The following is a 111,464-nucleotide window of genomic DNA, read 5'->3' on the forward strand; positions in this document are numbered from 1 at the left end:
GAGACCCTGACCAGAGTGTTCGGCCTGACCGAAACCGAAGCCATGCTCGCCTTGCATCTGGAGCAGGAATTGCCGCTGTCCGACGTGGCGGCGCGGATGTCGATTTCCGTGGAAACGGCGCGGACGCATCTCAAGCGCGTTCTGATGAAAACGCAGACCCATCGCCAGCAGGAACTGCTGATGTTGTTGCGCCGCCTGGCACCGTGAGGGAGATGCCGTCGCCAGCATGATGCAGCTCAGTCACACCGCCATGAAATAGAAGCAAGCTACCCCAACTGGGGTACGACCACCGAACCCACCGCGCGCTAAGCGCAGTTCATTGGCTGTCTACTTTACGTATTACCTGGGGGATTCATGGATTCGTCGCTCCGCATTGCACTTTTGGCCTCGACCGTTCTGGCTTCGGCCATTGCCGTCACACCGGCCTCCGCGCAGACCTTTACCCAGTTCATCGGTTTCGGTGATAGTTCGATCGATAGCGGCTATTTCAAATATGTCGCGCGCGGCAACGGAGCCGAGCCACGCTTTGAGGCTGCTCGTCAGAACGGCGGCACGATCACGCCATCCGCCGGGATGATGAATTCGCAATATCTGGCGGAGGCGTTCGGGTTGACGGCCACGACGTCCAGCGCCCCTGGGGGCGGCACCAACTACGCAGTCGCCGGCGCCCGCATCGATTTGCCGAACCTCGGCGGCGGCACCAGCCCCAGCATCGTGCAGCAGATCAATACATATCTGGCGGCCAATGGCGGACAGGCCAATCCCAACGCCTTGTATCTCATCAGCGGCGGTGCCAACGATCTCACGGCCTTTGCAACGCTGTCTCAGGCCGCGTATCTGGCTGCCATTACTCCCATCGCCACGGATTATGTCAGGACCATCACCAGCCTGAGCCGTGCCGGTGCGCGTTACATCGTGGTGCCCAACTATGCATCGTCGAACGCGCGGCCGACGGCCCTGACGCAGGGAATCTGGAACGCACTGGCGAACAATGGCGTCAACTTCATTCCCGCTGACGTCAATGCCATGCGCCTTGCCGTCCTCAGCGATCCCGCACGCTTCGGATTTACATCGGTGCGGCCGATGGTGCTCGGCAGCACCAACCAGACAGCCGGCTGTCATACGGCCAACAATCTGAATACTGCCAACGGCGCCGGTTTCGGGCTGTATTGTATTCCCAGCACCACGCCGGTGGGGGCGGGGGTCAGCGCCACGGCCTATCTGAACGCGCAGAATTCGCTGCAGACGAGCCTGTATTCCGACGATCAGCATTTCTCGCCGGCCGGTCAGAAGATCCAGTCGGACTACATCTACAGTCTGATCGTCGCTCCGAGCCAGATCTCGTTCCTGACCGAGAGCACCATTCAAGCCCGTCGCGGCGTCACGCTCGGCATCCAGGAGCAGATCGATATCACCCAGCGCCGTGCGACGCCCGGCTTCAACGTGTGGTTCAATGGCGACGTGTCGTCGCTGAAGCTCAACAACAGCTCGCCCGGCTTCCCCGGCGATCCCTCGACGCCGATCTCGGGCACGCTGGGCGGCAGCTACACGTTCAGCAGCAACGCATTGATCGGCGCCGCCGTGACGCTCGGACAGTTCGACCCGACCTTCACGTCGGGGGGCGGCTTCCGTCAGCAGGAAGTGGCGGCGACCGTGTTCGGTGCCGTACGGGCCGACAGCCTGTGGGCCAATGCGATCATGAGCTTCGGCTGGCAGAAATATGACGTCAACCGCGTGGTCCCGCTCGGCATCACCTTCGATAGCAACAGCGGCAATACCCACGGCAGAAACTTCTCCTTTGCCGCGCTGACCGGTTACGATTTCCGCCAGGGGGCGATCACCCACGGCCCGGTCGCCGGCGTCGAAGTGCAGTCGGTCGGTATCGATGCCTTCACCGAAACCGGCAGCTTCACCAGTCTCGCATTCTCGAATATCGGCCGCACCTCGACGGTGTCGGCGCTCGGCTATCGCGCGGCCGTCGATTACGGCAACTGGCGACCGTTCGCGCAGGTCACGTGGAATCACGAATTCGACGACACGGCGAACCGGACCGTCACGGCCACGCTGACATCGATTACCGCGCCTAGCTATTCGATGCCCATCGTGCAGTTCGGCCGCGATTGGGCGAGTGCCGTGGTCGGCACGACGGTGACGATTGCGCGCGACTGGACCGGTCTTGCCGCTTTCAATGCCCAGTTCGGTCAGAACGGCACGACGAACTATGGCGGCCGCTTCGGTATCAACTACGCATTCAACTCCGCCCCGATGGAATTGCCGGTGAAGGCGAAGTTCTAGCAACGATGTTGAGGGCGGCCGGACTTCGACAGAAGACGACGCCGCATCGTCTTCGCGAGCCAAAATACCGTCTAGAACTGCGGATCGATATTGCTCTGCCTGATTTGATTGGTGGGAAATTTCATGAATTCGTCCTTTCGTATCGCGTTGCTCGCCTCAACAATATTCGCGACCTCGGCGTCGGCGCAAACGTTCAATCAGTTCATCGTTTTCGGACCCAGCCTGCTCGACAGCGGCTATTTCAAGCTGAACGGGGGCGACCTCCATTTCACGGCGGCGCGCAACAACGGCGCATCCATGACGCCATCAGGCGGTATCATGAATACAGACATTCTGGCGGCACGCTTCGGCCTGGCAGATATCTCGCAAGGCGTCTCCGCCACCGGGACGAACTACGCAGTCTCAGGAGCAAGAATCGCTAGTCCCAATGCGTTTGGTTTCGCCGCGGCGACGCCGAGCATCACGCAGCAGATGACCAATTATCTGGCCTCGACCGGCGGGGTCGCGAATTCCAATGCGCTGTATGTGATCAGCGCTGGCAGCAACGATGTCGGCCAGCCCGGCGTCAACCTGGTTCAGCAGGCCGGCATCTTTTCGAATGCCGTCACGGCACTCAGAAACGCCGGGGCGCGTTACATCCTCGTTCCCAATCTCCAACGCAACGATGTGCTCAACACGACGATCTACCAGAACCTCGCTGCCGCCGGCGTCAACTTCATCCCTGCCGATCAGGTCGCAATGATTCAGGCTGTCATGGCCAATCCTGTGCGCTTCGGATTGACCTCCGCTGCGCGCGGCCCGGCGCCTGTCGGCGTGACATTCCCGACACCAGTGCCCTCGTCCTCGGCATGTCGTCCGCCGCAAGGCGGCTATTCCGGTTACGGTCTCTACTGCACGCCTTCGACATCACCCGTGGGCGGCGTGAACGGCGCCGCCTATCTCACATCCGCCGACGCGTTACAGACCAATCTGTTCTCCGACAACTTGCATCTGTCGCCTGCAGGCCAGAAGATCCAAGCGGACTACTACTACAGCCTGATCGTCGCTCCGAGCCAGATCTCGTTCCTGACCGAGAGCACCATTCAAGCCCGTCGCGGCGTCACGCTCGGCATCCAGGAGCAGATCGATATCACCCAGCGTCGTGCGACGCCCGGCTTCAACGTGTGGTTCAACGGCGATGTGTCGTCGCTGAAGCTCAACAACAGCTCGCCCGGCTTCCCCGGCGATCCCTCGACGCCGATCTCGGGCACGCTGGGCGGCAGCTACACGTTCAGCAGCAACGCATTGATCGGCGCCGCCGTGACGCTCGGACAGTTCGACCCGACCTTCACGTCGGGGGGCGGCTTCCGTCAGCAGGAAGTGGCGGCGACCGTGTTCGGTGCCGTACGGGCCGACAGCCTGTGGGCCAATGCGATCATGAGCTTCGGCTGGCAGAAATATGACGTCAACCGCGTCGTTCCGCTGGGCATCACCTTCGATAGCAACAGCGGCAATACCCACGGCAGAAACTTCTCCTTTGCCGCGCTGACCGGTTACGATTTCCGCCAGGGGGCGATCACCCACGGCCCGGTCGCCGGCGTCGAAGTGCAGTCGGTCGGTATCGATGCCTTCACCGAAACCGGCAGCTTCACCAGTCTCGCATTCTCGAATATCGGCCGCACCTCGACGGTGTCGGCGCTCGGCTATCGCGCGGCCGTCGATTACGGCAACTGGCGACCGTTCGCGCAGGTCACGTGGAATCACGAATTCGACGACACGGCGAACCGGACCGTCACCGCCTCGCTGACATCGATCACTGCGCCCAGCTATTCGATGCCTATCGTGCAGTTCGGCCGCGATTGGGCGAGTGCCGTGGTCGGCACGACGGTGACGATTGCGCGCGACTGGACCGGTCTTGCCGCTTTCAATGCCCAGTTCGGTCAGAACGGCACGACGAACTATGGCGGCCGCTTCGGTATCAACTACGCATTCAACTCGGCCCCGACGGGATTGCCGGTGAAGGCGAAGTACTGATATCGCCGATTCAAAGAGAGAGAGACAGCGCCTTCGGTGACGCGGTCTCGGACGGTCGGAGCAAGCCTTACCCCAGCCGCTGGTCCCGCGTATCTTCCGTGGTCTCGCTGGCAGCTTTTGCGGCCGCGTGTTCGGCGCCTTTCTTCTCGCCTTTGCGGCTGGCGATCTCCACGGCCTTGCGGCCGGCGATTTCCGCACCGGCGTCGGCTGGCATTTGCCAGAAGAACCAGGCCGATGTCGCCGAGATCAGCGACACCACAAGGAAGGCCGGGGCAAAATCGTCGGCCGACAATTCGGTCATGCCGCGCAAGATCATGGTGCTTTCGACGCTGAAGGCACCGATGGCGACACCCGCTGAGATCGACAGCTGCTGGGCTACAGCGGTCAGCGTGGTCGCGCGGCTGAGTTGTGCCGGTTCAACCTCGGCGAAGGCCACCGTGTTGATCGCGGTGAATTCGAGCGAGCGGAAGAAGCCGCCGACGATCAGGATCAACAGGATCAAGGTCAGCGGCGTCGAGATCGTGAACAGCGCGCAGACGGCAAGGAAGACCGAGCTCACCACCGCATTGACGGTCATCACATTACGGAATCCGAAGGCACGGATGATGCGCGTCGCCAGCGTCTTCATGCCCATGGCGCCGACCGCAGAGCCGAAGGTGACGAGGCCGGACTGGAACGGTGACAGGCCGAAGCCGATCTGCATCATGAGCGGCAGCAGGAACGGCAGCGCGCCGATGCCAAGACGGAACAGGAAGCCACCGATGATTGCGGCGCGCAGCGTGGCGTAGCGCATCAGCGAGAAATCCAGCACCGGCGATGCCGTTCGCTTGGCATGGATGAGATACAGCGTCATCGAGATGGTGCCGACCACCAGCAGTGCGGTGACGATTTCCCATGGCAGCAGATTGAGCCCCGCGACAGAAAGGCCGAAGGCGATGCCGGCAAGGCCGACGCCGGCCAGCACGAGGCCGAGCAGATCGAAGCGCTCGGGATTGTCCGACTTGATCGGATCGATATAGCGCTGCGCGAGATAGATGCCGAGAAAGCCGATCGGGATGTTGATCAGGAAGATCCAGTGCCACGAGGCATAGGTGGTGATGAAGCCGCCGAGCGGCGGTCCGATCACCGGGCCGATCAGCGCGGGGATGGACATCCAGGCCATGGCATTGACGAGGCCGGCCTTATCGATGGAGCGCACCAGCACGAGACGTCCCACCGGCGTCATCATCGCGCCACCGAGGCCCTGGATGATGCGGGCGATGACGAAATGCGTCACCGATGATGAGATGGCGCAACCGATCGAGCCGATCATGAAGACGCCGATGGCGACCGAAAAAACGGTGCGTGCACCGAAGCGGTCGGCGGTCCAGCCGGAGGCGGGGATGAAGACGGCGAGGGAGAGCAGATAGGAGGTGATCGCCAGTTTCAGCGTCAGCGGGCTGGTGCCGATATCGGCGGCGATCGCCGGCAGCGAAGTTGCGATCACCGTGGAGTCCATGTTCTCCATGAACAGGGCCGCGGCGACGATCAGCGGGATCAGGCGTTCCTTGGTCATCATGCGGCAGTTAATTCCGATCCAGGTGGCTTGAATTCTTCTCGATTCTTTCAGCAACTCGCCGCCGGGCTTTAACATCATGTCGCAGGGGCGGCCATCATCCCGCAAGCCGGCCCGATGACGGTCCTGTGAACTCCACGGCTTGAGCTGGGCCACGGGGTACCGTCCTTGAAATATCCCTGTGCATGGCTGCCAAACGCTTTGATTCCGCAGGGCAGCATGCTATCGACCACCGCCAATCCTATGTTGAGGCTCCGAGTCGGCGACGGTGATGCACCGCCGCCTCTTTGGTGCATCCTCAGCCCCAAGCGCGGCTTCCAGCCGCTTGATACGGAGTTGGCCATGGCAGTCGCCCCCAAGATACGCGAAGCTTTCACCTTCGATGACGTGCTGCTGAAGCCCGGCCTGTCGGACATCCTACCGTCCGATGCCGATATCCGCTCGCGCGCCACACGCAGCGTCGCTTTAAATATTCCGATCATGGCCTCGGCCATGGATACCGTCACCGAAGCCAGAATGGCGATTGCTATGGCGCAGGCCGGCGGTCTTGGCGTCATCCATCGCAATTTCGATCCGGAAGGGCAGGCCGCGCAGGTCCGCCAGGTGAAGAAGTATGAGAGCGGCATGGTGGTGAATCCGCTCACCATCGGTCCGGATGCCAAGCTCTCCGAAGCGCTGGCCCTGATGAACGAGCACGGTTTCTCGGGCATTCCGGTGGTCACCGGCGCAAGCCCGAACGTTCCCGGCAAGCTGGTCGGCATCCTCACCAATCGCGATGTTCGTTTTGCCACCAATCCGGATCAGAAGATCTCCGAGCTGATGACCCACGAAAATCTCGTGACGGTGCGTCAGGGCGTGAGCCAGGACGAAGCCAAGCGCATGCTGCACAAGCATCGCATCGAGAAGCTGCTTGTCGTCGATGACCAGTATCGCTGCGTCGGCCTGATCACCGTGAAGGACATGGACAAGGCCGTCGCGCATCCGCTGGCGAGCAAGGACGCCCAGGGCCGTCTGCGTGTGGCGGCTGCGACCACCGTCGGTGACGGTGGTTTTGAGCGCACCGAGCGCCTGATCGATGCCGGCGTGGATATCGTGGTCGTCGATACCGCGCATGGCCACTCTACCCGCGTGCTGGAAGCGGTGAACCGCATCAAGCGCATTTCCAATGCCGTGCAGGTCATCGCCGGCAATGTCGCCACCACCGAAGCGACCCAGGCGCTGATCGATGCCGGCGCTGACGCCGTGAAAGTCGGTATCGGCCCGGGCTCGATCTGCACCACGCGCATCGTGGCCGGCGTCGGCGTGCCACAGCTCACCGCCATCATGGATGCGGTGGAAGCGGCCAAGAAGGCCGACATCCCCGTGATCGCCGACGGCGGCATCAAGTTCTCAGGCGACCTCGCCAAGGCGCTGGCTGCCGGTGCTGACATCGCCATGGTCGGTTCGCTGCTGGCAGGTACCGACGAAACCCCCGGCGAAGTGTTCCTGTGGCAGGGCCGCTCCTATAAGGCCTATCGCGGTATGGGGTCGGTGGGGGCCATGGCCCGCGGCTCGGCCGACCGCTATTTCCAGCAGGACATCAAGGATACCTTGAAATTGGTGCCGGAAGGCATCGAGGGGCAGGTGGCCTATAAAGGCCCGGTGGGCAATGTGGTTCACCAGCTCGCCGGCGGCCTGCGTGCCGCCATGGGTTATGTCGGCGCCAAGACGCTGGCCGAATTCTCCGAGAAGGCGGAATTCGTCCGCATCACCAGCGCAGGCCTGCGGGAAAGTCACGTCCACGACGTGACCATCACCCGTGAAAGCCCGAATTACCCCGGCGGACGGTAACGCGAGATCGTAGAGCGGATGAGCCGAAGGCGTCATCCGCCGCGGAATTTCGATTTCGAAGCCGGTCGGTGGATGATGGTGACGCCTACTCGCCTAAGGGGGTCCTAGGCATTCTCGCCTAAATTGGGCCGCATGGATGGGCCAAAAGCTCGCGTATTCGCCTCATACGCGTGCGGTCGCTAGGTTGCGCGCGTTGAGACCTGTTCCGGTGCCGCCTAACGCGGTACCGCTCGCCGCTCACTCGCCAAGCACATTGGAGAATTCCATGGCCATCGAATGGACCGAAGACCGCGTCGCGGCACTCGAAACCCCGCAGCTCAAGAACCTGCGCGAGAACGCCCTGAAGCGCGACGTCGCCGCTCTGGCCGATCTCTGCACGGCGGAACTCGCCAAACGCAACGCCGACAAGCCGCGCCGGATCGGCCAGCCGCGCAGCGAAGCCAAGCAGTTCGAGCACGATATGGCCGATCAGATCGCGGCCGTCGGCAAGACCATGGCCGAGAAATACGATCTGTCGGAAGCCACCGCCAAGGCGAAGTCTGAAGGCGTGAAGGGATTCAAGGCCCACAAGCTGCTCGACTCTAAGGGCTCGGCCAAGCTCGGCGGCATGCAGCGCGATGGCTCGGTGGCCGTTGATCGCTATATCTCCTATCGCCGCGGTAAGGACATCGTTTCGCTCAGCGTCTTCCTGCTCAAGGACCAGCCGCTTGAGGCCCGCGAATTTCAGGTGATCGCGCCGCTGTCGATGCTTGACGGCGGCAAGCCCGTAGCGGAAATCCGCCCGACCGCGATGCCGACGCAGAAGCAGTCGGCCGACGGTGGCCTGTCGTTCAAGGATCTCGACAGCGCCGCTGCGGCATTCGATGCCGTGCTCGCGAAGATCGCCGCCTGATAGCAAGTGTGTTTCTGAAGCGTGATCGCGGGTTATCGGACAAGATCACGATCCCACATAAGACGGGTTTACGTATCGAGCGCGGCGCGCGATCATCGCGGGCCGCGTTTTTGCGTCCGGCTCTCCCCAACAAGAAGCAAGAGGAAACATTCATGTCAGCATCGGCCAAGCGCGTCGTTCTCGCATCGCGCCCCCATGGTGAACCCGGCCCGTCCAACTTCCGCACGGAGGAGTTCGCCGTGCCGAAGCCCGGCGAGGGCGAGGTGCTGCTGCGCACGATCTGGCTGTCGCTCGATCCCTATATGCGCGGACGCATGAATGACGGTCCGTCCTATGCCGCTCCGGTGCCGGTGGATGGCGTGATGGAAGGCGGTACCGTGTGCGAGGTGATCGCCTCGAACAATCCGGGCTTTGTCGCCGGCGATATCGTGCTGTCGCATTCGGGCTGGCAGACGCATTCTATTTCCGATGGTAAAGGTCTGCGCAAAATTGATCCGAAACTTGCGCCGATCTCCACCGCAGTCGGCATTCTCGGCATGCCCGGCATGACCGCTTACACGGGACTTCTTGCCATCGGCAATCCGCAGCCGGGCGAGACGGTCGTAGTCGCCGCCGCATCGGGTGCGGTGGGCTCCGCAGTCGGCCAGATCGCCAAGATCAAGGGCGCCAAGGCCATCGGCATTGCCGGCGGCGCCGACAAGTGCCGCTATGTGGTGGAAGAGCTCGGCTTCGATGCCTGCATCGATCACCGCGATCCCAACTTTGCAGCGAAGCTCAAGGAAGCCTGCCCCGACGGCATCGACGTCTATTTCGAGAATGTCGGTGGCGAGGTGTTCGAGGCGGTGTTTCCGTTGCTCAATTTCTTCGCCCGCATTCCGGTCTGCGGTCTGATCGCGCAGTACAACGACACGGCCTCGACGGCGCCGAAATGGGCGGCCGCGATGATGCGCAATGTGCTGACCAAGCGCCTCAACTTCCGCGGCTTTATCGTCCGCGATTTCGCGTCGATGCATGGCGATTTCCTGCGCGACATGTCGCAATGGGTGCGCGAGGGCAAGGTGAAGTACAAGGAGCATGTCACCGAAGGTCTCGACAACGCGCCGACAGCCTTCATCGGTCTGCTCAAGGGCGCGAATTTCGGCAAGCAGCTGGTGCGGGTGGGGCCGGATAAGGCGTAACGCGGCTGTCGTCCCGGCGAACCTCGGGACCCATCGCCTTCGAGCGGATGGTGGAGCTCAGGCAGAGCCGCTTCGATCACATCAAGACAGCTCTACAGCGTGCATGGATCCCGGCATTCGCCGGGATGACACGCGATTGGAACTCCAGCCCTCCCTGCGGGTTCCCATTCCCGGAAGCCGGCCGCATCGCAACGCCGGCGGGTTGAGGGGAATTTACATGTCGGTTCAAATGGTTCTGCTGCCGGTCTTCGTCCTTGTGGCGATCACGCTGGGCATGTTTTTCGTCACCGGTCTGCGCAGCGGCAGAGTTGGGCTCAGCGACGCCCGTGAGCTGCCCAATACCGCCCCGCACCTCGACCTCCTGTTCTACACCCTGATCGCCCTCGGCCTGCCGCTGCGCAAGATCGATCTGGTGCTGGTCTGCCTGTCCTGGGTGTTCGTCGTTGCCCGTTTTGTCGGGGCCGGTTTCTTTGCCACGAGCAGGGGATCACAGGCCTGGATCGCCAGCGCGCTTGTATTGCTGGCCATGTGGTTCTACTTCGCGCTGCGGATGCTGCTTCTGCTGTGAGGCGTGGAGCGGCGCCGTTCTCTCTGGACTGAAAGACTGACATGACCCCCGCCGCCCGCCTGTCCGCCGCCATCGATGTTATCGACGCCATCGAGACCCAGCGCATTCCCGCCGCCAAGGCGCTGAAGGAATGGGGGACCGCGCACCGTTTCGCGGGCTCCGGCGACCGTGCGGGGATCGCCGGCCTCGTCTGGGATGTGCTGCGCCGACGCGCCTCCAGCGCCTGGGTAATGGAGGATGAAACTTCGCGCGCGCGCGTCCTCGGCATGCTCAAGCTCGAACGCGGCATGGATGTCGCCGATATCGAGGCCATGTGCGACGGCAGCCGTTTTGCACCGGCGCCGCTCAGCGACGCCGAGCGCAAGGCACTCGCTTCGCGCACGGCGGCAGGAGCACCCGCGCACATCGCCGGCGATTACCCGGAATGGCTCGACAGCCAGCTTGCCGACGTGTTCGGCGACGGTCGCATCGCCGAGGCCGTCGCGATGGCCAGCCGCGCGCCGCTCGATCTGCGCGTCAACACGCTCAAGAGCAAGCGCGAGAAGGCGCTGGCTTCGCTGAAGCATCTCGGCGCCACCGAGACGCCATGGTCGCCGCTCGGCCTGCGCATCGAGCTTGGCGCCGATGCGCGCAATCCCGGCGTCCATGCTGAGGAGGATTTCATCAAGGGCGGCATCGAGGTGCAGGACGAGGGCTCGCAGCTTGCGGCGCTGTTCTCAGGCGCCAAGCCCGGCGAACAGGTGATCGATCTCTGCGCCGGCGCCGGCGGCAAGACGCTGGCGCTTGGCGCGATGATGCAGGGCAAGGGCCGCCTGATCGCGACCGATGCCGACAAGCGCCAGCTCGCGCCGATCCATGAGCGCCTGTCGCGTGCCGGGGTCCACAATGCGGATGTCCGCACGCCGAAGGGCGATGAAGATCCGCTCGCCGATATCCGCGCCTCCGCCGATCTCGTCCTGATCGATGCGCCTTGCACGGGCACCGGCACCTGGCGCCGCAATCCCGATGCCAAATGGCGGATGCGCCCAGGCGCGCTGGAAGTGCGCGTCAAGGACCAGCAAGAAGTGCTCGACCGCGCCGTGCAATTCGTGAAGCCGGGCGGCCGCATCGCTTACGTGACGTGCTCGGTGCTGCCGCAAGAAAACCGTGAGCAGGTGAAGGGGTTTCTGGCGCGCCAGTCCGGCTTCACAGTGGTGCCGCCGGAACAGGTGATGTCGGCGCTGTGGGACAAGGCCGAGGATTTTGCGGCAGCCGTGTACCAGTCGCCCGAGGGCCTGCTGATGACGCCGCGCAAGACCGGCACGGACGGTTTTTTTGTGAGTATTATCAAACGCTCACAGCCGTAGGATGGGTAGGGCGCAGGCGCTCGGCGCCGGAGCGAAACCCATTGGCCGAGTTTGCGGCCATCGGGAATGATGGGTTTCGCTCCGCTCTACCCATCCTACGATCCGAGCTTTGGATTTACTGCGCGCGCCCTTGCACCTGCGCCCCCCGTGCCGTAATTCCTCGCTATGACAGCCCCCAGCAAAACCTCCGCCTCGTCCACCGATCCGTCGCCCCATGTCGGCGCGGAGCATGACAAGATTCTGATCGTCGATTTCGGCTCCCAGGTGACGCAGCTGATTGCGCGTCGGGTGCGCGAGGACGGCGTCTATTCCGAGATCGTGCCGTTCAACAAGGCGGAAACCGCCTTCGCCGAGATGAAGCCGAAAGCCGTGATCCTGTCCGGTGGCCCGGCCTCGGTGCTCGACGAGGACGCGCCTTCGGTGCCGTTGTCGATCCTCACCGCCGGCGTACCGGTGCTCGGTATCTGCTACGGCGAGCAGACCATGGCGCAGCAGCTCGGCGGCACCGTCGAGGGCGGACACCATCGCGAATTCGGCCGCGCCACCATCGAGATCACCGACGACTGCCCGCTGTTCGAAGGCGTGTGGGAGAAGGGCGGGAAATACGACGTCTGGATGAGCCATGGTGACCGCGTCACCAAGCTCCCCGAAGGTTTCCGTGGCGTAGCGAAAGCGCCGGGCTCGCCGATCTCGGTGATCGCCGACGACGTCCGCAAGTTCTACGCGATGCAATTCCATCCGGAAGTCGCGCATACGCCGGATGGCGCAAAAATCATCCGCAACTTCGTGCGCAAGGTCGCCGGTTTCACCGGAGACTGGACGATGCGTGCCTTTCGCGAGGAAGCCATCGAGAAGATTCGCGCCCAGGTCGGCGAGGGCCGGGTGATCTGCGGTCTCTCCGGCGGCGTCGACTCTGCGGTGGCTGCCGTGCTGATCCATGAGGCGATCGGGGATCAGCTCACTTGCGTGTTCGTCGATCACGGCATGCTGCGCAAGGACGAGGCCAAGACCGTCGTCGATCTGTTCCGCGGCCACTACAACATCCCGCTCGTCCACGTCGATGCATCGAAGCAGTTTTTAGGCGAGCTCGACGGCGTCACCGATCCCGAAGTGAAGCGCAAGACCATCGGCCGTCTGTTCATCGACGTGTTCGATGCGGAAGCCAAGAAGATCGGCGGCGCGGACTTCCTCGCCCAGGGCACGCTCTATCCCGACGTGATCGAGAGCGTGTCCTTCACGGGCGGACCTTCGGTCACCATCAAGTCGCATCACAATGTCGGCGGGCTTCCGGCGCGCATGAATATGAAGCTGGTCGAGCCGCTGCGCGAACTGTTCAAGGACGAAGTGCGCGACCTCGGCCGCGAGCTTGGCTTGCCCGACATCTTTGTCGGCCGCCACCCGTTCCCGGGCCCCGGTCTCGCGATCCGCTGCCCCGGCGAGATCACGAAGGAAAAGCTCGACATCCTGCGCGAGGCTGATGCCGTCTATATCGATCAGATCCGCAAGGCCGGGCTCTACGACACCATCTGGCAGGCTTTTGCAGTGCTGCTGCCGGTGAAGACGGTCGGCGTGATGGGCGACGGCCGCACCTACGAATACGTCGTCGGCCTGCGCGCCGTGACCTCCACCGACGGCATGACCGCGGACTTCTACGCCTTCGACATGAAGTTCCTCGGCGAAACGGCAACGCGCATCATCAACGAGGTGAAGGGCGTCAATCGTGTGGTGTATGACATCACGAGCAAGCCGCCGGGCACGATCGAGTGGGAGTAGGAAAAGCACTATAGAGCGGGGAAAGGGCGTTTGGCACGAGATGGGGCAGTTCTGGATGAAGTAGGTAAAAATGATATTCAAGAACGCGCTATGTCGCTTTGCCGGTATCTCCGCGCTGATCATGATGCTCGGACCACCCTCCGCATCGGCGTCAGAGTTCGGTATCGATCGCTCGGGCCTTTCATTGCAAAGTCCGGCGATTCAGGAAAAGACGTTCGAGAATATCCGCGGTCTGGGCGCCAGTTGGTTTCGCGATGGACCGACTTCCGGATCAGCGCAGGGTGTGGCCAATTTCGTCAATGAGGTCCGGTTGGCGAAGCAACAGCGCCTGAAGATTTTGGTGAACATCGTCCAGATGGACGAGGACTATGACGGCCCATTGCCCATCCATGATCATGGCTGGAAAGCGAAGAAGCTCAGCCAGATCAATCTCGACAAATTTACGCGACGGCTCAGTACCTTGCTTAGCGCCTTGAAGGCTGCCGACCTCGCCATTGATGCGGTCGAGTTCGGCAACGAGGATGACAGCTATTACTACGACGCCGATGTACCATCCGAGCATCGCGCCACGACGGACGAATTGCACATATGGCTGCGCGGATACGGCGAATTTCTGAGGGCGGGAGCGACAGTCTTGCACGATCCTCGCTATTACCCCGACGCAAAGATAGTCACGTTTGGCATCGCTCACGGTTGCGACCAATGTGGCGGTCCGCCACGGCATCTTTCAAACCCGGCAAAGATCGTCGCCATGCTGAAGAATGTGGATGGCTTCAACTATCTCAACAATGCGTCCTACCGCGTTGATGGTTACGGCACGCATATCTACGCTTCGCCGAATGACGTCGACGGCTCCGTCACACGCATGCTGCGAGAGGACGCAGCCGCCGTCGGGTCGGATAAGCCCTTGTGGGTCACAGAATGGGGCTTCCAGGACATCAAGGCCTTCCCCAATAAGAAAGGCCACAGCCTGAGCCGGACTATTCAGGAGTTTCTCGACGTGCTCGACAGGCTTCGGGGGCAACTTTCGATAGGGCCCATCATGTTCTATCGTTACGATACTTGGCTAGCTGATACGTCCGGCAAGCTGCTGCCGCAAGCCAGTGTATTCTCTGACTATGCGGCGAAGCGATAGCATCTATTGTAGTCTGGCGGCAGGCAGCCATCGGGCTCTACCTCGAGGCGCCTCTGGGTCGACAGTATTTTTTGCTCGCGACCATACTCTTCACCGGCCGGCACGCTGTCTCACCAGATGAACGGAAACAAGCGCCAGCGCACATGGCGCGCATATTCGTCGTAGCCTGCAAGGCCCGCGCGCAACGTCTTTTCCTCGATACCGATCCGGATGCCGAGCAGCAGGGTGAGGACGGGGACAATCGCAAGCCCCCACCACGAGCCGAGGACGAGCGAGGTGGCGGCAAAGTAGAAGAGCGCGCCGGAATACATGGGATGGCGGACGATCGCGTAGGGGCCGGTCGTGATCACTGTCTGCCCGCGGTCTTTCTGTATTTTGACGACAGGCGCTGCAAAACTGTTCGTGCGCATGGTCCAGCCGATGAACAGGAACGATGCGAGAAGTAGGCCGCATCCGGCCCACTGCACCGAAGGCCGCATCATTGACCAGCGCCAACGCGCGGCATCCGCTGCCATGACGCCCATTCCAGCGAAGATAATGAGCAGGAGCGGAACAAGGATCAGCTTGTCCGCAAGCGGCTGCCCCTTCTGTATGGGCGGCTTCAGGCGCTCCCTGAGGAGCCCCGGATCGACGCGGATTGCGTAGGCCCCAAACACGGCCGAGATGGCGATCATCTCGCCGAGATAGAGCCAGCCGCCGACATAGTCCGTCGTGCCGGCGGCACCAAAGATGATCGCGCCCATCAAACCGTACCAGACGATCATCTGGACAATGAAATTCAGAACGAGACCCATGTCCCCGGTGCTCCCATCAAAGTTGCCGAAGCGAGTACGGCTCGAGCGGGCAGTTCTGCTGAGAATGATGGCGTGGCGGTCGGCGGTGCGGATCAAGCTACGCGTTTTGCTTCCGGTCTTCCAGGCAGGAACCCGCATACCGACGGTATCATCGACGCGCGGAGATCTCTTGTGAACGACGGTTCGAGGAGCTATCTTACCATGGTCTTACCGCGAGGTTTTCCATGGTGTCGCGCCCGACTAATCTGACTACGGTGGTTTCTACGAAAGGCCAGGTCATCCTGCCCAAGGCCATTCGCGATCAACGGCGCTGGTCGGCAGGTACACGCCTGACGGTTGAGGAGACGCCGGAAGGCGTGTTTCTCCGGGCCGCTCCGCTATTTCCGGAAACCACGATCGATGAGGTGGTCGGCATTCTTCGTCATGAAGGAAAGCCCTTGTCGCTGGACGACATGGATGCTGCCGTCGCCGCCGAAGCGAAACGCCATGCGGGCCGTTGATACCAATGTTGTCGTCCGCCTGATTGTAGCCGACGACAAGCAGCAAACAAAAAGGGCGCAAGCAGTATTCACGGCGGGCGACGTTTTTATCGCTTCGACCGTGGTCCTCGAGACTGAGTGGGTGCTGCGTAGCGGCTATGGTTTTGCTCCGACGCGCATCTTTATGGCTTTGAAGGCGGTCGCCGGGCTTCCCAATGTTACTGTGGAAGAGCCTGCGCTGTTGGCCCAGGCATTGGACTGGATGGATCAGGGAATGGATCTGGCGGATGCGATGCATCTCGCCAGGGCGAATGCCTGTACCGCGTTTCTGAGCTTTGATCGGAAACTGGCGAAGCTGGCAGCAGGGCGATCGCTGGTGGCGGTCGAGCAGCCGTGAGCAACGCCGTCGCGGGATATGCGGCGGATGAATGCCGTTACTCGTCTATGCGGGGTGTGTACGGCACCTTCTCTTGTTAGGCTTCGGTACCAATCTCCGGAGTTCTCCTTCATGTCCGACGCGCCCCTATCGAACCAGCCCGCCACCGCTGCCGAAACCGACCCGAACACTCTCGGCTGGATGAAGGGCTTTCCGCCTGCACCGGACAGGACCATCCGCTTTCACGACGACTCCTTCCGCAACTTTCCCGAGCTGCGCTGGGCCTGGAGCAATGTGCGCTCGCTCGTGCCGACGGTGAATGTCTGGCGCGGCGGGGGCGGCGTGTCGGTGTTGCCGCGCGGAGAGCGCGATGTCGGCGGCGTGCAATCGACGACCATGGATGGCCGGCCGATGACCTTCGCAAGGATGTTTGAGGAGACATATGCCGACGGCATCGCGGTGCTGCACAAGGGCAAGCTGGTTTACGAGCGCTATGCAGGGGCGCTGAAGCCGCACAAGCCGCATATCGCCATGTCGGTAACCAAGTCGTTCACCGGCACGCTGGCAGGCATGCTGATTGCGGAAGGCAAGATCGATCCTCAGGCGCCGGTGACAGACTATGTGCCGGAGCTGAAGGATACGGCCTTCGGCGATGCGCGCGTGCACGAAGTCATGGATATGACCACGGGGCTGAAATACACCGAGGTCTATACCGACAGGAATTCGGACGTCTGGAGTCTGCGCCGGGCCAACGGCATGGCGCCGATTCCGTCGGACTACGAAGGCGCGACCGATATTTTCGCATTGCTGTGCAAGCAGGAGAAACAGGGCGAACACGGCAAGGCCTTTGCCTACAAGACCGTCAATACCGATGTGCTCGCTTTCATCGTCCGACGTGCCAGCGGCACGGCGCTGAGCGATCTGCTTTCCGAGCGTATCTGGCAACCGATGGGCGCCGAGGAAGATGCGCATTATCACGTCGATCGCGTCGGCATGGAGAGCGGCGGTGGCGGCCTCTCGACCACGCTGCGCGATCTCGCCCGCTTCGGCGAGGTGATGCGCAATCACGGCCGCTTCAATGGCCGCCAGATCGTGCCTGCGTCGGTGGTCGAGGACATCGAACGCGGCGCCGATCCCGCCAAGTTCGAGCCTGCCGGCTATGTCACGCTGCCGGGTGGCTCCTACCGCAATCAGTGGTGGGTGACGCACAACGAACACGGTGCCTATATGGCGCGCGGCGTCTACGGGCAGGGTCTTTATATCGATCCCAGGGCCGAGATGGTGATCGCACGCTATGCATCGCATCCGGTCGCCGGCAATGCTGCCAACGATCCCGTCACACTGCCGGCCTATATGGCCCTGGCGAAGAATCTGATGGCCGGGCGGGTCTGAGGCCGGGCTGAAAACCCGAAAGGGAACTTTCAGGCGCTCTGCGCGTCATCTTGGCGGCCGATACTTCCGTCGGTCGCCATCCCGGATCGTGCAGAGATGACCAGGCCCACGCATTTCGCTTTGTGGCTTCGATACGCATGCGCGGCGCTGCTGGTTTCCGTCAGCGGTGCTGTGGTTGTGCCTGTCCATGCGCAGGACGTCGTGCGTGAAGCCCCGGTCGCGGCGCCCGTTGCGGTGACGCCGCCTGCACGCGTGGAAATTCCAACCCCGCGCGATCCAAAGAATCTCGATCCCACCACCAATGGCCTGACGCTGATCCACGGCAATTATTGCGGTGTCGGGCAGCGTCCGGGCGGGCCCATCGATGCGCTCGACGTCGCCTGCATGCATCACGATGCCTGCACCCCGACGGGACGCCTGCCCACCTGCGAGTGCAATGCGCGTTTGCGCGATGAAGCCGCCGCCGTGGCCCGCGATCCCCGGCAACCGACGGAGCTTCAAAGTCTGGCGTCCGTGGTGGCGACGGCCGCAACCGTGATGCTCTGCAAGCCGTTTACATCGACGGCATCAGCGCCGCCGCCCGCGGCTCCACCCTCATCCATTCCTGCCACATCCGATCCCGCCGAGCCCGTCTCGGTTGTCCCTGACGCCGTGTCAGCCGACACGGCGTCGCCGGCTACGGATGCGCCGGTGCCTGCCGGTGCGGCGCCGATGCCGATTGCACCAAAGGCGCAATCGCTGCCTTGAGCGATTGTAAGGTCGCAGCCGTTGCGCGCGTCATGCCGTGGCTGCATCGATGGGAGTGGATGTCGCTTTGTCACTGATGAAGCAGGAGAACGCGCGATGAGGAAACGAGCAATCCTCGCGGCGATCTTGATCGTTGCAGCGTTCGCGTCCTGTCAGGCTTCTGCTGGCGTCAATGTCCGTTTCGTCGATCCCGAGCGTTTCACCGATGCCGACACGAACGGCTTTCGCGCTGCAGAAGCCGGTGTGCTGGCAGAGATCAAAACCCATCTGCAACGGCTGGGCGGCAGGTTTCTCGCGCCCGGCCAGAAACTGACCATCGATATTCTCGACATCGATCGCGCCGGCATAAACGAGTCATGGCGTGGCGGCAGTATGGGTGACGTCCGTATCATGCGGGGCGTTACGCCACCGCGGATCAAGCTGCGTTATGTGCTGGGCGAGAAGGGCAAGCGCCCGCGTGGCGGCGAGGAGACGCTGACCGACATCAATTATCAGATGAATCCCTCCGCGCGCTTCAGCGGCGATCGCCTTGTTTACGAGAAGGCGTTGCTTGACGATTGGTTCCGGCGCATGTTTGCGCGCGACAAATCCTGGTAAATGGAAAGACGATCAATGGCACGTGTGCGCTGTATCACCGAGATGGGCATGGGCGTCGACGTTCACGGGCGTGACGCGACCAAGGCGGCGAAGCGCGCGGTATCGGACGCGATCAGGCATTCCAGCGTCGGCTTCTTCCGCATGGTCGGCAAGACGCCGCATGACATGTTCGTTGATGTCACCATCGGCGTGCCCAATCCCGAGGCGGTCGATACGGACGCCGTGGCGAAGGAATTGCCTTATGGCACCGTGACGGTGAAAGCCGTGCACGGCGGGCTGGATATTCCGGCGGAGAGCGGCACCGATGGCATTCTCATCGCCAATGCCGCGGTGGTGGTGAGCCTCGAGAACGACGCGTGAGCGCTGCGTCGATGGATATCTTCGATCGCCTCAAGGCCGCAGCTGCCGACGACTGGTCGTCCTATGTCGATCATGACTTCGTCCGTCAGCTGGGCGCGGGCACGCTGCCGGAGACGGCCTTTCGCACTTATCTCGTGCAGGACTATCTGTTCCTGATCCAGTTTGCGCGCGCCTACGCGCTCGCGACCTACAAGAGCCGGACGCTCGAGGATATGAAGGCGGCTCAAGGTGGCCTCGCTGCCATTCTCGGCGAGATGGAGCTGCACGTGAAACTGTGCGGCCGGTGGGGATTGTCACCGGCAGATATCGAAGCCGCCCCGGAATTGCAGGCGACCGTTGCCTATACGCGCTTTGTGCTGGATTGCGGCGCCGCCGGCGATCTGCTCGATCTGCATGTGGCGCTCGCACCCTGTGTCATCGGCTATGCGGAGATCGGCGCGAAGCTCGCGCCGGATGGCGCCGCGGCGCTCGGCAATCATCCGTATCGCGAGTGGATCGGCGAATATGCCGGGCAGGGCTATCAGGACATCGCGACCAATGCGCGTCGTCATCTCGACGATCTTGCGGCCCGCGCGATGACGGAGCGGCGTTTCGGCGAGCTCGCAAAATCGTTTGCCCTCGCCTCGCGTCTGGAAGCCGATTTCTGGCAGATGGGCCTCGACGCGCGCTGAAACCTGATATTAAACCAATCGGTTGACAAAGCCGAGGCCTTCTCTTATATTCAACCTTATGGTTGAATTAATTGCGCCCCAGCTCGACAATGTCTTCCACGCTCTTGGCGACGCCACGCGGCGCCAGATGTTGCGTGAACTGGTCAATGGGGAGCGAACCGTCGGCCAGCTCGCCCAACCGCATGAGATGTCGCTGGCCGCCGCCTCCAAGCACATCAAGGTGCTGGAGGGGGCCGGCCTGATCCGCCGTCAGGTACGCGGCCGGACACATTGGTGCCAGCTTGCGCCGGGCGCGCTGGCAAGCGCGCATGAATGGTTGAGCTTCTACGAGCAGTTCTGGACGGATCGTCTGGATACGCTTGAACAGCTGCTGCACGCCGACGATGCAGCGACGTCCCCCAAAGCGACAGGAGAGAAGCGATGAACGACATCACGCCATCGGCCTATGGCAAACTCACCGGGCACGCCGAACTGACGATCCAGCGCTTGTTGCCAGGGCCGATCGAACGGGTCTGGGCCTATCTCACGGAAAGCGATCTGCGCAAGCAATGGCTTGCATCGGGTGAGATGCAGATGAGTGTCGGCACGCCGTTCGAACTCGTCTGGCGCAATGACGAACTATCCAATCCGCCTGCGAAGCGGCCCGAGGGGTTTAGTAAGGAGCATCGCATGCAAAGCGAGATCACCGAGCTCGATCCGCCGCGTAAGATCACCTTCACCTGGGCGCCGCGCGGCGAGGTGACGTTCGAGCTCAATCCGCAAGGCAGCAAGGTGCTGCTGACCGTGATCCATCGCCGCATCAGCGATCGCGTCAATACGCTCAAGGTCAGTGCCGGCTGGCATACCCATCTTGACGTATTGGTGGCGCGTCTCAATGGCGAAGAGCCAAGACCCTATTGGGAGGTCTGGCAGCGCCTGCACGAGGAATACGGAAAGCGCCTGCCGGCCTGAGCCGGCGGCACGAACAGACGAGGGAGGTCAAGATGCAGAACACGATCGTCTCGCACGCGGACTGGCTGAAAGCACGGCTCGAACTGATGGAAGCCGAAAAGGCTTTCACCCGTCAGCGCGACGAACTCACGCGGCGGCGCATGGCGTTGCCGTGGGAGCGGGTTGCAAAGCCCTATCGATTCGAAGCTCAGGGCGGCGAACGGACACTCGCCGATCTGTTCGGTGATTGCTCGCAGCTCATCGTCTATCACTTCATGTTCGGGCCGGACTGGCAGGAGGGCTGTAAATCCTGCTCGTTCTGGGCCGACAATTTCAATGGCATCCCGATCCATCTGAAACATCGGGATGTCGCCTTCACCGCGGTGTCGCGGGCGCCGCTGGAAAAGCTCATGGCCTACAGACAGCGTCTCGGCTGGAGCTTCCCCTGGGTCACCGATCGCAGCGATTTCAGCATCGATTACTACGGCGCATTTTCGCCCGAGGACCTGGCCAAGGGCGAGACCTACTGGAACTACAAAGTGCAGCCCAACACCACGTCAGAACAGGTCGGCATCAGCGTCTTCGCGAAGAATGCGGCAGGCGAGGTGTTTCACACTTATTCGATCTTCGGCCGTGGTGTCGAGGAAGTGAACGGGGCCTATCACTTTCTTGATATGGTGCCCAAGGGGCGCGACGAGGACGGGCTCGATTTTACCATGTCTTGGGTACGGCGGCACGATCAGTATTGAGGTCTTGGCTCAGTGCCGCGACAGCTTCTCGAACCGCTTGATGATCCTCTCGCGCTTGATGCGCGAGAGGCGCTTGATCCAGAATAGGCCGTTCAACTGGTCGATCTCGTGCTGGTGGCAGACGGCGCGAAGACCGTCGGACTCCTCAGTGTGCAAATTGCCGTCGAGATCGCGGTAGCTGATCCGTACGCGCGCATGACGCTGGATATCGTCATTGACACCCGGCATCGACACGCTGCCTTCCTGGTGCATGATCAGTTCGGGAGAGGCCCAGGTCACCTCGGGATTCACATAGGTTTTCGCGCCATCGCCGAGATCGAGCACGACTACGCGCAGCAAAACGCCGATATGCGGCGCAGTGATGCCGATGCCCGGCGCGGCGTGCATGGTGTCGCGGAGATCGTCGGCGAGGATACGCAGCGCATCGTCGAACGCGGCGACCGGTACCGCATGCTGCACGAGACGCGGATCGGGATAGCGGACGATGGAGCGGATGGTCATTCCGGAAGTCCCGCCGCTTTCAGGGCCGTCGCATAGGTTTGCGCCATCGAGGCGACCGGGACGGGGATGCGTGCGAAGAAGGCCGAGACCGTGAGCTCAGGCTCGATGGCGAGCAACTCTTCCACCGCCTGTGCGGCGCGCTCATGCTCGCCGACATTCACCAGCGCGACAGCCAGCGCGCGCAGTGCCACGGCAAAACGGCGGTTCTGTACCAGCGCCTTGTCCGCCCAGGCGATAGCACCACGGTAGTCCCCATCGATGATATCGGCGATCGCCAGCGCGCCGCAGACGAACCAGCCGTGCGGATCAAGTGGGTTCAGCCGCCGCGCGCGTTCGAGCAGTGTTCGGCCTGCAGCTTGCTCTCCGCGCATGGTCTCGATCCAGCCGGCGAGGGCGAGCGCGGTCGCGGAATTCGGATTGATGGCGAGGGATCGGCTGAACAACTCGGTGGCGGCGTCCTTGGCGTTCTGGGTGTGGGCGAGATTCCAGATCGCAAAAGCCGCCATCCAGAGAATCTGCGGATCATTGGGCGCGCGCTCGATCGCGCTGTGCGCCAGCGCGAGACCTTCGCTGCGATGGGCGCCACCTTGCGTGATCCAGCCCTGGAAATGGCGCTGTGCATGGCAATAGGCCGCGGCGGCCATCGCAGGAGCGTAGCCGGGATCGAGCGTGATGGCTTGATGCAGACAATCGAGCGCCGAGATCATGCCATCCGGCGTGAAGTCGCGTTCATGAGCGGATGCGCGCAGCAGCAGGTCATAGGCGTCGGGCTTGTTCGGTCGGTTCTGCCGCCGCCGTTCGATCTCGGCGATACGCAAGGTTGGCTCGATGGCGGCGACGACACAGGCGGTGATGCGATCCTGCAGATCGAACACGTCGCTGCGATCGCCGTCGAAACGATCGGCCCACAGATGCGCGCCGGAGCGTGCGCCGATCAATTGCGCGATGATGCGCAGCCGCTCACCGGCACGGCGGACACTGCCTTCGAGCACATAGTTCACCCCCAGCGCGCGACCGATCTCGCGAATATCGACCGGCTTGTTCTTGTAGATGAAGGAGGAGTTGCGCGCGATCACCAGCAATCCGCTGCAGCGGGACAGTGCTGTGATGATCTCCTCAGCGATGCCGTCGCCGAAATAATCCTGTTCGGGATCCGCGCTCATATTGTTGAACGGCAGCACTGCGATGGAGAAATCGGCGGAGGCGGGCGGGGCGTCCGCCGTTACGACTGGCGTTGTCGCCGCATCGTTGTGTTCGACGACCTCGCCGACAAAGCGCACGCCCTTGCGCGGCAGCGTGCGGATCAGTCGCTGCTGCTCGCCATTGTCGCCGATGGCGGTACGGGCCGCATTGACGCGACTGCTCAGCGTCGCCTCGGAAACGATGCGGCCGTGCCAGACCTCGGCCAGCAGCTCGTCCCGGCTGACCACCCGGTCCCGCGCACGGATCAGGAGTTCCAGCACGTCGAATACCTGCGGCTCGACGCCGATCGTCTCGGTGCCCCGTCGTAGCTCCCGCCGGCCGGTATCGAGCACGTATTCGTCGAACCGGAAGAGCACGGCGGGGTCCATTTCCTGTTGTGGTGTCAAGGCGTTGCGTCTGGACTGTCCCTAGCACACCCCGTCTCAACGACAAATCATGGCCTTCTCAAGGGAAACTCCGGGAATCCTCCAAGCGAGCCGATCAATCAAACGTCATGGTCTGCGCATCGACGGCCGCCGCCGTCACTGCCTGGGAGAACCGACCATGACGGACAACAAGCGCAACAGCCCCCATCTCAATCGCCGCAGCCTGCTCGGCGCCACCATCATCGGCTTGGCCGCGGCCCAGTTCGGTGGTCTCAGCCCGGCCATGGCGCAGGCAGCCAAGCAACTGCCGGCGGTCAAGCCCGGCGCCCATACCAGCTTCAAGCCGCTCAAGAGCATCAATGCCGGGGTGCTCAATGTCGCCTATGCCGAGGACGGCCCGGCCGATGGCCCCGTGGTCCTGCTGCTGCATGGCTGGCCCTATGACATCTTCAGCTATGTCGATGTCGCCCCGCTTTTGGCTTCGTCCGGCTACCGCGTCATCATTCCGTATCTGCGTGGCTATGGCGGCACGCGCTTCCTGTCCGATGCGACGCCGCGCAACGGCCAGCCGGCGGCACTCGCCACCGACATCATCGACTTCATGAATGCCCTCAAGATCGAGAAGGCCGTGGTCGGCGGCTATGACTGGGGTGGCCGTACCGCGGATATCCTTGCGGCGATCTGGCCCGAGCGGGTCAAGGCGCTGGTCGCCGTCAGCGGCTATCTGATCGGCAGCCAGGAAGGCAACCGCATGCCGTTGCCACCGAAGGCGGAGCTGGAGTGGTGGTACCAGTTCTATTTCACAACGGAGCGCGGCCGGCTTGGCTACGACAAGTACCGGCACGATTTTGCCAAGCTGATCTGGAAGCTCGCTTCGCCGCAATGGAATTTCGACGACGCCACCTATGATCGCTCAGCCAAGGCGTTTGAGAATCCCGACCACGTCGCCATCACCATCCATAACTATCGCTGGCGGCTCGAACTCGCCCAGGGCGAGCCGAAGTTCGACGAGTTGGAGAAGCGGCTGGCGCAGGGGCCGACCATCTCCGTGCCGACCATCACCATGGAAGGCGATGCCAATGGCGCGCCGCATCCCGATCCCAAGGCCTATGCGAAGAAGTTCACCGGCAAGTATGAGCATCGCCTGATCACCGGCGGCATCGGCCACAACCTGCCGCAGGAAGCGCCGCGCGATTTCGCCCAGGCGATCATCGACGCCGATGCGATGGCCCGCTGATGCGCAAGATCATTCTGGCAAGCCTTGCCGCCGGTGTCGCGTCATCGGCGGTGGCGGCGGCCTTCGCCGCCAGCACGACCGATCAGGATAACCTGTCACCGATCTACGGCGTCAGCATTCCCGATGGCTATCGCAAATGGGAGCTGATCGCGCCCGCTCAGGAGGCGGAGCCTTTGAACGAACTCCGCGCAGTGGTCGGCAACGACATCGCCGTAAAGACCTATCGGGATGGCAAGCTGCCGTTTCCCGATGGCACGGTGCTGGTGAAGCTGGCGTGGAAACACACACAGTCGCCGGAGTTCGAATCCGCTTCGATCCCCGGTGCCGCCACAACGGTTCAGGTGATGGTGAAGGACGCGAAGAAATATGCCGCGTCCGGTGGCTGGGGTTTTGGCCGTTTCATCGACGGCAAGCCGGTCGACCGCGCACAGCACGAGACCTGCTTTGCCTGCCACGAAGGGCGCGTGAAGCAGCGGGACTACGTGTTCACGAAATGGGCACCGTGAGCCTCAGGGTAGGGGCGCACCTACTTCGCTCATGAAGTCGGCGAGGAAAGCCACGATGCGCGCGTGGCGTTCCTGCGCCATGCGCTTGCCTTCCGCGGTGTTGAAGCCCTCCGCGAGCGTCAGCAGTTTTGCCGGCAGATGGTCGATGGCAAAGGCGCGGTCGTCCAGCGCGCGGTGGCGCGCGGCCGGATCTTCGGCATCGTAGAGAAAGGATTGCATTCGCCCGGCGGTGTAGAAGCAGCGCGCAATGCCGATGGCGCCGATGGCATCGAGCCGGTCGGCATCCTGCAGGATTCTGGCCTCGATGGTCTCCGGCGTGATCTTGGCAGAGAAACTATGGGCAGTGATGGCATGGGCGATGCGGTCCAGCCGCTCGGGCGCCCAGCCGAATGGCGCCAGCAGCGTCACCGCATGTTCAGCGGCGAGGCGCGAGGCCTGTGCGCGCAACGGTGAGTTCTTCTCGACGGCCACGCAATCATGCAGCAGCGTCGCCGCCGCGAGGATTTCGAGGTTGCCGCCCTCGATAGCCTGGATGGCGCGGGCATTGGACCAGACCCGCGCGAGATGCGCGACGTCATGCGAGCCGTCGTCGGTCTTGATGTGCTGCAGAAGTGCAGAGGCCAGCGTTTCGAACGGCGCGAAAGCGGCAGCGATGCCGGTGATCTCAGTCATGGCTTCGTTGTTAGACGGGCCTGACCTTATTGCCAACGCCACAACGGCGCCGCAGTTGGCGAATACTCACTGGCGACGATCATTTCAACAGGATGCGTGCTTCGATGAATTTCACCCAGGTGACAACGCCAGTTCGCTTTGTTTCCCGGGAGATGTCTGTCCATGCCTGCGCATATCACTGTAACCGATCTGTCTGTCGCGAGGCCTGACGGCCGCGCGCTTTTCGCACAACTCAATCTCAGTTTTGGTGCCGAACGCACCGGCCTGGTCGGCCGCAACGGCATCGGCAAATCCACGCTGCTGCGCGTGATGTCCGGCGAGATCGTGCCCCAACAGGGGAACGCTGATGTCCATGGCCGGCTCGCGGTGCTGCGGCAGGCGCTGCAGATCGATCCGCACGAGACCGTTGCCGATCTGTTTGGTGTCACCGATGCACTCGACCTTCTGGCACGGGCCGAAGCGGGCGAGGCCACGGCCGATGAATTGTCGCGCGCCGACTGGGATGTCGAAGCCCGCCTGATCGGCGCGCTCGGGCGTGTCGGGTTCGATGTGCCGCACACGACGGCGCTGTCCGAACTGTCCGGCGGCCAGCGCACGCGTGTTGCAATGGCAGCGCTGATCTTCGCCGAGCCGGATTTCCTGTTGCTGGACGAACCCACCAATAATCTCGATCGCGATGGCAGGCGGGCGGTGATCGATCTTCTGGCTGGTTGGCGCGCGGGAGCGATCGTCATCAGCCATGATCGCGAATTGCTCGATACGATGGATGCCATTGTCGAACTGACGTCGCTGGGTGGCACGCGCTATGGCGGAAACTGGACGCATTATCGCGCGCGCAAGACCCGTGAACTGGCCGCGGCGGAGCATCAGTTGAACGATGCGACGAGACGCGTCGATGCGCTGGCAAGGCAGGCGCAGGCCACGGCAGAGCGTCAGGCGCGTCGCGACCAGACCGGCCGCAGGCAGGGCGCGAAGGGCGGCATCCCCCGGATCTCCCTTGGCGGAATGAAGGATCGCAGCGAAGACACTGGCGGCGAGAATTCACGTCTGGCCCAACGCCGGCAGGCGCAGGCAAATGAGGCGCTGGCCGCCGCGCGAACACGTATCGAAATCCTGCAACCGCTATCGGTTACGATCCAGTCGACAGGACTTGTTGCCAGCAGGACGGTCCTGCAGATGAACAATGTCAGCTTCGGCTATGCGCCGGGCTTGCCGATCATTCGCGATCTGTCATTCGCCATCACCGGGCCCGAACGTGTCGCCGTCACCGGTCCCAATGGCTCCGGCAAGACGACGTTGCTGGGCCTGATCACCGGTGCGCTTCGTCCAGCCAGTGGCGCCTTGCAGATGCCTGTCGATCACGCGGTGCTCGATCAGCAAGTCAGCCTGCTCGATCCCTCACAGACGATCCGCGACAATTTCCGGCGGCTTCATCCTGACGCCGACGAGAATGCCTGTCGTGCGGCACTGGCACGCTTCATGTTCCGCGCAGATGCTGCGCTCCAGATGGTGGGCACGCTGAGCGGAGGGCAGATGCTGCGCGCCGGCCTTGCTTGCGTCATGGGCGGCGCCTTGCCGCCGCCACTGCTGATCCTGGATGAACCGACCAACCACCTCGATATCGATGCCATCGAGGCGGTGGAATCCGGGTTGCGCGCCTATGACGGTGCATTGCTGATCGTCAGTCACGACGAGACGTTTCTGGAGAATGTCGGGATCACACGGCGGCTGGAATTGGTGCGACCGTGATCAGCGCTTCATCAGCTCATTTCAGCAGCTCATATACCACTGGATCGTCGGCACAGGCCTTGAAGCCGCATTCGAGCAAAGCCGAGGCGAAGTTGCCGGCGGTGAGGGCGATGATGAGGCCGACAGCGACGGTTGCGAAGAGGCCCGCTGTCCTCGGTGCCGGCTGGGATGCGAACTGACGATCGAACAGCAGCACCAGCGAGATCAGCGCAATCGCTGTGACGAAGGCCAGCAGCGCCAGCGTGTAGAAATGATAACCGAACAGCGCGGTGCCATAGCCGGCATCACCGGGCATGATGTGCAGCAGCACCTGGCGCGTTGCGACCACGGCGCCGACAATGGCGGCCAGCAGCGACAGCGCATAGTGGCTCGGGCGCGGACCGTAGCGGATATTGAGGATCGGACCAATGGCGAGCAGCGCGAACATGATCCGCTGCAGCAGGCACAGCGGGCAGGGGAGTTCGCCGAGCATGAACTGCGCGCCGAAGGCGGTGGCGAGCACTGCGGCGAGTGCGTAGAGCGCGAGGACGTTCAAGGTGACGGCGCGATCGGATGTCATGGCCGCCTCAGAACGACAGCTTTAGCGTGTCGGTGGCGTGGTGCATGAACGTCGCGATACAGGCGATCAGCACCATGGCGAACAGCGACAGCGCGAGCAGACGCGGACCGCGCCATGCGACCAGCATGGTGACAGTGACGGCGAGAAAGAGGACCGTGAACTCCATGATGGCATCCGCATTGTTCGCTGAAGCTAGATCAGATTCGGCGAAACGTGCCCAGCAATGGACGGACGCTGGCTGTCGTCAGCCTTTCGTCGTCTCATCCGTCCTGTTGGTGTAATTCGCCACCGCATCGCGAAAGGCGTGGACCTCGCTGTTGAGTGCAATCAGCCGCTGCGGCGTCATGCCGGCGGCAGCGAACAGAGTTTCACCAAGGCAGCGGGCCTTCTCGCGCATCGCCGTGCCCCTCGGTGTCAGCGACACCACGACTTGGCGCTCATCTTCGGGATTGCGCTGGCGGGTGACGAAATCGGCCTGTTCGAGCCGCTTCACCAGCGGTGTCACCGTGCTCGATTCCAACGCCAGCCGGTCGGCGATCGCGCCGATGCTTTGCGGGCCAGCCTCCCATAGGGTGCTCAGCACCAGATATTGCGGATAGGTGATGTCCAGCCGATCGAGCAACGGTTTGTAGGCACGGCCGATCGCCATGCTGGCCGAATACAGCGCGAAGCAAAGCTGCTGATTCAGCGGAATGTGGGCCGTAACCATAGCACGTCTCCTCAACTCAATATCACAATAATGTATATCGCGATAAATGACTGGACAAGGTCAGTTGGTTGCGATGATAAATATATCGCGATAATTATTATCGCTATATTTAAATCGGCCGAGGCGGTCCATCTTTGACGCCCGTGCCCAGCTTTCGGGGAGAAAGTTATGACAAATGCAGAAACCACCGGCGTGCAGATCGTCGAAACGGACAATCTCGCCCGGTATTACCTGATCCGCGGCCTCGTCGCGGCGGGGTGGGTGGCCGCCGCGGTGGCGGTCGGCCGATCGCATGCGGCCGCCGCTGCCATCCTGCTGGTGAGCTATCCGGCCTGGGATGCGCTGGCGAACTGGTTCGACGCGAGGGGCAGTGGCGGCCTCTTCGCGAATCCGTCCCAGGCGCTGAATGTGGTGGTCAGCCTTGGCACGGCGGTGGCCGTGGCGGTCGCATTGCAGGTGGGCATGAATGCCGTCCTCGCGGTGTTCGGCGTCTGGGCCGTTCTGGCAGGTCTCGCACAACTGGTGACCGGTATCCGCCGCTGGCGCGTGGCCGGTGCGCAATGGGCGATGATCCTCAGCGGTGCGCAGTCAGCGCTTGCGGGGGGATTTTTCGTGGCGCAGTCCGGCGGCGCCAAGGTCCCGACCATCATCGATGTCGCGCCCTATGCCGCCTTTGGCGCGTTCTACTTTCTTGTCTCTGCCGTCTGGCTGATCATTGCCAATCGTCGGCGAGGCGTCTGAACCCGATCGCGCCCGCCGGTGATGCAAGCTTTTGATGCAGGCCTGTGTCACCGGCGCCTGCTGTGGATGACAGCGGAAATACGGTCGGGCGTCATGTCACATCTGCTAGTCAGGGCGGCAGCAACCGATTGGCGGATATCTCAATGACGAACACCATCTACGGCATCAAGAACTGCGACACGATGAAGAAGGCGCGCACCTGGCTCGACAGCCACGACGTCGCCTACGCGTTCCACGACTACAAGGCCTCCGGCATCGACAAGGCGCATCTGCAGCGCTGGTCGAAAACGGTCGGCTGGGAGACGCTGCTCAACCGCGCCGGCACCACGTTCCGCAAGCTCGACGATGCGGCGAAGGCGGGGCTCACGGAAGCGAAGGCGATTGCGCTGATGCTGGAGCAGCCCTCGATGATCAAGCGTCCGGTGCTGGAAGCGGGCAACAAGATCCTGGTCGGTTTCAAGCCGGAGATCTATGCGAAGGAGTTCGCATAGCTCAACCGATCTCGATCAACTCGCTCGCCGCGCCGCGGCCCGGCATGCGGTGTGTGAGATTGCGGTCGAGCACGACGCTGAGCACGGGTTTCGGTACGCTGTGATGGCCGCGCATCAGGTTGCGGATTTCGAAGCCGCCGTCTTCGCTGATGGTTTTGAGCGAGGCGAGGATATGCGTGACGTCGTTGCCGCTATCGCAGAACGGCAACAGCAGCCGCTCATATGCCACCACTCGGCCGTTGACGTCGTCGATCATCGAAATCGTGTAGGTCGGCAGCTGACGTGCGATGCAGGTGTGATAGGCCGGCAGCACCACGGGGCCGAGAATCGGGCCGAGATAATCGTCGAGATAGCGACCCTTGCCGGTGGAACCATAGGCACTCGCCATCCGTGTTCCGTTGCTGTCGATGATGAAGCGCGTCGGCGTGCTGGCGTGATCGACGATGTAGTAAACCAGATCGGCACGCTCGTCCTCGAGCCGGTCGGGCCGATAGGCAGCGAGCTGTGGTGGTTTCTGTACGGACGTATAGAGCCGGAGCCAGCAGTTGAGGAGATCACGCTGCCGGATCGATTTCACAACGGATGCGTCTGAGCTTTCGAAACTCACGGCCATTCGTCCTATCATTTGCGAATGCCGCAAAGCATGAGCCCGTCAGGCAAATAAAGCGTGAAGACGCGTAGTTCTTTACATGTACAATTAACAGGCGATTTCCAGTTCGTTCCATGCGCGACGCACGCGCTCGCCCTGTGAAAAGTTCGCTTGGCCAGAACGCGCGCGCATCTCTTTTGTGCAGCGCACGAAGAGTGCAACCCACTAATACTAATGGCGAAGTTGGCGCGGTATGGCGTCCCCGGCAAAACGTCCGTACCGCACTTGCGTTAATTGATCGCTTGACGGCATAGTCCGTGCCACGACATGGAGCCGGCTGGGGCGACCCGACTTCGTATCGTTCACGACCGCTGCGCAAAAAACCGGCCAGTCGCGCGACACCGCGAGCAAGGCCGGTTGGGGGAAATTTGCTTGACCGATGAGTTCATTCTCGAAACCCACGGGCTGACCAAACAATTTGCGGGATTCTACGCCGTTCGCGACGTTAATCTCCAGGTCCGCAAGGGTACCATTCACGCGTTGATCGGGCCGAACGGCGCCGGCAAGACGACGTGCTTCAACCTGCTCACCAAGTTTCTGCAGCCCTCCGAAGGCCAGATCCTTTACAAGGGCAAGGACATCAGCGCGATGGCGCCGGCGGATGTTGCCCGCCTCGGCCTCGTGCGCTCGTTCCAGATATCGGCGGTGTTTCCGCATCTGACGGCGCTGGAGAATGTCCGCGTGGCGTTGCAGCGTCAGCATGGCTCGTCATTCGATTTCTGGCGCTCCAAGAGCGTGCTCGACAAATACAATCAGCGCGCCGCCGAACTGCTCGAAGACGTCGGCCTGTCCGAATTCGCCAACACGCCGGCGGTCGAGATGGCCTATGGCCGCAAGCGCGCGCTGGAGATCGCCACCACGCTGGCGCTCGATCCGGAAATGATGCTGCTCGACGAGCCGATGGCCGGCATGGGCCACGAGGACATCGACAAGATCGCCGCGCTGATCAAGCGCATCTCGGCGAAATATACCATCCTGATGGTCGAACATAATCTCAGCGTCGTCTCGACGCTGTCGGACAAGATCACCGTTTTGACGCGCGGCAAGATCCTGGCGGAAGGCAACTATGCCGATCTCACCAAGGACGAACGCGTGAAGGAAGCTTACCTGGGAGCCGGACATGGCTGATACACTCGCAGCCGCACCGGCTACTGCATCGACGAAACCGGTTCTCGAAGTCCGCGACCTGCAGGCGTGGTATGGCGAGTCGCACATTCTTCACGGCATCAATTTCGACGTGAAGCCGGGCGAGGTGGTGACGCTGCTCGGTCGCAACGGCGCCGGCAAGACCACGACGCTGAAGTCCATCATGGGCATCATCGGCAAGCGCACCGGTTCGGTGAAGTTCGAAGGTAACGAGATCATCAAGGCCTCGTCGGACAAGATCGCCAAACAGGGGATCGCCTTCTGCCCGGAAGAGCGCGGCATCTTCTCCAGCCTCGACGTGCGCGAGAACCTGATGCTGCCGCCGACCATCCGGCCCGGCGGCCTGTCGGTCGAGCAGATCTTCGAACTGTTTCCAAATCTGAAGGAACGTCTGTCGAGCCAGGGCACGAAGCTGTCCGGCGGTGAACAGCAGATGCTGGCGATCGCCCGCATCCTGCGCACGGGCGCGCGTTTCCTGATGCTGGACGAGCCGACCGAAGGACTGGCTCCCGTCATCATTCAGCAGATCGGCCACACCATCGCACGACTGAAGTCGGAAGGCTTCACCATCCTGCTTGTCGAGCAGAACTTCCGCTGGGCCTCCACGGTTGCCGATCGCTATTACGTGGTCGATCACGGCAAGGTCGTCGATGGCTTCGCCAATTCGGAGCTGTCCGCCAACATGGACAAGCTGCACACCTATCTCGGCGTCTAATTCATAAGAAGCTACGGAGCGAGCCAACGGTCCGAGTGAAATCATGAATATCTCAGGGAGAGAGACACAATGCTGAAGAAGAGGGTTACGTCGTCACTGCTTGCAGCCGCGGCCATTCTGGCCGCGGGTTCAATGGCATCGGCGCAGGACAAGACGGCCAAGATCGGCGTATTGAACGACCAGTCGGGTCTCTATGCCGACATTACCGGGCAGGGTTCGGTGCTCGCTGCCCAGATGGCGATCGAGGATTCCGGCCTCACCGCCAAGGGCTGGAAGCTCGAGGTTCTGGTCGGCGATCACCAGAACAAGCCCGACGTCGGCGTCAATATTTCGCGCCAGTGGTTCGATCGCGACAAGGTCGACGTGATCGTCGACGTACCGACCTCGTCGGTCGGTCTCGCCGTGAGCAACGTGGTCAAGGAGAAGAACGGCGTCTATCTGAACTCCGGTTCGGGCACTTCGGATCTCTCCAACGCGCAGTGCTCGCCGAACACGATTCACTGGGCTTACGACACCTATCAGCTCGCCAACGGCACCGGCACCGCGCTGACCAAGGCCGGCGGCGACACCTGGTTCTTCCTCACTGCGGACTACGCCTTCGGCAGCGCGCTGGAGCGAGACACCACGGCAGCCGTCACCGCCGTCGGCGGCAAGGTGGTCGGCAGCGTGCGGCCGCCGCTCAACACGCCGGACTTCTCGTCCTTCCTGCTGCAGGCGCAGACCTCGAAGGCCAAGGTCATCGGCCTCGCCAATGCCGGCGGCGACACCATCAATTCCATCAAGCAGGCGTCCGAATTCGGCATCGTGAAGGGCGGCCAGAAGCTCGCCGGTCTGTTGATGTTCATCTCGGACGTCCATGCGCTCGGCCTGCCGGTCGCCAATGGCCTGAACCTGACCGAGACCTTCTACTGGGATCTCAACGACGGCACCCGTGGCTTCTCCAAGCGTTTTCAGGAGCGCATGAAGAACAAGAGCATGCCGACCACCGTGCATGCCGGCGTCTATTCGTCGCTGATCCATTACTTCAAGACGCTCGAAGCGATGGGCGGCAATTCGCATGACGGCCTCAAGATCGTCGACAAGATGAAGGCGACGCCGACCGACGATCCACTGTTCGGGAAGGGAACGATCCAGCCCAACGGGCGCAAACTGCATCCCGCCTATCTGTTCGAGGTGAAGAAGCCCGAAGAATCCAAGGGGCCGTGGGATTACTACAAGCTGGTGGCGACGATCCCTGCGGATCAGGCGTTCACGCCGCTTGAGAAGAGCACCTGTCCACTGTTGAAGAAATAGTGCTCCCGGTGCGTGCCGGGAGCAGTCTGAAGAGGAATTGAATGTCTGGAATGATAGCAAGACTGCTGCTCGGCACCGCCATTGCCGCCGCGACCGTGTCTGCGGCCACGGCTCAGGACAAGAACGTCAAGATCGGCGTGCTCACCGACCTTTCGGGCATCTATGCCGATCTTGCCGGGCCGGGCTCGACCCTGGCCGCGCAGATGGCGGTCGAAGACTCCGGCCTCAAGGCCAAGGGCTGGATCATCGACGTGATCTCCGGCGATCACCAGCACAAGCCGGATATCGGCGCCAATCTCGCCCGCCAGTGGTTCGACCGCGAAAAGATGGACATGATCGCCGACGTGCCGAATTCGGGCGTCGCGCTGGCCGTGAACAACGTCGTCAAGGAGAAGAACGGCGTCTACATCAATTCGGGCGGAGGCACCTCGGATCTCACCAACGCCCAGTGCACACCGAACACCATCCACTGGACCTACGACACCTACAATCTCGCTTACGGCACCGGCACCGCGCTGACCAAGGCCGGCGGCGACTCGTGGTTCTTCCTCACCGCCGACTATGCCTTCGGTGCCGCGCTCGAACGTGACACCAGCAATGCGCTGACGGCGGCGGGCGGCAAGGTCGTCGGCAGCGTCAAGCATCCGCTCAACACGTCGGACTTCTCGTCCTTCGTGTTGCAGGCGCAGTCGTCGGGGGCCAAGGTCATCGGCCTCGCCAATGCCGGCGGCGACACCTCGAACACGATCAAGCAGGCGGCCGAGTTCGGCATCACCAAGAACCAGAAGATGGCGGCGCTGCTGCTGTTCCTCACCGACGTCAAGGCGATCGGCCTCGATCTCGCCCAGGGCCTCAACTTCACCGAGACATTCTACTGGGATCTGAACGACGATACCCGCGCCTTCTCGAAGCGCTTCGCGGCGCGTTCGAAGGGGGCGGCTCCGCCGACCATGGTGCATGCGGGCGTCTATTCCGGCACGCTGCATTACCTGAAGGCGCTGGAGGCCCTCGGCGGCAATCCGCATGACGGCGCCAAGGTCGTCGCCAAGATGAAGGAAATGCCGACCGACGATCCACTGTTCGGCAAGGGCTCGATCCAGCCGAACGGCCGCAAGATCCACCCGGCCTATCTGTTCGAGGTCAAAAAGCCCTCGGAATCGAAGGCGCCGTGGGATTACTACAAGCTGGTCGCTACCATTCCGGCCGACCAGGCCTTCACGCCGCTCGACAAGAGCACCTGTTCGCTATTGAAGAAATAACGCGAGCTGCGGCCCGGCGGTATCCGCCGCCGGGTCGTGACTTCTGCTAACAAAACTAGAGTTGAAAGCGCCATGTCGATCAATCTCCAGGCCCTGTCCGCCCAATTGCTGGTCGGGCTCATCAACGGCTCCTTCTACGCCTTGCTGAGTCTCGGTCTCGCCGTGATTTTCGGCATGCTGAACATCATCAATTTCGCCCATGGCGCGCTCTATATGATGGGCGCCTTCGTGGCTTACTTCCTGCTCAATCTGGCAGGCATCGGCTACTGGCCGGCGCTGTTCCTCGCGCCGATCATCGTCGGCATCTTCGGCATGATCCTGGAGCGGACCATGCTGCAATGGATCGCCAATCTCGATCATCTCTACGGCCTGCTGCTGACCTTCGGTCTCGCGCTGATCATCCAGGGCGTGTTCCAGAACTACTTCGGTTCGTCCGGTCTGCCTTACGCCATTCCCGACGCGCTGAAGGGCGGCATGAATCTCGGCTTCATGTTCCTGCCGATCTATCGCGGCTGGGTCGTGGTGTTCTCGCTCATCGTCTGCATCGCCACCTGGTTCCTGATCGAGCGCACGCGTCTCGGCGCCTATCTCCGCGCGGCGACTGAAAACCCGACGCTGGTGCGCGCCTTCGGCATCAACGTGCCGTTGATGATCACGCTGACCTATGGTCTCGGCGTCGGTCTTGCCGCGCTGGCCGGCGTGCTGTCGGCGCCGATCAACCAGGTTCGCCCCCTGATGGGCGCCGATCTCATCATCGTCGTGTTCGCGGTCGTCGTCATCGGCGGCATGGGCTCGATCATGGGATCGATCATCACCGGTTTTACCCTCGGCATCATCGAGGGTCTGACCAAGTATTTCTACCCTGAGGCCTCCAACACCGTCGTCTTCGTGCTGATGGTGCTGGTGCTCCTCGTGAAACCCTCGGGCCTGACGGGACGGACCACCTGATATGACCACCATCACCGACAATTCGATCCCCGTGCAAAGCCGTGGCGTCAAGGACGAGATGATCGCCTTTGTGATCATGACCGTCCTGCTCGCAGCCGTGCCGTTCACCGGCCTGTATCCGTTCTTCGTGATGCAGGCGCTGTGCTTCGCGCTGTTCGCCTGCGCCTTCAACCTGCTGATCGGTTACGGCGGCCTGTTGTCCTTCGGCCATGCGATGTTCATGGGCACCGCGGGCTATGTCACCGCGCATATGGCCAAGGTCGGCACCATCGGCTTCAAGGTGCCTCTGATCGGCGAGTTCATGATCAATATGGGTCCGCTGTCGCCGGAGCTCTCGATCGTGTTCGGCCTCGTCGCGGCCTTCGTGCTCGCCGTCGTCACCGGCCTGATCGCGATCCGCCGTCAGGGCATCTATTTCGCCATGATCACGCTGGCGCTGTCGCAGTTGATCTTTTTCCTCTATCTGCAGACGCCGTTCACCCATGGTGAAGACGGCATCCAGGGCATCCCGCAGGGGATGCTGTTCGGCATCTTCAACCTCTCGAAGCCGATCACGCTGTATTACGTGATCCTCGTGGGCTTCCTGCTTGGCTTCCTGATCATCTTCCGCACCATCAATTCGCCGTTCGGCGAGGTGCTGAAGGCGATCCGCGAAAACGAGCCGCGCGCGATCTCGCTCGGCTACAAGACCGACCAGTACAAGCTGCTCGCCTTCATCCTGTCGGGTACGCTTGCGGGCTTCGCCGGCGCGCTGAAAGTGTTCGTGGCGCAGAACGCCTCGCTCACCGACGTGCACTGGACCATGTCGGGTGAAGTCGTGCTGATCACGCTGGTGGGCGGCCTTGCCACGCTCTACGGCCCGGTGGTCGGCGCCTTCGTGATCATCGCCATGCAGCAATATCTCGCCGGCTTCGGTCAGTGGGTGACGGTGATCCAGGGCGTGATCTTCGTGGTCTGCGTGCTCACCTTCCGCCGTGGCATCATCGGCGAGATCGGCCACCTCTTCAAACGCTCGCTGTAAGGGCAGGGCGGATACCATCGACCAGCGCAACGCCGCCGCAAGGCGGCGTTTTGCGTTGGTGGGAGGGCGTCGATGAGGCGGCAACACCGCTGCACTCCATTGCCCAGCAGACAATATGCGCGGAAGGAGGAGGTCCGCGCTTGACCTGCCCTCTGCGACCGAATATCGCATTTAGAATTATTCTAATCTGCGTGGGTCCCCATGAAGCCTTTTTCCGCACTTTCCGAGCGTGAGGTATTGGCGGTAGCCATCTCCGCCGAGGAGGAAGACAGCCGCATCTATGCGACATTCGCGGAGGACCTTCAGGAACGCTACCCGGACACCGCCCGCATATTCGAAGCCATGGCGGAGCAGGAGCGCGGGCATCGCCACCGGCTGCTCGATCTCTACGAAAAACGCTTCGGTCCGAACCTCCCTCCGATCCGGCGCGAGGACGTGAAGGGTTTTCTCAAGCGCCGCCCCGTCTGGCTGACCAAGAACCTGTCGCTGGACGTCATTCGCCGCGAGGTGGAGACGATGGAACTGCAGGCGCAGCGGTTCTACATCCGCGCGGCAGAGCAGGCGAGCGATGTCGGTCTGCGCCGTTTGCTCGCGGATCTCGCCGAGGAGGAAAGGGATCACGAGCAATATGCTGCCAGGATCACCACCGACATCCTGAACGCTAGTGCGCGGTCTGCCGAGGATGCGACGCAGCGGCGGATTTTCGTTCTTCAATATGTCCAACCCGGGCTGGCCGGGCTGATGGACGGATCGGTCTCGACGCTTGCGCCATTATTTGCGGCGGCATTCGCGACGCACAACAACTGGCAGACTTTTCTCGTCGGCCTTGCCGCATCGATCGGCGCCGGCATCAGCATGGGCTTTGCCGAGGCGCTCTCAGACGACGGTTCGCTCACGGGGCGCGGTTCACCATGGCTTCGAGGTTTTGTTTGCGGCCTGATGACGACCGTCGGCGGACTTGGACACAGCGTGCCGTATCTCGTCCCCGACAACTGGGCGAATGCGTTCTGGATCGCGACGGCCATCGCGGGGGTCGTGGTCTTCTTCGAACTGTGGGCCATCGCCTTCATTCGGGCGCGATATATGGACACGCCGTTTCTTCAGGCGGTTTTCCAGATCGTCCTTGGCGGCGCCATCGTCCTTGCGGTTGGCATTCTCATCGGAGCGGCATAGCCAGGTGGCAGCTATGGTGAACGCTATCTTGTCTCGAGGTCGTGTGTCATGGCTGGCGGCAGCATGTCTCTTCGTCACGAACGCCGGGCCGGCAAAAGCCGTAGACGAAATCCAAGTCTATAACGGCAGCATTGCCGAGATCGGTCAGCTCACGATCCAGCAGCATCTCAATTACGTCGCTCTGGGCAGCAAGACGCCGCCCTTCGCAGGCGGCATTCCATCCAACCGAAGCCTCAACGGCACCCCGGAATTCGCTTACGGCGTCACGGATTGGTGGGAGGTCGGCCTGTATCTTCCATTCTCGATCCAGGACCAGCGCTTCTACTCGGATGCCTTCAAGGTGCGCTCCCTCTTCGTGTCACCGAATGCCGACAAGCGAAACTTTTTCTACGGCATCAATTTCGAACTCAGCCACGAGACACCCGCATTTGCGCAGACGCGATGGGGCATGGAAATCCGACCGATCATAGGCGTGCGCAATGCCGGCTACGAACTTATCGTCAATCCAATCGTGGATATCGGCTTCGGCCAATCCGGCGAGGCGACCTTTACGCCGGCGGCACGCGTCGCTCGCCGCCTCACCGACGACCTGTCTTTCGGTGTCGAGTACTATTCCGATCTGGGGCGTATCGGCAGTTTCGATACTTTGAGCAATCAACAGCATACGATGTTTGCTGTAACGGACTTCAAGGTAAACGAGGTCGGTGTCAATTTTGGCATCGGCTACGGATTGACGCCGGCATCCGATCGCTGGGTCGTGAAGGCCATCATCGGCTACGCCTTGCCTGTGGAGGGTGGCGGCAGGACGGGTGGGGATGCTCCAGGAGCCGCACTGAAAAATCCTCTTGCGCATGCCAATCAGTCGTCGCTCCGGACCGTTCCACGTCCGTGACTATCGGCAGCGGAAAACCGCGGCGTTTTTTGCGTTTCGGCTCCGCCGTGGGGCGGATGAGCCAACGGGTCGCGCGAAGCGCGCCCGATGATAAAACTCCGCATCATCCGCCGGCCGATGCAAGATGCGAAGAACGGCGGATTACGGCTGCGCCTCATCCGCCTACGGCCGCCAATGTTCTCGCATTTTCGCGAAGTCATTGTGTCACCTCATAAAAATCCGCACGCACAATTCGGTGGATGACCCCGCACGGGTGCCCCGGCGATTGCCCCCACCTCCCGGATGTGATTTATGACGGTTTCGTGACAACGGGCCGCCGGGCGGTTCCGGTCGCGCCTCCCGTCCTGATTTCTAGGTGCCCCCGATGCTGCGCTTGTTCCGATCCTTTCTGCCGCGGGAGGAGCGGTTTTTCGACCTGTTCGCCCAGCATTCGCGTGCGGTGAGCGAGGGCGCCAGGGCGCTGGCGGGGATGCTGGAAGGCGGCGAGGAGACGCCGGTCTATTGCCAGCGCGTCAACCAGTTCGAGAACGATGCCGATAACATCACCCGCGAGGTGCTGACGGCCGTTCGCCGCAGCTTCATCACCCCGTTCGATCGCATCGACATCAAGAACCTGATCGGCGCGATGGACGACAGCATCGACCAGATGCAGCAGACCGCCAAGGCCGTGATGCTGTTCGAGGTGCGCCAGTTCGAGCCGCCGATGCGCGAGATCGGCACGCTGCTGGTGCAATGCGCCGAACTCATCGGCAAGGCCGTGCCGCTGATGGACAAGATCGGCGACAATCTCGGTCTGCTCACCGCGCTCACCGAGGAGATCGGCAAGCTCGAAGGCCGCGTCGACGACCTGCACGACATCGGGCTGAAGGAGCTGTTCCTCAAACATCGCGACGCCAACACCATGGATTTCGTGGTCGGCGCCGAGATCTACAAGCATCTCGAAAAGGTGGCGGATCGTTTCGACGACGTCGCCAACGAGATCAGCAGCATCGTCATCGAGCAAGTGTAAGGGCAGGGCCAGTGGACGCCACGCTCGCACTCCCGGTGCTGATCGGCCTGATCGCCGTCGCGCTGCTGTTCGATTTTCTCAACGGCCTGCACGATGCGGCGAATTCGATCGCGACCATCGTCTCGACACGCGTGCTGCGCCCGCAATATGCGGTGTTCTGGGCGGCGTTCTTCAACTTCATCGCGTTCATGGTGTTCGGCCTGCATGTCGCCAACACCATCGGCACCGGCATCGTCGATCCCGGCATCATCGATGCGCAGGTGATCTTTGCGGCGCTGGTCGGCGCCATCGTGTGGAATGTGGTTACTTGGGCGCTCGGCATTCCCTCCAGCTCCTCGCATGCGCTGATCGGCGGGCTGTTGGGGGCTGGCCTCGCCAAGGCCGGTCTGTCGGCTGCGGTGTGGAGCGGCGTGATCAAGACGCTGCTTGCGATCGTGCTCTCGCCGCTGATCGGTTTCCTGCTGGCGCTGCTGCTGGTGGCCATCGTGTCGTGGGCTTCGGTGCGCTCGACGCCCTTTGCGGTGGACCGCGCTTTTCGCGTGCTGCAGTTCGTCTCGGCCTCGCTCTATTCGCTCGGCCATGGCGGCAACGACGCCCAGAAGACCATGGGCATCATCGCGGTGTTGCTCTATTCGCAGGGCTATCTCGGCAGCGAGTTTTCGGTACCGTTCTGGGTCGTGATCTCGTGCCAGGCGGCGATGGCGCTGGGCACCCTGATGGGCGGCTGGCGCATCGTCCGCACCATGGGGCTGCGCATCACCAAGCTGAATCCGATGCAGGGCTTTTGCGCCGAGACCGGCGGCGCGGCGACCCTGTTCGCGGCCACCTTCATGGGCGTGCCGGTGTCCACCACCCACACCATCACCGGCGCCATTGTCGGCGTCGGCGCCGCACGGCGCGTCTCGGCCGTGCGCTGGAACGTGGCGAGTTCGATCGTCTACGCCTGGGTAATCACCATCCCCGCCGCCGCCATCGTCGCCGCGGCGACATGGTGGGCGGTGAAGCTGCTGCATCTGAGTTTTATCTAGCTCCATCCCTCATCCTGAGGAGTGCGCGCAGCGCACGTCTCGAAGGATGGCAACAAGCTCGGGAGCCAGGCCATCTCATGGTTCGAGACGCGGCCTGCGGCCGCTCCTCACCATGAGGGCGGGAGTGGGGGCAGGAGCAGGAGCTCAGCTCACCAGCTTGAGCCCTGCGATCCCCGCCACGATCAGTCCGATGCAGGCGATCCGCGCCACCGTGGCGGGATCGCCGAACAGATAGATCCCCAGCGCCGCGGTGCCGACCGCGCCGATGCCGGTCCACACCGCATAGGCGGTTCCCATCGGCAATTCCTTCAGCGCCAGCGCCAGCATGCCGACCGACGCGGCCATGCTGGTCAGCGTCAGGACGGAGGGAACGAGTTTTGTGAAGCCTTCGGTATATTTGAGCCCCACGGCCCAGCCGACCTCGAGCAGACCGGCAACGAAAAGAATAGCCCAGGCCATGGGAAGACCCCCTGAAACAGGCAGGGCCGTTCCCTGCGCATGATGGATTGATTTGGAGGTCGTCCTCGCCCGGTCTATATGGGTGCCAAGCATGGGCATCGCAACGCGGCCGAAGGTCGCCACATCCGGCAAAAGCCCTTGATCACCAGCATTTTACCTGCCACAGCCCCATCATGTCCGACATTGCAGCCCTCTCCAATTCCGAAGCGTCGCCGCTTGCCCTCGAGGTTGCCCGCCGCCGCACCTTCGCGATCATCTCGCATCCTGACGCCGGCAAGACCACGCTGACGGAAAAGCTGCTGCTGTTCGGCGGCGCCATCAATCTTGCCGGCCAGGTGAAGGCGAAAGGCGAACGCCGCAACACGCGCTCGGACTGGATGAAGATCGAGCGCGACCGCGGCATCTCGGTCGTCACTTCGGTGATGACGTTCGAATTCCAGGGCCATGTCTTCAACCTCTTGGACACGCCCGGCCACGAAGACTTCTCGGAAGACACCTATCGCACGCTCACGGCGGTGGATTCCGCCATCATGGTGATCGACGCCGCCAAGGGCATCGAGGCGCGCACGCTGAAGCTGATCGAGGTGTGTCGTCTCCGAGACATCCCGATCATCACCTTCGTCAACAAGATGGACCGCGAGAGCCGCGACATCTTCGATCTGCTCGACGAGATCGAGAAGACGCTGGCGCTCGACACCGTGCCGATCAACTGGCCGGTCGGCCGCGGCCGCGATTTCGTCGGCACCTATGACATCGAGACATCAGGCATCCGCCTGCTCGAAGGCGGCGGCGCCAAGACCGGCGCGGCCGAGCAGATCGCCATCTCCGAACTCGCCAGCCGCAACGCCAATCTCGATGCGGACGAAATCGCCGGCGAACTCGAACTCGTCAAGGAGGCCGGAAAGCCGTTCGACCTGCAGGCCTTCCGCGAAGGCCACATGACCCCGGTCTATTTCGGCTCGGCGCTGCGCAATTTCGGCGTCGGCGATCTGCTCGAAGGCCTCGGCCGCTTCGCGCCGTCGCCGCGCGCGCAGGAGGCGGATGTGCGCAAGGTGGAAGCCGAGGAGCCGCGCATGTCGGCCTTCGTGTTCAAGATCCAGGCGAATATGGACCCCAACCACCGCGACCGCATCGCCTTCGCGCGCCTGTGTTCGGGCAAGCTGACGCGCGGCATGAAGGCGAAGCTGGTGCGCACCGGCAAGAACATGTCGCTGTCGTCGCCGCAGTTCTTCTTCGCCCAGGACCGCGCCATTGCGGATGAGGCCTATGCCGGCGACGTGGTCGGCATCCCCAATCACGGCACGCTGCGCATCGGCGACACGCTCACCGACGGCGAGGACATCACCTTCATCGGCGTGCCCTCATTCGCGCCGGAAATCGTCCGCCGCGTCCGCCTCGGCGACGCCATGAAGGCCAAGAAACTCAAGGAAGCCCTGCAGCAGATGTCGGAAGAGGGCGTCGTGCAGGTGTTTCGCCCGCGCGACGGTGCGCCCGCATTGGTGGGCGTCGTCGGCCCGCTGCAGCTCGACGTGCTGAAGGCGCGGCTCGATGCCGAATATCAGCTGCCGGTGAGTTTCGAAGTCTCGGAATTCTCGCTGGCGCGCTGGATCTCGTCGGACGACAGGAAGAAGCTCGACACCTTCATGAGCGCCAACAATTCCGGCGTGGCCGACGACGTCGATGGCGATCCGGTGTTCCTGGCGAAGAACGACTTCTATCTGAACTACACCAAGGAACGCGCCGAAGGCATCGTGTTTTCGAATGTGAAGGACGTGAAGAAGAAGGGCTAGGGCCTCTTTCCCGCTCTCGAGCGGCGAGGGGGCGGGCGCTTGCACGCGATGTGACGGCGGGGGCGATGGTCCCCGTTCGGGCCGATCGTTTCGAATTTGAATCATTTCCGATCACATTCGATAGCGTTTTCTGGCTACGAGGCACGTGATGTCTGGGTGATCGCGCCATGACGGCGCGGCCTGTTGGAAAGTGTGAGTGAGATGGACGGGGTCGTCGTCAAGACTACGCTCCAGCTGATAGCGCCCGGCATCCTCGTCGTCTTCGGGATTGCCTTTGTCTGCGCGTGGCTCATCGAGAGGAAGCGCAACTATCTGTTCTGGCTGGCCGCCGCATGCGTGCTGTTTGCCTTCGGCGCCATGTCGCAGATCCTGAGCTGGCCGCCCGGCGCGGGGCCCAATGCCATCGTCTCGGGCGCACTCTACACCGCGGCCGTCATCGCCGCCGTGGAAGGCATCCTGCTGCGATCGGGCAGGCCGCTCGGCCCGCTCATCGATATGGCGATCCTGGCCGTCTTCGTGCTTCTGCTCGCCTATTTCTTTTACATCGACCGCAATCTCATCGCCCGGGTCTACATCCAGAATTTCGGCTACGGCCTGCTGATGGTGATCGCCGCGTGGCGGCTCACCGCCCTGGCGCGCGGGCGCTATGTCGACCGGGCGTTGTTCTGGGTGCTGCTGCTGTTCGGCTTGCATTTCTTTCCGCGCACCCTGCTCACGGTCGGATTTTCCCTGCCGGTGGACAGAACCGCCTTCGCCAATTCGGTGTTCTGGCAGGCGCTGCAGCTGTCGCTCGCCGTGCTCGGGGCGGGCCTCGCGCTGGCCATCCTTGCGGCGGCGGTGTCCGACATGATCGACGACCTGCGCCGCGAACGCGATCTCGACCCGCTGACCGGCATCCTCAACCGCCGCGGCTTTCAGGACCGGGTGTCCGCCCATCTGCACCGGCGCGGCCCGGGCGATGCCGCGCTGGCTCTGTGCGACATCGATCATTTCAAGAGCATCAACGATAGCCTCGGTCATGACATCGGCGACGACGTGCTCGGCGAGGTGGGGCGCCTGCTGCGCGGCGCGTCGCGCAGGCGCGACATTGTCGGGCGGCTGGGCGGCGAGGAGTTTGCGGTGTTCCTGCCGGATACGAACGAGCAGGACGCGGTCGATTACGCCGAACGGCTGCGGATCGCCATCGCGCAGCATGGGTTCGTCATCCCGGGCGGCGCGCGGCACGTCACCGTGAGTTTCGGCGTGGGCGCATTGCAGCCGGGCGACGACTGGCCGAGCCTGTACAAGCGCGTCGACGGGCGGCTGTACGCAGCGAAGCGGGGCGGCCGCAATCGCACCATCGCGCACGGACTATCGAGCGTGTCTGATGATGCACCTGACCGGCACGCGGGACATGCCGGCAATCCGCTGGCGGAAATGGGCTGAAGGTTTGGTGCGTATCGACGATCGAGCCGAGCGCACTTCCTTCTCCCTCCTGCGCATCGTCACGCCTGCCGCTCCACCTTCCTCTTGATATTCCCCAGCCCCAATTCCGCCTCCGCATCGATCCGCGCTACGATCTCCGTGCTCGCTTCCTTCGGCCGCGCCGGGTTGCGTACCGTGCGGATGAACTTCGTCCCGCCATCGATCTCGTGGCAGTCATACTGCACCACGATCGGCCCGATCGCGTTCATGTGGGTGAGTCCGATCCACAGCCGCGGGCGGTCGCAGGCGATCACCAGCCAGTCGAGGGAGACCGGGCCCGAGCGTGTCGACCAGTGTTCGTGAAACGTGTCGCCAAAGCCCATCGGGCGGTCGTCGCAGTCGATGGCGTGGGAGGAGGGCAGCCATTCCGGCCATGATTTCGGATTGGTGACGTAATCGAACACGGCCTCGGGCGCGGCCGCAATCACGATGGCATGGCTGCGCTCGAACGGATGCGTGGCGCCCTGCGGCCTGAGATCCATGGTCGTCATTTCGGCGTGTCCCCTTGTGGCGTGCGTTCCAGGCAATGAAGGTCGTGAACCATCCATGCCGCGGTTTGAACCGCGTACGCGCTTGCTGCGACGAAACGGGACCACAGCAGAATCCGCTGCGGAATGCCATCGCTCATGCAAGCTGATTGGAGTGTCGGATGTTGAAATGGCTGGGCTGCAGCGCCGTCGCCGCATTGTTCGCAATTGTCCAGGTCGATTCCGGTTTTGCCCAGAGTGCGCCGGCGGAGAAGGCGGAGCCGGTTGCCGCAGCCGAGAAGTCTGCCGACAGACCGGCGGTGGACAAGGCGACAGACAAGCCGGTGGAGAAGCCCGTCGCTGAGAAACCGGCCGCAGAGAAACCGGCAGCGGAGCGCTCCGCCACCGACAAGGCCGCTTCAGATAAGGCCGCCACGGACAAGCCCGCCGACAAGGAAGCCGTGCGCTCGCCGACGAAGCCGGCGGCTGAGGCGCCCGCCACGGACAAGGCCGCTGCAGCCGGCGACCATGAGCAGCCGAAGAAAAAGAAGGCGAAGCGGCTGACGCGCCAGCAGGAGCTCGACCGCTCCCTTGAGACCGGCACGGTGCCGGCGCGCTATCGCAGCCAGGTGCCGAAGGAATATCACCAGTACATTCCGTTCGCGCGGCAGTAACCCGCGAACGGCGCGGCCCCCGCCAACCTCTCCCCTCGGAGAGCAGGGCATCGCATATGGCGTTCAGCGATGGGGATGGCGCTCGGCCTGCATGGTTCGAGACGCCCGCTTTGCGGGCTCCTCACCATGAGGGTCGTCTACGATCCCACACTCGGTCCTCATCCTGAGTGTCTGACCGAAAACTCCGCCCCTCATGGTGAGGAGGCCTAGCGGCGCAATTGCGCCGCTGACAGGGCCGTCTCGAACCATGAGATGGTCTTGCAGGACCGTCTCGAAAGACATTTGCATCGCAAGCCCGCTCGACCTCTCCCCGCGCAAGATGCGGGGAGAGGTTAGCCGGAGCCGCTCGTACTTCATCTGAACCACGGAACTCATCGTCGCGACGAAGGAGAAACCATCCCGGAGACGACGATGTGGAAGCGCAAGTTACTGCTGGCTGCGGGGGTGATCGGTGCTCTCGGCATCATCGGCGGCGCGAGTGCGTGGTTGCTCTGGCCGCAGCCGGAGAACTGGACCGAGGAAGCCAAACTCTGCATCGGCGACAAATATGCGGGGTTCTGGGAAGCCAGCGGCCAGTATTCGTTCCGGATGGAATTCGAGAACAATTGCTACCGCAAGATCGCGTGTGGCCTCGATGTCATGGTCAGCAACGCCAGAGGCACGGTGAAGGACCACGGCACCGTCACCATTCCCGCCCGCGGCGAAATGCCGGGCGCGGCGGTCTACAGCCTGCCGACGACGTCATCCTCCGGCATGGCGCAGACGGCAAGAAACTGCCGGTTCGTGTGAGAGGTTTCTTCGAACCTTTGCCCACTGCCGTAGGGCGGATGAGCGCAGCGTAATCCGCCGGCCGATTGCGTGTGGCGAAGAGCGGCGGATGACGCCGCCCTACGGCCGTCCGACTACTCGATCCTGATCTTCGCTGCCTTGATCACATCGGCCCACAGCGCCTTCTCGTCGTTGATGCGCTTGCGCAGTTCGTCCGGCGTGGTCGGCGAGGGCGTGATGAGCTGCGCTTTCAGCTTCTCGATCACCGCCGGTTCGGTCAGCGTCTTGCGCACCTCCGCATTGATCGTGGCGACCATTTCCTTCGGCAGTCCGCCCGGGCCGACCAGCGCATTCCATGCATCGGACTGCACGTCCACGCCGCTTTCCTTCAGCGTCGGCACATCCGGCAGGAATGGCGAACGCTGCGCCGTCGTCACCGCGAGAATCTTCACCGCGCCGGTGGACAGTTGCGGAGTCACACCGATGGCGGGGAGGCACGCCACCTGCACATCGCCGCGGATCAGCGCGGTGGTGGCAGCGGGCGACGACGGGTAGGGGATGTGGACCATGTTCACCCCGGCCTTCTGCGCAATCGCCTCCATGCAGATCTGCGACAGCGTGCCGACACCGATCGAGCCGTAGGCAAGGCCCTTGCCCTCCGCCTTCGCCTTGGCGAGCAGCTCCGCCACCGAGTTCACACCGAGATTGCTCGGCACCGCGAGCGCGCTCGGCAATTGCGTGAGCAGCGTGATCGGCGCGATGTCGGTGTCGGGGTTGTAGGGCAGCTTGGCGAACAGCAGCGTGTTGATGGCGAGCGGGCCGCCCAGCGAGATGCCGATGGTCGTGCCGTCCGGGGCAGCCTTGGCGATGGCATCGGTGCCGATATTGCCGGAGGCGCCGGGCTTATTCTCCACCACGAAATGAGTGTCGGGATGCCGGGCCTGCAGGCTGTCGGCGAGCACGCGGCCGACGATGTCCGGGCTGGCGCCGGCGCCGAACGGCACGATGATGCGTACTGTTTTCGGCGGCCACACTGCCTGCGCGAAAGCCGCCTGCGGCACGGCGACGACAAGCAACGCGGCGAGCGCCATGCGTGCGCGGATGGAGATGGTGGCTTTTCGCAGCATTGCGCGTTTCCCCGGAAAAGTGATACCCGAACAGCGTCCTGACGCCGTGGCGAGCGGGACCATAATTGGAATTTCGGGGCGAGCAACCCATCCGGCACGCAACCGCCCTGCGAGAGGAAACAGGCCATGGGCCTCGTCACGATGATCGTCGGCCTCGTGCTGTTTCTCGGTATCCACATCTTCATCACGCGCCGCGCCGCGCGCGCCGACATGATCGCGCGGCTTGGCGAAGGCGGCTACAAGATCGCTTTCTCCGCGATCTCGTTGGTCGGTCTCATCATGATCATCTGGGGCTTTGCGACCTACCGCACCACCGGCTGGATCGATGTCTGGTATCCGCCGTTGTGGATCAAGCATCTCACCATCGCGCTGATGCTGCCGGCGGTGATCATGGTCGCGGCGTCCTATATCCGCGGCCGCATCTACACCACGCTGAAGCATCCGATGCTCGCCGGCGTCAAGCTGTGGGCGCTGTCGCATCTCCTCGCCAATGGCGATCTCGGTTCGATCATTCTGTTCGGCTCGTTTCTCGCCTGGGCGGTGTTCGATCGTATCTCGCTGAAGCGCCGCGCCGATCCCGGTGCGCCGCCAATTCCCGTGGGCGGCGTCGGCAACGACGCGATCGCCGTCGGTGTCGGTATCGTCGCTTATCTTGCCTTGGGCTTCGCCTTCCACCCGGTGGTGATCGGCGTGCCCGTGTTCGGAGCCTGAGCCATGTCGATTCAATCAGCCGTCAAGCGCAAGACCGCGCCGGATATTCTCGCCCGCAAGAACGGCGAGCCGATCGTGATGCTGACGTCGTATCACGCCCATACGGCCTCGCTGGTGGATCGCTATTGCGATGTGATCCTGGTCGGCGACAGCCTCGGCAATGTGATGCATGGTTTCGAGACCACCGTGCCGGTGACTCTGGAGATGATGATCCTGCAAGGCCATGCGGTCATGCGCGGATCGAAGCAGTCGCTCGTCGTGGTGGACATGCCGTTCGGCTCCTATGAGGCGTCGAAGGAGCAGGCGTTTCATTCCGCCGCGCGCATCATGAAGGAAACCCATTGCGGCGCCGTGAAGCTCGAAGGCGGCGCGCGCATGGCGGAGACGATCGCGTTTCTCACCGAGCGGGGTATTCCCGTGATGGCGCATATCGGCCTCACGCCGCAATCGATCAACGCGCTCGGCTCGTTCCGCTCGCAGGGCAAGGAAGAAGCCGAAGCGCTCGCGCGCGGCGAGAATGTGAGCGGGCCGATTCAGAACGACGCGATCGCGGTGGCGCAGGCCGGCGCATTCTCCGTCGTGGTCGAAGCGGTGGCCGAACCGGTCGCGCGAAAAATCACGCAGACGATTGCGATCCCCACCATCGGCATCGGCGCAAGCCCGGCCTGCGACGGCCAGGTGCTGGTGCTCGAGGACATGCTCGGGCTCAACGCGCGGGTGCCGAAGTTCGTCAAGAAGTACGGCAATCTCGGTTCCATGATCGAGGCCGCGATCCAGGACTACGCCACCGAGGTACGCTCAAGGGCATTTCCGGGGGTGGAGCACGTGTATGGTGGCAAGCCGAAGGCATGACGCGGCTGCCGCAATGTTGCCTCAGGAAATGCGCGCCGAACTCCGGAATTCGGCGCCTATTTCGGGGTTCTCATGCGCGGGGCTGTGAGCAAAGGACGCAGGCGATGAAGACGTTGACAATGCTCGGCTTTGCCGCCGCCTTGGTGCTGCTGCCGCAAGCCGGCCACACGGAAGGCGCAAGACGACCGCAACACCATCAGGCGCGCACCGAGCAGCCGCGCCAAGTCGTTGATCCCGCTGCGATTGTTCGCGGAAACGCGGCGCTTGGCGGCAATAATGCCAACTCCGCCTTCGGCGATAACGGCGCCGATTCCAACGCCAATGGCCGCACCAGCGGCGGCGCCGGCGGAATGAACTGATCCGGTCTGCCCCTAGGCTTTCCGGGATAACACCTTGATCGCGTTGGCTTTGCCTTGCCAACGCCATAACGCTAGGGTATCGCCGCCACAATGCGCGGGCCGATGCGCCCTGCGCCGCTCGGGGTGAGCGCGGCCGATCCATCACGGGAAATCTCTAAGTGTCTGAATTATTTAATGAAGTCGATGAGGATCTGCGCCGCGAGCAACTCAGGAAGATCTGGGAGAAATACTCCCTCCTGATCATTCTGGTCGCCGTTCTGATCATCGGCGGCGTCGGCGGCTGGCGGATTTACAGCCATTTCGAGGCCAAAAAGGCCGCCGAAGCGGGCGCGGCCTTTGATCGCGCGTCGGAATTGTCCGAGCAGAACAAGCCCGCCGAGGCCGAAGCCGCTTTCACCAAACTCGCCGCCGAAGCACCGGGCGGCTATCGCACCCTGGCGCGTTTGCGCGCAGCCGGCGAGGCCGCGAAGCGCGATGCCGCGGCGGCCGTGAAGCTGTATGACGACCTGATCGCGGATGGCAGCGTCGGCGCGCTGGAGAAGGACCTGGCCCGCGTCCGCGCCGGCGCTTTGCTCGTTGAAACAACGCCTTACGACACGCTCCTGGCGAAACTGGAGCCGGCCACCACGGCCAGCGGCACCTATCGCCATTCGGCCCGCGAACTGCTCGCCCTGGCCGCCTGGAAGGCCAATAACGCCGGCGAGACGCGCAAATGGGTTGAGACGCTGTCCAACGATCCCGAAACGCCGTCCAGCATCCGCACCCGTGCCGAAGCGCTGCAGGCGCTGCTGCCGCCGGCAGCCAAGAGCTGATCCCGGCGTCTAACCGAGTTTGAGTGAGAAGACCATGCGCTTGTCGATGCAACGCCTTGTTTCCGCTGCGGTTCTGATCGCGCTCGCAAGCGCCCTGACCGGTTGCGGCGGCGCGTCCAGCTGGGATCCGTCGGATCTGCTCGACTTCATGGACACCAAGAAGAAGCTCCCCGGCGACCGCAAGCCGGTGTTCCCCGAAGGCGTTCCCGGCCTCGAGCAGGGCGTGCCGCGCGATCTCTACAAGGAAAGCGTCGAGCGCCAGCAGGCCGAACAGGCCGCCGCTGCCGCGGCTGCAGCAGCGCCGCCGCAACAGGCTGCTGCACCTCCGTCTCAACCGCGCAAATCGCGGTCGCGCAGCCGCGGCGATGTCGAGGTCGGGACGGTCAGTCAGGACGGTGCCGCTTCGACGGATGAGGGCGGCGCTGCCGCCGTTGCACCGCCGCCGGCCGGTCGCAAGATCACCCGTCGCCGCACGACCGCGCCGCCGCCCGAAGAGCCTGCTGCCGCCGCACCGGCCGCGCCTGCACAGCAGCAGCAGTCGTCGCCATTCCCGGCCCCGATGCCTTCGGGAAGCTTTTCGCGTTAAGCTCGCTTAAACTCTCTTTTGGAGCACGACCTGATCCGAAAACCGAATGTTACTTTTCGGGATCATGCTCTGGCTCCTCACATTGACAGGTCGTCCGTAACGGGCGAACGGATCGCCCATGTCCTATACGATCGCCATCATCGGCCGGCCCAATGTCGGCAAGTCCACGCTGTTCAACCGCCTGGTTGGACAGAAGCTGGCGCTCGTCGACGATACGCCGGGCGTGACGCGGGATCGCCGCGAGGGGGCGGCGAAGCTCGGCGACCTCGAATTCACCATCATCGACACCGCCGGTCTCGACGAGGGGGCCAAGGGCTCGCTCACCGCGCGGATGCAGGAGCAGACCGAGACGGCGATCGAACTTGCCGACGCGCTGTTCTTCGTCATCGATGCGCGCATGGGCCTGACGCCGAACGACCGCGCCTTCGCCGATTTCGCGCGCCGTGCCAACAAGCCGGTGCTGCTGCTCGCCAACAAGAGCGAGGGCAAGCATGGCGAGATCGGCGCCATGGAGAGCTATGCGCTCGGCCTCGGCGATCCCATCCAGATCTCCGCCGAACATGGCGAGGGCATGGGCGAGCTCTATGACGAACTCGCCAAGCTTCTCCCGGAGCCGGTGGAAGAGGAAGAAGAGGAGACGATTGCGGAAGAGTGGAGCGACGAAGAGATCGCGTCACGCCCGATCCGTGTCGCCATTGTCGGCCGCCCGAATGCCGGCAAGTCCACCACGATCAATCATCTGCTTGGCGAGGAGCGTCTGCTGACTTCGCCGGAGGCTGGCACCACGCGCGACAGCATCTCCGTCGAGGTCGACTACAAGGGCCGCAATTTCCGCATTTTCGATACGGCCGGACTTCGCCGCCGCTCGCGCATCGAGGAGAAGCTGGAAAAACTCTCCGTCGCCGACGCGCTGCGCGCGGTGCGCTTTGCCGAAGTCGTCGTGATGATGATGGACTCGCAGAACAAGTTCGAGGAACAGGATCTGCGCATCACCGACCTCGTCGAGCGCGAGGGCCGCGCTTTGGTGCTCGCGGTCAACAAGTGGGATCTCGTCGAGAAGCGCGGTGGCATGATCGGCCAGTTGCGCACCGAGGCGGATCACTGGCTGCCGCAGATCAAGGGCGTGCCGATCGTCGCGATCTCCGGCCTGATGGGTGAGGGCATCGATCGCCTGATGGCGGCGATCCAGGAGGCCTACAAGATCTGGAATCGCCGCATTCCGACCGCCGCGCTGAACCGCTGGTTCGAGGATGCGATCTCGACCAATCCGCCGCCGGCGGTGTCGGGACGGCGCCTGAAGTTGAATTACATCACGCAGACGAAGGCGCGTCCGCCGAGCTTCGTGGTGTTCTGCTCGCGCGCCGACGCCGTGCCCGAGAGCTATCTGCGCTATCTCACCAACAGCATGCGGCAGGCGTTCGATCTGCCGGGCACGCCGGTGCGCATCACCTTGCGCGAGAAAGCGAACCCGTTCGCGCACAAGCGCAAGCGGCCGAACTGAGAATGAAGCGCGGATGAGCGTAGGCCGCCGAGCGGATTAGCGAAGCGCAATCCGCCTGGCGGCCGTCAGCACTTTGCGCCTGCGTTCAATTCATCCTACGCCCGGAAGCCAGCGCCGTTCGCATCTCACGCGCCGCCGCCACCATATTCACCAGCGCCGGTTTCACTTCCTCCCATTTGCGGGTCTTCAAGCCGCAGTCCGGATTGATCCAGAGCTGGTCATCGGTGAGGCGCTGACGTGCGAGCGTGAGGAGTTCGGTCATCTCGCCGATCTCGGGCACGCGCGGGGAATGGATATCGTAAACGCCCGGTCCGATCTCGTTCGGATATTTGTAGCTCCTGAATGCATCGAGTAGCTCCATCTTCGAGCGTGACGTCTCGATCGATATGACGTCCGCATCCATGGCGCCGATGGCATCGATAATGTCGTTGAATTCTGAATAGCACATATGGGTGTGGACCTGGGTTTTGTCCTGTACGCCCGACGACGAGATACGGAAGCTATCCACGGCCCAGTCGAGATAGGTCTTCCACTGCGACTTGCGTAGCGGCAGGCCTTCGCGAAGTGCAGCTTCGTCGATCTGGATCATTCCGGCACCGGCTTCTTCGAGATCGATCACTTCGTCGCGGATGGCGAAGGCGATCTGTCGGCAGGCGACGCTACGTGGCACGTCGTCGCGGACGAACGACCAGTTGAGGATGGTTACCGGGCCGGTGAGCATCGCCTTCATCGGTTTCGCGGTCAGCGACTGTGCGTAGCGCCACCAGCCGACGGTCATCGATGTCGGGCGCGACACGTCGCCAAACAGGATCGGCGGGCGCACGTAGCGCGAACCGTAGGACTGCACCCAGGCGTGTTTGGTGAAGGCGAAGCCGGTAAGCTGTTCGCCGAAATACTGCACCATGTCGTTGCGCTCGAATTCACCGTGTACGAGCACATCGAGGCCGATCTCCTCTTGCCAGCGTATGGCCTCGGCCGTCTCGGCGCGCAGGAATTTCTCGTATGTATCCAGCGTGATGTCGCCGCGTGTGAAGGACGCGCGGGCATTGCGCACTGTCGCGGTCTGCGGAAACGAGCCGATGGTCGTGGTGGGAAAGCGCGGCAGGTCGAATGCCTTGCGCTGGATCTCCGCGCGCTGTGCGAAGGGAGATTGCCGGTTGTGACGGACGCTGGCCAAGCCTGACATTCGCCGAGCAACCGCATCGTTGTGAATCTTAGGCGACGTGTCGCGGGAAATCACCGCGCTGTCGGAGGCGGAGAGGGCATCGGCCACGCTGGCCCGTCCCTGTGACAACGCTTTGCCCAGGGTTGCCAGCTCGGCCATCTTCTGCACCGAGAAAGCGAGCCATGTCTTCACGTCCGGATCGAGATCGGTTTCGAGCGCGAGATCGATCGGCACGTGAAGCAGCGAACAGGACGGCGCGATCTGCACGCGGTGAGTGCCCATCTGCTTCACCACGGGTGTGATGCGGTCGAGCGTTCCGGACAGGTCGGTGCGCCAGACATTACGGCCGTCGACCACACCGAGCGAGAGCACGAGGTCAGGCCGGATGCGCGACGCGATCGGTGCGAGCTGGTCGGGACCGCGCTTGAGATCGATATGCAAGCCGGCGACCGGCAGTGCGAGTGCGGTGTCGAGATTGTCGCCGACCTCGCCGAAATAGGTGGCGAGCATGATCTTCAGTTCCGGCACTGCGGCGCTGATGCCAGCATAGGCACGCTTCAGCGCGTCACGGGTGGCCTCGTCGAGATCGAGCACGAGGCAGGGCTCGTCGATCTGCACCCAGTCGGCGCCGCGCTGCGCCAGCTCGCGCAGCAGTTCGACATAGACCGGAAGCAACCTGTCGAGCAGCGACAGCGGATCGAAGCCCGCATCATGGCTCTTGCCGAGTTTGAGAAACGTTACGGGGCCGACAAGGACAGGGCGGGTGTGATAGCCGAGCGCTTTCGCTTCCTCGAATTCCGCGATCGGCTTGCGCGACGACAGCGCGAAGGTCTGATCCTTGGAAAATTCCGGCACCATGTAGTGATAGTTGGTGTCGAACCACTTGGTCATTTCCTGCGCCACCACGCTTCGGCCGTGATGGGCGTGACCGCAGCTCGTATCATGCGCATCGCCCTGGGCGCCGCGCGCCATGGCAAAATAAGTGGCGAGCGGCACCGGGCCGGACTCCCAGCCATAGACGGCGGGGATGGCGCCGACCATCACGCTGGTGTCGAGCACCTGATCGTAAAGGGAAAAGTCGTTGGACGGGATGACCGTGATGCCGAGCGCATGCTGACGCGCCCAGTTGGCCGTGCGCAAGGCGGCGGCGGTCTGCAGCAGATCACGTTCGCTGGTTTTCCCGGCCCAGAAGCTTTCGAGGGCCAATTTCAACTCGCGCCGGGGACCGATCCGCGGCGTACCGAGCGTTGCAACAGGTAGTGAGGAAGAAGAGAGAGACATAACTTTAACCCCATGATTGGGGGCAAAGGCATGGCGGACGCAGGCATGATCTGCCGCGGGCTGCGGCAGCTGCTTGGCGACACACCGGGACACCCCGCCCGTGGACGTACATTTTGCCGGGGCAGGTCTCCTGGCTCGCGGGTCATAGCTGGCGTCCGGCCTTCCCGAAGCTTGCGCTTCAGTGACACTGATGGACGCTGGCTCACCGCTTACAGTTGCGGGGGCAGCGCCGGCATTGCGGTGGACCAATTTGGCTCACTGCGCACCGGCTTCCCTCTTAGCTCCAGGCTGCATGGCAACCCGGAGACCTCGACACCGTGACTTAAGGGGAGCGATCTCGTTTCGTCAATCTGTGGGCTGGGTGGTGGGCAGGGTGTCAATCGCCTATCGCGGCGGAAACGGTGGGCAGACGCCCGCGCGATCCGCGTCCTCATGTTCACGCATAAGCGGAAGCAGCCGAACTGAAGTATTTTTGAGCTTAATAGAACCGTGTCCCGAGCGCGCTGCAGCGCAGGCGATGCGGAGCATCGCCGACAACGCTGCTGCGCAGAACCGGGACCGTGCAAAGCTCCGCATTTGTGATGGTCCCGGCTCTGGATGCCTGCGAAGCTTCGCAGCGTGACTACCGGCTGGCTTCGGCGACGGATGAGGGCTGGGTCGGCGCTCCCTTGTCAGCCATGTTCGGCGGCAAACCGAGACCGCCACCGACCACACCGGCAAGGCCGGGAAAGCGACCATAGCTCTCGCAGGCCGTGTATTTCGGCGCACCGCCCATACGCGTTCGGATCGTTTCGATCGTCGGAAGCTGCGGTACGCCACCGAACGGCGTGGCGCCGGTCACCAGCAGTTTGGCGAAATCTGCGCCGAATTCCGCGGCAAGATCGTAGGCGTCGCCTTCGTTCGACATGCGGGCCTGGGTGAGCGAACTGGCGCCGCGGGCCCAGACCATGGCGGCCTTCTGCGCTCCTTCCGGTCCGATCGCCTCGGCCTCGACCGAGAGGCTGCCGAGCCCGACCGGCAGCCGCGGGACAGGCACAGGCACGCCGGGCAGAGCGATGGTCTTGGCAAGCTGCGCGACCCTGCTGGCGCCCGCCGCGGTGACGTCCGTCGGCGTCGCATGGGTGACGACGGCTTGCACGGTCAGGTCGGCTGGCTCCGCGGGCGCAACGATCGTGAACCGCTCCGCGAGCCGGTCGCACAGTTCGCGATTGATGGCATTGGCGACGAGACTGCGTTCGTCGTCCTTGAAGCCGCGATAGGCACGGGGCGCGAAACGCGTCTCTGCGATCTTGACGGTCCGCGCCGCCAGCACCTCGTCCTTGCTGACGCGAAGCAGGGACTTCGTGACCGTGCCATTTGAAGGAGTGAGGTTCGTATAGTCGCGCAGGGCGCCGGACATCTCCAGAGGCGCAGCCGCGCAGCCGGCCGTGAGCAGCGCCAAGGCTGCAACCCCTATCCATCTCACCGTCGTCCCCTCGATGAACTGCCGTGACAGGCTCCCCTGAACCATCATCGACTGTGCCGATGGTGTCGGGTGAAAAGGGGCGTAATTAGGGTCGGTAGTTTGCGCAATGTTACGGGGAGCTGTCAGCCGGGCGGTGATGGTGATCGTCGCGCTCAATTCACTTTACATACTCGTGCTCGCAGCCGTAGGCGGATGAGCGAAGCGTCATCCGCCAGCGATTTCATTGTTGAAACTCCGCGGCGGATGATGGCTGCGCCTCATCCGCCCTACGGTGGCACTACTTCAATGCATCCGACACCAGTTTGAATTTCTGGATGCGCTTTCCGGTGTCGACTTCGGCCGTATAGACATTTCCCTTCGCATCCACCGCCATGGCGTGAACCCAGTGGAATTGGCCGGCATTGCGGCCGCTGCGGCCGAATGAGCCGACGACTTTGCCGTCGTCGCGATTGATGATGCGGATTTCGTTGTTCTCGCCGTCTGCCGTCAGCAGCCAGCTCTGTTTCGGATCGGGCCAGACGGCGAGATCCCACACCGCGCCGTTGCCGAGGGTGGCCTTTTCGTAGAACCACTCCTTCACGAAGGTGCCGTCTTTCTTGAACACCTGCACGCGGTTGTTGATGCGGTCGCAGACATAGACGAGGCCATCGCTGGCGAGCTTGACGCAGTGCACGGGATTGCCAAACTGTTGCGACACCGGCGCGTTCGGATCGTAGGCGGCCTGCTTGTCGTCATTCGGCTTGTTGCCGTAGGCGCCCCAGTGCCGCTTGTAGGCGCCGGTGGTGGCATCGAACACGATGACGCGGCGGTTGCCGTAGCCATCGGCGACATAGATTTCGTCGGCGTCCTTGTCGATGGCGGTTTCGGCGGGCTTGCCGAGCTGGGTGGTGTCGTTGCTGCCCTTGCTCGGCGCGATCTTGCCGATCTGCATCACGAACTTGCCGTCGAGGGTGAATTTCAGGATCGCATTGTCGTTGGCCTCGTTGCCGCCGATCCAGACGAAGCCGTCGTCGCTGACCTCAATGCCATGCTCGCGGCCGACCCATTCATAACCTTCGCCAGATTCTTTAGAAGGTTGCCCGCCCCATGAGCGCAGCAGATTGCCCTCGGCATCGAATTCGAGCACAGGCGGTGCGGAGACGCAGCATTTCGAGCGCGGCGGATTGAGCGCGGCGCCTTTCTCGTCATCGGTGAGCGAGCGCGGCCGATGGATCAGCCAGATGTGGCCGTCCTTGTCGGTGGTGATGCCGCCGACCTGACCGAGGATCCAGTTGTTGGGGAGAGGCTTTGGCCAGGATGCTTCGACCTCGAAGCGGGGAATGTCGGCGGCGCGGGCGGAAAAAGCGGCGAGGGTGAGTGTTGCAGCAAGTGCGAACGTGCGCAGGCGTGGCGCCATGACGACCTCCCTAAGTGATGCGGGTTTGTCCCGCTTGGGGGAAGTGAAGGCGCGTGACGAAGAAGAGTCAATCTTTCGGGGTGATCATTTGCGCCATGCCTGTCATCGCCCGGCTTGACCGGGCGATCCAGTAGTCTCAGGTCTTACGGTGTGTACTGGGTCACCCGGTCAAGCCGGGTGATGACAGTTTGAGTCCGCGTCACGACGGCGGATGAAAACTCATCACCTTGCCGGTCTTGTAGTCAACGAATTTGCCCGTCTCCGTCCATGAGGGCAGGCACAGCGGCAGGATGGCTTCGGCAGCCTGCGCAGGCGTGTCGAGCGTTTCCGGGTCTTCGCCGGGCATCACGATGGCGCGCATATGGGTGCGGATCGGGCCGGGATTGAACAGGTTTACACGCAATGGCGTCGTCGCGGTCTCGTTGGCCCAGACGCGCACGAGCGCTTCGAGCGCGGCCTTCGAGGCCGCATAGGGGCCGCGATAGGCCGAGGCCTTGTTGGCCGTGCCCGACGTAACGAAGACCGCGCGGCCGGCATCGGACTGCTGCAGCAGGGGCTCCATGCAGCGGATGAGCTGGAAGTTGGCGTTGACGTTGACGGCCATGGTGTCGTTCCAGCCCTTCGGCTCGACATGGCCGAGCGGCGAGGACGGGCCTGCGACGCCGGCATTGCCGATCAGGATGTCGATCTTGCCATGGCGCTCATGCAGCGCGGCACCCAAGCGCGCGACGCCGTCCCAATCGGTGATGCTCAGTGGCACCAGCGTGGCGCTGCCGCCTTCCGCCGTGATGGCGTCGTCGAGTTCTTCAAGGCCGCCTTGCGTGCGTGCCACGGCGATGATGTGCGCGCCGGCTTTGGCGAGCGCGATGGCGGTCGCATAGCCGATGCCGCGCGAGGCGCCGGTGACGAGAGCGATACGGGAGGCGAGGGGTTTTGACATGTGGCAGCTTCACTCCGTCGTGCCCGGACATGTTCCGGGCATCCGCGTCTTTGCTGCTGTTTTACAGACGCAAATGGCCGGGACAAGCCCGGCCATGGTGGTGATTGATCGTGATCAAAAAACGCTGATGGATCAGCTCGCTTCCGCCAGCAGCGACAGCTGGCGCGGGTCGTCGATCTCGCTCATGTCGGTGAGCGGGGTCGGATAGTCGCCCGTAAAGCAGTGATCGGCGAATTTCGGCTGGGCCGGGTTGCGGCCGGGCTCGCCCATGGCGCGGTAGATGCCGTCCACCGAGACGAAGGCCAGCGAGTCCGCACCGATCAGGTCGCGCATCTGCTCTAGGGAATGCGTGGCGGCGAGCAGGCCGGCGCGATCGGGCGTGTCGATGCCGTAGTAATCCGGATGGGTGATCGGCGGTGAGGCGATGCGGAAATGGACTTCGGTGGCGCCCGCATCGCGCATCATCTTCACGATCTTCTTCGAGGTGGTGCCGCGCACCAGGCTATCGTCGATCAGGATGATGCGCTTGCCGGCGATGGCGGCGCGGTTGGCCGAATGCTTCATGCGCACGCCAAGTTCGCGCACGCTCTGGGTCGGCTGGATGAACGTGCGGCCGACATAGTGATTACGGATGATGCCGAGTTCGAACGGGATGCCCGACTGGCGGGAATAGCCGAGCGCGGCAGGAACGCCGGAGTCCGGGACCGGCACGACCACGTCGGCGTCCACATGGGTCTCGCGGGCGAGCTCTTCGCCCATGCGCTTGCGGGTGTCATAGACCGAACGGCCGGCGACCACCGAGTCCGGACGCGCGAAATAGATATATTCGAAGATGCAGGGACGGGGGGGCTGCGGGGCGAACGGCTTGTGGCTCTGGGCGCCATTCTCGTCGAAGACCACGACTTCGCCGGGCTCGATGTCGCGGATGTATTTGGCGCCGATGATGTCGAGGGCACAGGTTTCCGAGGCGAGGATCGGACAGCCGTCGAGTTCGCCGAGCACCAGCGGGCGGATGCCGAGCGGGTCGCGGGCGCCGACCAGTTTTTTGTTGGTTAGCGACACCAGCGCATAGGCGCCTTCGATGGCACGCAGCGCTTCGATGTAACGGTCGAGAAAACGGTTCCGCTTGGAATGCGCGACCAGATGCAGGATCACCTCGGTATCGGTGGTCGACTGCATCATCGCGCCGTTCCTGACGAGCTCGCGGCGCAGGGTCAGGCCGTTGGTGAGGTTGCCGTTATGGGCGACGGCGAAGCCGCCGGCGTTCAGTTCGGCGAACAGCGGCTGCACGTTGCGAAGAATGGTTTCGCCGGTCGTGGAATAGCGGGTGTGGCCGATGGCCGTGTTGCCGGGCAGGCGCTCGATCACCTCGCGGCGGGAGAAGGTGTCGCCGACAAGGCCGAGACGGCGTTCGGAGTGGAAGCGACGGCCGTCGAAAGCGACGATGCCGGCGGCTTCCTGGCCGCGATGCTGCAGGGCATGCAGGCCAAGGGCAGTGATGGCAGCGGCCTCTGGATGGCCGTAGATGCCGAAAACGCCGCATTTTTCACGCAGCATGTCGCCGGAAAGATCGTCGTTCACGTCGTAGCTGGTATGGGCTGCGCCGTCGTCGAATGAATTCTGCATCGGGTTTACCGCGCCTCTGTTGTCGCGAGCCGTGCAACGCACGAAATCTCGCGCAGTCAGTTCAAGCTCGGGACAAATCAGCGTCCCGCGGGTTTGTCGATCAGCTTCTTCAAGCTGTCGCGTGCCGGCTTAGAATAGCCATCGTTTCCACCCGGAGCGTCCGGCGCCGCTTCCGTCGACTCGTCTTCAGGCTTGTTCTTCTTGAACTTCTTCAAAATGGTGTTTTCAGGGTCATCCGGCAAGAGCGCCATCAACCAGTTTCCGGTGGATTCCAGCACCACGCGCGACTTGGCACCGGTGACCCAGTCCGGACGCTGCTTCTCCGGCACCAGCCAGGTGAAGAACAGGAATGCAACCACGACGATCAGCATGCCGCGGGCGAGGCCGAACAGGAAGCCGAGGGTGCGGTCGAGGGCGCCGATACGCGAGTCCAGGATCATGTCCGAGATGCGCACGGTGATGATGGAAACGACGATCAGCGTCAGCACGAACAGGCCGCCGATGGTGGCGGCGGTGGCGATGGTGTCGTTGGCGATATAGGATTTTGCGGACGGAAGTACCTTCGGAAACGCGTAGAGCGTCACCAGTGCCGCGGCACCCCAGGCGGCGATGGACAGGATCTCGCGCATGAAACCGCGGACCATCGCGAGCAGGCCGGAGATCAGCATCACGCCGAGCAGGACAAGGTCGAGAATGGTAATCGGCATCGTCGGGTCGTATCCGCTCGGTCAGAAATGCGAATCGGCAGCGCGGCTGCCGGGGCAGGTGACGTTGATATGGCACGGTTCACACAGGTGGAAAACCGCCTGTGAGCCGCGCCGCACATCATTGTTCCGCTTCGCATAAAGAACCTGAACGAAGCGTTGCGTGCGTGTCACGCTTTGATGCGTAGGGGTCTCTATAGCGGCCCGAGACGGCGGGGTCACGCAGCCGTCATCCATTCTCGCGGCGGAAACGGGCAGGCGGGGCGTTTTTCTCGCTTTGTGTTGTATTGCCGCCATCGCGTGCCGGCTTGACGCCGCGGGCGGCGATGTCGGCGACCAATGTCGTGAGATTGCCGATGGAATTGAGCGTGAGCCCGGCATCGCCGCCGGCGTCGCCGCGTGCGGCTTCCGGCAGCACCGCGCGGCCGAAGCCGAGCTTGGCCGCTTCCTTCAGCCGTGCGGAGGTTTGCGCGACCGGGCGAACGGCGCCGGACAGCGAGATTTCGCCGAAATAGACGGCGTCCGTGGGCAATGGCGCATTGCAGAGGGACGAGACAAGGGCGGCAGCCGCCGCCATATCGGCAGCGGGCTCGTTGATGCGCAGGCCGCCGGCGACGTTGAAATAGACGTCATAACCGGAGAGCTTGACGCCGCAATGCGCTTCCAGCACGGCGAGCACCATGGAGAGGCGCGACGAGTCCCAGCCGACGACGGCACGCCGGGGGGTGCCGAGGGTCGTCGCAGCAACCAGAGCCTGAAGTTCCACCAGCACCGGGCGGGTGCCCTCCATGCCGGCGAACACGGCGGTGCCAGGCGAGCCCAGATCGCGATCTGACAGGAACAGTTCCGAGGGATTGGAGACTTCGCGCAGGCCGAGGCCGGTCATCTCGAACACGCCGATCTCGTCGGTCGGCCCAAAACGGTTCTTCACCGCGCGCAGAATGCGGAACTGTTGTGAGCCTTCGCCCTCGAAGGACATCACGGCATCGACCATGTGCTCGACCACACGCGGGCCGGCGATCTGGCCGTCCTTGGTGACATGGCCGACCAGGATGATGGTGGCGCCGGTTTTCTTGGCGAAACGGATGAGCGCCTGCGCGGAGGCGCGGACCTGGGTGACGGTGCCGGGCGCCGACTCTACCGTGTCGGTCCACATGGTCTGGATCGAGTCGATCACGATCAGCCGCGGCACGGTGCCCTCGGACAGCGTGGCGACGATGTCTTCCACGGAGGTCTCGGAGGCGAGCTGCACCGGCGCATTGGCAAGCCCGAGCCGTGCCGCACGCAGCCGCACCTGCGCCACGGCCTCTTCGCCGGAGATATAGACGACGCGGTGGCCGGCCTTGGCCATCATGCTTGTGGCCTGGGTCAGCAGCGTCGATTTGCCGATGCCCGGATCGCCGCCGATCAGGATGATCGAGCCGCGCACGAAGCCGCCGCCGGTGACGCGGTCGAGTTCGCCCATGCCAGAGGGAATGCGCGGCGCGTCCTGGCTGGTGCCGGTGAGGCTTTCGAGGTTGAAAGTACGCCCTTTGCGCTTGCTGCGCGCGCTGACGGGAATTGCTGTGGCGCTGTCTTCGGCGGCGAGCGTGTTCCACTCTCCGCAGGCCTCGCACTTGCCCTGCCATTTGGAATAGGCAGCGCCGCAATTCTGGCAGACGAAGGACGCGGCGGATTTAACCATGGATGGAATCGCTTTCGGGTGGGCTCGGTGGTGGCGGCACTCTAGTCGGAGAATGACGCTTCGTCGATCTTGTTTTGTTCTCTTTGTGTATACCTTCGCTCTGGTGGACGTTGCTGGTCCGCTAGCCATTGTCACGAACTCGTTTGGCCGGAGCAGCCAGCGTCTGTCGTATGTTGCCGAGGCCGGTTGAGACGTTGTTGCGGGCGGTGCGGACGCTGTTCGATCGGCATCCATGGTGCTTGAGGCACGGGCTTGGGGGGATGCGTCCTTCCGCATGATGCCAGACCGGAGAAGGCAGATGCAGCGACGCAAGGTTTGGATCGCCACGGCATGGCTCGGTCTCTCGATTGCGATCGTGGGCTACCCGGCCGGGGCAGCGGCTGCGACGGTGGTGGCGCTCGGCGCCAGCAACACCTTCGGGAAGGGCGTTGCGCGCAATCAATCCTATCCGGCCCAGCTCGAAGCGTTGCTGCGTGCAAGAGGATTGTCGGCGCGCGTGATCAATGCCGGCATCAATGGCGATACGACCGCGGGCATGCTCGCCCGGCTCGACCGCGCCGTACCGAAGGGCACGGCCGCGGTCATCCTGCAGCCCGGCGGCAATGACCGACGCAAGGGCAGCGGTGCGGACCGCGCCGGCAATATCGCGGAAATCGAGAAGCGCCTGCGCGCGCGTGGCATCGGTGTCGTGATGCTGGAGAATTCTGCGCTGCGCGGTCTGCCGCATCAGGCCGATGGCCAGCATCTGACGCCCGAGGGCTATCGCATGCTTGCCGAAAGTCTGGTGTCGCAGGTCGCGGGGGCGTTGGGTCGGTAGTCAAACGAGATCACCGACGATGCCGCGAAACCGCATCTTTCCTGTCATCCGATCTTAAGCACGTTCGTCAAGGTAAATAACAACTGCGCGTTGACCGGTGATGCCGCTCATTTAAGTCTCGCGTCCGAGAGCGATCCGAACTCGTTTTGCACACGGCTTTCGCCACAGGACACGATCATGAAAAAATCCATTATTGCAGCAATCGTTGCCGTCGCCGGCATGGCGATCCCCAGCATGGCTCAGGCCGGCTGCACCACCTGCTATCAGCCGCAGGTGATCCCGCCGCAATATCGCACGGTGGAGCGCACCGTGATGGTGTCGCCAGGTCGCACCGTGCGCCATCATCGTCCGGCGCAGTACCGCACCGTGATGGTGCCGAAGACCGTGATGGTCGCCCCGGCGCGCACCGAATATCGCCGCATCCCGGCGCGCTATGCCACCCAGCAGCGCACCGTGCAGGTCGCCCCGGCACAGGTCTATTACGCACCGGTTCAGGTCGGTTGCTCGACCTGTAATCGCGGCTTCAGTTTCGGCTCCAGCTACGAAAGCTACGGCTATGGCGCGGGCTACGGTTATGGTGGTGGCTACGGTCGCTACGGCTACTGAGACGACTGCGCAGCTTTGACGATCCATCGGCCGCCGCAAGGCGGTCGATTTGTTTTTGGTGAGTGATTTCAGATCAAGCGCAGTCCGGACAGCACCATGCTGGCGCCCGCCACGAGCACGATGACGTCCATGATGCGCCGGAAAGTCTCCACGCTGAGTTTCAGCACATAACGCTTGGCGATGAAGGCGCCTGACATCAGCGAGGCGCCGGCGATCAGGCCTTTCACCAGCACCTCGAGATCAAGCGCGCCGAAGCGCTGGAAGGTGACGGATTTGCTGAGATAGAGGCCGAGCGAACTTGCGGCCTCGGTGGCGAGGAAAGCGCCCTTGGCGAGGCCATAGAACAAAAACAACGGTACGCTGAGCGGACCGCTGGAGACGACGATGCCGGTGACATAGCCGATGATGGCGCCGCCGAGCGCGAGCTGCCAAAGGCCGATGGTGAAGGAGCGCTTTGCCAGCCAATGCCGCAACGGCACCATGGCGATGAAGAACACGCCGATGGTGAGATCGACCGCCTGCGACGGCAGCACCAGCAGCGTGCGCGCACCGAGAGCTGCGGCGGGGATGCCGGTGATCGAATAAGCAAAGGTGGCGCGCCAGTCGATCTCGCGCCACCAGGCCATGATGCGCGAGAGATTGGCCATGACCGCAGCGACGGCCATGATCGGCACCGCTTGCCTGGGGCCGAACTCGTAGACCAGCACCGGCATCAGCATGATCGACGAGCCGGTGCCGACGATGCCGGAAATGGTGCCGGCCAGCAGGCCGACCGCGCAAACGAAGATGAAGGACAATTCAGGCTCCGGCGCTGGAACGGGCGCGGAATTCAGCACGATTCCCGGCGTCGGTCACCTGTTGACGGGTTGTCAATGCAGCTTTGCCAAGGTCCGCCGGTACGGGCGGGTATGACATATGAATGCAGGCGATGTTCTCACATGGGCGCCGATGCGCGGCATTCGCAAACCGCGACGGCTCTGGTTGATCGCCGCGCTGGCATTGGCTGTCGTTCTGACGGCGCCGCTGCTGCTGGTCGATGTGCCACCGGTGCTGGACTATCCCAACCATCTCGCGCGGATGTTCGTGCTGGCGCATCCGCACGATGCCGCCCTGTCGCAGATGTACGCACCGCATTGGCGACTGGTGCCGAATCTCGGCATCGATGTCATCGGCACCGGATTGCTGAAGCTCACCGAAGTCCATACGGGCGGCCGTATCTTGCTGGCGTTGAGTCTGCTGGCCCCCGTGATCGGCGTCACGCTGTATCATCGCGTCGTTTTTGGATGCGCGAGTCTGTGGCCGTTGGCCTCGGGTCTTGTCGCCTGCAGCGCGGTCTTTCTGCTCGGCTTCATGAATTTCCTGCTCGCGCTCGGACTTGCCTTTGCGGGGGCTGCGGGCTGGATCGCGCTACGCCGCCGTGTTGCGCTTTACTGGGTGGCGGTCGCCGGCGCGGCGACGGCTGCTGCGACGTTTCTCTGCCACATCTTCGGAGTGGCTCTGCTGGCGCTGCTGATCGTTTCCGAGGAAGCGGCGCGGTTGTATCGGCTGCGCGGCGCCGGGCGTCCCGTCATGCACGAGGCGACCCGCGTCGGGGGCGCCCTGATCGTCATGCTTGCTCCGGCCTTGCTGTTCTATCTCGCCAGTCCGTTGTCGGACACACCGGCGCTGCCGGGACGCTGGCGCGGCTGGGACAAACTGCTGGCCGTGATGTCGCCCTTCATGACCACGAATGTCGATCTCAGCATGCTGACATTGCTCGGCTTTGTCGCGTTCCTGCTGCTCACCTGGCGCAGCATGGCGGTTGCACCTGCATTCCCGCTGAGCCTGTTCACGCTGGTCGTCGTGTTTCTCGTCGCGCCGTCCACGATCAAGGGTGGGACCTTCGTGGACATTCGCCTGATGCTGATGATCGTCCTTCTGGTCTTCGCTGGATCGTCACCGCGTCTTCGGCACGGTCCCGCCATGCTGGCCGTCTCTTTCTTCGTCGTGCTGATCGTGGTTCGGACGGGGCATCTGGCATGGAGCTGGACCGGACATCGCGCCGATCTTGCCGACGTTCGCGCGGCAATCGCCGATGTGGCACCCGGCACGAAGGTTCTGGTGGCGCGTGGTCATCGCGGCAACGATACGGAGACTACGGTGCCCACGCGGGCATTGCCGGGCGTCTATCGCCTCGACGGCCATCTCGGCGCGCTGCTGGCGATCGAGCGCAAGGCATTTTGGCCGTTGATGTTCGCCGATCCCGCGCAGCAGCCGGTCGAGGTGCGGCCACCCTACAGGGCGATCGCGCAATCGCCGGGCGAGCCGATCGATCTGCCCGTGCTGCAGGGGGATGACAGGGAAGCGCCGAGCTATATCAGGAACTGGCGCAGCAAGTTTGCGCAGGTGCTGCTGATCGATCCGCCATCGCCGCTGCCGGTAATCGACGGGCTATCGCCCGTCCATGTCGGGACCTATGCCGTGCAGTACCGGGTCGTGCCGCGGCCTTGAATGGCCTCAGCCTTCGCCGCCTTTATAAACCCGCCGATATCGCCGCCCCAGGCTCGTCAGCACCTCATAGGCGATCGTGCCGAAGTGATGTGCGAGGTCGTTCACCGTAAGGCCTTCGCCAATCAGCGTGGCGAGATGGCCGCGCCGGGCGGCGTTCTCCGGCAGGTCCGTGATATCAGCCGCGATCAGATCCATGGAGATGCGGCCGGCGACCGGGCAGCGCTGGCCGGCGATCACGACCTCCGCGCCTCGCGTGCCGTCACCGCTGCCGGCCGCGCGAAAATAGCCATCGGCATAGCCCGCCGCGATAATGGCAAGGCGGGTCGGGCGGCGCGCGGTCCAGGTGGCGCCGTAACCCACGGTGTCGCCGCGGGCCACATCACGGGTCTGGATGATGCGCGCTTTCAGGTCAATCACCGGCAGCATGGGATTGGCGGCTTCCGGTGTCGGATTGACACCGTAGATCGCAGCGCCCGGACGCACCATGTCGAACATGTAGCTCGGGCCGAGATAGATGCCGGACGAATTGGCGAGCGATGACGTGATCCCGGAGAACAGATGCGAGATCTCACGGAAGGCGCCGACCTGTTTCGGATTCATGGGACTGTTCAGTTGCTCGGCGCAGGCGAGGTGGCTGATCACCAGCGTGAAACCGTGATTGCCGGAGGCAATGCGCGGTGCGAGGCTTTGTGCTTCCGCAATCGACAGGCCGAGCCGGCTCATACCAGTGTCCACATGCACGCCGGCACCGCCGGCCCAGCCGGTGCGACGGCAGAACATGTCCCATTCGGCGAGTTCGTCCAAAGAGCCGATCACCGGCTGCGCCTTGATGGCGGCAAGGGTGTCGCCGGAATGCGGAGACAGGCCGTTGAGCACATAGATGGCAGCGTCCGGCGCGGCCGTGCGCGCAGCGTGGGCTTCGTCGACGGTGGCGACGAAGAAGGTCCTGCAGCCGGCCTTGGCCAGCGCCGGCACCACGCGGTCGATGCCGCAGCCATAGGCATCGGCTTTGACTGCCGCGCCGCATTCGGCGGGGACGCTGGCCTTTTCCAGCTTGCGCCAGTTGGCGGCGATGGCGTCGAGATCGATGGTGAGGATGCCGGTGGCCGTCGGATCGAGTTCGGTGGTGGTTTCGGTCATCACTGGTTCTCACAGAAAGTCGTCATGGCCGTTCGTCGCGCCGTCCACGTTCCCCCGCGAGGGACGGCGTGGATGCGCGGAACAAGCCGGCCATGACGGCGAGAATAACACGGTGTGAGCTATTGGCAGCGTTGGTCCATTCGCCGCCGCGACCAAATCACTCGTGGGGCACGGGCATGTATTGGTCGTCCGCGAGATCGCTGAAGCGCGTGAACTGACCCTCGAATTGCAGGGGAACCGTACCGGTGGGCCCATGTCGCTGCTTGGCGACAATCACCTCGGCCTTGCCGTGTACGGCATCCATCTCAAACTTCCACTTCTCGTGCTCCGGTGTGCCCATTTTGGGCTCTTTGGCCTGCAGATAGTATTCTTCGCGATAGACGAACATCACCACGTCGGCGTCCTGCTCGATCGATCCGGATTCGCGGAGGTCGGCGAGCTGCGGGCGCTTGTCATCACGATTTTCGACCTGGCGCGAGAGCTGCGACAGGGCGATGATGGGAACGTTGAGCTCCTTCGCCAGCGCCTTCAGGTTCGTCGTGATCTCGGTGACTTCCTGCACGCGGTTGTCCGACCGCTTGCCGGAGCCCTGCAAGAGCTGGATGTAGTCCACCATGATGACATCGAGGCCCTTTTGCCGCTTCAGGCGGCGGGCGCGGGCGGTGAGCTGCGAGATCGACAGGCCGCCGGTTTCGTCCACATACAGCGGCAGGTTTTGCAGCCTGATGGTGTAGTCGCGGATCTTGTCGAACTGGTCCTGGGTGATGCCGCCGCGGCGGATGGCGCTCGAGGAAATCTCGGTCTGCTCGGCGAGAATACGGGTGGCAAGCTGTTCGGCCGACATTTCGCAGGAGAAGAAGCCGACCACGCCGCCATTGACGGTCTTGTTGGTGCCGTCGGCTTGCAGCTCGGCCTGATAGGCCGCGGCGATATTGTAGGCGATGTTGGTGGCGAGCGAGGTCTTGCCCATGGCGGGGCGGCCGGCCAGCACGATCAGGTCCGAACGTTGTAAGCCGCCCATGCGGGCGTCGAGATCGCGCAGGCCGGTGGAGATGCCAGACAGTTTGCCGTCGCGCTGATAGGCATTGGCGGCCATGTCGAGGGCGGTGGTCATCGCCTGCGAGAAACGCTGGAAGCCGCCGTCATAGCGGCCGGCTTCGGCAAGCTCATAGAGTCGGCGCTCGGCGTCCTCGATCTGGGCGCGCGGAGCGAAATCCACCGGCGCATCATAGGCCACATTGACCATGTCCTCGCCGACGCCAATCAGCTGGCGGCGGATCGCGAGGTCGTAAATGGTGCGGCCGTAGTCCTGCGCATTGATGATCGTGGTCGCCTCGGCGGCGAGGCGGGCGAGATATTGTGCGACGGTCATGCCGCCGAGATCGGCATCGGCGGGCAAGAAGGTCTTCAGCGTCACGGGGGTGGCGATCTTGCCGGCGCGAATGATGCTGGCGGCGGTGTCGAAAATCGTCTGGTGCAGCGGCTCGTAGAAGTGTTCGGGCTTGAGGAAGTCCGAGACGCGGTAGAACGCGTCGTTGTTGACCAGCATGGCGCCCAGCACGCCCTGTTCGGCCTCGATGTTATGCGGCGCACTGCGATAAGCGGGCGTTGCCACGTCCGGGGCGAGCTTGAGAACGTTGGAATCGGGTGCGGCCATGTTGCTCGCTGTTTTTCTTCGAAGGAGACGGATGCGCGGCCCCGGACATAAGCGCGTCAGCGCGGGCGGGGGGAAGCATGCCGTCACCTTATGCACGATTCCCACCGGTGCTTGGAGGAATTCGACGGCAACGATCAATCCGCCCTTGACGGGGGCCGGTTGGCATGTGGATCGCGATCCTCAATACCGTTTTAACGGGACCTGGAAAATTGTGCGGCCAGCCTGAACCGGACTGCGATTTGTCTCACTTATAACAAGAAGTGGGATTGCAGTTGAGCCACACTTGGAACCAGTCATGGAGTCGGGTGTTGGGATGACAACCACAGGAATCGAGAGGCGGACAGGTCGATGGATCAGCGTCAGCCGTTTTCGGCGACCGACGATAATACATGGTTATCCGACCTGATCGCCGGTTTTGCGCGCACGGAAGAGTTGCGCGGCCAATCATGCAGCCCTGCCATCATCTCAGCCGCCAAGGCGCGGCTCGAGCGGCCGGCTAATGTCCGTCGATCGCAAACGGCTCACCGTGCCGAGCTTCTCGAACTTTCTTTCTGAAAGCTACTCGCCCGCCATCTGCAGCTTGGGCGATATCGCCCGCTCGACCGCGGCAAGACGAGCTTCCTCGCGGCTGATGTAGTCGCGGGTGAATGGCACCACGTCCTGGCGGCGCGTGAGCTGGATCTGGAAGTTCATCATGTTCTGCTTGCGGAACGACATTTCTGACGACGCCAGGTAAAACTCCCACATCAAGGCGAACCGCTCGTCATAGAGCTGCACGGCTTCCTCGCGCCGTGCCATGAAGCGCTCGCGCCAGGCTTTCAACGTCTCGGCATAATGCAGGCGCAGGATCTCGATGTCCGAGATCAGCAGACCCGCGCGTTCGATTGCCGGAAGCACTTCGGAAAGGGCGGGGATATAGCCGCCGGGGAAAATATACTTGGCGATCCACGGATTGGTGATGCCGGGACCTTCGGGGCGCCCGATGGAATGCAGCACCATCACGCCGTCCGGGCTCAACAGCTCCGCACAGCGCTTGAAGAAAGTGTCGTAATGATCGACGCCGACATGCTCGAACATGCCGACCGAAACGATGCGGTCGAACGGGCCGGGAACGTCGCGATAATCCTGCAGAACGAACTTGGCGCGGTCGGAGAGCTCCTTCTCCGTGGCGCGGGCATTGGCGACCTCCAGCTGCTCGGTGGAGAGCGTGACACCGGTGACCTGGGCGCCGGTCATTTCGGCAAGGTACAGGCCGAGCCCACCCCAGCCGGAGCCAATATCGAGAACGCGCTGATCTTTTTCGATCAGCAGCTTGGCGGCGAGGTGGCGCTTCTTGGCGAGCTGGGCTTCGTCGAGGCTGGTCGCCGAATTCTCGAAATAGGCGCAGCTATATTGCCGGTCGGGATCGAGGAAGAGCGAATAGAGGCGGGCGTCGAGATCGTAATGGTGGGCCACGTTATTTCGCGACCGCTGCCGCGGATTGAACTGCTGGGCGTGGCGAAGGAAGTAGCGTGCCCAATGCTGCAGCCTGGCCCAGCGCGGGGACATATCGGGCTGGGAGAGAGCGATGGCGAGGAGATCGGCAATCGTGCCGCGCTCCATCGTCAGCTCGCCTTCCATATAGAGTTCGCCGAGGGCGAGCTCGGGGTCGAATAGCAGTCGGCGCTGGGCCGCGGCGCTTCCGAAGCGGACGACAACCGGGGCCCCCGTACCGTCGCCGCAAACGAACGACTTGCCGTCAGCGGTTATAAATGTGAGCGCGCCACGGCGGATGTAACGGCCCAGGACGAATGATAGCAGACGATCCATCGAAGCCACTCCAATGATCCGATCGCGTGCCCGGCACAGCAGCGTAACCAAACGCCCCGCACGAGATCAACTGTCTCCCGAGTGTCATGATGATAGGTATGTCCATCCGGCCTCGCCAATGCGCTTGCCGCATTGCCGCCATACAATTTGCAGCGATCACGGTTTCGCGCACAGCCTTGCGACGCCGGGTCGCTTCCATTCGCAGCGCATTCGGCTACAAGAGATTCGGGTTAGATGAATTGTTATTTCGGGAGATTGAAATGTTGAGCCGAGCGCTCAGTTTAGCGACGGCGATGCTTCTGATTGGCTTCGCGACACCTTCCTCCCTCATTGCTCCCGCATCCGCCCAGAACCTCGAAGCCGGCAAGTCCCCGGCGCAGCTGTTCAATGGCAATTGTGGCGTTTGCCACAAGAGTGCCCGGGGCCTGCTAAAGAGCGTGCCGCCTGGGCAATTGCCCGGCTTTTTGCGCCAGCACTACACAACCAGCAGCGACATGGCGAAAGCCATGAGCGCCTATGTGATCGCCAACGGCTCCGGCGGCGGCGGTCGTCGCGGCAATGATGATGGCTTGACACGCCAGGGCCGCGAACTCAGCCGCGAGCAGGCGCCGGCGTCAGGTGAGGCTGCTCCGGCGGGCCGCCAGCGCCCCGCTGCTGCCCAACGTCAGCAGGCGCAACCCGGCCCCGATGGTGTGCCGCCCGCCGAGCAGCCGCCGCGTCGTAGCCGCGCCAAGCGTCAGCCGCCAGCCGAGACTGCTCCGGCCGGCGAGGCGCAGGCCCCTGCCGCCGCGGAGACCGAGCGCCCGTCCGACCAGAAGCAAAAGACCGGTCAGAAAAAGCGCCGTCATCAGGAAGAGCCGAAAGCGGACACCGCCAAGGACGAGCCGAAACCAGAGGTCAAGCCCGAGGCCGACAAGGCCGAGCCGGCGAAGGAAACTGCGCCGGCGAAACCGGCCGAAGCACCCAAGCCGGTGGAAGCGGCCACGCCGGAGCCAAAGCCCGAGACGTCGCCCGCAACCCGCGCCGATCCCGTACCGGCGGTGACGCCGGCCCCGAAAGAGCCTGAGCCGACCGCTCCGGCACCGGCTTCGCCGCCACCCGCAGCGGCGCCGTCGCCAGAACCGGCCAAGCCGGACGCACAGTAACGAAGATAGAGCGACAAACAAAAAAGCCCGGCCGTGAGGCCGGGCTTTCTGTTTGGACCGGATGACTTCGGCTTAGCCGTTGTCTTCGTCGTTGCCCTGGGCTTCCGGATCGAAGAACTCACCGGCAGCGGCGAGAGCCTCGGCGGCGGCGTCCTGATCTTCCTGGCGGGTCGAGATGTCTTCGCCGCGGTTGATGCGCTCGGCTTCAGCCTCGGAGCGGGCCACAGTGACGCTGACATTGACTTCGACTTCCGGATGCACGGCGATGGCGATCGCGTGCTGGCCGATGGTCTTGATCGGGGCGTCGAGCAGAACCTGGCTGCGGGAGAAGGTGACGCCATCGGCTTCGAACGAAGCAATGATGTCGCGCACCGAAACCGAGCCGAACAGCTGGCCGGTTTCCGATGCCTGGCGGATGACGACGACGTTGCGGCCGTCGATCTGCTCGGCAACCTTGGTGGCCTCGCCCTTGGCCTTGATGTTGTTGGCCTCGAGTTCGGCCTTCATGCCATCATACTTGGCGCGGTTGTCGGCGGTGGCGCGCAGCGCCTTGCCGCGCTTGAGCAGGAAGTTGCGGGCATAGCCGTCCTTGACGCGAACGACTTCGCCCATCTGGCCGAGCTTGGCGACGCGTTCCAGCAGAATGACTTCCATTTTCGATCTCCTTTGATGTGTTCGATTGATGTGAATTGAAGTGAAGCTATGTCAGGCCGCCGTCTCTGGTGGCTGACGTTCGCCGAGACGCCGGCGAAATCCGAAAAAGGCATCGGCAAGGCCGAGACAGGCCATCACGAGCATCGGCCAGCCGAGCACCAGCACCATCGCGTAGATGAGGCTGAGTACGAGTGTGCGGCTGCGCATGCCGATCGTGAGCGCATGCAGCGTGGCGAAGCCGGTGAGAGCGTAGGCCATCAGCAGGGTCGCCGAGACGATTTGCGCGAACATGCCGACGATGCCGCCGAGGAAGGTCAGTGCAATCGCGACACACAGCGCCACCAATGTCATCGGGGGCAGCGCGAGGGTGCGCAGATCCGGCCACGGCCGCTTGAGTCGGCCGGAGGTCGATGTGATGCGGCCGGCCAGCCAGAGATTGAGCGTCAGCGTGATGATGGCGACCACCGATGCGGCAGGCGGTGCGATCATCGCGATAGCGGCGGCGATGTTGTCGGTATCGCCTTCGGTGCGGCCCGTCATGATGCGCGCGAAGGAGCGCTTGAGTGCCCCGAGAATGGTTTCGCTGTCGGTGCCGAGGGTGAGCAGTGCAGCCATCGTGGTGATGGAGGCGAAAACCGCGATCCACAGCAGGATGCGGCCGATCGGATACCACTCCATCGCAGGGCCGGAGTTGCCGGTCACCGAGGCAGGGGCCTCGACGGGCCGGCCGAGCAGCGCGAGATGGCCGAGCCACCAGGCGGGCAGTGCGATGGTGACGGCGAAAATGGCGAGATAGCCCATGCCGAACAGCAGGCCGAGTGAGGTCGCAGCGGCAATGCCGCCGATCGTGGCCGTCATCGGTCCCCAGCCGAGGCAGGCAACCATCAGCGGCAGCGGGGCGAGATAGAACAGGAATATGGAGATCAGCGCGCCCGAAACGATCGAGGCGAACATCACCGCAGAAGCGGCGCCAGCGGCAAGCGCGATCAGGAGACTGGAGATCATCAGCTGTCCCGCCCCCTTTGAGCGGTTAGGAGCATTTCGCCCCAACCATCGGCGACCGGACGACCCGGAAGCCTTATGAGTTTTCATCGGTCATTCCGGGGCGGTTCGACGCCGAAGGCGGCGGGCCGAACCCGGAAACTTGCAGAGTTTTAGCCAGGTCGAGGTTCCGGGTTCGTCTGCAAGAGCAGACGCCCCGGAACGACGGAGTTTGTTAGCGGATCACGTAGGGCAGCAGGCCGAGGAAGCGGGCGCGCTTGATGGCACGGGCCAGCTCGCGCTGCTTCTTGGCGGACACGGCCGTGATGCGGCTCGGCACGATCTTGCCGCGCTCGGACACGTAACGCATCAGCAGCTTGCTATCCTTGTAATCGATCTTCGGCGCATTGGCGCCCGTGAACGGGCAGGTCTTGCGGCGACGGAAGAACGGACGACGTGCACCAGCTTCAGCCATTAATCTTACTCCTCAACCGATGCATCTTCGTCGCGGCCACGGCGCGGGCCACGCTCGCCACGGAAACCGCCGTCGCGGTCGCCACGGAAGCCGCCACCCGGACGGTCGTCGCGCTCACGATCGCGATCGGCCTTGCGCATCATCGCCGACGGACCTTCCTCGTGCTCTTCCACGCGGACGGTCAGATAGCGGATGACGTCTTCATTGATGCGCTCCTGGCGCTCGATCTCGACGATCGCCGAAGACGGCGCGTCGATGTTGAGCAGCACGAAGTGCGCCTTGCGGTTCTTGTTCATGCGGTAGGTGAGGGAACGCACGCCCCAGTTCTCGGTCTTGGTGATCTTGCCACCAGCGCCTTCGACGATACCGTTGATCTGCGCGGTGAAATCTTCCACCTGCTGTGCGCTCGCGTCCTGACGCGCGAGGAAGACATGCTCGTAAAGAGCCATGGGAGTCCTTTCCAGTGTTGGCGCGTCACCCGGCGGCAAGCCCTTCGAACCCTTCGGAAAGGACTCGACTGCTCAGAAGGCGGAAGCACGGGACGACGGGCCGACTGGCCCTATCTCAACATAATCTGTGAATGGATTGTGCTGCGACCGTCCGTTCAGCTCCCGGCCGGGATCTGCGGATCGGAGCCTTATACGGATTTTTGCCGCGATGGCAAGAGAAAGGGACGCGAAAGCGCCGGTTTGGCGGGTATTCCGGCGGCCGGCGCCGGGAAGACGGTTCTGGCGCTGCAGCTTGACATTCGGTGTCATGCCAGTGTCTTACGGCGCACGTTTTCAGCAGTTTAACCGAAAAAGCGAGACCGGGGCGAGCCGATGACCGCAGCATTCACATTTCCCGGGCAGGGTTCCCAGGCCGTCGGTATGGGCAAGGCCCTGGCGGAGGCGTTTCCTGCAGCCAGGGCGGTCTTCGACGAGGTCGATTCGGCGCTCGGCGAGAAGCTGACTGCCATCATCTGGGACGGCCCGGCCGAGACCCTGCAGCTGACCGAGAACGCGCAGCCGGCTTTGATGGCTGTCTCGCTCGCTACCATGCGCGTGCTGGAAACCGAGGCCGGTATTTCCCTGTCCAAGGATGCGGCTTTCGTGGCCGGCCATTCGCTCGGCGAATATTCGGCGCTGGCGGCTGCCGGCAGTCTTTCGATCAGCGACGCCGCCCGTCTGCTGCGGACCCGCGGGCAGGCCATGCAGAAGGCCGTGCCGGTGGGCGTCGGCGCCATGGCCGCGCTGCTGGGCATGGACTATGACGCCGCCGTTGCCGTCGCCGAAGAGGCCGCGCAGGGACAGGTCTGCCAGGCCGCCAACGACAATGGCGGCGGCCAGGTCGTGGTGTCCGGCGACAAGGCCGCCGTGGACCGCGCCGTGGAGATCGCTAAGGCCAAGGGCGCCAAGCGCGCGATGCTGTTGCCGGTGTCGGCGCCGTTCCATTGCAGCCTGATGCAGCCGGCGGCCGATGTGATGGCCGAGGCGCTGGCCAAGGTCACCATCAACAAGCCTGCCGCGCCGCTGGTGTCCAACGTGCTGGCTTCCGCGATCACCGATCCCGACGAGATTCGCCGCCGCTTGATCGAGCAGGTCACGGGCACCGTGCGCTGGCGCGAGTCGGTGGCTTATATGGCGGGGCAGGGGGTGACGCGTTTCCTCGAGATCGGCGCCGGCAAGGTGCTGAGCGGTCTCGTGAAACGTATCGCGGATGGCGCTGTCGGCGTTGCCGTCGGCGGTCCCAATGACATTGCCGCAGCGAAGGATGCGATCAGCGCGAGCTAGGCTCCGTTCTTCACCTCTCCCCGGTGGGTGAGGGGATCGGAGCGTCGCTGCTCTTTAAGAGATGGGCTTTGGCTTAGGGCCACATGGAGAATCTGATGTTCGATTTGACTGGCAAGACTGCGCTCGTCACCGGCGCCACGGGCGGCATCGGCGGCGCGATCGCGACCGCACTGCATGCGCAAGGCGCCACCGTTGCGCTCTCCGGCACCCGCCGCGAGGCGCTGGAAGCGCTGGCTGCCAAGCTCGGCGACCGCACTCATGTGCTGCCCTGCAATCTTTCCGAGGCGGCCGAAGTCGAAGAATTGGTTCCGTCGGCCGAAAAGGCGATGGGGCAGCTCGACATTCTGGTCGCCAATGCCGGCATCACCCGCGACAATCTGTTCGTGCAGCTGCGCGACGAGGATTGGGACAATGTCATCAACGTCAATCTGACGTCGACTTTCCGTCTCGCCCGGGCTGCTACCAAGCTGATGATGCGCAAGCGTTTCGGTCGCATCATCGCCATCACCTCGGTGGTGGGTGTCACCGGAAATCCCGGGCAGGGGAATTACACTGCTGCGAAAGCCGGCCTCATCGGCATGATGAAGACCCTCGGCGCCGAATACGCCAAGCGCGGCGTCACCGCCAACTGCATCGCGCCCGGTTTCATCGCCACGCCGATGACCGATGTGCTGAACGACAAGCAGCGCGAAACGATTCTGACCAAGGTGCCGGCGGGGCGTCTCGGCTCGCCCGAGGATATCGCTGCGGCGGCGGTTTATCTGGCCTCCAATGAAGCTGCCTATGTCACCGGACAGACCATTCACGTGAACGGCGGGATGGCCATGATCTAAGCTTGCGGGTTCCCGCAACGCCGTGATTCAATTGAGCTTTGGACGGTCGTCCCTGCATGTGGCAATGCCATGTGATGTGTGCTAATCGAGCGTCCAACGGTGGGGCAAAGAAGGCCATTGCAGGATGTTGAAACCCTGTATATTGGCGGGGCCGAGCCTACCGTTTTCGCGAGGCTCCGCCCGGGACGGCGGGGCCATTCCACACAGCGCGAGAGCGCTAAGGTTTAACGAGTTAAACGCTCCATGATGGCTCGTATCGTCTACGGACGAGCCTGGGTAACAAGCACGAGGTTGAAATGAGCGAGATTGGCGAGCGAGTGAAGAAGATCGTGGTCGAACACCTTGGTGTCGAGCCCGAGAAGGTGATCGATTCCGCGAGCTTCATCGATGATCTCGGCGCTGACAGCCTCGACACGGTCGAGCTCGTGATGGCGTTCGAAGAAGAGTTCGGCTGCGAGATTCCGGACGATGCTGCCGAGACGATTCTGACCGTCGGCGATGCGACCAAGTTCCTCGAGAAGAATGCCAAGAGCTAACTTCTTCGCGTGACACATTCTGAAGCCGGCGGGATCGCGTCGCTGCGGTCCTCCGGCTTCTTGCTGTGAAGCGCGGGAATTGGCTTTTGAAACAAGCTGTGGAGATGCAGATGAGGCGGGTAGTCGTCACGGGCCTGGGCATGGTGTCGCCATTGGGCTGCGGCGTCGAGCCGACCTGGAAGCGTATCCTCAATGCCGAGAGCGGCGCGAAGCGGATCGACACATTCGAGGTCGCCGACCTGCCGGCACAGATCGCCTGCATGATTCCGCGCGGCGATGGCAGCGCCGGTACTTTCAATCCCGATCAGTGGATGGAGCCGAAGGACCAGCGCAAGGTCGACGACTTCATCGTCTTCGCCATGTGCGCCGCCAAGCAGGCGCTCGACGATTCCAACTGGCATCCGACCAGCCACGAAGATCAGTGCAATACCGGCGTGCTGATCGGCTCGGGTATCGGTGGTCTCACCGGTATCGCCGAAACCGCAATCACACTGAAAGAACGTGGTCCGCGCAAGGTTTCGCCGTTCTTTATCCCTGGGCGCCTGATCAATCTGGCGTCAGGTTATGTCTCCATCGAACACGGCCTCAAGGGCCCCAACCATTCCGTCGTGACGGCATGCTCCACCGGCGCCCATGCGATCGGCGACGCCGCGCGCCTGATCGCACTCGGCGATGCCGAAGTGATGGTCGCCGGCGGCACGGAATCGCCGGTCAGCCGTATCGCGATGGCCGGCTTCGCCGCGGCACGCGCGCTGTCCACCGGCTTCAATGACACGCCCGAAAGGGCGTCGCGTCCGTACGACAAGGACCGTGACGGTTTCGTGATGGGTGAGGGTGCCGGCGTCGTCATTCTGGAAGAATACGAGCACGCCAAGGCCCGTGGCGCGAAGATCTATGCCGAAGTAGTCGGCTATGGCCTGTCCGGCGACGCCTATCACATCACATCGCCGTCGCCGGACGGCGATGGCGGCTTCCGCAGCATGAGCGCCGCTTTGAAGCGCGCCGGCATGGCGGCATCGGATCTCGATTACATCAACGCCCACGGCACATCCACGCCGCTCGGCGACGAGATCGAGCTCGGCGCCGTGCAGCGGCTGCTGGGGAATGCCGCTTCGAAGATCGCGATGTCGTCCACCAAGTCGTCCACCGGCCATCTGCTCGGGGCGGCCGGGGCCATCGAGGCGATCTTCAGCATTCTGGCGATTCGCGATAATGTTGCGCCGCCGACCATCAATCTCGACAATCCGTCAGTGGAAACCGCGATCGACCTCGTGCCGCATAAAGCGCGCGCGAAGGAGATCAATGTGGCGCTGTCGAACTCTTTCGGCTTTGGCGGGACTAATGCATCGGTGATCCTCAAGCGGGTGACCGGTTAGAGCATGATCCGGCCTGAAAACTGGTACTCATTCTTCGGGGTCTTGCGGTAGAGATCTTCCACCGTTTCGCCGCAATCCGCTCTGATTGCTGCTGTGGGCGTATGTTATTGATGGAGCTCGGATTCGATCCAGGATTCGATCCCGTCACGAATGGACTCTAGGTACATCGATGAGTGAGCGGTCGCCCATTTCGCCCCGAAGCCCGCGCGCTGCGCTGGAACCCGAGCAGGTTCCGCCGCCGCCCAGGCGGTCCGACGTGGCACGCAGCCCACTCGTCGTGTTCGGCAACGCCGTCATCACCTTCATCATTCTCGTGATGCTCGCCACCGGGGGCGTCTATATCTACGGCAAGCAGGCACTGGAAGCTCCGGGGCCGCTGCAGGAAGACAAGGTCGTCAACATTCCCGCCCGCGCCGGCAAGGGCGATATCGCCGAAGTGCTGCAGCGCGAGGGCGTGATCGACGCCAATCGCTGGGTCTTCCTCGGCGCTGTGTTCGCACTGAAGGCCGCCCAGGATTTGAAGCCCGGCGAATATCTGTTCCAGAAGAACGCCAATCTACGCGATGTCATCGGCACCATCGTCGATGGCAAGGTGGTGCAGCATTCGATCACGATTCCCGAGGGCCTGACCTCCGAGCAGATCGTGGCCCGCCTGTCCGAGAACGATATCTTCACCGGCTCCATTCGCGAAATGCCGCGCGAAGGCACGCTGCTGCCGGAGACCTATAAATTCCCGCGCGGCACGTCGCGCGAACAGGTGATCCAGCGCATGCAGCGCGAGCAGAAGCGTGTGCTGGCGGATATCTGGGAACGTCGCAGCGGCGAAGTCCCGGTGAGGACGCCGGAGCAACTGGTGACGCTGGCCTCCATCGTCGAGAAGGAAACCGGCCGTGCCGACGAACGCAGCCGCGTCGCCGCCGTGTTCGCCAATCGTCTGCAGAAGAAGATGAAGCTGCAGAGCGATCCGACCATCATCTACGGTCTGGTCGGCGGCAAGGGGACTCTGGGCCGCCCGATCAAGCGCAGCGAGATCCAGCAGCCGTCGCCCTACAACACCTATGTCGTCGATGGCCTGCCGCCCGGTCCGATCGCCAATCCCGGCCGCGCCTCCCTGGAAGCGACCGCCAACCCGGCGCGCACGCGCGACCTGTTCTTCGTGGCCGATGGCACCGGCGGTCATACGTTCACCGAGACCTACGACGCGCACCAGAAAAATGTCGCCAAGCTGCGCGCGATCGAGAAGGCTGCGCAGAACGACGCTGTGGAGCCGCCCGAGGAGCAGCCGCAGGCAGCGCCGGTCGCGCCTGCCGGGGATGGCAATTCCACGGCTGGTGCTGTCGCGCCGCGTCAGGCGCCGGCCAAACAGCAGCGTCCGCGTAATCCGCCGGCCCGTCAGGGCGCCGCACAGCCTAGCGGCACGCCGGTCGCGCAATAACGAGACGCGTCAACCGCGCCGATTTCCGTTCGATTTTCCTCGGGCTCGAAAGGGCCTATTCTCGTTTCGGTTCGCGTCTGCGCGAATCCCATTCTGAACCTTGGAGACGTTACGCGATGGTGTTGTCGAGCATGACCGGCTTTGCGCGGAGCCACGGCACCAGCGGCCCCTATACGTTCGAATGGGAATTGAAGTCGGTCAACGCCAAGGGGTTCGATCTGCGCCTGCGCATGCCGCAGGGATTTGACGAGGTGGAAACCGCTGCCCGCAAACGCGCGGCCGAACTGCTGTCGCGCGGCACCGTCTACGCCAATCTCACGGTGAAGCGCGCCAATGCTGAGGCTGCCGTGCGTATCAACGAGGATGTGCTGAACGCTGTGCTGAAGATCGCGGCCGAAGTCTCGAGCAAGATCGATGCGGTCGCGCCGAGCATCGATGGCCTGATGAATATCAAGGGTGTGATCGAGATGGTCGAGCCCGAAGCCGATGAGGCCGAGGAGGCTGCGGCGAAGACCGCGGTGGCTGCGGCCTTCGAGGAAGCGCTGAAAGCGCTCGTCGATATGCGCAAGCGCGAGGGCACGACACTGGGCGACGTCCTCACCCAGCGTCTGGGCGAGATCGAGGCGCTGTCGAAGAAGGCGGAGGCGGCGCCGGGCCGCAAGCCGGAAGCGATCCGTGCGCGTATTGCCGAGCAGGTCGCGACGCTGCTCGATGCGTCCGATCGCTTCGATCAGGACCGCCTCACGCAGGAAGCGCTGATGATCGCCACCAAGGCTGATATCCGCGAAGAACTCGACCGTATCGCCTCGCATATTTCGCAGGCCCGCGAGATGATCCGAAAGGGTGGCCCGGTGGGGCGGCGGCTGGACTTCCTGTCCCAGGAATTCAATCGCGAGGTGAACACGGTCTGCTCCAAGTCGGGTGATCTCGAACTGACCAGCCTTGGCCTGGAAATGAAGAACGTGGTGGAGCAATTCCGCGAACAGGTTCAGAATCTGGAGTGAGCATGTCGAGCTTCGAGGGCGTCGAGCGCCGTGGCCTGATGTTCGTGCTGTCGTCGCCATCGGGCGCTGGCAAGACCACGTTGACGCGCATGCTGATCGACGAGATTTCCGATCTCCGCATGTCGATCTCGGTGACGACGCGGCCGCCGCGGCCGGGTGAGGTTGATGGCAAGGACTACTATTTCGTCGATCAGGCGAAGTTCGACCGGATGGTTGCGAACGACGAATTGCTCGAATGGGCAAAGGTGTTCGACAATTGCTATGGCACGCCGAAGGCTCCCGTCGAGACCGCGCTCGCCAACGGCCACAATGTCTTGTTCGACATCGACTGGCAGGGGGCGCAGCAGCTGAACTCGCGGGCACCCAGCGATGTCGTCTCGGTCTTCATCCTGCCGCCCTCGGTGCAGGCGCTGGAGCAGAGGCTGCATACGCGCGCGCAGGATTCCGCAGATGTCATCCGCGGCCGCATGAAGAAGGCCGGCGACGAGATGAGCCATTTCGACGCTTATGACTATGTGGTCGTCAACGACAATATCGGCATCGCCTTCGAAGCCGTGAAATCGATCCTGCGCGCCGAGCAGCTCAAGCTGGAGCGTCAGGTCGGCATGGTCGCCTTCGTGCAGAAGCTGCGCCAGCAGCTCTGATCACTGCCTGCTGGCCGTCCAGCGGCCGCTGCAGCCGTTCGACATCTGCATCGAGCCGCCGCCACTGCGGCCGGACAGGCGGCCGGTCATGACGGCGCTGACACTGCCGCTGCTGCCGACCCCCTGCAATACGCCGCTCGGACTGATGCTGCCGCCTCCGCCGACGCTCCCGCCGGAGATCGTCAATGTGCTGCTGGCGGTTTTGCCTGCACACACCGAGGATTGGCCGATGAATGCGATCAGCCAGGTCCCGTCGAACCTGGCGGCACTGCCACCGCCGTCTCCGGAGGAGCCGCGGCGAGCCGGAGCTGCGCGCTGCTCGGATCGCTCGCGGTGGGCAGGTCTTGCAGCCCGTGGTTCGGAGGACGAGCCGGACAGCGATTTGTTGTCATTGCCGAGGCTACCCCCGGTGGCGCCCTGACTGCGGGCGTCGCTGCCGCCGAGCGCGATCATGAGCAGGCCGGCGAGGGCGACGGATTTCAAGAGGATCTGCTGGGGTGCCATGGGCGGTTACTGTTTGGATGCGACCCAGCGGCCCGAGCATCCGTCGGATCGCTGGAAGGTGCCTGAGCCGGAGCGGCCGGACAGGCGGCCCAGGCTGGTGACGCCGATGCCGCTGTAGTTGCCGGCGCCGCGCACGGCGCCGCTGGCGCTCACCGTGGCCCTGCCGTTGCCGGTGCTGCCCGTCATCCGTCCGCCCGCCACGACGAACTGTTCCGTGAACGTTTCGGTGCAGCCGGACGTGCCGACGCTGGAGATAGACCAGACGCCGTCGAGACCTCCTCCGCCGCCCTCGCCACGGTTGCGCGGCGCCGCCTGACGGCGCGGTGCAGGGCGCTCGGAGCGCTCGCGGGCAGCACGCGGTGCCGATCGGGATTCCGGCGCGGAGCCCGATAGCGTCTTGTTGTCGTTGCCAAGGCTGCCGCCCATGGCGCCTTGCGCGAAAGCCGCGCCGCCCGAGAGAACCAGAGCCGCGGCGCAAATCATCAATCCGGATCGAACAGACATCGCAAATCGGCTTTCAAAAATGAGGTGCTTACAATTTCGCGTCGGGGCCTTTGACTGAATTGGCGCAAATGGCGCCGACGATTGAACACGACTTTCCTGTCTTGCTGCACTGATCGATGGCGGCATCGCGCGCTTGCGCCAGCGTGGTGCGCGCGACCAGCGACCAGTTGCCGCCAAGGGCTGCAAAGGCCCCGCAATTCGATCCGTAGAACGACAGTTCAAGCGGGCAGGCGGCAGAGCCGCATTGCGCGCGCGCCTTGCCGACGGCGGATTTACGCGATGGCTGGTCCCAGGACATGCCCCATTTCTTGTCCTTGGCGTCGAACACGATGGCGCCCCATGGTTTGACGTCCTGGATCGTACGCAATCGCTGCAGCAGGCCTTCGGTGGCTTCGCCGGTGGGCGGCAGGCCGCCCTTGAGCTGGAAGTCGCGGATCGCCACTGCGATGCCGTTCTTGCTGTTCAGCGGCTCCGGATCGAAGTTGAGTTCATAGAGACGATCGCTGATCTCGGAGAGTTTGACGGGATCGGTGATTGCCAGTTTGTCGAAGTCGATGCGTGGCGCATCCGACAACCGTGCCTCCTGCATCGGCTTGTCCGGCACCACCACCGGCACGGCTGGCGCGGGTGCGACGAAATAGAAATTTCCGTCGATGGGCGATGACGACACCCAGGGCTGCTGCGCGCCACCTGTTGAACGCTTCACGGCCAGGCCGACCTGGTTGAAGGTCTGGAAGATGTCGAGGCCGGCCTGCCGCACGGTCGTCGCGAGCGCCTTCGTATATGGGCTGTTGCCATCGGCGCCGTCCTGCGCCACCGAGCCGGGCTGGGTGGCATAGGAGATCAGCGTGCCTTCCGGCGCGCGCATCTGCGCCAGACCGCCTTCGGCAGCACGCAGCCCGCGGGCGCCGAAGGGATTGTTCCGGCAGGCGTCGAGGATGACCATGTTCAGGCGCGTGCCTGAGCCCTGCATCTGCCGCAGCACCAGATTGACGTCGACCATCTGGAAATCGACATCGGCCTCGCGGGTCGGATTGGCGCTGACGGGGACGAGATAGTTTGAGCCCGCCACCTGCACGCCGTGGCCGGCATAATAGAACAGCGCGACATCGGCACCCTGCACCTGGCGGCCGAAATTCTGCACGGCGATGTCGAGCGACGGCTTGTCGAGATCGAGCTGCGCGCCGCCGCCAACCAGCGTGAAGCCGAGCGTGGACAACGTCTGCGCCATCAGCCTGGCGTCGTTCTTGGGATTATCGAGGCGGGTAATGCTCTGATAGTTCGAATTGCCGACGATCAAGGCAATGCGTTTCTCGGCATGGGCGATGCCGAGTGTCGTGAGCAATGCGAGAAGTATCAACGCGAGCGATCGCGCGTAACGGACAAAATGGTCCATGATCTCTACCCAGCAATGGGGATCATGGTAACGGGCACGACGTGAATCGCAATGGGTTGGATGCGCAGTCCTCGCTCCGCCTCTCATGGCGAGGAGGCCTAGCGGCGCAATTGCGCCGCTGACAGCGCCGTCTCGAACCATGAGATGTCAGAGCTCGCCCATCCTTCGAGACGCCGCGCAAGTGCGCGGCTCCTCAGGATGAGGCAGAGTAGGGAGCGAGTAGGCTACCGGCTGTCGCCTGTTACGCATTCGCCAGCATGATGCGGCCGACCACTTTACCGGCGCGGAGCTGGTCGATCCATTTCTGGGCGTCGGCCATCGGCTCTTCCTTCATGGGCGTCGGCTTGACCTTGCCGGCGCGGGCGAGAGCCATCAGCTCCTTGGTCTCTTCCAGCGTGCCGACCATGAAACCCTCCACGGTCAGGCGCTTGTAGATCCACTGGACCATGGGCATGCTGAATTCTCCGCCCATCAGGCCGGACACCACCACCTTGCCGCCACGGGCTGCTGCAGCCACGGCAAAGTTCATGGATTTGTCATTGCCGGCGAAATCCACCACGCCATCGAAGCCGCCGTCGTTCTCCTTCACGATGCGCTTGGCAATGTCGGGCTCGGAGGGATCGTAAGCAAACGACGCGCCGTTCTTGAGCGCCGCCTCGCGGGCGGCGGGATTGAGATCGGCCACCGAGATCGGTTGCTTGAACATCGCTTGGGCGAGGGAAAGACCAGCCATGCCGACGCCGCCGAGACCGACCAGTAGCAGATTGCGCTGACGCGGACGATCGACCAGGCGCTTCAGCGCGCCATAGGCGGTGATGCCCGAGCACATCAGGGTCGCCGCCACATTGGTCGGGAGTGGGTCGTAATCGAGCAAGTATTTTTCGTCGGGCACCAGAACATGGGTGGCGAAGCCGCCATCGATGGCGACGCCGAGGAAGCGATTGCGGGTGCACAGGTTCTCGTCGCCGGCGAGACAGTCGCGGCACTTTCCGCAGCCGATCCACGGGAAGACTGCCTTCTTCTTGCCGACCAGCGACTGATCGCCTTCGGGGCCGACTTCATCGACGATGCCCGCGATCTCGTGGCCGAGGGTGAAGGGCAGCGTCATGCCGCGCGTGGTGTCGAGCCGCTTGCCGCCGCCGAGATCGGCCCAGCCATCCTGGATGTGCAGGTCGGAATGGCAGAGGCCGCAGCGCTCGATGCGCACGAGCACTTCACGCCCTTGTGGTTTCGGCGTGTCGACGATGGTTTCGCAGAGCGGAGCGTCGAACTTGACCAGCGACTGGCGGATCATTTTTGTCATGGTTGTTTCTTCCCTGAGCGTCGTTGGCGACTAGCAAACACAGGTTGGCGGGAAGGGCAAGTGGGCGGCTTACCGCCGCGAATGCGCGAGTGCCGCACGGCGGAAGATGAGGCGGCGCAGGCGCGACTGACGCGTGGCGCCGCGCGATGTCGCTGGCTCCACCACCACATGCAGCAGGCGCGCATAATCGAGCACCAGACCGGGCGTCCATGCCATCGCTTCCGCGCGCCGGCGCAGGACGCCGGCGATCCAGAGTTCGGGCGTCGTTACTGCGCGGAAGAAAGCGCGCCACGGCCGTCCGGTATGGCCGAGTACGCCTTCCAGTGCGGCATCGAGCGCGTGAGCGACGGCGCTCGAACAGTTCCGGCTGGTGAGGTTGTAGGCAGTGTCGCTGCGATAGGCACGCCAGAAATGGCGCACGCGCAGGCGGTCGATCTGCGTGAAATGCACGTGCTCGGTGGCCTCGCACCAGCCTGCGGCTTCCTCGGTATAGCTCGGTAGGAAGCGGCCGGGAATGTCGTTGTCGACGCTGGCGCGCAGCACGCGGCCGAACTCTTCCGGCGAGCGATCGATTTCAACGGCCGGGTAGTGACTGATATAGACGTTGGGCGTGAGTTCGAGTGCGGCATGGCCGGTCGATATCCGGCCTCTGCTATCGACGGCTGCGATGTAGCGATCGACAAGCGGACGCCGGCGGTGAGTGCGGCCCGGTCCGGCAGGTGTCCAGACATGGACGACCAGATCGCCGTGACCGGCATCGTCGGGCTTGGCCGGCACCCATAACGCCGTGGGGAAAGCTCCGCCGATCAGCATCGAGATCGGTGCATCCGCCGGCAGTTTTCGCAGCCGGTTCGCGAGCAGCATGGTGCCCCAGCCGGAAATGATCAGTAAAGCGCCGACATTGAATCCGATCGTGCCTTCATACCATGTCGGCCACGGCTCGAGCGTGATGATGGCGAGGATGATCTCGACGATGCCGGCAGCCATCGCCATGCGCCAGTTATCGAAGCGGACCACCCATGCACTGGCGATCCGCAGGCCGCCATCGCAAAGCATGACACCGCCGAGCAGCATGGCGATCAGCATGTTGGAGTGGCGCGGCTGTGCGATGATGATGAGTGCCGGCAGCAACAGGATCACGGCCTTGGCAAGCTGCTGAGTGCGCCGCTGGGTGGCGACCATGCCGGCGAGCAGACTAATAAGGCCTTCAAGCAGCAACAGATAGCCGAAATAATGCGGTCTGATGAGCGTCGCGCCATCGAGCGCATCCAGCATGATGAACAGGCCGAGCGCAGCCCAGATCGCGCCGATCACCAGCAATGCGCGCCAGCGACGCTGCACCACTTCGGCGCCAAGCAGGAGGAGCAGGAGTCGGATCATGGGCGGTCTCGGTCTGCGTGCAAGGCTTCAACCTAGCCGGCAGATGTTTAACTTTTCCATGCCAGGGATAGCGCGATTTCTCACGGCGGGCAGGCGGTTCATGGCGTCCATCGGTTCCAATCTATGGTCGCGCGCTGCGGTGATCGCCGCGGCCATGATCTTCGGACTGACCTACAGCCTCAGCGCCGCGCTGCTGGCGCAGGACCTCTCCGAGCGCGGGCATTCCGATGCGTTCATCGGCGCCAACGCCGCCATGCATGCAGTCGGCGTGCTGGCGATGGCCTTTGCGCTGCCGCGCTTGGTCGGCGGCATCGGTGCGCGGAAGCTTGTCCTGATCGCGCTGGTGATCGCCGCGGCCGCGCTCGTGCTGTTTCCGGCGATGCCGGCGATTTGGCTGTGGTTTCCACTGCGCATCGTTCTTGGCGCCGCGTCCGAGACATTGTTCGTCATGTCGGAGACGTGGCTCAATAGCCTGAGCACCGACCAGACGCGCGCACGGGCGATGGCCGCCTATACCGCGGCGTTGTCGCTCGGCTTTGCGCTCGGACCGCTGCTGCTGTCGCTGATCGGCACCGAGGGAGCGACTGCATACTGGGTCGGCGCGGTGTTCGCGCTCGCGGCTGCGGCCTGTCTGGCGATGCCGGGGATCAGCCAGCCGACCTTCGACAAGGGCGGTCACGGCAATCCGCTCAGCTTCGTCATGCTGGCGCCGATCGCCATGGCGGCGACGGTCCTGCACGCGTCGGTGGAGAGCAGCGGCCTGTCCTTCCTCGCACTCTATGCGCAGTCGCTGGGCTGGAAGGAAAGCGAGGCGACGCAGCTGATGTCCTGCATGATGGTCGGCGCCATCGTGCTGCAATTGCCGATCGGCTGGCTCGGCGACAAAATCGATCGCCGCAAACTGATCATTGCGCTCGCTGCGCTGGCGGTGATCGGCGCACTTGTCTGGCCGCTGGCGTTGCGCTCGCCGTGGACGACCTATCCATTGCTCTTCGTGTGGGGCGGCGTGTTCGTCGGCATCTATACGATCATGCTTACCATCGTCGGCAGTCGCTTTTCCGGCAGCAGTCTCGTGGGCATCTATGCCGCGATGGGGCTGATGTGGGGCGTGGGCGCATTGGTCGGGCCGGTCGGTGCGGGCGCGGCGATGCAGTGGATCAGCCACGGATTGCCGCTCTTCGTCGCGTTCGCGTGTGGCTGCTTCCTGCTCGCTGCGCTGTGGCAGACGCTGCGCGGCGGCGCTGCAACGTAGGGCGGACTAGCGAAGCGTAATCCGCCGGCCGATTGAATAGTTGAAACTCCGCGGCGGATTATGCCTTCGGCTAATCCGCCCTACGGGTCTTCCGCAATTCCGCGAGTTCATTCGCCATCGCAACGAAGCCTGACACCGGAATGGTCTCGGCACGTCGTGTCGCTTCGACGCCCGCAGCCGCAGCGAGCTTTTCCGGATCGACGCCGAGCGGTTTCAGGCTCTGGCGCAGCATCTTGCGGCGCTGGTTGAAGGCGGCGGCGGCGACCTGCTCGAGCAGGCGGCGTTCACACGGCTCGGGATTTGCGCGTGGTTTGAGACGCACGACCGACGACGTCACCTTCGGCGGCGGCGTGAAGGCGGCGGGCGAGATATCGAACAGGATCTTGGTTTCCGCGCGCCAGTTGGCAAGCACGCCAAGCCGGCCATAGGCCTCGTCGTCACCGACAGCGACGATGCGCTCCGCCACCTCGCGCTGGAACATCAGCACCATCATCTCGTACCACGGCGGCCACGGTTCGGTGCAGAGCCAGTCGATCAGCAACTGCGTGCCGATATTGTAGGGCAGGTTGGCCACGATACGCGCGGGTGCGCCACCCAGTAGCGGGCGCGGATCGAAGGTCTGCGCGTCCCCGAGCACGATCTCGAGCCGGCCGGGATAATGTGCGGCGATTTCCTCCAGCGCGCCGATGGCACGTTCGTCGCGCTCGACGGCAATCACACGCGATGCGCCGGTCGCGAGAAGCGCGCGGGTGAGGCCGCCTGGACCGGGGCCGACCTCGACCACCGTGACGCCTTCGAGCGGTCCCGCCGCGCGCGCGATGCGCGCGGTGAGATTGAGATCGAGCAGGAAATTCTGGCCGAGCGATTTTCGCGCCGAGAGGTTATGGCGCGCGATGACCTCGCGCAGCGGCGGAAGATCGTCGATCGTGCTCATGCGGCCGCGTCTGCCATCCGTGCTGCGAGCTTGAGGGCGGCGATCAAGCTGGACGGATTGGCCTTGCCGGTGCCGGCGATGTCGAAGGCGGTGCCGTGATCCGGCGAGGTGCGGATGAAGGGCAGGCCGAGCGTGACATTGACGCCTTCGTCGAACGCAATCGTCTTGATCGGGATCAGCGCCTGATCGTGATACATGCAGATCGCGCAGTCATAGGTCGCGCGCGCCGCCGGATGAAACATCGTATCAGCGGGAAGGGGACCGCGGGCGTCGATGCCCTCGTTCTGCAGCACGGTGACCGCGTGCTGGATGAAGGCGAGCTCCTCGTCGCCCATGCTGCCGTCCTCGCCTGCGTGCGGATTGAGGCCGGCGATGGCAAGGCGCGGGCGCTTGATGCCGAAGCGGGCCTTCATGTCGTTGACGACGATGCGTGCGGTCGCGGTGATCAGGGGACCGTTGAGCTGTTCGATGGCATCGCGCAGCGCGACATGGATCGTGACCGGCACGACGGCAAGCTCCGGCGACCACAGCATCATCACCGGCAGCGGCGCCTTGCCGTCCCCTGCAGCGAGTTCGGCGAGGAATTCGGTGTGGCCGGGATGCTCGAACCCGGCGCGATAGAGCACGCTCTTGGCGATGGGATTGGTGACGACGGCGCTGGCATGGCCGGCCTCGACATCCGCGACGGCCTGACGGATCGAGGCGATGACCGCAGGCGCGCTGGAAGCATCGGGGCGACGTGCCTGCGCTGTGACCGTGTGGCCGGTGGAGACCATGGGCAGCGCCGCGCTGAAGATGTCTGCAGCGCTTGCGGGTGTCGCGTCTGCGAGGGCGATGTCATGGCCGAGCGCCGTTGCGCGTGCCGTCATGAAATCGCGGTCGCCGAGCAGATAGAACGGCGGCAGATCGAGCTCCTGCCGCTTCAGCCAAGCGGCGATGGCGATGTCCGGGCCGATGCCGGCGGGTTCGCCGAGGGTCAGTGCGAGAGGCTTTGTCATGCGGACGCTTTCAGTCGCGGCCGCAGCCGGATCGTGGAATTAGCGATATTCGATCATCGCCGCCTTGCGAAGGTCGGCAAGATACGACTTCGACTTGGCGTCGAATTTTTCGGCGGACATTTTCTCGCGGATTTCGCGCTTCTTCGGCGTATCGATCTTGGTGGGCTTGCGCGAGCACAGCGCGACCATCTCGATGCCCTGCGCGGTGACTTCCGGGGCGGTGAGGTGGCCGATCGGGGTCTTGTCCAGCATGTCGCGCAGGTTGGGCGGCAGATCGGCCGAGGTCTTCACGACGATGCCCTTGACGGTGGCGTTCTGCATCCCCTTGAAGGTGTTGCTGGCTTCTTCGCAGCTCTGGATGCGTCCGCGCAGCGCTTCGGCTTCCTTGTGGCGCGCTTCCATCAGGCCGCCGCCGGCGCCGCGTGGTACGATCAGGACCAGCGGGCGCATCTGATACTCGAAGGCCTCGGTATTGGCATCTCCAGCGCTTTGCGCGGCGGCATCGACGTCGCGCTCGCTGACCTGCAGGCTCTGCTTGAAGCGTCCGCGGACGACGGCATTCCAGACCATGTCGGCCTTCAGGCGGCTCTTCAGCGTGTTGGGCCGAATACCCTTGGACGCCAGCGACTGGGTCAGCTGATCCGGGGTCAGGCGCATGCGCGATGCCATGGTGGCATAGGACGCATCGACCTCGGAGGCGCCGGGGTCGACGCTGTATTTCTTGGCTTCCTTGATCTTGACCTTCTCGTCGATCAGCGCATCGATGACGGCCTGACGGCTGTTCTCCTTCACCCCCGACAGTGCGTTCAGCTTCATCCGCTGGTCGATGTCCATATGGGTGATCGGCTCGCCATTGACGATGACGGCGACGCTCTGGGCATGGACCGGCGATGCCGCCGAAATGACAACCATCGCAGCAGCTGCCATTGCAGCGTGCACAAGGTGACGGGTGTTCATCGCGTTCATCATTCTCCGGAAAATATGGTGGTTTGTCCCCGGTGCCGGGTTGGTCGCGCATACATCGCGGCCGAAAACGGAAATTTCGCGGCATCCGGCGTGCGAGCGTCCGAATGTCGCGATCAGGTGATCAATAAACAGTGCCGCCGGTGCCGGTACCGGCCTGAGTGCCGCCAAGTGTACGCAAGCCCAGCTGGAACATCACCGTGTGACTCAGGACCGGCGGGGTCGAGAGATTGGCGACGTAGCTGTATGAGGTGACGTAATTCAGCGCGAGGATGAAGCAATCATCCACATAGCCGGCGCCGACCATATACTGGTCGATCTTGTTGGCTTCCAGATTCCAGCGCGCGCCGCCGGTCACCACCCAGTTATTCGCCAGCTTGACCGAGCCGGTGCCGAGCAGGCCCTCGCGGCGGGTCAGGTAGCCGAGCTCGACCTGCGGCGCGTAGTTGCCATACAGCATGCTGACCGACCAGCGGTCGAAGCTGGCGCGGCCTTCCGCCTCGAAGCGCGAGATGTTGCCGGTGGCTTCGTCGATCCGGGCCCGGGTCGAGAATGAATAGGTGCGGTTCGGCGCATAGCTGACGCTGGCGACATAGTCGGAGCGCGGGTTCTGCAGGCCCGAGGCCACGCCGGTATTGGTCAGGTCGGCAACGGCGAAGGAATTCATGCCGAACAGCTGATAGGATTGGCCGAACAGCACCTTGACCGAGCCGCCCTGATCGAACTGGGTGGTCGCCTGCACGCCGACATTGGCGCGGCCGCCGCCCTCGACGCGGTCGTAACCGGAGAACTTGTTCACGCTGAACAGGTTGCTGGTGTCGAAATTCATGCTCTGGGCGTCTTCGTTGGGAAGACGGCCGGCATAGGTCTCGTTCGGACGGATAATGACCTGTGCGATCGGCTCGATCACCGTCGAGCCCCAGGGCTGCACGTTGATGAACGGATAGCGATATTCGAGGCCGATTGTCGGCATCACCCGAAGCGCTTGGGTGTCACCGGGCGTCAGAAAACGTTCTACGCCCGGCTGGTTGGAAATCGACGCATCGATGGCATCGACCCGAATGCTGGCGAACGGCGTGAATATCTGGCCGAGGTCGTCGGTGAACGACCGGCGCCACTGTGCTTCGGCAGTGAAGCGGGTGTAGGTGCCGGGAATCCCTCGGAGCAGGCAGTTTGCAGGACTGCGTGCGGCAGAGTCAGCAGACAGCGTATTACACGCGCTCAACCCCGTAAGCGGATCGACCTTTGAATTGATCGCGTCATACTGCGCGTCCTGGCGCGTCAGGCTGGTGAAGTTGAACTTGTAGCTGAGCTCGCCGCCCAGAATGTTCTGCTGCAGAACGTTGTTGTAATCCAGCACCGGGTGGATGTCCGGAACCTGGCGCTGGTTGCCGGAGAAGCTCGTGTAGTGGATCGCGCGCAGATCGAAGAAGCTGCGCTTGCCGACGCCGGTCAGGTAGAGCTGCGACACGGCTTCGGTCGTCAGGTTCAGGAACGACTGATACGGGTCCCGGTACATCGCCAGGCGATAGTCGTACAGGAAGTTGTAGTCGCTGAGGGCAACCGCGTCCCAGCCCCAGACCCACTTGTCGTTGATGGCAAACTGGCCTTTGGACTCGACGCCGCCGCGCCAGTCCTTGTCGCCCACCGTATTGGCGAAGGCGTTCCGGTCCTGCTGATTGATGCCGTAAGCGCGGATCTGATAGGCGCCGTCCATCAGGCGCTGGCGGAATTCGCCCTGCATCAACAGGCCCTGCCGCGTCGTATAGCGCGGCATCAGCGTCAGGTCGTAATCCGGCGCGATGGCCCAGTAGAACGGCGTTTCGATCGCATAGCCGAAATTGGTGTTCTGCGAGAAGCCCGGCATCAGGAAGCCGGTCTTGCGCTTCACCGTCGGATCGGGCGTCGAGAAATACGGGATGTAGGCGAGGGGCACGCCGAAGAATTCGACGCGCGCATCCTCGAAATACATCATCTTTTCGGTCTGGTCGTGGATGACGCGGGCACCCTTGACCTGCCAGAGCGGCGGCTTCTTCGGATCGTCCTTACAGGCGGCGCAGGCGGTGTAGACGCCGTTCTGGAACACCGTGTAGTTGCCCGCCGTGCGCTCGGCGCGGGTCGCGGCCATGCGGGTCGCATCTGCCGTATCGACGCGCAGCGAGTCGACGAAACCGTCGCGGTAGTCGTCGCTGAGGTCTAGCAGGTTGGCATAGGTGATCTTGCCGTCGGCGTCCGTCATCCTGACATTGCCTTCGGCATGCAGGCGCTTGGTCTTCTGGTCGTAGATGACCTTGTCGGCCTCGACCGAGGTGCCGTTGTAATACATCTGCACGTTGCCGACGGCGGCGACGCGCGAATTGTTGTAGTCGTAATTGACCTCGGTGGCCTGCACCAGCATCTGCCCGGTCTGGGCCGCCGGCGGCGGCTTCGGACGGGTGGCCGGGCGGTTATAGGTGAAGCTCTGGGCGTGCACAGGCGTCGTCGCCGCCGCGCCAAGCGTCACGGCCACGCACATCATGGTTGCGGCGACCGTTGTGATCGCGCGAGACGTGCGTCCGCAATCTGCACAAATGTGCAGTTTCGAGATCATTTTCCGCGCGCGGAGGGCGGCAAAACCAGCCACTACCCGTCCTCCAGGTACAACAGGGCCAAGAATCCGGTGAGGCCGCCCACGCAAACAGGCAGCCACGCCGCAGCAATCGGATGCATCAACTCGGCCTTGCTCAAATCTTCAGTCACTTTCGACAGAACATAGAGCAGAAAGCCCGCGCCCACGCCACTCAAAACCATCTTCTGGACACCGCCCATCCGAAAGAACCTGAGGCTCACGGAAGCAGCCAGCATCACCATCGCGACCAGCAAAAACGGCTGCGCGATGAGCTTGTGATACTGCAAACGATACCCTGCGGTCGCAAACCCCGAACTCTCCGAGGAACGGATATACGAAGGAAGTTGCCAAAATGACACTGTTTCGGGGGTCGAGAAACTATTTCGCACCTGCGCAGGGGTGAGGGTTGTGGCGATATCCAGGGTCTCCTGCTCGACCATGGGCGAATCGAGGGAGTAAATTCGTACCCCCTTGAAGACCCATTTGCCGGACTCGAGAGTTGCTTCGCGGGCCTCGATCCGTTCGCTGAACTGGTTTTCGGTGTCAAAACGGAACACGGTCAGCCCGGTGAGGCGAAGGCCTTGCTGTTCGCTCCGGGCGGCATTGATGATGGCCTGACCATCGGCATTGACCTGATTGATCCAGAACCCCGAGGCGTCCTGGACGCCCCCGCCGGAGGCATCGCCGAACATCCGGGCCTCCATCCGCTTGGATTCCTCGCGCAGATTGGCCGATATCGGGTTGTAGGCGATGGTTGCCAGCACGCCGAGGACGAGGGCGCTGAACAGCGCCGGGGTAATGAATTGCCAGGCGGAGACGCCGGCGGCGCGGGCGACCACCAGCTCCAGCCGGCGCGACAGGGCGAGATAGCAGGTCATGGCGCCGATCAAGATGCAGAACGGCATCAGTTTCTCGAGGGCCTGCGGCACCCGGTAGAGCGAGGTCTGCGCCACCATCAGCGCCGGAGCTGTGGACAGTCCGGCGGTGCGGCGGACCATTTCGATATAGTCGACCAGAACCAGCAGCATGAAGATGCTGATGAAGACGCCGAGCGCCGCGACCAGGAACCGGCCGGCGAAATAGCGCCCGATGGTGTTTGTGATCATGTTCATGCGGCAGCCGGCCGTCTGAACAGCCGCAGGATCCGCTCATTCGAGCGGTTGAGGGCTTCGATGAATCTGGCCGGCGGCTCGACCGAAATGCCGAGCTTGATGATCGTAAGGCTGCCGCCGATCGCGGCGAAGAGCAGGATATATTGCAGCGGGGCAGCCCAGTCCGATTTCGCGGCAGCGACCGAGCAGGCGAAGCCGGCCATGCGCAATCCGAACACGGCGCCGATGGCGTTGCCCATGGAGAAGTTGCGGCTCTGGCGTGTGGTGCGCGGCTGGCCGAGAAATGCAAAGGTCAGGGCGGCGAAGGCGAACGGATAGATGGGCGCCATCAGCCGGTCATGCAGCTCCGCGCTGAAAGCGCCCGGCATCTGCTGATATGTCGGATCGTCCGCGGGCGGCGAGAACAGCTCCCACAAATAGCGCTCGCGGATGCCATAGGTGACGTCCTGACTGCGGTTGGAGAATTTCGACATGTCGAAGGCATAGCGGGCGAAGGCCACCATGGCCGGGTCGGTCTTGCCGGTCTCGAAGCGCTGCAGATTGCCGTCTTCGAGCACCAGGAACGAGCCATCCTTGTTCTTCAGGATCGAGCCGTGATCGGCGATGATGGTGATGCGTTCCTTGGGATCGCGGCGGTCGTCGACAAAGATGCCGACCAGGAGGCCGCCGGGCTGGCGCTCTTTAATGCGCACCGTCAGATTCGTATCGAGCTGCGCGAAGCGGCCGGGCTGCAGGATGTTGGTCAGCACGTCGGCGGTGATCTCGGCATCCCAGCGTTTCAATCGCCGCATGCCGTCCGGTGCCATATAGGAAGCAATGAACGCCACGATCAGCGACACCACCAGCGTCGCATAGAGAAATGGCCGGAACAGCCGCATCGGCGACAGACCGGCGGCGTTCATGACGATGACTTCGGAATCGGTCGCGAGCTTGGTCAGGGTGTGCGAGACGGCGATCATCAGCGCGATCGGCGCGATGATCAGCACCAGCACGGGGATGGCCAGACCCGTGAAGCCGAGAAAGGTCAGAATGGTCTGACCCTGACTCGTCATCAGGTCGATGCCACGCAGTGCCTGGGTGATCCAGATCACGCCGGTCAGGCTGACCAGCACGATGGCGAAGGATGCCAGCACTATCTTGAAGATATATCTGTCGATCGAACCCATCGGTCCCCGTAACGGCCCGGAAACATGCTGCATGCCCATCCCCGACGGGGGATCCCCGAGGGCGACGCAGCGGCTCCGGACCCGATCGTCCTACTTACCATCCCTTTGATCGGTCAACAAAATGGCCGGGCGATGGCTAGGTGAGGAAGTGGTTAATTTCGATAACGATGTGGCCCTCGGGACACTGAAAGCAAGCCAGGACGGGTATTTCCGCATGCCAGCGTGATGGCTGGCAGCGTTCCGGCCACGCATGTCGCGGGCGGCGGACACATTCGCACATGGAATCAGCCGAAGCGGAGTGGGGCTGGGGAGCGTGCGTGGCCTGCATGGTTCGAGACGCCCGCTTTGCGGGCTCCTCACCATGAGGGACTTCTATCGCGCTATACTCTATCCCTCATCCTGAAGAGCCGCGTAGCGGCGTCTCGAAGGATGGCCACAGGCTATTTTCGGCAATCATATGCGCTTTGCCCATGCTGCCGACCCGCCGCTTTTGACCGTATGGCTTGACGACCCCGGCTGTGGAGACAACAACATCCGTTCCCTCGCATCGCCCCTGCGGTTCGATGCGCCTCATGTGATATTCTGGAGGTCTTGCCCATGTCCGACACCGTCAAGGTCGGCTTCGTCCCGTTGTCCCAGGCTGTCCGCGGCACCCTCGTGGTGTTCAGCGACGATGCACTCAAGTTGGGAAAGGCAACGACCAAGGTGCTGGGCGCCGCTGCAACGCTGGTGAAGCGTGCCGCCGCTACCGGAAAGTTCAAGGGCAAGAATGGATCGACTCTCGACATCCTCGCGCCGGAAGGCGTGAAGGCGGACCGTCTGCTGGTGATCGGCACCGGCAAGGCGGATGAGATCAAGGAAACCGATCTGCTGAAATTCGGCGGCGTGCTGGCCGGCAAGCTCGGTGCATCCGCCGCGACGATCACCGTGATCGCGGAATTGCCATCCGCCGAAATGACGGCCAAGCAGGCCGCTTCGGTGGCCTCGGGCGTGTTGCTGCGTGCCTACAAATTCGATCGTTACAAGACCAGGAAGAAAGACGGTGAGGAAAAAGCCGGCACTGTCAACGTATCGCTCGCTGTGAGCGACGTGGCTAGTGCGAAGAAGGCTTTCGTGTCCGACAACGCCGTCGTGAAGGGCGTAGTGGTTGCGCGTGATCTCGTCAACGAGCCGCCGAATGTGCTTTTCCCGGTGGAGTTTGCACGCCGCGCCGGTGAGCTGAAGAAGCTCGGCGTTGCTATCGAGGTGCTCGACGTCAAGGCGATGCAGAAGCTTGGCATGGGCGCGCTGCTCGGCGTTGCGCAGGGCTCGGTCAATCCGGCACGGATCGTGGTGATGCGCTGGAATGGCGGCAAGAAGGGCGATGCGCCTGTCGCCTTCATCGGCAAGGGTGTCACTTTCGACACCGGCGGCATCTCCATCAAGCCGGCCGGCAGCATGGAGGAGATGAAGGGTGACATGGGCGGTGCGGCCTGCGTGGTTGGCCTGATGCATGCGCTCGCCGGCCGCAAGGCCAAGGCGAATGTCATCGGCGCCATCGGCCTCGTCGAGAACATGCCGGACGGCAATGCGCAGCGTCCGGGCGACATTGTCACTTCGATGTCCGGCCAGACCATTGAGATCATCAACACCGATGCCGAAGGCCGCCTCGTGCTGGCCGATGTGCTTTGGTATGTCGCCAAGAAGTACAAGCCGAGATTCATGATCGATCTGGCAACGCTTACCGGCGCCATCATGGTGGCGCTCGGCACCGATCATGCAGGCCTGTTCTCCAACAATGATGAGCTGGCTCTGCGTCTCGCTACGGTGGGGCAGGCGACCGGCGAGCGTGTCTGGCGCATGCCGCTCAGCCCCGACTATGACAAGCTGATCGACTCGCAATTCGCCGACATGAAGAACACCGGCGGCCGCAATGGCGGCTCGATCACGGCGGCGCAATTCCTGCAGCGCTTTGTCGATAATGTGCCATGGGCGCATCTCGACATCGCCGGCACCGCCATGGGGGCGCCGAAGACCGAAATCAATCAGAGCTGGGGCTCCGGATACGGCGTGCGCTTGCTCGACCGGCTGGTGGCCGACTACTACGAGGGCAAGAAGTAACCCGATATGACCGAGGTTCTGTTCTACCACCTGCAGAACATGGCACTGGAACACGTGCTGCCGCCGCTGCTCGAGAAATCCCTCGAGCGCGGCTGGCGCTGCGTGGTGCAGTCCACTTCGGAAGAACGGGCGGATGCGCTCGATGCGCATCTGTGGACCTATCGCGACGACTCGTTCCTGCCGCATGCCACCTGGCGTGCGGCTGATGCGGCGGAACAGCCGATCCTGCTGGTGCTGGAAGAGAGCAATCCGAACGGTGCACAGGTCCGGTTCCTCGTTGACAATGCAGGCCTTCCGGCCGAAACGGCGGGCTATGAGCGCATGGTCCTCGTTTTCAATGGCGATGACGACGAGGCGCTCGCCGCGGCCCGCAGCGCCTGGACAGAATGCAAGGCGCGGGGACTGACCGCGACCTATTGGCAGGCCGATGAGCGCGGCCGCTGGCAGAAGCGGAACTAGGCATGATCCCGAAAAGTGGGGACCGGTTTTCGGATCAGATCATGCGTCAACAGAAAATGGCGATTAACCGTATTTGATGCTAATTGCGCCTTTCTGGGACGGGCGCGACCGGGTGTCACGGTCGCGCCGCAAACGAGTGATGAGACGGGCGCTTCGTCGCCGGGTGGGATAGCGTTGATCGTGCACAGCAAAATGCTTCATCGAACGGGGTTGGCCGTCATTCTCCTTGCACCGCTGCTGGGCGGCTGTTCGGGCATGAGCGCGGGCGACATGTTCAAGTCCGACCTGCTGTCCAAGGACGCCGACTGGTTTTCCCGGTCGGGCCGCACCATCATCAAGAACGTCTCGATCGAAACCCCGCCGCTGACGCCGGATACGCCGGTTTCTCCCAACGATCTGATCAGCGCCGATGGCGCATGCCCCGGCATGCCGCCGCGCGATGCCAGCGCACTCGCCGATGGCGCCGCCGCCGTGGCGCCGGCGACGGGTGTCGTGGCGCTCGGCCATACCGAATGCGACGTCGCCCGCGGCGCCGGTGCGCCGGACAGTGTTAATATCGGCGGCAATGCCCGCGGCGACCGTGTCACCACGCTGACCTATTTGCGCGGCCCCCGTGCCGGCATCTACACGTTCACGGCCGGCCGCCTGACCATGGTCGAGGGAACTCCGCAGGCCGAGCAACCGAAGCCGGTGCGCGGGGCGAAAAAGAAGCGGGCGGGCTGACGCAAGCCCGCCGCAATTGCGCCGCGCTGCGGCCGCACCGCATTCGGCGAATTACCCGCTATTGACGTCTTCCAGAAGCGCGCTGGCGGTCAGCCACTGCTCCTCCGCGCGGGCCAATGCATCGGCCGCTGCGGCACGGGCTTTGGTGAGTTGTGCGGCCTGCTTGGGATCGCGCGTGAAAATATCCGGCAGCGCGAGCGCGGTATCGATCTTCTCGATGATCCCCGCAATGCGCTCCATCTCGGCCTCGGCTTCGGCGACCTGCTGTTTTGGCGAGACGCGTTTTTCTTTCGTGCGTGCCGGCTTGTCATCGGTCGCCGCACGTTCGCGCGTTGATGGGCGCGGATCGCGGGTCTGCATCACCAGCTTGCGGTAGTCTTCGAGGTCGCCGTCGAAACTGGTGACGGTCTTGTTGGCGACGACCCATAATTGATCTGCGCATGCCTCGATCAGATAGCGGTCATGCGAGACCATGATCACGGCGCCGGGGAATTCGTTGATGGCTTCGGCCAGCGCCGCGCGGCTGTCGATGTCGAGATGGTTGGTCGGCTCGTCCAGGATGATCATGTTGGGACCGTAGAAGGTCGCGAGCCCGAGCAGCAGTCGTGCTTTCTCGCCGCCGGACAAACTCTTCACGATCGTATCGGCTGCCTTGCCGGAAAAGCCGATATTGCCGGCGCGGGCGCGGACTTTCGATTCCGGCGCCTCGGGCATCAGCTTGCGGATGTGATCGTAGACCGACTGATCCATCATCAGTTCGTCGACCTGATGCTGGGCGAAATAGGCGACGGACAGTTTGTCCGCGCGGGTCACCGCGCCTGAGAAAGGCTGCAGTCTGTTCGCGATCAGCTTCACCAGTGTCGATTTGCCGTTGCCGTTGGAGCCGAGCAAAGCAATGCGGTCCTCGGTATCGACACGCAGCGTGACTTTGCTCAGCACTGGTTTGCCCGGCTCATAACCGACCGCGACATTGTCGAGGGCGAGGATCGGCGGCGACAGCATCTTCTCGGGTGCGGGGAAGTGGATCTCTCGCACCTCGTCGCTGACGATGGCGGAGACCGGCTTCATCCGCTCCAGCATTTTGACGCGCGACTGCGCCTGGCGGGCTTTTGACGCCTTGGCCTTGAAGCGATCGACGAAGTCCTGCAGGCGTTTGCGCTCGGCCTGTTGGCGCTCGAAGTTCTTGGCCTGCAGCGCCTCGCGATTGGCGCGGAATTCCTCGTAATTCGAATAGGTGCCGCGATAATGCACCAGCTTGCCGCGATCGAGATGAAGGATCTCGTTCACGGAGACGTCGAGCAGATCGCGGTCATGGCTGATGACGATGACCGTACGAGGATAGTTCGCAAGATGATCCTCGAGCCACAACGTGCCCTCGAGGTCGAGATAGTTGGTGGGCTCGTCGAGCAGCAGCAGGTCGGGGGCAGCGAACAGTGTCGCGGCAAGTGCCACGCGCATGCGCCAGCCACCGGAGAATTCGGAACAGGAGCGTAGTTGATCCTCGGCCGAAAAGCCGAGGCCGCTCAGAATGGCTGCGGCGCGGGCCGGTGCCGAATGGGCGTCGATATCGACGAGACGGATCTGGATGTCGGCGATGCGGTCCGGATCGGTGGCGGTCTCGGCCTCGGCCAGCAGGGCGTGGCGCTCGACATCGGCCTTGAGGACGACGGTGATCAGGCTTTCCGGACCGTCCGGCGCCTCCTGAGCGAGACTGCCGATCCGCCAGCGCGGCGGGATAGCTATGCTGCCGCCTTCGAGGGACAGGTCGCCGCGGATCGCGTGGAACAGGGTCGATTTGCCAACGCCATTACGGCCAATGAAGCCGACCCGTGCACCAGGGGCGATCTGCACCGTGCTGTTGTCGATCAGGAGCCGGCCGGCGATGCGGATGGAAATGTCATTGATGGAAAGCATGCGGCGTTGTCACCGTTGCAACGCGCAAAGGCAACCCGGATTTGCGGTCAGGCGCTGTCGCCGTCACGCTGCCGCAACTCGCTCAGCAGCATCTGCAGACGAGAGGGCAGCGGCTCGTCGGTTCCCATGTCCTGGCGCAAACGTTCTCCGATGGCGTGGCAGATCACCGCAGAGGTGCTGCGGTCCATCTCGTCGTCGCCGTTATTGGAGAAAGGTGAGGTCATGGTGATCCGGAAACCCTCGCTGCGGTACTGACAGCAAGGCAAGTCGTAAGGGTAACAAATGTTTCCCGTTTTCCGGATTTCAGCGCGTCTGTCTCAAAAAAGGGTGAAATATCCACAGCAGCGTCGCAAAAACGCCCGGCCGTCAAGGCCGGGCGCGCGCTGTACCAAAGGTTCAATAACAGCGATTGACCAGCCGCCAGCGTGGCCCCCACGGGGTAGGGACCACCCGCCGGACCCAGCAGCCGCCACCGCCATAATACCCGTAGTAATAGGGGCCGCCGACGAAGCGCGGGCCACCATAGAAGCGAGGTCCGCCCCAGCCGCCATGCCAACCCCAGCCTCCGCCATGCCAGCCACCACCATGCCATCCGCCGTGTCCGCCCCATGCTGAGGCGGAGGTAGGCGCCAGAGCTGCGGCGCCCAGGGCTGTCGCAGCGACCAAAGTCAGTGCAATTTTGCGGAACATCGTCATCTCCATCGATCTGGCACGTCCTTGGCCGGTGGATCGCCGCCGGAAGCGGTGGAGCGTGCTATGGCGATCAGGCTAGGCCCGGCAAACTGAATGCAGACCCGCCGGCCCCTTCAGAAATGGTTCATCTGGATGATATTTCGGACAGTTCCCCCAGAGCTGCTCCGGCGACCGGCCTCCGATACGGACGGATCGCTTGCGGGGTGGGGAGCGCACCGATATAAGCCGCCATCTTTCCAACCGCCGTTATTCAAGGATGAACCATGGCCATCGAGCGTACCTTTTCGATTCTGAAGCCCGACGCGACCGAGCGTAATCTGACCGGTGCGATCAATGCGCTGATCGAGAAGGCCGGTCTGCGTATCGTCGCGCAGAAGCGCATCCGCATGACCCGCGAACAGGCCGGCACCTTCTATGCCGTCCACAAGGAGCGTCCGTTCTTCGGCGAACTCGTCGATTTCATGACCTCGGGTCCGGTCGTCGTGCAGGTGCTGGAAGGCGAGGGCGCAATCCTGAAGTATCGCGACGTCATGGGCGCCACCGATCCGTCGAAGGCCGCCGAAGGCACCATCCGCAAGGCCCACGCCAAGTCGATCGGCGAGAATTCGGTGCATGGTTCGGACGCCGCCGAGACCGCGGCGATCGAAATCGCGCAGTTCTTTTCGGGCAACGAGATTGTCGGCTAAGCTTCTGCTGATTTGATATCTGCCGGCGCGCGGGGGCGCGCCGGCATTTCGAAAAACGAGTAACAGAGAGGGGCGCGCTGTGGACTGGGTGCTGCAAGTTTTCGATCCGGCAACGATCAAGTCGGTCTTTGTTCAGTTTCAAGTCGAGATGCAGCAGCCAGCATTCTGGGTTGCCGTCGGCAAGATCATCTGGATCAACGTGTTGCTGTCGGGCGACAACGCACTCGTGATCGCGCTCGCCTGCCGCGGCCTCGAACCGAAGCAGCGCATGTGGGGCATGATCCTCGGCGCCGCAGCCGCCGTCATTCTCCGTATCATCTTCACCGGCATCGTGGCCTCGTTGATGGCGCTGCCCTATCTCAAGCTGGTGGGCGGCCTCGCGCTGATCGTCATCGCCGCCAAGCTGCTGGTGCCCGAACAGGAAGAAGAGGACGGCGTGAAGGCCGCCTCGAATTTGTGGGCGGCCGTGCAGATCGTGGTGATCGCCGACATCGTCATGAGCCTCGACAACGTCATCGCCGTGGCGGCTGCCGCCAATGGCAGCGTGCCGCTTTTGATCCTTGGCCTTGCGGTCAGCGTACCGCTGATCGTCGCCGGCGCGGCGCTGATCATGGCGCTGCTGACCCGCCTGCCGGTGCTGGTCTGGCTCGGCGCTGCACTGCTTGGATGGGTCGCGGGCGAGGTGATCGCCACTGATCCTGCGATCCTGCCGCTGCTCCACAGCTTCTTCGGTGGTGCGCTCGGCTCTAGCCTGGACGGCGTCTTTGCCTCGCTCGGCAGCGGCATTCGCTTCACCGGCGACGGTACGGGCGGCGAGATCGTGTGCGGTCTGCTCGGCATCGTCGTGGTGCTGGCGGTCGGTGCCCTGTGGCGCCGCCGCAGCATGGCCGCCCATGCGGAGCAGGCGGCATAAGCTGGCTGTCCTGGAAAGAAAACTTGAACGGGCGCTTCGGCGCCCGTTTTGTTTTGTAGGATTCAGCTCAGCATCTTCCGTTCCCGCGCCTTCACGATGCCGACCACCGTGTCATTTACCGGCGTGGGCACGCCAAGCGGCTCTCCGAGCCGAGGGATCGCGCCATTGATGGCGTCGATCTCGCAGCGGCGGCCAGCTTCGTAATCCAGCAACATCGATGGCTTGGCATGCGGGATCTTGCCACCAAGCTTTCGCACGTGCTCAACGGGATCGCCGACGTCAAGCGTGATGCCAGATGCGCGCGCCACGGCAATCGCTTCCTCGGCACAGCCGCGCGCGACCTTCCATGCGTCGGCGTCGTCGATGATCTCGCCGATGGTCAACCCTGTGGTGCAGGAGGTGCCGGAGAAGGCGACATTCATGATCAGCTTCTCCCATACCATCTGTTTGATGTCGTTGAAGAGCGCGACCTTGAAGCCGGCGGATTCCCAGATCTTCGCCGATGCCTGCAGCAATTGCTTGGGCAGGCCTGCATAGGAGCCGAAACGGATCATCTCCATGCCGTTGTGATGGACGTGGCCGGGGCCGCGCATCGAGGCGCCGAAGCCGCCGACCACGCCGACGGCGATGCGATCCGCACCAAGAACGGGTGCCGCGACCTCCGGTGAGCCGAGACCATTCTGAATCGTCTGCACGACGGTCTCCGGGCCGAGCAGCGATGCGGAGCTTCTGGCTGCAGCCTCCACGTCGAAAGCTTTGGTGGCGATGATGACGAGATCACAGGGGCCGATGCCGTCGGTCGAGGTCGCGCCATGAATAGCCACGGTGCGATCCCCGCTGATGCCTTCGCAGCGCAACCCCTTGGTGTTCATGGCTTCGGCATGATCGGGCCATGCGGTAATCGCATGCACCTCATGGCCGGCATCGACCATCAAGGCGGCATAGACAGACCCGATCGCGCCGCAGCCGACGATTGCGACTTTCGCCATTCGTTCACTCCCTGTCATTCGGCGCGTTTCGATCGCGCGCTTCGGTGTGACAGGTTACTTCGTCAGTACGTCGTCGACCAATGCAATTGGAGATGCCGGTTGTCCGCTCAGCAAGGTCGCGTGCACCACATAGCGGAGCGGTCCCGGGGTGACAGAATCGAGTGGCCAGCAGGTCGTCAGCGCCAATCCCGTTTCGTTGGCATGTGCATCGATATCCGAGGCATCGAAAGGCACGACGGCGGTGCCGGTGACCCGATAGCGAAACGACTGTCCGTCGCGCCGCGTCACGTCGATGACGTCGCCGATGACGACATCGCCGAGAAAGCGGAAATGCGTGTCGCGATGAGCGGAATAGACAGCGATACCGCGCTCGCCTGCTTCAGACGTATTCTCCACGTGACCAGGGCCGAAAGCGAGCGCCTGTCCGCTGCTGCCGTGCAGCGCAATGGCGCTCACTTGCAGCCGCTTTATCTCGATCCGCGCGACCGGCCATGTATCGGCCCACGACCAGGGCTTCACCGGTTGCCCGCTGGCGAGCGAATTGGTGAAAGCGCGTTCGAGCAGGATTTGAGCCAGCATCGCCTTGGCATGCATATAGATGCCTTGGCCAAACAGGAGAGCACCTATCAGCGCGAGCGCGGCAGCGGTGACGCGGAGCATGAGATGTCCTTCATGAGACCTAGCGATGAAGGACGCGCGGAGCTGGGGAGTGACGATCCGCGCGCCAGGAGAAGTGTGTTCACTCCATCAGCCGTCCGTCAGCGGGGAAGCATCCGACGGCGACCAAACAGGAGCAGCAGCAGGCTGAGTGACAGCAGCACGAGACCGAGTATCATCTTCAGCTCCGCGTCGGTCGCCGTCTGGGGTAGTTGCACGGTGGCAGGCTGTGCGATCGGTGCGGGCTGCGGAGATTTTGCCGCTGCGGCTTGAAACCGGACGTCTCCGGTTTCTGCGCGACGCTCGGCTGGCGGCTTCGACAGCGGTCGCCGCTCACCAAACACTTTGGCGAAATCCCAACCCGCAGGCAGGTTCACCGGCAGCTCTGCAAGCTTGAGCGGCTCGCCGGCAAGGCGGCTTGGCGTCTTGTCGACGGCTACCAGACTCGTCAGGCGCGTTACCAGCTGATGTTCGAGCGCGAGCGACAGGATGACGCTGTCGGCATCCGCCGGCTTGATCCTGTTCAGCGTGCGCGCCACTTCGGCATCGTCGATCATGCGGCGTGCCCATAGTTTGGAGAGTCCCTTGCCTTCGGCCGCGCGATCGAGCGGCAGCGTCACGGTCCAGGGTTGATCGCCGATGCGGCCCTTGATGGTGATGCTGCCTGCAAGTTGGTCCAGACGCGCAGCCAGCACCAGCGGTTCGCCGCGATAGAGGTCGGGCAGGGCCGCCGGAGTGAGGTCGGCTTTGGCCTCCGAGAATGTCGCGGACAGGCCGGTGACGACCGGGCTTTCAAGTTTGGCAAACAGATCGCGCATCCGCTCCTCGACCTGCACGGCCGAGCCGATGTGGGTGAATGTGCCGCGGCCGAGTTCGGCGGCGCGGGTCATCAGGAAGGTGTTCGGTGCCGAGCCGATGCCGACCATGAAGACGCGCGAGCGTCCGCGCAGCGCCGTGATGGTGTCGAACAGCTGCTGCTCATTACCGATGGCGCCGTCGGTCAGGAACACGACCTGGCGCAGCGCAGCACGATCGCCGTCCGTATCGTCATTGAGGGCAGCGCGCATCGCAGGCACCATCTCGGTGCCGCCTTCGGCTTTCAGGTTGCTCACGAACGACGTTGCGCTGCCGATATGCGCGCTGTCTGCTGGTACCGAGGCCGGAAACAGCATGCTCATCGTGTGATCGAAGCGGATGACATTGAAGCGATCGTTCGGCTGCAGCCGTCCGAGTGCATAAGTGAGGCTGGCTTTGGCCTGGACGATCGAGGTGCCGCCCATGGAGCCGGAATTGTCGATCACAAAGATGACCTCGCGCGGCATCGGCTTTTGCCCGGCCTGCGCAGCGGGCGGCGTGACATAGGCGAGCAGATAGTCGGACTTGCCGACATGCTCGCGGAACAGGCCGACCGATGGCGCCGTTTCGGCGGCCGGCTTCCAGCTTAGCTCGAAATCGCGGTCGGCAGGAACGGGGCCGTCGGCCAGCGTGACGATCCGCGTGCTGTTGTCGGGGCTATGAATGTTGACGCGGTGATGATGGCTCGTGACTTCGCCGAGAGGAAAGCCGGCCTGCAGGCGCACGGTGATCGTCGTCGGATTGACCGGCGCGTTCTGCGCGGGATCGAGCACGGGCTGGGCGATCCGGTCGCGATCCGGCACGGGATCGGACGAAGCCGTGCCCCAGCCGCCGCCATCGGCACTGATGTCGACGGTCTGCACGATCGGCGCCGGATTGTAGCGGGGACCAACGACCATGGGGATGCGGAGTGAGAAATCGTTGCCGTTCTGGCGCACTGGCTCCTGATATTCGATCTGTACTAGTACCGTTTCACCCGGCCCGATATGGGCGACGGTATTGGTGAAGATGTTCGGCCGTTGCTGTTCGGTGAGCGCGGCCTTCTGGCTGGCCTGCCTGGCCTGCTCGTAGATCGCGCGGGCCTGCTGACGCTCCTTGATGTCACCGACTACGACATGATCGCCGATCACCAGTTTGAGCGTATCCACCGCGCTGCCTTGCGGCAGCGGATACATATAGGTTGCTTCGACCCAGTCCTCGGTCGGGTTGCGAAAGATCTGGGTGATGCGGGCACGCATGGTCGGTCCCGATACGGTGAGATCGACATCGATACCGAGGCGCGTGGCTTCGGTGGTGCCGTTCTCCGTATTGATCAGCAGCGCACCGGAACGGGGCATGTCGGGCGAGGTTGCCGACCAGGCCGGGCCGAGATCGAACAGCAGCAGTCCGATGCCCAGCAAGAACGCTGCAACGCCGCCGAGCGCGAACAGCAGGACCTGCTCGAGCAGATCGGGTAGCCCGGTGACGCTGTGGAGATCGTCGTCGTCAGGTTGATGGTGGTCGATGGTCGTCATGAGAGGCGCTCCCGAAGGCTTTGCGATGGGGGAAGTCTTGCGGAACGCAGGCCCGGCGGACGAGCGTGATGATCGGCAATGATTGGCCGTGAACCGCCGGAGAGCATGTTCGAGCACGGCGCGTTTGTGCGGTTTTGTGCCGGGTTGTCCGTCTGCTATTGTGCGGGATGCACTGACAGGGATGACGATGCAGACGCCTGACAAGCAGCTTTCCGACGAGCAGAGCCGGGAAATTGCCACCATCATTCGCGAGGAAATCGCCCGCCGCCGCATCTCGCGGCAGACGCTGGCCGAACAGGCCAAGCTGAGCATCTCGACGCTGGAGAAGGCGCTCGGAGGTCGGCGACCTTTCACTCTGGCGACGACCGTACGGCTCGAGGAAGCTCTCGGCGTGTCGTTGCGCAGGGGAGGCGATGTGCCCGCCGCGCCATCGGTCAATGGTCACGGCGATGTCGCGCCCGATCATCTCGGTGCTTATTCACGGCGCTCCATGAGCTGGATCGCCGGCGCTTACGTCACGCTGCGGCCGTCATTCGGTGAGGCTGGCGCGATCTACGCCTATCGCACCGAGATCGCGTGGGATGCGATGGGGTCATGCTACGAATTTCGCGAAGCCGAGCGGCAGGATGCGGCCTATACGCAATTCGGCGAGGTGTCGGTGCCGAACCAGTCGGGCCATATCTATTTCGTCACCAACCGGAACGGCCAGTTTCGCCTGATCACGGTGTCGCGGCCGACCATCGCCGGTGAGATGTACGGCATCATCAATACGCTGCTTGCCGGTCGCGGCTCTTTGCTGACGCCCATCGCGGCGCCCATTGCCTATGTGCCGATTGGGGGAAGCGTTGAGCCGAGCTACGGGCGTATCTCCGCCGGCGCGGCGAATTACGATCGGTATCGCGCGCATCTGCAGAAGATCATGGATGAGCCGTTTGCGGTCTTCCTGCCGGGCTAGCGTAGTTTAGGTTTGCTGGAATCGTGTCCCGGACGCGATGCGGTACGAAGCAACGCTAGGCGTTGCATCGCGCCCGGCACACCTTTCGCCAAGACGGCTGGCGCCGCGCTGCAATCAGGACTTCTTCTTTTTCTTCGCGTTTGGCGCTGCGGCTTTCTTGCCTTTGGCGGCTTTCTTAGCCGGCTTGGATGCCTTGGCAACGGCAGGCTTCTCGGATGCGGCCTTGGCAGATTCGGCAACCGCTCTCGCGGTGAACGCCTCGGTTGCCATCCGCATGGAGCGGGCAAAACTGTCGGCGGCGTTGTCGGCCGACATCTGCAGGCGGCGTGCGGCGGCAGTGCCTTGCTCCATCACGTCCCTGGCGGCTTGCTTGTAGCGCTCCCTGGTGCCCGCATCCTTGGCCTTGGCGGCGAGTCCCGCGAAATGATCGCGGCGTGCCTTGATGGCGGCGAGGATCGTCTTGTTCTGCTGCTTTGCGGTCTGCCGGATGACCACATCGATATCGGCGCCCGCCATGCTCACGTCCTTGTCGTCTGGGAAAATGCGATTGAAACTATGCCGTTGCTGCCATGGCTTTGCAAATATCGGGTTAAGGAATGACGCTTCTGCCTTCCCGAGCATTTTCGCGATATAGCTGCGGGCCATGAAGCAAGATCACGAAACGGCAGATGCCAGACCGATCCGGCGCGGGCGCCCGCGCTCCACGCAGACGCAGGAGGCCATCCTCGGCTGTGCCTACCGCCTGATGGCTGAGGAGGGGCTGGCCGCGACCACCATCGATGCCGTTGCACGTGCGTCCGGCGTCTCGAAGATGACGATCTACAAATGGTGGCCGTCGCGCGAAGTGCTGTTCATCGATGCCTTTCTGCATGAGGCAGAATCCATGCTGCCGTTTCCCGAAGGGGACGATGCGGTGATACGGATCGGCCGTCATGCCTCCGCTTATGCGGCAGCGCTGAATGGCGCGTTCGGCAAAGTGCAGCTCGCCGTGATCGCGGAATGCATCGCGCGAACCGGATCGGCGCACCTTTTCGCCGACCGATATCTTGCCGCGCGTCGCGAGGTGGCGGTGAAGATCATCAAGGCCGGCCAGAAGGATGGCAGTGTCACCGCGGGCGAGCCGGCGGGGGATCTCTATGATCGCATTTATGGCACGCTGTTCTATCAGGACACGTTCGGCTTCCGCGCCGTGACCGCCGATAGCGCGCGCAAGCTGGTGAAAGCGGTGCTGACCGGCGCGTGACCTTACCCGTGGTTCTGCCGGGCGCGACGAAACCAGGCAAAGGTTTCGCGGTGGACACGGCGATAGCCACGGCCGCGATGAACGATGCGGTCGTCTACGATGGCATTCAGCTTTGGCAGCGCATGGAATGGCACTGACGGATAGGCGTGGTGCTCGACATGGAACGGCATGTTCCAGCTGAACCACTTCATCAGTGCGCCGGTATATGTGGTGCGGGTGTTCTCGTAGGCACTGCGGGTATGTTCGCAGCCGGTATGCTCGGCATAGAGATAGGGCCGGAGGAATAACTGGCCGACGAACAGCGGCAGCAGCCAGCACCAGAACAGGACGGTGGTTTGCAGGGCGATCGACATTGCCAACAGCAGGAGATAAGCGAGCGCATAGATGCGTGCTTCGCGCACTACGAGACCGCTCTTGGTGTCGGGGATCCATGGGGCCACGGCCTCTCCCGTGATCGTCCGCCGTAGCAACAGGCGAATGCGATTGATGAGCTGAACGATACCGGTATAGGCGATCGCGAGTCTGGTATCGGAGCTCGGGATCGTCGCCGTCACCAGTTCCGGGTCGCGGTCAGGGTCCTGCGTGAAGCGGTGATGATCCCAATGAAACAGGGCGTAGTGCTCATAGGGATGCACGATCAGCAGTGCCGACAGATGGCCGAGGATTTCGTTGGCGATGCGGCTGGTAAACACCGTTTTGTGCGCAGCTTCGTGCACCGGCATGAACAGAAATGCCACCAGATATCCTTGCAGCGCGATCAGCGGCAGAGCGGACAATACGCCGTAACGCGTGACCGCGAGCCAAATCGCAGAGCCAACGATCAGGATGGCTCCAAAATGACTGAGCGTACGGACCGTGCCGGGCAGGTTGGCGCGAACCGACAGGTCCTTGA

The 111,464-nt window shown here is 63.2% G+C and carries 110 protein-coding genes, 1 pseudogene and 1 riboswitch (2 of these 112 only partly in view); of the genes and pseudogenes, 65 read left to right on the top strand and 46 right to left on the bottom strand.

Annotation, left to right across the window (positions count from 1 at the left end; genetic code table 11):
• From E0H22_RS11875 to E0H22_RS11885, 3 genes are all read left to right on the top strand, one after another.
• Positions 1 to 207, top strand: the 3' end of a protein-coding gene (locus E0H22_RS11875) for a helix-turn-helix transcriptional regulator (RefSeq protein WP_233025834.1). 891 nt of this gene lie to the left of the window's left edge; 207 of the gene's 1,098 nt are visible here — the last part of the coding sequence; its start codon lies off the left edge, out of view; it ends in the stop codon at positions 205 to 207.
• Positions 208 to 354: 147 nt separating this feature from the next.
• Positions 355 to 2,295 carry an autotransporter outer membrane beta-barrel domain-containing protein gene (locus E0H22_RS11880; RefSeq protein WP_233025835.1) on the top strand — a complete coding sequence of 647 codons (1,941 nt, stop codon included), beginning with the start codon at positions 355 to 357 and terminating at the stop codon, positions 2,293 to 2,295.
• A gap of 123 nt (positions 2,296 to 2,418) precedes the next feature.
• Positions 2,419 to 4,308, top strand: a complete 1,890-nt coding sequence (locus E0H22_RS11885; protein WP_233025836.1) for an autotransporter outer membrane beta-barrel domain-containing protein — start codon at positions 2,419 to 2,421, stop codon at positions 4,306 to 4,308.
• A 67-nt stretch (positions 4,309 to 4,375) separates the two neighbouring features.
• Here the strand turns inward: E0H22_RS11885 and E0H22_RS11890 are convergent, their stop codons facing one another.
• Positions 4,376 to 5,866: a DHA2 family efflux MFS transporter permease subunit gene (locus tag E0H22_RS11890; protein ID WP_233025837.1), complete on the bottom strand. Its 1,491-nt coding sequence runs from the start codon at positions 5,864 to 5,866 to the stop codon at positions 4,376 to 4,378.
• Positions 5,867 to 6,205: 339 nt separating this feature from the next.
• Between E0H22_RS11890 and guaB the strand changes: the two genes are divergently transcribed.
• The 7 genes from guaB (at position 6,206) to E0H22_RS11925 (ending at position 14,585) form a co-directional block, all read left to right on the top strand.
• A complete protein-coding gene (gene guaB, locus E0H22_RS11895) occupies positions 6,206 to 7,693 on the top strand; it encodes an IMP dehydrogenase (protein ID WP_233025838.1) in 1,488 nt (495 codons plus the stop codon).
• A gap of 265 nt (positions 7,694 to 7,958) precedes the next feature.
• A complete protein-coding gene (locus E0H22_RS11900) occupies positions 7,959 to 8,585 on the top strand; it encodes a hypothetical protein (protein ID WP_233025839.1) in 627 nt (208 codons plus the stop codon).
• 152 nt (positions 8,586 to 8,737) lie between these two features.
• Positions 8,738 to 9,763, top strand: coding sequence for an NADP-dependent oxidoreductase (locus E0H22_RS11905; RefSeq protein WP_233025840.1), 1,026 nt, complete (start codon positions 8,738 to 8,740; stop codon positions 9,761 to 9,763).
• 217 nt (positions 9,764 to 9,980) lie between these two features.
• A complete protein-coding gene (locus tag E0H22_RS11910) occupies positions 9,981 to 10,331 on the top strand; it encodes a hypothetical protein (RefSeq protein WP_233025841.1) in 351 nt (116 codons plus the stop codon).
• Between the two features lie 41 nt (positions 10,332 to 10,372).
• Positions 10,373 to 11,677: an RsmB/NOP family class I SAM-dependent RNA methyltransferase gene (locus E0H22_RS11915; RefSeq protein WP_233025842.1), complete on the top strand. Its 1,305-nt coding sequence runs from the start codon at positions 10,373 to 10,375 to the stop codon at positions 11,675 to 11,677.
• Between the two features lie 165 nt (positions 11,678 to 11,842).
• Positions 11,843 to 13,450, top strand: a complete 1,608-nt coding sequence (gene guaA, locus E0H22_RS11920) for a glutamine-hydrolyzing GMP synthase (protein WP_233025843.1) — start codon at positions 11,843 to 11,845, stop codon at positions 13,448 to 13,450.
• 70 nt (positions 13,451 to 13,520) lie between these two features.
• Entirely contained in the window at positions 13,521 to 14,585 is a 1,065-nt protein-coding gene (locus tag E0H22_RS11925; protein ID WP_233025844.1) for a hypothetical protein, read from the top strand.
• 110 nt (positions 14,586 to 14,695) lie between these two features.
• On the opposite strand, the gene E0H22_RS11930 is transcribed toward E0H22_RS11925, so the two are convergent.
• On the bottom strand, positions 14,696 to 15,379 hold the full coding sequence (locus E0H22_RS11930; protein ID WP_233026320.1) for a methyltransferase family protein: 684 nt from the start codon (positions 15,377 to 15,379) through the stop codon (positions 14,696 to 14,698).
• A 224-nt stretch (positions 15,380 to 15,603) separates the two neighbouring features.
• Between E0H22_RS11930 and E0H22_RS11935 the strand changes: the two genes are divergently transcribed.
• From E0H22_RS11935 to E0H22_RS11980, 10 genes are all read left to right on the top strand, one after another.
• Positions 15,604 to 15,879, top strand: coding sequence for an AbrB/MazE/SpoVT family DNA-binding domain-containing protein (locus E0H22_RS11935; RefSeq protein ID WP_233025845.1), 276 nt, complete (start codon positions 15,604 to 15,606; stop codon positions 15,877 to 15,879).
• The gene (locus E0H22_RS11940) at positions 15,866 to 16,255 is read left to right on the top strand and encodes a type II toxin-antitoxin system VapC family toxin (protein WP_233025846.1); all 390 of its coding nucleotides are present in this window, start codon (positions 15,866 to 15,868) and stop codon (positions 16,253 to 16,255) included. Before E0H22_RS11935 ends, E0H22_RS11940 begins: the two co-directional genes overlap by 14 nt.
• A gap of 111 nt (positions 16,256 to 16,366) precedes the next feature.
• Positions 16,367 to 17,626: a serine hydrolase domain-containing protein gene (locus tag E0H22_RS11945; RefSeq protein WP_233025847.1), complete on the top strand. Its 1,260-nt coding sequence runs from the start codon at positions 16,367 to 16,369 to the stop codon at positions 17,624 to 17,626.
• Positions 17,627 to 17,722: 96 nt separating this feature from the next.
• Complete coding sequence (locus E0H22_RS11950; protein ID WP_233025848.1) at positions 17,723 to 18,373, top strand: phospholipase A2 family protein; 651 nt, start codon at positions 17,723 to 17,725, stop codon at positions 18,371 to 18,373.
• Between the two features lie 96 nt (positions 18,374 to 18,469).
• Positions 18,470 to 18,970 (top strand): DUF3016 domain-containing protein, encoded by a 501-nt coding sequence (locus E0H22_RS11955; protein ID WP_233025849.1) that lies wholly within the window; start codon positions 18,470 to 18,472, stop codon positions 18,968 to 18,970.
• A 15-nt stretch (positions 18,971 to 18,985) separates the two neighbouring features.
• Positions 18,986 to 19,330: a Lin0512 family protein gene (locus E0H22_RS11960; RefSeq protein ID WP_233025850.1), complete on the top strand. Its 345-nt coding sequence runs from the start codon at positions 18,986 to 18,988 to the stop codon at positions 19,328 to 19,330.
• Between the two features lie 11 nt (positions 19,331 to 19,341).
• On the top strand, positions 19,342 to 20,001 hold the full coding sequence (locus tag E0H22_RS11965) for a TenA family protein (protein ID WP_233026324.1): 660 nt from the start codon (positions 19,342 to 19,344) through the stop codon (positions 19,999 to 20,001).
• A 58-nt stretch (positions 20,002 to 20,059) separates the two neighbouring features.
• Positions 20,060 to 20,425, top strand: coding sequence for an ArsR/SmtB family transcription factor (locus E0H22_RS11970; RefSeq protein ID WP_233026326.1), 366 nt, complete (start codon positions 20,060 to 20,062; stop codon positions 20,423 to 20,425).
• Positions 20,422 to 20,952 carry an SRPBCC family protein gene (locus E0H22_RS11975; RefSeq protein WP_233025851.1) on the top strand — a complete coding sequence of 177 codons (531 nt, stop codon included), beginning with the start codon at positions 20,422 to 20,424 and terminating at the stop codon, positions 20,950 to 20,952. The genes E0H22_RS11970 and E0H22_RS11975 overlap by 4 nt, the downstream gene beginning before the upstream one ends.
• A 32-nt stretch (positions 20,953 to 20,984) precedes the next feature.
• Entirely contained in the window at positions 20,985 to 21,680 is a 696-nt protein-coding gene (locus E0H22_RS11980) for a DUF899 domain-containing protein (protein ID WP_233025852.1), read from the top strand.
• Positions 21,681 to 21,689: 9 nt separating this feature from the next.
• On the opposite strand, the gene E0H22_RS11985 is transcribed toward E0H22_RS11980, so the two are convergent.
• Together E0H22_RS11985 and E0H22_RS11990 are read right to left on the bottom strand one after the other, a co-directional pair.
• Entirely contained in the window at positions 21,690 to 22,181 is a 492-nt protein-coding gene (locus E0H22_RS11985; protein ID WP_233025853.1) for a peptide deformylase, read from the bottom strand.
• On the bottom strand, positions 22,178 to 23,740 hold the full coding sequence (locus E0H22_RS11990) for a winged helix-turn-helix domain-containing protein (protein ID WP_233025854.1): 1,563 nt from the start codon (positions 23,738 to 23,740) through the stop codon (positions 22,178 to 22,180). The genes E0H22_RS11985 and E0H22_RS11990 overlap by 4 nt, the downstream gene beginning before the upstream one ends.
• Before the next feature lie 187 nt (positions 23,741 to 23,927).
• Here E0H22_RS11990 and E0H22_RS11995 point away from each other — a divergent pair, with 187 nt between their 5' ends.
• The gene (locus E0H22_RS11995; RefSeq protein WP_233025855.1) at positions 23,928 to 24,986 is read left to right on the top strand and encodes an alpha/beta fold hydrolase; all 1,059 of its coding nucleotides are present in this window, start codon (positions 23,928 to 23,930) and stop codon (positions 24,984 to 24,986) included.
• Positions 24,986 to 25,492, top strand: coding sequence for a cytochrome P460 family protein (locus E0H22_RS12000; RefSeq protein ID WP_233025856.1), 507 nt, complete (start codon positions 24,986 to 24,988; stop codon positions 25,490 to 25,492). The genes E0H22_RS11995 and E0H22_RS12000 overlap by 1 nt, the downstream gene beginning before the upstream one ends.
• Before the next feature lie 3 nt (positions 25,493 to 25,495).
• Here E0H22_RS12000 and E0H22_RS12005 read toward each other — a convergent pair whose 3' ends face one another.
• A complete protein-coding gene (locus tag E0H22_RS12005) occupies positions 25,496 to 26,164 on the bottom strand; it encodes an HD domain-containing protein (RefSeq protein WP_233025857.1) in 669 nt (222 codons plus the stop codon).
• A gap of 162 nt (positions 26,165 to 26,326) precedes the next feature.
• On the opposite strand from E0H22_RS12005, the gene E0H22_RS12010 reads away from it, so the two are divergent.
• Positions 26,327 to 27,913: an ABC-F family ATP-binding cassette domain-containing protein gene (locus E0H22_RS12010; RefSeq protein ID WP_233025858.1), complete on the top strand. Its 1,587-nt coding sequence runs from the start codon at positions 26,327 to 26,329 to the stop codon at positions 27,911 to 27,913.
• A 16-nt stretch (positions 27,914 to 27,929) separates the two neighbouring features.
• Here E0H22_RS12010 and E0H22_RS12015 read toward each other — a convergent pair whose 3' ends face one another.
• The 3 genes from E0H22_RS12015 to E0H22_RS12025 form a co-directional block, all read right to left on the bottom strand.
• The gene (locus E0H22_RS12015; RefSeq protein ID WP_233025859.1) at positions 27,930 to 28,472 is read right to left on the bottom strand and encodes a disulfide bond formation protein B; all 543 of its coding nucleotides are present in this window, start codon (positions 28,470 to 28,472) and stop codon (positions 27,930 to 27,932) included.
• Between the two features lie 7 nt (positions 28,473 to 28,479).
• Positions 28,480 to 28,638 carry a DUF5993 family protein gene (locus E0H22_RS12020; protein WP_233025860.1) on the bottom strand — a complete coding sequence of 53 codons (159 nt, stop codon included), beginning with the start codon at positions 28,636 to 28,638 and terminating at the stop codon, positions 28,480 to 28,482.
• A 78-nt stretch (positions 28,639 to 28,716) separates the two neighbouring features.
• Positions 28,717 to 29,181, bottom strand: a complete 465-nt coding sequence (locus E0H22_RS12025; RefSeq protein WP_233025861.1) for a MarR family winged helix-turn-helix transcriptional regulator — start codon at positions 29,179 to 29,181, stop codon at positions 28,717 to 28,719.
• Between the two features lie 168 nt (positions 29,182 to 29,349).
• Between E0H22_RS12025 and E0H22_RS12030 the strand changes: the two genes are divergently transcribed.
• Both E0H22_RS12030 and E0H22_RS12035 read left to right on the top strand, forming a co-directional pair.
• Positions 29,350 to 29,922 carry a DUF308 domain-containing protein gene (locus tag E0H22_RS12030; protein ID WP_233025862.1) on the top strand — a complete coding sequence of 191 codons (573 nt, stop codon included), beginning with the start codon at positions 29,350 to 29,352 and terminating at the stop codon, positions 29,920 to 29,922.
• A gap of 143 nt (positions 29,923 to 30,065) precedes the next feature.
• The gene (locus E0H22_RS12035; RefSeq protein WP_233025863.1) at positions 30,066 to 30,413 is read left to right on the top strand and encodes an ArsC family reductase; all 348 of its coding nucleotides are present in this window, start codon (positions 30,066 to 30,068) and stop codon (positions 30,411 to 30,413) included.
• 1 nt (position 30,414) lies between these two features.
• Here the strand turns inward: E0H22_RS12035 and E0H22_RS12040 are convergent, their stop codons facing one another.
• Positions 30,415 to 31,020, bottom strand: a complete 606-nt coding sequence (locus E0H22_RS12040; protein ID WP_430715249.1) for a PAS domain-containing protein — start codon at positions 31,018 to 31,020, stop codon at positions 30,415 to 30,417.
• Positions 31,021 to 31,434: 414 nt separating this feature from the next.
• Between E0H22_RS12040 and E0H22_RS12045 the strand changes: the two genes are divergently transcribed.
• The 10 genes from E0H22_RS12045 (at position 31,435) to E0H22_RS12090 (ending at position 41,546) form a co-directional block, all read left to right on the top strand.
• Entirely contained in the window at positions 31,435 to 32,190 is a 756-nt protein-coding gene (locus E0H22_RS12045) for an ABC transporter ATP-binding protein (RefSeq protein WP_233025865.1), read from the top strand.
• The gene (locus tag E0H22_RS12050) at positions 32,183 to 32,923 is read left to right on the top strand and encodes an ABC transporter ATP-binding protein (protein WP_233025866.1); all 741 of its coding nucleotides are present in this window, start codon (positions 32,183 to 32,185) and stop codon (positions 32,921 to 32,923) included. The genes E0H22_RS12045 and E0H22_RS12050 overlap by 8 nt, the downstream gene beginning before the upstream one ends.
• Before the next feature lie 69 nt (positions 32,924 to 32,992).
• A complete protein-coding gene (locus E0H22_RS12055) occupies positions 32,993 to 34,216 on the top strand; it encodes an ABC transporter substrate-binding protein (protein WP_233025867.1) in 1,224 nt (407 codons plus the stop codon).
• Positions 34,217 to 34,257: 41 nt separating this feature from the next.
• Positions 34,258 to 35,475 (top strand): ABC transporter substrate-binding protein, encoded by a 1,218-nt coding sequence (locus E0H22_RS12060; RefSeq protein WP_233025868.1) that lies wholly within the window; start codon positions 34,258 to 34,260, stop codon positions 35,473 to 35,475.
• Between the two features lie 72 nt (positions 35,476 to 35,547).
• Complete coding sequence (locus E0H22_RS12065; RefSeq protein ID WP_233025869.1) at positions 35,548 to 36,423, top strand: branched-chain amino acid ABC transporter permease; 876 nt, start codon at positions 35,548 to 35,550, stop codon at positions 36,421 to 36,423.
• Between the two features lies 1 nt (position 36,424).
• Positions 36,425 to 37,444 (top strand): branched-chain amino acid ABC transporter permease, encoded by a 1,020-nt coding sequence (locus E0H22_RS12070; RefSeq protein WP_233025870.1) that lies wholly within the window; start codon positions 36,425 to 36,427, stop codon positions 37,442 to 37,444.
• Positions 37,445 to 37,645: 201 nt separating this feature from the next.
• Positions 37,646 to 38,617, top strand: coding sequence for an iron exporter MbfA (gene mbfA / locus E0H22_RS12075; protein WP_233025871.1), 972 nt, complete (start codon positions 37,646 to 37,648; stop codon positions 38,615 to 38,617).
• Positions 38,618 to 38,630: 13 nt separating this feature from the next.
• Positions 38,631 to 39,509 (top strand): hypothetical protein, encoded by an 879-nt coding sequence (locus E0H22_RS12080; RefSeq protein WP_233025872.1) that lies wholly within the window; start codon positions 38,631 to 38,633, stop codon positions 39,507 to 39,509.
• A 364-nt stretch (positions 39,510 to 39,873) separates the two neighbouring features.
• Positions 39,874 to 40,518, top strand: a complete 645-nt coding sequence (locus E0H22_RS12085) for a DUF47 domain-containing protein (RefSeq protein WP_233025873.1) — start codon at positions 39,874 to 39,876, stop codon at positions 40,516 to 40,518.
• Positions 40,519 to 40,529: 11 nt separating this feature from the next.
• Positions 40,530 to 41,546 (top strand): inorganic phosphate transporter, encoded by a 1,017-nt coding sequence (locus E0H22_RS12090; protein WP_233025874.1) that lies wholly within the window; start codon positions 40,530 to 40,532, stop codon positions 41,544 to 41,546.
• Positions 41,547 to 41,690: 144 nt separating this feature from the next.
• Here E0H22_RS12090 and sugE read toward each other — a convergent pair whose 3' ends face one another.
• Entirely contained in the window at positions 41,691 to 42,005 is a 315-nt protein-coding gene (gene sugE / locus E0H22_RS12095) for a quaternary ammonium compound efflux SMR transporter SugE (protein ID WP_233025875.1), read from the bottom strand.
• A 173-nt stretch (positions 42,006 to 42,178) separates the two neighbouring features.
• Here sugE and E0H22_RS12100 point away from each other — a divergent pair, with 173 nt between their 5' ends.
• Positions 42,179 to 43,795, top strand: a complete 1,617-nt coding sequence (locus E0H22_RS12100; RefSeq protein ID WP_233025876.1) for a peptide chain release factor 3 — start codon at positions 42,179 to 42,181, stop codon at positions 43,793 to 43,795.
• 201 nt (positions 43,796 to 43,996) lie between these two features.
• The gene (locus E0H22_RS12105; protein ID WP_233025877.1) at positions 43,997 to 45,220 is read left to right on the top strand and encodes a GGDEF domain-containing protein; all 1,224 of its coding nucleotides are present in this window, start codon (positions 43,997 to 43,999) and stop codon (positions 45,218 to 45,220) included.
• A 59-nt stretch (positions 45,221 to 45,279) separates the two neighbouring features.
• Here E0H22_RS12105 and E0H22_RS12110 read toward each other — a convergent pair whose 3' ends face one another.
• Positions 45,280 to 45,750: an SRPBCC family protein gene (locus E0H22_RS12110; RefSeq protein WP_233025878.1), complete on the bottom strand. Its 471-nt coding sequence runs from the start codon at positions 45,748 to 45,750 to the stop codon at positions 45,280 to 45,282.
• Positions 45,751 to 45,908: 158 nt separating this feature from the next.
• Here E0H22_RS12110 and E0H22_RS12115 point away from each other — a divergent pair, with 158 nt between their 5' ends.
• Both E0H22_RS12115 and E0H22_RS12120 read left to right on the top strand, forming a co-directional pair.
• Positions 45,909 to 46,400 (top strand): hypothetical protein, encoded by a 492-nt coding sequence (locus E0H22_RS12115; RefSeq protein WP_347340832.1) that lies wholly within the window; start codon positions 45,909 to 45,911, stop codon positions 46,398 to 46,400.
• A 411-nt stretch (positions 46,401 to 46,811) separates the two neighbouring features.
• On the top strand, positions 46,812 to 47,189 hold the full coding sequence (locus E0H22_RS12120; protein ID WP_233025879.1) for a hypothetical protein: 378 nt from the start codon (positions 46,812 to 46,814) through the stop codon (positions 47,187 to 47,189).
• A gap of 113 nt (positions 47,190 to 47,302) precedes the next feature.
• Here the strand turns inward: E0H22_RS12120 and E0H22_RS12125 are convergent, their stop codons facing one another.
• On the bottom strand, positions 47,303 to 48,295 hold the full coding sequence (locus tag E0H22_RS12125) for a Bug family tripartite tricarboxylate transporter substrate binding protein (protein ID WP_430715250.1): 993 nt from the start codon (positions 48,293 to 48,295) through the stop codon (positions 47,303 to 47,305).
• A gap of 126 nt (positions 48,296 to 48,421) precedes the next feature.
• On the opposite strand from E0H22_RS12125, the gene E0H22_RS12130 reads away from it, so the two are divergent.
• The 6 genes from E0H22_RS12130 (at position 48,422) to der (ending at position 53,116) form a co-directional block, all read left to right on the top strand.
• The gene (locus E0H22_RS12130) at positions 48,422 to 49,006 is read left to right on the top strand and encodes an NnrU family protein (protein ID WP_233025880.1); all 585 of its coding nucleotides are present in this window, start codon (positions 48,422 to 48,424) and stop codon (positions 49,004 to 49,006) included.
• 3 nt (positions 49,007 to 49,009) lie between these two features.
• On the top strand, positions 49,010 to 49,858 hold the full coding sequence (gene panB / locus E0H22_RS12135) for a 3-methyl-2-oxobutanoate hydroxymethyltransferase (protein WP_233025881.1): 849 nt from the start codon (positions 49,010 to 49,012) through the stop codon (positions 49,856 to 49,858).
• Between the two features lie 104 nt (positions 49,859 to 49,962).
• Positions 49,963 to 50,217: a hypothetical protein gene (locus E0H22_RS12140; RefSeq protein WP_233025882.1), complete on the top strand. Its 255-nt coding sequence runs from the start codon at positions 49,963 to 49,965 to the stop codon at positions 50,215 to 50,217.
• A gap of 158 nt (positions 50,218 to 50,375) precedes the next feature.
• Positions 50,376 to 51,029 (top strand): tetratricopeptide repeat protein, encoded by a 654-nt coding sequence (locus tag E0H22_RS12145; protein WP_233025883.1) that lies wholly within the window; start codon positions 50,376 to 50,378, stop codon positions 51,027 to 51,029.
• A gap of 34 nt (positions 51,030 to 51,063) precedes the next feature.
• On the top strand, positions 51,064 to 51,615 hold the full coding sequence (locus E0H22_RS12150) for a hypothetical protein (RefSeq protein WP_233025884.1): 552 nt from the start codon (positions 51,064 to 51,066) through the stop codon (positions 51,613 to 51,615).
• Positions 51,616 to 51,733: 118 nt separating this feature from the next.
• Entirely contained in the window at positions 51,734 to 53,116 is a 1,383-nt protein-coding gene (der, locus tag E0H22_RS12155; RefSeq protein ID WP_233025885.1) for a ribosome biogenesis GTPase Der, read from the top strand.
• A gap of 85 nt (positions 53,117 to 53,201) precedes the next feature.
• Here the strand turns inward: der and metE are convergent, their stop codons facing one another.
• The 7 genes from metE to radA form a co-directional block, all read right to left on the bottom strand.
• Positions 53,202 to 55,562, bottom strand: a complete 2,361-nt coding sequence (gene metE, locus E0H22_RS12160) for a 5-methyltetrahydropteroyltriglutamate--homocysteine S-methyltransferase (protein ID WP_233025886.1) — start codon at positions 55,560 to 55,562, stop codon at positions 53,202 to 53,204.
• Between the two features lie 103 nt (positions 55,563 to 55,665).
• A riboswitch (cobalamin riboswitch) is annotated at positions 55,666 to 55,889 on the bottom strand.
• A 295-nt stretch (positions 55,890 to 56,184) separates the two neighbouring features.
• Positions 56,185 to 57,075, bottom strand: a complete 891-nt coding sequence (locus E0H22_RS12165) for a DUF3313 domain-containing protein (protein WP_347340833.1) — start codon at positions 57,073 to 57,075, stop codon at positions 56,185 to 56,187.
• 229 nt (positions 57,076 to 57,304) lie between these two features.
• Positions 57,305 to 58,423, bottom strand: coding sequence for an NHL repeat-containing protein (locus tag E0H22_RS12170; protein ID WP_233025887.1), 1,119 nt, complete (start codon positions 58,421 to 58,423; stop codon positions 57,305 to 57,307).
• A gap of 199 nt (positions 58,424 to 58,622) precedes the next feature.
• The gene (locus tag E0H22_RS12175; protein WP_233025888.1) at positions 58,623 to 59,363 is read right to left on the bottom strand and encodes an SDR family NAD(P)-dependent oxidoreductase; all 741 of its coding nucleotides are present in this window, start codon (positions 59,361 to 59,363) and stop codon (positions 58,623 to 58,625) included.
• 132 nt (positions 59,364 to 59,495) lie between these two features.
• Positions 59,496 to 60,989 (bottom strand): amidophosphoribosyltransferase, encoded by a 1,494-nt coding sequence (purF, locus tag E0H22_RS12180; RefSeq protein ID WP_233025889.1) that lies wholly within the window; start codon positions 60,987 to 60,989, stop codon positions 59,496 to 59,498.
• A 77-nt stretch (positions 60,990 to 61,066) separates the two neighbouring features.
• Positions 61,067 to 61,696, bottom strand: coding sequence for a CvpA family protein (locus E0H22_RS12185; protein ID WP_233025890.1), 630 nt, complete (start codon positions 61,694 to 61,696; stop codon positions 61,067 to 61,069).
• A 226-nt stretch (positions 61,697 to 61,922) separates the two neighbouring features.
• Positions 61,923 to 63,377, bottom strand: a complete 1,455-nt coding sequence (radA, locus tag E0H22_RS12190) for a DNA repair protein RadA (RefSeq protein ID WP_233025891.1) — start codon at positions 63,375 to 63,377, stop codon at positions 61,923 to 61,925.
• Positions 63,378 to 63,675: 298 nt separating this feature from the next.
• Between radA and E0H22_RS12195 the strand changes: the two genes are divergently transcribed.
• Together E0H22_RS12195 and E0H22_RS12200 are read left to right on the top strand one after the other, a co-directional pair.
• Positions 63,676 to 64,194 carry a GDSL-type esterase/lipase family protein gene (locus tag E0H22_RS12195; RefSeq protein WP_233025892.1) on the top strand — a complete coding sequence of 173 codons (519 nt, stop codon included), beginning with the start codon at positions 63,676 to 63,678 and terminating at the stop codon, positions 64,192 to 64,194.
• A 219-nt stretch (positions 64,195 to 64,413) separates the two neighbouring features.
• A pseudogene (locus tag E0H22_RS12200) lies at positions 64,414 to 64,707 on the top strand (hypothetical protein); the annotation flags it as partial.
• 161 nt (positions 64,708 to 64,868) lie between these two features.
• On the opposite strand, the gene E0H22_RS12205 reads toward E0H22_RS12200, so the two are convergent.
• The gene (locus tag E0H22_RS12205) at positions 64,869 to 65,597 is read right to left on the bottom strand and encodes a sulfite exporter TauE/SafE family protein (protein WP_233025893.1); all 729 of its coding nucleotides are present in this window, start codon (positions 65,595 to 65,597) and stop codon (positions 64,869 to 64,871) included.
• 118 nt (positions 65,598 to 65,715) lie between these two features.
• On the opposite strand from E0H22_RS12205, the gene E0H22_RS12210 reads away from it, so the two are divergent.
• Positions 65,716 to 67,290, top strand: a complete 1,575-nt coding sequence (locus E0H22_RS12210) for a hypothetical protein (RefSeq protein ID WP_233025894.1) — start codon at positions 65,716 to 65,718, stop codon at positions 67,288 to 67,290.
• Positions 67,291 to 67,296: 6 nt separating this feature from the next.
• Here E0H22_RS12210 and alr read toward each other — a convergent pair whose 3' ends face one another.
• Positions 67,297 to 68,430, bottom strand: a complete 1,134-nt coding sequence (gene alr / locus E0H22_RS12215; protein ID WP_233025895.1) for an alanine racemase — start codon at positions 68,428 to 68,430, stop codon at positions 67,297 to 67,299.
• Between the two features lie 157 nt (positions 68,431 to 68,587).
• On the bottom strand, positions 68,588 to 70,087 hold the full coding sequence (locus E0H22_RS12220) for a replicative DNA helicase (RefSeq protein ID WP_233025896.1): 1,500 nt from the start codon (positions 70,085 to 70,087) through the stop codon (positions 68,588 to 68,590).
• A 348-nt stretch (positions 70,088 to 70,435) separates the two neighbouring features.
• Here E0H22_RS12220 and E0H22_RS12225 point away from each other — a divergent pair, with 348 nt between their 5' ends.
• Positions 70,436 to 70,642, top strand: coding sequence for a hypothetical protein (locus E0H22_RS12225; RefSeq protein WP_233025897.1), 207 nt, complete (start codon positions 70,436 to 70,438; stop codon positions 70,640 to 70,642).
• A gap of 3 nt (positions 70,643 to 70,645) precedes the next feature.
• Here the strand turns inward: E0H22_RS12225 and E0H22_RS12230 are convergent, their stop codons facing one another.
• Positions 70,646 to 71,896 (bottom strand): cyclopropane fatty acid synthase, encoded by a 1,251-nt coding sequence (locus tag E0H22_RS12230; protein WP_233025898.1) that lies wholly within the window; start codon positions 71,894 to 71,896, stop codon positions 70,646 to 70,648.
• A gap of 494 nt (positions 71,897 to 72,390) precedes the next feature.
• On the opposite strand from E0H22_RS12230, the gene E0H22_RS12235 reads away from it, so the two are divergent.
• On the top strand, positions 72,391 to 73,041 hold the full coding sequence (locus E0H22_RS12235; RefSeq protein WP_233025899.1) for a hypothetical protein: 651 nt from the start codon (positions 72,391 to 72,393) through the stop codon (positions 73,039 to 73,041).
• A gap of 72 nt (positions 73,042 to 73,113) precedes the next feature.
• Here E0H22_RS12235 and rplI read toward each other — a convergent pair whose 3' ends face one another.
• From rplI to rpsF, 4 genes are all read right to left on the bottom strand, one after another.
• Positions 73,114 to 73,695 carry a 50S ribosomal protein L9 gene (rplI, locus tag E0H22_RS12240; protein WP_233025900.1) on the bottom strand — a complete coding sequence of 194 codons (582 nt, stop codon included), beginning with the start codon at positions 73,693 to 73,695 and terminating at the stop codon, positions 73,114 to 73,116.
• A gap of 51 nt (positions 73,696 to 73,746) precedes the next feature.
• On the bottom strand, positions 73,747 to 74,700 hold the full coding sequence (locus E0H22_RS12245) for a YybS family protein (RefSeq protein WP_233025901.1): 954 nt from the start codon (positions 74,698 to 74,700) through the stop codon (positions 73,747 to 73,749).
• Between the two features lie 211 nt (positions 74,701 to 74,911).
• On the bottom strand, positions 74,912 to 75,151 hold the full coding sequence (rpsR, locus tag E0H22_RS12250) for a 30S ribosomal protein S18 (protein ID WP_011158623.1): 240 nt from the start codon (positions 75,149 to 75,151) through the stop codon (positions 74,912 to 74,914).
• Between the two features lie 5 nt (positions 75,152 to 75,156).
• Positions 75,157 to 75,600 (bottom strand): 30S ribosomal protein S6, encoded by a 444-nt coding sequence (gene rpsF, locus E0H22_RS12255; RefSeq protein WP_233025902.1) that lies wholly within the window; start codon positions 75,598 to 75,600, stop codon positions 75,157 to 75,159.
• Positions 75,601 to 75,972: 372 nt separating this feature from the next.
• Between rpsF and fabD the strand changes: the two genes are divergently transcribed.
• The 7 genes from fabD (at position 75,973) to gmk (ending at position 82,751) form a co-directional block, all read left to right on the top strand.
• On the top strand, positions 75,973 to 76,923 hold the full coding sequence (fabD, locus tag E0H22_RS12260) for an ACP S-malonyltransferase (protein ID WP_233025903.1): 951 nt from the start codon (positions 75,973 to 75,975) through the stop codon (positions 76,921 to 76,923).
• A 95-nt stretch (positions 76,924 to 77,018) separates the two neighbouring features.
• Entirely contained in the window at positions 77,019 to 77,756 is a 738-nt protein-coding gene (gene fabG / locus E0H22_RS12265; RefSeq protein WP_233025904.1) for a 3-oxoacyl-[acyl-carrier-protein] reductase, read from the top strand.
• A 296-nt stretch (positions 77,757 to 78,052) separates the two neighbouring features.
• On the top strand, positions 78,053 to 78,292 hold the full coding sequence (locus tag E0H22_RS12270; protein ID WP_056294916.1) for an acyl carrier protein: 240 nt from the start codon (positions 78,053 to 78,055) through the stop codon (positions 78,290 to 78,292).
• A gap of 110 nt (positions 78,293 to 78,402) precedes the next feature.
• Positions 78,403 to 79,668: a beta-ketoacyl-ACP synthase II gene (fabF, locus tag E0H22_RS12275; RefSeq protein WP_233025905.1), complete on the top strand. Its 1,266-nt coding sequence runs from the start codon at positions 78,403 to 78,405 to the stop codon at positions 79,666 to 79,668.
• Positions 79,669 to 79,837: 169 nt separating this feature from the next.
• The gene (gene mltG, locus E0H22_RS12280) at positions 79,838 to 81,103 is read left to right on the top strand and encodes an endolytic transglycosylase MltG (protein WP_233025906.1); all 1,266 of its coding nucleotides are present in this window, start codon (positions 79,838 to 79,840) and stop codon (positions 81,101 to 81,103) included.
• Between the two features lie 116 nt (positions 81,104 to 81,219).
• A complete protein-coding gene (locus E0H22_RS12285; protein WP_233025907.1) occupies positions 81,220 to 82,107 on the top strand; it encodes a YicC/YloC family endoribonuclease in 888 nt (295 codons plus the stop codon).
• Positions 82,108 to 82,109: 2 nt separating this feature from the next.
• Positions 82,110 to 82,751, top strand: coding sequence for a guanylate kinase (gene gmk / locus E0H22_RS12290; protein WP_233025908.1), 642 nt, complete (start codon positions 82,110 to 82,112; stop codon positions 82,749 to 82,751).
• Here the strand turns inward: gmk and E0H22_RS12295 are convergent, their stop codons facing one another.
• The 5 genes from E0H22_RS12295 to E0H22_RS12315 form a co-directional block, all read right to left on the bottom strand.
• Complete coding sequence (locus E0H22_RS12295) at positions 82,752 to 83,255, bottom strand: hypothetical protein (protein WP_233025909.1); 504 nt, start codon at positions 83,253 to 83,255, stop codon at positions 82,752 to 82,754.
• Between the two features lie 6 nt (positions 83,256 to 83,261).
• Positions 83,262 to 83,759: a hypothetical protein gene (locus E0H22_RS12300; RefSeq protein WP_233025910.1), complete on the bottom strand. Its 498-nt coding sequence runs from the start codon at positions 83,757 to 83,759 to the stop codon at positions 83,262 to 83,264.
• Between the two features lie 28 nt (positions 83,760 to 83,787).
• The gene (locus E0H22_RS12305) at positions 83,788 to 85,155 is read right to left on the bottom strand and encodes a caspase family protein (RefSeq protein ID WP_233025911.1); all 1,368 of its coding nucleotides are present in this window, start codon (positions 85,153 to 85,155) and stop codon (positions 83,788 to 83,790) included.
• Between the two features lie 241 nt (positions 85,156 to 85,396).
• Positions 85,397 to 86,458, bottom strand: coding sequence for an alcohol dehydrogenase (locus tag E0H22_RS12310; RefSeq protein ID WP_233025912.1), 1,062 nt, complete (start codon positions 86,456 to 86,458; stop codon positions 85,397 to 85,399).
• Between the two features lie 69 nt (positions 86,459 to 86,527).
• Positions 86,528 to 87,838: an HdeD family acid-resistance protein gene (locus E0H22_RS12315; RefSeq protein ID WP_233025913.1), complete on the bottom strand. Its 1,311-nt coding sequence runs from the start codon at positions 87,836 to 87,838 to the stop codon at positions 86,528 to 86,530.
• A 100-nt stretch (positions 87,839 to 87,938) separates the two neighbouring features.
• On the opposite strand from E0H22_RS12315, the gene E0H22_RS12320 reads away from it, so the two are divergent.
• Positions 87,939 to 89,090, top strand: coding sequence for an MFS transporter (locus E0H22_RS12320; protein ID WP_233025914.1), 1,152 nt, complete (start codon positions 87,939 to 87,941; stop codon positions 89,088 to 89,090).
• A 70-nt stretch (positions 89,091 to 89,160) separates the two neighbouring features.
• Here E0H22_RS12320 and rsmA read toward each other — a convergent pair whose 3' ends face one another.
• From rsmA to lptF, 6 genes are all read right to left on the bottom strand, one after another.
• Positions 89,161 to 90,024: a 16S rRNA (adenine(1518)-N(6)/adenine(1519)-N(6))-dimethyltransferase RsmA gene (gene rsmA, locus E0H22_RS12325; protein WP_233025915.1), complete on the bottom strand. Its 864-nt coding sequence runs from the start codon at positions 90,022 to 90,024 to the stop codon at positions 89,161 to 89,163.
• On the bottom strand, positions 90,021 to 91,022 hold the full coding sequence (pdxA, locus tag E0H22_RS12330) for a 4-hydroxythreonine-4-phosphate dehydrogenase PdxA (RefSeq protein WP_233025916.1): 1,002 nt from the start codon (positions 91,020 to 91,022) through the stop codon (positions 90,021 to 90,023). The genes rsmA and pdxA overlap by 4 nt, the downstream gene beginning before the upstream one ends.
• A gap of 39 nt (positions 91,023 to 91,061) precedes the next feature.
• Complete coding sequence (locus E0H22_RS12335; RefSeq protein WP_430715251.1) at positions 91,062 to 91,979, bottom strand: SurA N-terminal domain-containing protein; 918 nt, start codon at positions 91,977 to 91,979, stop codon at positions 91,062 to 91,064.
• A 130-nt stretch (positions 91,980 to 92,109) separates the two neighbouring features.
• Positions 92,110 to 94,500, bottom strand: coding sequence for an LPS-assembly protein LptD (locus tag E0H22_RS12340; protein WP_233026334.1), 2,391 nt, complete (start codon positions 94,498 to 94,500; stop codon positions 92,110 to 92,112).
• A gap of 107 nt (positions 94,501 to 94,607) precedes the next feature.
• Positions 94,608 to 95,705 (bottom strand): LPS export ABC transporter permease LptG, encoded by a 1,098-nt coding sequence (gene lptG, locus E0H22_RS12345; protein WP_233025917.1) that lies wholly within the window; start codon positions 95,703 to 95,705, stop codon positions 94,608 to 94,610.
• Positions 95,702 to 96,871, bottom strand: a complete 1,170-nt coding sequence (gene lptF, locus E0H22_RS12350) for an LPS export ABC transporter permease LptF (protein WP_233026335.1) — start codon at positions 96,869 to 96,871, stop codon at positions 95,702 to 95,704. Before lptF ends, lptG begins: the two co-directional genes overlap by 4 nt.
• Before the next feature lie 597 nt (positions 96,872 to 97,468).
• Here lptF and E0H22_RS12355 point away from each other — a divergent pair.
• The 3 genes from E0H22_RS12355 to E0H22_RS12365 all read left to right on the top strand — a co-directional run bounded on the left by E0H22_RS12355 (position 97,469) and on the right by E0H22_RS12365 (position 100,153).
• Entirely contained in the window at positions 97,469 to 98,971 is a 1,503-nt protein-coding gene (locus E0H22_RS12355) for a leucyl aminopeptidase (protein ID WP_233025918.1), read from the top strand.
• 6 nt (positions 98,972 to 98,977) lie between these two features.
• Entirely contained in the window at positions 98,978 to 99,430 is a 453-nt protein-coding gene (locus tag E0H22_RS12360; RefSeq protein ID WP_233025919.1) for a DNA polymerase III subunit chi, read from the top strand.
• A gap of 192 nt (positions 99,431 to 99,622) precedes the next feature.
• Positions 99,623 to 100,153, top strand: a complete 531-nt coding sequence (locus E0H22_RS12365; RefSeq protein ID WP_233025920.1) for a hypothetical protein — start codon at positions 99,623 to 99,625, stop codon at positions 100,151 to 100,153.
• A gap of 51 nt (positions 100,154 to 100,204) precedes the next feature.
• Here E0H22_RS12365 and E0H22_RS12370 read toward each other — a convergent pair whose 3' ends face one another.
• From E0H22_RS12370 to E0H22_RS12380, 3 genes are all read right to left on the bottom strand, one after another.
• On the bottom strand, positions 100,205 to 102,067 hold the full coding sequence (locus E0H22_RS12370) for an ABC-F family ATP-binding cassette domain-containing protein (RefSeq protein ID WP_233025921.1): 1,863 nt from the start codon (positions 102,065 to 102,067) through the stop codon (positions 100,205 to 100,207).
• A gap of 47 nt (positions 102,068 to 102,114) precedes the next feature.
• Entirely contained in the window at positions 102,115 to 102,291 is a 177-nt protein-coding gene (locus E0H22_RS12375) for a hypothetical protein (RefSeq protein WP_233025922.1), read from the bottom strand.
• Positions 102,292 to 102,463: 172 nt separating this feature from the next.
• Positions 102,464 to 102,757, bottom strand: a complete 294-nt coding sequence (locus tag E0H22_RS12380) for a sulfur globule protein precursor (RefSeq protein ID WP_233025923.1) — start codon at positions 102,755 to 102,757, stop codon at positions 102,464 to 102,466.
• A 266-nt stretch (positions 102,758 to 103,023) separates the two neighbouring features.
• Between E0H22_RS12380 and ndk the strand changes: the two genes are divergently transcribed.
• Together ndk and E0H22_RS12390 are read left to right on the top strand one after the other, a co-directional pair.
• Positions 103,024 to 103,446, top strand: coding sequence for a nucleoside-diphosphate kinase (ndk, locus tag E0H22_RS12385; protein ID WP_233025924.1), 423 nt, complete (start codon positions 103,024 to 103,026; stop codon positions 103,444 to 103,446).
• Between the two features lie 148 nt (positions 103,447 to 103,594).
• Positions 103,595 to 104,359 carry a TerC family protein gene (locus tag E0H22_RS12390; RefSeq protein WP_430715252.1) on the top strand — a complete coding sequence of 255 codons (765 nt, stop codon included), beginning with the start codon at positions 103,595 to 103,597 and terminating at the stop codon, positions 104,357 to 104,359.
• A 62-nt stretch (positions 104,360 to 104,421) separates the two neighbouring features.
• Here the strand turns inward: E0H22_RS12390 and E0H22_RS12395 are convergent, their stop codons facing one another.
• From E0H22_RS12395 to E0H22_RS12405, 3 genes are all read right to left on the bottom strand, one after another.
• Positions 104,422 to 105,348 (bottom strand): ketopantoate reductase family protein, encoded by a 927-nt coding sequence (locus E0H22_RS12395; RefSeq protein ID WP_233025926.1) that lies wholly within the window; start codon positions 105,346 to 105,348, stop codon positions 104,422 to 104,424.
• 54 nt (positions 105,349 to 105,402) lie between these two features.
• Entirely contained in the window at positions 105,403 to 106,008 is a 606-nt protein-coding gene (locus tag E0H22_RS12400; RefSeq protein WP_233025927.1) for a class GN sortase, read from the bottom strand.
• 98 nt (positions 106,009 to 106,106) lie between these two features.
• Positions 106,107 to 108,374 carry a marine proteobacterial sortase target protein gene (locus E0H22_RS12405; RefSeq protein WP_233025928.1) on the bottom strand — a complete coding sequence of 756 codons (2,268 nt, stop codon included), beginning with the start codon at positions 108,372 to 108,374 and terminating at the stop codon, positions 106,107 to 106,109.
• Positions 108,375 to 108,561: 187 nt separating this feature from the next.
• Between E0H22_RS12405 and E0H22_RS12410 the strand changes: the two genes are divergently transcribed.
• Positions 108,562 to 109,329 (top strand): helix-turn-helix domain-containing protein, encoded by a 768-nt coding sequence (locus tag E0H22_RS12410; RefSeq protein WP_233025929.1) that lies wholly within the window; start codon positions 108,562 to 108,564, stop codon positions 109,327 to 109,329.
• A gap of 114 nt (positions 109,330 to 109,443) precedes the next feature.
• Here the strand turns inward: E0H22_RS12410 and E0H22_RS12415 are convergent, their stop codons facing one another.
• Positions 109,444 to 109,845, bottom strand: coding sequence for a hypothetical protein (locus tag E0H22_RS12415; RefSeq protein WP_233025930.1), 402 nt, complete (start codon positions 109,843 to 109,845; stop codon positions 109,444 to 109,446).
• A 127-nt stretch (positions 109,846 to 109,972) separates the two neighbouring features.
• Between E0H22_RS12415 and E0H22_RS12420 the strand changes: the two genes are divergently transcribed.
• Complete coding sequence (locus E0H22_RS12420; RefSeq protein WP_233025931.1) at positions 109,973 to 110,572, top strand: TetR/AcrR family transcriptional regulator; 600 nt, start codon at positions 109,973 to 109,975, stop codon at positions 110,570 to 110,572.
• A 2-nt stretch (positions 110,573 to 110,574) separates the two neighbouring features.
• On the opposite strand, the gene E0H22_RS12425 is transcribed toward E0H22_RS12420, so the two are convergent.
• On the bottom strand, positions 110,575 to 111,464 hold the 3' portion of the coding sequence (locus E0H22_RS12425; RefSeq protein ID WP_233025932.1) for a fatty acid desaturase. The gene runs 58 nt beyond the window's last position; the window shows 890 of its 948 coding nt (coding positions 59–948); its start codon lies beyond the right edge, outside the window — the gene reads right to left on this strand; its stop codon occupies positions 110,575 to 110,577.

Source organism: Rhodopseudomonas boonkerdii, from assembly GCF_021184025.1.
Classification (GTDB): Bacteria; Pseudomonadota; Alphaproteobacteria; order Rhizobiales; family Xanthobacteraceae; genus Tardiphaga; species Tardiphaga boonkerdii.

What these genes read in the sequence shown, in the direction of transcription:
- E0H22_RS11880 (WP_233025835.1), top strand. Translation starts at nt 355, where the DNA reads ATGGATTCGTCGCTCCGCATTGCACTTTTGGCCTCGACCGTTCTGGCT.
- E0H22_RS11885 (WP_233025836.1), top strand. Translation starts at nt 2,419, where the DNA reads ATGAATTCGTCCTTTCGTATCGCGTTGCTCGCCTCAACAATATTCGCG.
- E0H22_RS11890 (WP_233025837.1), bottom strand. Translation starts at nt 5,866, where the DNA reads ATGATGACCAAGGAACGCCTGATCCCGCTGATCGTCGCCGCGGCCCTG.
- guaB (WP_233025838.1), top strand. Translation starts at nt 6,206, where the DNA reads ATGGCAGTCGCCCCCAAGATACGCGAAGCTTTCACCTTCGATGACGTG.
- E0H22_RS11900 (WP_233025839.1), top strand. Translation starts at nt 7,959, where the DNA reads ATGGCCATCGAATGGACCGAAGACCGCGTCGCGGCACTCGAAACCCCG.
- E0H22_RS11905 (WP_233025840.1), top strand. Translation starts at nt 8,738, where the DNA reads ATGTCAGCATCGGCCAAGCGCGTCGTTCTCGCATCGCGCCCCCATGGT.
- E0H22_RS11910 (WP_233025841.1), top strand. Translation starts at nt 9,981, where the DNA reads ATGTCGGTTCAAATGGTTCTGCTGCCGGTCTTCGTCCTTGTGGCGATC.
- E0H22_RS11915 (WP_233025842.1), top strand. Translation starts at nt 10,373, where the DNA reads ATGACCCCCGCCGCCCGCCTGTCCGCCGCCATCGATGTTATCGACGCC.
- guaA (WP_233025843.1), top strand. Translation starts at nt 11,843, where the DNA reads ATGACAGCCCCCAGCAAAACCTCCGCCTCGTCCACCGATCCGTCGCCC.
- E0H22_RS11925 (WP_233025844.1), top strand. Translation starts at nt 13,521, where the DNA reads ATGATATTCAAGAACGCGCTATGTCGCTTTGCCGGTATCTCCGCGCTG.
- E0H22_RS11930 (WP_233026320.1), bottom strand. Translation starts at nt 15,379, where the DNA reads ATGGGTCTCGTTCTGAATTTCATTGTCCAGATGATCGTCTGGTACGGT.
- E0H22_RS11935 (WP_233025845.1), top strand. Translation starts at nt 15,604, where the DNA reads ATGGTGTCGCGCCCGACTAATCTGACTACGGTGGTTTCTACGAAAGGC.
- E0H22_RS11940 (WP_233025846.1), top strand. Translation starts at nt 15,866, where the DNA reads ATGCGGGCCGTTGATACCAATGTTGTCGTCCGCCTGATTGTAGCCGAC.
- E0H22_RS11945 (WP_233025847.1), top strand. Translation starts at nt 16,367, where the DNA reads ATGTCCGACGCGCCCCTATCGAACCAGCCCGCCACCGCTGCCGAAACC.
- E0H22_RS11950 (WP_233025848.1), top strand. Translation starts at nt 17,723, where the DNA reads ATGACCAGGCCCACGCATTTCGCTTTGTGGCTTCGATACGCATGCGCG.
- E0H22_RS11955 (WP_233025849.1), top strand. Translation starts at nt 18,470, where the DNA reads ATGAGGAAACGAGCAATCCTCGCGGCGATCTTGATCGTTGCAGCGTTC.
- E0H22_RS11960 (WP_233025850.1), top strand. Translation starts at nt 18,986, where the DNA reads ATGGCACGTGTGCGCTGTATCACCGAGATGGGCATGGGCGTCGACGTT.
- E0H22_RS11965 (WP_233026324.1), top strand. Translation starts at nt 19,342, where the DNA reads ATGGATATCTTCGATCGCCTCAAGGCCGCAGCTGCCGACGACTGGTCG.
- E0H22_RS11970 (WP_233026326.1), top strand. Translation starts at nt 20,060, where the DNA reads ATGGTTGAATTAATTGCGCCCCAGCTCGACAATGTCTTCCACGCTCTT.
- E0H22_RS11975 (WP_233025851.1), top strand. Translation starts at nt 20,422, where the DNA reads ATGAACGACATCACGCCATCGGCCTATGGCAAACTCACCGGGCACGCC.
- E0H22_RS11980 (WP_233025852.1), top strand. Translation starts at nt 20,985, where the DNA reads ATGCAGAACACGATCGTCTCGCACGCGGACTGGCTGAAAGCACGGCTC.
- E0H22_RS11985 (WP_233025853.1), bottom strand. Translation starts at nt 22,181, where the DNA reads ATGACCATCCGCTCCATCGTCCGCTATCCCGATCCGCGTCTCGTGCAG.
- E0H22_RS11995 (WP_233025855.1), top strand. Translation starts at nt 23,928, where the DNA reads ATGACGGACAACAAGCGCAACAGCCCCCATCTCAATCGCCGCAGCCTG.
- E0H22_RS12000 (WP_233025856.1), top strand. Translation starts at nt 24,986, where the DNA reads ATGCGCAAGATCATTCTGGCAAGCCTTGCCGCCGGTGTCGCGTCATCG.
- E0H22_RS12005 (WP_233025857.1), bottom strand. Translation starts at nt 26,164, where the DNA reads ATGACTGAGATCACCGGCATCGCTGCCGCTTTCGCGCCGTTCGAAACG.
- E0H22_RS12010 (WP_233025858.1), top strand. Translation starts at nt 26,327, where the DNA reads ATGCCTGCGCATATCACTGTAACCGATCTGTCTGTCGCGAGGCCTGAC.
- E0H22_RS12015 (WP_233025859.1), bottom strand. Translation starts at nt 28,472, where the DNA reads ATGACATCCGATCGCGCCGTCACCTTGAACGTCCTCGCGCTCTACGCA.
- E0H22_RS12020 (WP_233025860.1), bottom strand. Translation starts at nt 28,638, where the DNA reads ATGGAGTTCACGGTCCTCTTTCTCGCCGTCACTGTCACCATGCTGGTC.
- E0H22_RS12025 (WP_233025861.1), bottom strand. Translation starts at nt 29,181, where the DNA reads ATGGTTACGGCCCACATTCCGCTGAATCAGCAGCTTTGCTTCGCGCTG.
- E0H22_RS12030 (WP_233025862.1), top strand. Translation starts at nt 29,350, where the DNA reads ATGACAAATGCAGAAACCACCGGCGTGCAGATCGTCGAAACGGACAAT.
- E0H22_RS12035 (WP_233025863.1), top strand. Translation starts at nt 30,066, where the DNA reads ATGACGAACACCATCTACGGCATCAAGAACTGCGACACGATGAAGAAG.
- E0H22_RS12050 (WP_233025866.1), top strand. Translation starts at nt 32,183, where the DNA reads ATGGCTGATACACTCGCAGCCGCACCGGCTACTGCATCGACGAAACCG.
- E0H22_RS12055 (WP_233025867.1), top strand. Translation starts at nt 32,993, where the DNA reads ATGCTGAAGAAGAGGGTTACGTCGTCACTGCTTGCAGCCGCGGCCATT.
- E0H22_RS12060 (WP_233025868.1), top strand. Translation starts at nt 34,258, where the DNA reads ATGTCTGGAATGATAGCAAGACTGCTGCTCGGCACCGCCATTGCCGCC.
- E0H22_RS12065 (WP_233025869.1), top strand. Translation starts at nt 35,548, where the DNA reads ATGTCGATCAATCTCCAGGCCCTGTCCGCCCAATTGCTGGTCGGGCTC.
- E0H22_RS12070 (WP_233025870.1), top strand. Translation starts at nt 36,425, where the DNA reads ATGACCACCATCACCGACAATTCGATCCCCGTGCAAAGCCGTGGCGTC.
- mbfA (WP_233025871.1), top strand. Translation starts at nt 37,646, where the DNA reads ATGAAGCCTTTTTCCGCACTTTCCGAGCGTGAGGTATTGGCGGTAGCC.
- E0H22_RS12080 (WP_233025872.1), top strand. Translation starts at nt 38,631, where the DNA reads ATGGTGAACGCTATCTTGTCTCGAGGTCGTGTGTCATGGCTGGCGGCA.
- E0H22_RS12085 (WP_233025873.1), top strand. Translation starts at nt 39,874, where the DNA reads ATGCTGCGCTTGTTCCGATCCTTTCTGCCGCGGGAGGAGCGGTTTTTC.
- sugE (WP_233025875.1), bottom strand. Translation starts at nt 42,005, where the DNA reads ATGGCCTGGGCTATTCTTTTCGTTGCCGGTCTGCTCGAGGTCGGCTGG.
- E0H22_RS12100 (WP_233025876.1), top strand. Translation starts at nt 42,179, where the DNA reads ATGTCCGACATTGCAGCCCTCTCCAATTCCGAAGCGTCGCCGCTTGCC.
- E0H22_RS12105 (WP_233025877.1), top strand. Translation starts at nt 43,997, where the DNA reads ATGGACGGGGTCGTCGTCAAGACTACGCTCCAGCTGATAGCGCCCGGC.
- E0H22_RS12110 (WP_233025878.1), bottom strand. Translation starts at nt 45,750, where the DNA reads ATGACGACCATGGATCTCAGGCCGCAGGGCGCCACGCATCCGTTCGAG.
- E0H22_RS12115 (WP_347340832.1), top strand. Translation starts at nt 45,909, where the DNA reads ATGTTGAAATGGCTGGGCTGCAGCGCCGTCGCCGCATTGTTCGCAATT.
- E0H22_RS12120 (WP_233025879.1), top strand. Translation starts at nt 46,812, where the DNA reads ATGTGGAAGCGCAAGTTACTGCTGGCTGCGGGGGTGATCGGTGCTCTC.
- E0H22_RS12125 (WP_430715250.1), bottom strand. Translation starts at nt 48,295, where the DNA reads ATGCTGCGAAAAGCCACCATCTCCATCCGCGCACGCATGGCGCTCGCC.
- E0H22_RS12130 (WP_233025880.1), top strand. Translation starts at nt 48,422, where the DNA reads ATGGGCCTCGTCACGATGATCGTCGGCCTCGTGCTGTTTCTCGGTATC.
- panB (WP_233025881.1), top strand. Translation starts at nt 49,010, where the DNA reads ATGTCGATTCAATCAGCCGTCAAGCGCAAGACCGCGCCGGATATTCTC.
- E0H22_RS12140 (WP_233025882.1), top strand. Translation starts at nt 49,963, where the DNA reads ATGAAGACGTTGACAATGCTCGGCTTTGCCGCCGCCTTGGTGCTGCTG.
- E0H22_RS12150 (WP_233025884.1), top strand. Translation starts at nt 51,064, where the DNA reads ATGCGCTTGTCGATGCAACGCCTTGTTTCCGCTGCGGTTCTGATCGCG.
- der (WP_233025885.1), top strand. Translation starts at nt 51,734, where the DNA reads ATGTCCTATACGATCGCCATCATCGGCCGGCCCAATGTCGGCAAGTCC.
- metE (WP_233025886.1), bottom strand. Translation starts at nt 55,562, where the DNA reads ATGTCTCTCTCTTCTTCCTCACTACCTGTTGCAACGCTCGGTACGCCG.
- E0H22_RS12165 (WP_347340833.1), bottom strand. Translation starts at nt 57,075, where the DNA reads ATGATGGTTCAGGGGAGCCTGTCACGGCAGTTCATCGAGGGGACGACG.
- E0H22_RS12170 (WP_233025887.1), bottom strand. Translation starts at nt 58,423, where the DNA reads ATGGCGCCACGCCTGCGCACGTTCGCACTTGCTGCAACACTCACCCTC.
- E0H22_RS12175 (WP_233025888.1), bottom strand. Translation starts at nt 59,363, where the DNA reads ATGTCAAAACCCCTCGCCTCCCGTATCGCTCTCGTCACCGGCGCCTCG.
- purF (WP_233025889.1), bottom strand. Translation starts at nt 60,989, where the DNA reads ATGCAGAATTCATTCGACGACGGCGCAGCCCATACCAGCTACGACGTG.
- E0H22_RS12185 (WP_233025890.1), bottom strand. Translation starts at nt 61,696, where the DNA reads ATGCCGATTACCATTCTCGACCTTGTCCTGCTCGGCGTGATGCTGATC.
- radA (WP_233025891.1), bottom strand. Translation starts at nt 63,377, where the DNA reads ATGGTTAAATCCGCCGCGTCCTTCGTCTGCCAGAATTGCGGCGCTGCC.
- E0H22_RS12195 (WP_233025892.1), top strand. Translation starts at nt 63,676, where the DNA reads ATGCAGCGACGCAAGGTTTGGATCGCCACGGCATGGCTCGGTCTCTCG.
- E0H22_RS12210 (WP_233025894.1), top strand. Translation starts at nt 65,716, where the DNA reads ATGAATGCAGGCGATGTTCTCACATGGGCGCCGATGCGCGGCATTCGC.
- alr (WP_233025895.1), bottom strand. Translation starts at nt 68,430, where the DNA reads ATGACCGAAACCACCACCGAACTCGATCCGACGGCCACCGGCATCCTC.
- E0H22_RS12220 (WP_233025896.1), bottom strand. Translation starts at nt 70,087, where the DNA reads ATGGCCGCACCCGATTCCAACGTTCTCAAGCTCGCCCCGGACGTGGCA.
- E0H22_RS12225 (WP_233025897.1), top strand. Translation starts at nt 70,436, where the DNA reads ATGGATCAGCGTCAGCCGTTTTCGGCGACCGACGATAATACATGGTTA.
- E0H22_RS12230 (WP_233025898.1), bottom strand. Translation starts at nt 71,896, where the DNA reads ATGGATCGTCTGCTATCATTCGTCCTGGGCCGTTACATCCGCCGTGGC.
- E0H22_RS12235 (WP_233025899.1), top strand. Translation starts at nt 72,391, where the DNA reads ATGGCGAAAGCCATGAGCGCCTATGTGATCGCCAACGGCTCCGGCGGC.
- rplI (WP_233025900.1), bottom strand. Translation starts at nt 73,695, where the DNA reads ATGGAAGTCATTCTGCTGGAACGCGTCGCCAAGCTCGGCCAGATGGGC.
- E0H22_RS12245 (WP_233025901.1), bottom strand. Translation starts at nt 74,700, where the DNA reads ATGATCTCCAGTCTCCTGATCGCGCTTGCCGCTGGCGCCGCTTCTGCG.
- rpsR (WP_011158623.1), bottom strand. Translation starts at nt 75,151, where the DNA reads ATGGCTGAAGCTGGTGCACGTCGTCCGTTCTTCCGTCGCCGCAAGACC.
- rpsF (WP_233025902.1), bottom strand. Translation starts at nt 75,600, where the DNA reads ATGGCTCTTTACGAGCATGTCTTCCTCGCGCGTCAGGACGCGAGCGCA.
- fabD (WP_233025903.1), top strand. Translation starts at nt 75,973, where the DNA reads ATGACCGCAGCATTCACATTTCCCGGGCAGGGTTCCCAGGCCGTCGGT.
- fabG (WP_233025904.1), top strand. Translation starts at nt 77,019, where the DNA reads ATGTTCGATTTGACTGGCAAGACTGCGCTCGTCACCGGCGCCACGGGC.
- E0H22_RS12270 (WP_056294916.1), top strand. Translation starts at nt 78,053, where the DNA reads ATGAGCGAGATTGGCGAGCGAGTGAAGAAGATCGTGGTCGAACACCTT.
- fabF (WP_233025905.1), top strand. Translation starts at nt 78,403, where the DNA reads ATGAGGCGGGTAGTCGTCACGGGCCTGGGCATGGTGTCGCCATTGGGC.
- mltG (WP_233025906.1), top strand. Translation starts at nt 79,838, where the DNA reads ATGAGTGAGCGGTCGCCCATTTCGCCCCGAAGCCCGCGCGCTGCGCTG.
- E0H22_RS12285 (WP_233025907.1), top strand. Translation starts at nt 81,220, where the DNA reads ATGGTGTTGTCGAGCATGACCGGCTTTGCGCGGAGCCACGGCACCAGC.
- gmk (WP_233025908.1), top strand. Translation starts at nt 82,110, where the DNA reads ATGTCGAGCTTCGAGGGCGTCGAGCGCCGTGGCCTGATGTTCGTGCTG.
- E0H22_RS12295 (WP_233025909.1), bottom strand. Translation starts at nt 83,255, where the DNA reads ATGGCACCCCAGCAGATCCTCTTGAAATCCGTCGCCCTCGCCGGCCTG.
- E0H22_RS12300 (WP_233025910.1), bottom strand. Translation starts at nt 83,759, where the DNA reads ATGTCTGTTCGATCCGGATTGATGATTTGCGCCGCGGCTCTGGTTCTC.
- E0H22_RS12305 (WP_233025911.1), bottom strand. Translation starts at nt 85,155, where the DNA reads ATGGACCATTTTGTCCGTTACGCGCGATCGCTCGCGTTGATACTTCTC.
- E0H22_RS12310 (WP_233025912.1), bottom strand. Translation starts at nt 86,458, where the DNA reads ATGACAAAAATGATCCGCCAGTCGCTGGTCAAGTTCGACGCTCCGCTC.
- E0H22_RS12315 (WP_233025913.1), bottom strand. Translation starts at nt 87,838, where the DNA reads ATGATCCGACTCCTGCTCCTCCTGCTTGGCGCCGAAGTGGTGCAGCGT.
- E0H22_RS12320 (WP_233025914.1), top strand. Translation starts at nt 87,939, where the DNA reads ATGGCGTCCATCGGTTCCAATCTATGGTCGCGCGCTGCGGTGATCGCC.
- rsmA (WP_233025915.1), bottom strand. Translation starts at nt 90,024, where the DNA reads ATGAGCACGATCGACGATCTTCCGCCGCTGCGCGAGGTCATCGCGCGC.
- pdxA (WP_233025916.1), bottom strand. Translation starts at nt 91,022, where the DNA reads ATGACAAAGCCTCTCGCACTGACCCTCGGCGAACCCGCCGGCATCGGC.
- E0H22_RS12335 (WP_430715251.1), bottom strand. Translation starts at nt 91,979, where the DNA reads ATGAACACCCGTCACCTTGTGCACGCTGCAATGGCAGCTGCTGCGATG.
- E0H22_RS12340 (WP_233026334.1), bottom strand. Translation starts at nt 94,500, where the DNA reads ATGTGCGTGGCCGTGACGCTTGGCGCGGCGGCGACGACGCCTGTGCAC.
- lptG (WP_233025917.1), bottom strand. Translation starts at nt 95,705, where the DNA reads ATGAACATGATCACAAACACCATCGGGCGCTATTTCGCCGGCCGGTTC.
- lptF (WP_233026335.1), bottom strand. Translation starts at nt 96,871, where the DNA reads ATGGGTTCGATCGACAGATATATCTTCAAGATAGTGCTGGCATCCTTC.
- E0H22_RS12355 (WP_233025918.1), top strand. Translation starts at nt 97,469, where the DNA reads ATGTCCGACACCGTCAAGGTCGGCTTCGTCCCGTTGTCCCAGGCTGTC.
- E0H22_RS12360 (WP_233025919.1), top strand. Translation starts at nt 98,978, where the DNA reads ATGACCGAGGTTCTGTTCTACCACCTGCAGAACATGGCACTGGAACAC.
- E0H22_RS12365 (WP_233025920.1), top strand. Translation starts at nt 99,623, where the DNA reads ATGCTTCATCGAACGGGGTTGGCCGTCATTCTCCTTGCACCGCTGCTG.
- E0H22_RS12370 (WP_233025921.1), bottom strand. Translation starts at nt 102,067, where the DNA reads ATGCTTTCCATCAATGACATTTCCATCCGCATCGCCGGCCGGCTCCTG.
- E0H22_RS12375 (WP_233025922.1), bottom strand. Translation starts at nt 102,291, where the DNA reads ATGACCTCACCTTTCTCCAATAACGGCGACGACGAGATGGACCGCAGC.
- E0H22_RS12380 (WP_233025923.1), bottom strand. Translation starts at nt 102,757, where the DNA reads ATGTTCCGCAAAATTGCACTGACTTTGGTCGCTGCGACAGCCCTGGGC.
- ndk (WP_233025924.1), top strand. Translation starts at nt 103,024, where the DNA reads ATGGCCATCGAGCGTACCTTTTCGATTCTGAAGCCCGACGCGACCGAG.
- E0H22_RS12390 (WP_430715252.1), top strand. Translation starts at nt 103,595, where the DNA reads ATGCAGCAGCCAGCATTCTGGGTTGCCGTCGGCAAGATCATCTGGATC.
- E0H22_RS12395 (WP_233025926.1), bottom strand. Translation starts at nt 105,348, where the DNA reads ATGGCGAAAGTCGCAATCGTCGGCTGCGGCGCGATCGGGTCTGTCTAT.
- E0H22_RS12400 (WP_233025927.1), bottom strand. Translation starts at nt 106,008, where the DNA reads ATGCTCCGCGTCACCGCTGCCGCGCTCGCGCTGATAGGTGCTCTCCTG.
- E0H22_RS12405 (WP_233025928.1), bottom strand. Translation starts at nt 108,374, where the DNA reads ATGACGACCATCGACCACCATCAACCTGACGACGACGATCTCCACAGC.
- E0H22_RS12410 (WP_233025929.1), top strand. Translation starts at nt 108,562, where the DNA reads ATGCAGACGCCTGACAAGCAGCTTTCCGACGAGCAGAGCCGGGAAATT.
- E0H22_RS12415 (WP_233025930.1), bottom strand. Translation starts at nt 109,845, where the DNA reads ATGGCGGGCGCCGATATCGATGTGGTCATCCGGCAGACCGCAAAGCAG.
- E0H22_RS12420 (WP_233025931.1), top strand. Translation starts at nt 109,973, where the DNA reads ATGAAGCAAGATCACGAAACGGCAGATGCCAGACCGATCCGGCGCGGG.